The sequence below is a fragment of the Streptomyces sp. NPDC001903 genome, assembly GCF_042891345.1.
In the GTDB taxonomy this organism is placed as follows: domain Bacteria; phylum Actinomycetota; class Actinomycetes; order Streptomycetales; family Streptomycetaceae; genus Streptomyces.
Map to the genome: position 1 here is coordinate 44,109 of NZ_JBIASZ010000004.1, position 111,728 is coordinate 155,836.

Here is a 111,728-nt window from a genome sequence, read left to right on the forward strand (position 1 = left end):
GGTCGTCGCGGCGGAAGCCGCCACCACGGTTGTCGTCACGGCGGTCGTCGCGGCGGAAGCCGCCACGGTCGCCACCGCGGTCGTCACGGTTGAAGCTGCCCGACGGACGGTCGTCGCGACGGAAGCCACCGGTGGGACGGTCGCCGCCGGAGCGGAAGCCACCGGACGGACGGTCGTCGCGGCGGAAGCCGCCACCACGGTTGTCGTCACGGTTGAAGCCGCCGGTCGGACGGTCGCCGCCGGAGCGGAAGCCACCGGACGGACGGTCGTCGCGGCGGAAGCCGCCACCACGGTTGTCGTCACGGCGGTCGTCGCGGCGGAAGCCGCCACGGTCGCCACCGCGGTCGTCACGGTTGAAGCCGCCCGAGGGACGGTCGTCGCGGCGGAAGCCGCCACCACGGTTGTCGTCGCGGCGGAAGCCGCCACGGTCTCCACCGCGGTCGCCGCCACGGTCGTCACGACGGTTGTCGCGGCGCTCGTAGCTGCCTCGGTCGTCGCGCGCCTGGAAGGCGGGGCGCTCCTCGACGGCCGGCGTGGCCGCAACGGCGGCCGCGACCTCGGCGACGGCGGCCTCGGCCACCTCGGCGACAGCGGCCTCCGGGTCCTCGCCGCGCTCACGGGCGGAGCGGGCGACCAGGCGGTCGGCCTCCTCGCGGAGCTCGGCGGCACGGCGCGTCAGGCGCTCCAGCTGCTTGGTGAGGTCGGCGACCTCACGCTCGGCCTGCTTGGCGGCGTTGTTCGCGGAGTCGGCCTGGACCTCGGTCAGCGAACGCGCACCGGTGATCTCGGCGACCTCCGGGTCGAAGGCGCCGGCGCCCTGGACGATGTGGCGCGAGGCGTCGACGCCCGCGTCCTCCATCAGGCGGAAGATCTGGCGGCGCTGGTGCGGCAGGGCCAGGGAGACCACGACGCCCGACTTGCCGGCACGGGCGGTACGGCCCGAGCGGTGCAGGTAGTCCTTGTGGTCGCCGGCCGGGTCCACGTTCAGGACCAGGTCGATGCCGTCGACGTGGATGCCTCGGGCGGCGACGTCGGTCGCGACGAGCGCGTTGACGTAGCCGTCCTTGAAGTCCGCGAGGACGCGGGTACGGGCACCCTGCGTCATGCCGCCGTGCAGCGCGTCGGCCTTCACGCCGGCCTCGACGAGCTGCTCGGCGATGCGGTCGGCGCCCAGCTGGGTGCGGACGAAGATGATGGTGCGGCCCTTGCGGGCGGCGATGGCGGCCGTGACCGGCGCCTTGTCCTTCGGCTTCACGACGAGGACGTGGTGCGTCATGGTCGTGACGTTGCCCTGCGCGCTGTCGACCTCGTGCGTGACGGGGTTGGACAGGTAGCGCTTGACCAGGGTGCCGATCTCGTTCTCCATGGTGGCGGAGAAGAGCATGCGCTGGCCGCCGCCGGGGATCTGGTCGAGCAGCTCGGTGACCTCGGGCAGGAAGCCCAGGTCGGCCATCTGGTCGGCCTCGTCGAGGACGGCCACCTCGACGTTCTCCAGGGAGCAGGCGCCGCGGTTGATGATGTCGCGCAGACGGCCCGGGGTGGCGACGAGGACGTCGACGCCGCGCTCCAGGGCGTAGATCTGGTTGCCCATCGAGGTACCGCCGCAGACGACCTTCATCTTCAGGCCGAGCACGTCGCCGTACGGCTGGAGGGCGTCCGCGACCTGCATCGCGAGCTCACGCGTCGGCGTGAGGATGATCGCGCGGGGCTTCTTCTTCTCGGTGTGGCCACCGGCCAGGCGGGCCAGGGTGGGCAGACCGAAGGAGAGGGTCTTGCCGGAGCCGGTGCGGCCGCGGCCGAGGATGTCCTTGCCGGCCAGGGCGTCCGGGATGGTCGCGGCCTGGATCGGGAAGGGGGAGGTGACACCGTTCTGCGCGAGCTTGCGCACGACGCCCTCGGGCAGACCGAGGTCGCCGAAGGTGATGGTGGGCTCGGCGTCGGCGTCGTCGGCCTCGGCGTCGATGGACTGGTCGGTCGTCACGTCGGCCTCGAGGGCCTCGATGATCTCGTCCGCCTCAGCGGCCTCGATCGCCTCGGTGACCACAAGGGCCTCGACGGCGTCGACGATCTCGTTCGAGTCGTTCTCGGGCATGACGGCACGGTCAGAACTGGAAATGGACATGCGAAATGCGAAACCTTCCGGAGTCTCGGCACGCGCCCAAACTCCGTGAATCGCAAATCGACCGCCTCAATGCGGTCAGCCACGGCTAGGGAGAGTACGCGCCACACGGCGCTCTTCGGATTCGGCGCCGGGCAATGGGATCAAACGATCTATAACCATACGCACCCTCCCCGGGGTCTGGCAAGTCGTTCCGACCCGATCCGCCCTGACCTGCGACGATCCCCCGGATCCGGGGAGGCCGGCACCCGCCCGACACCACCCCCGGGAGCCGTCCGCGGCTACGAAGAGGCCGACGCGCTGGGCTCCGGAGCCGGGGGCGTCTGGGCCGGCGGAGTGGGCGAAGTCACGGGCGGCTCGGGGGTCGGCGACTGGGCGGGGGGCGGCGAGACCTGCGTTCCGCCGGAGCCACCGCTTCCGGATCCGCCCGAGGTCGGCTGCTGCCCGCCCTGGCCGCCGGGCCCGCCGCCCGGACCGGCCGACGGCGAAGGAGCCCCGGGCCGGCCGCCGGGAGCGCCCGGGCTGGGGGTGGCCCCGGTGGCACCGGAGGCCTTGCCGTCCTCGGCCGGCCTGCCCTCCTCGCCCGCCGCACCCGGCTTCGAGCCGTGCCCGGCGCCGCGCGCCCCCGGGCCCTTGCCGGAAACGGAACCTCCGGCCGCCTCCGCGGCCGCCTTGCGGTCCGCCGACGAGGAGGGCCCGGGCTTCGCCCCGTCCTCGCCGACGCTCATGCAGCCCGCCGTGGCCGCGACCGCGAGCACGGCGGCGGCCAACCGGAGGGAAGCGGACAACTGGCGCACGGGGCACCTCCTGGGGGTCCCCCGGCGGCTGCCGGAGGTGGGCGGTCAGGGTCCGCGGAGAGCGGGTCAATGTGCCCAACTCCCTTTGCCCCGTAAGAGACACGCCCTTGGGGACACCGCCTGTCCGCAATCCGCCGGCCGCCCGGCACCGGCCCCGGCCCCGGACGGCTCGGGCCTCCGGACGGCTCGGGCCTCCGGACGGCTCAGGCCTCCGGACGGCTCGGGCCCCAGGACGGCGCAGACCCCGGAACCCGAGGCTCAGGCGAACAACTGCCGCGCCACCTGCGACCCCAGCGTCACCGCACCCAGCCCCGCCAGCACCGAAGCCGCCGCGTTCGCCGCCGCCAGGAACCGCCAGCCGCGCTCGTACAGCCGCAGCGTCTCGTACGAGAACGTCGAGTACGTGCTCAGCGCCCCGCACAGCCCCGGCCCCAGCAGCAGGCTCAGCCGCTCGGAGGCCGCGCCGGCCAGCACCGCCCCGGTCAGCACCCCGAGCACCAGGCACGCGCCCGCGTTCACCACGAACGTCCCCCACGGGAACACCGAGTCGTGCCGCGCCTGCACCGCACGGTCCGTCAGATAGCGCAGCGGCGCCCCCACTACGGCGCCCACCACCACGAGCAGCCAGTTCACCCGCGCCTCCGCGGGCCGCCCCGTACGGGAAGACCGGTCGCGAGGCGGGTCAGCGCGGCCCCCGCCCACACGGCGCCCAGCGCCGCCACCACCGTGAGCCCGGCGTACGCCAGCGCACGCCCGGCCTCCCCCGCGTCCAGCAGCCGCGAGAAGTCCACCGCGTACGTGGAGAACGTGGTGAACCCGCCGAGCACCCCGACCCCCGCGAACGGCCGGACCAGCGGATGCGGCGCCGTCCGGCCGCCCTCGCTGATCAGCGCCATCAGCACCCCGATCAGCGCACAGCCGATCACGTTCGTCCAGAAGGTCGTCCACGGGAAGGCCCCGGGCCCGGCGGCCGGCCACAGCAGCGAGGCCCCGTACCGCGCCGAGGCCCCGAGCGCGCCGCCCGCCGCGATCGCCGCGAGCACCGGGCCGCGCCGTTCGGCCCGCTGCCCGGGCACATGGAGGTCGACGTCCGGATCGATGGCCTCCGCCGCGCCGCCCCCGGCCGGGCCGGTCACCCGTAACCCAGCGCGTGCAGCCGCTCGTCGTCGATCCCGAAGTGATGGGCGATCTCGTGCACCACGGTGACCTCCGTCTCCGCGATCACGCTCTCCCGGTCCTCGCACATCCGCAACGTGGGGTTCCGGTAGATCGTGATCCGGTCCGGCAGCACCCCGGCGTACCACTCGCCGCGGTCCGTGAGCGGGGTCCCCTCGTAGAGGCCGAGCAGCTCGGGATCGTCCGCCGGCGGTTCGTCCTCGACGAACACCGCCACGTTGTCCATCAGCCGCGTCAGCTCCGGCGGGATGCGGTCCAGGGCCTCTGCGACGAGCTCTTCGAACTCCTCGCGCGTCATCTCCAGCACCGGGCCATTGTCCCTCCGGTGGGGGCACCTCCCGCATGTGGGGGAGAAACCGTTTTGGCGATAGCTCCCCGGATCCCATATGCTTCTCACGTCCCCGACGCGCTGAAGAAGTGCCCGGCGGGCCTTTAGCCCTCATCGTCTAGTGGCCCAGGACGCCGCCCTTTCAAGGCGGTAGCACGGGTTCGAATCCCGTTGGGGGTACGCATTACCGTGTGCAAGACTTGTTCTCGCACACTGCAAGGTCCTGTGGAGCAGTTGGTTAGCTCGCCACCCTGTCAAGGTGGAGGTCGCGGGTTCAAGTCCCGTCAGGATCGCTGAGGCCGGAAACGGTCTCGTGGCTGGGTAGCTCAGTTGGTACGAGCGATCGCCTGAAAAGCGATAGGTCGCCGGTTCGACCCCGGCCCCAGCCACCACAAGAAGGCCCCGTCCATCGGACGGGGCCTTCTGCGTTACCCGTTCTCCCGCTCCCGGCGCTCGCCGCGGCGCCACTGCGTCACACCGACCGCCGCCGCGCCGGCCGCCACCAGCCCGAGCAGCGCCCAGTCAGGCACCGCGTCCGCGAAGCTCCGGACCCGCTGCTCCACCGCGTACGAGTCGTCCACGTCGAGCAGCCCGGGCAGCGCGCTCGCCCCGTCGTACGCGAGGAACAGCGCGCCGAGGGCGATGAAGAACAGCCCCGACAGCAGCGAGGTGGTGTGCAGCTCGAAGCGGCCCACCCGGACGGCCCGCCCGCGCAGCCAGCGCCGCCGGCCCAGGTCGAACCGCTCCCACAGCAGCGCCAGCAGGAACAGCGGTACGGCCATCCCCAGCGCGTACACCGCGAGCAGCAGCCCGCCGTAGACGGGGCTGCCGCTGACCGCCGCCACCGTCAGGACGCTGCCGAGGATCGGGCCGGCGCAGAACCCGGCCAGCCCGTAGACCGCGCCCAGCGCGTACACCGACAGGGCGGTGGTCGGCCGGATCCGCCCCGACAGCTCCGAGATCCGCTTCGAGGCGAAGCCCAGGCCCAGGATCTGGGCGAGACCGAGCGCGATGATCAGCCAGCCTCCGGCCAGGACGAGCCCGTCACGGTTGCCGTGGAAGAACCGCCCGGCGTACGAGCCCGCCGCGCCCAGCGGTACGAGGGTGCTCGCGAGGCCCGCGTAGAAGATCCCGGTCCGCGCCATCAGCCGGGAGGCGGAGTCGATCGAGTACGCGAAGAACGCGGGCAGCAGCAGGGCGCTGCACGGGCTGAGCAGCGCGAGCAGCCCGCCCAGCAGCGCGGCCAGGTACCCGATGTCGCCGACGCCGGTCACCGCGCGGCCCGGCCGTCGGCCGTCTGCGGCTCGGCCTTGGACTGAGCCTTCGCCTTGGCGATCGCCGCCTCGAAGGCGCCGAGCGGCTGGGCGCCCGCGATCGGCTGCCCGTTGACCAGGAAGGACGGGGTGGAGGTGACACCGATGCGGTAGCCCTCCTCCTGGTCCTTCTGCAGGGCGGCCGCGGCCGCCTCGCCGGCCATGTCCCGCTGGAAGCGCTCCAGGTCCGGGACCCCTGCCTCGCGGGCCAGCTCCAGCAGCCGCGCCTGGCCGAAGCCCTTCTCCTTGGCTCCGTCGGCGTACGCGGCGGCGTGGAACTGCGCGAACCGGTCCTGCTGCCCGGCGGCCCAGGCGGCCTTGGCTGCGGCTTCGGAGTCGACGCCGAAGATCGGGAAGTTGCGCCACTCGATGCGCAGGGTGCCGTCCTCGACGTACTTCTTCACCAGTGCGGGTTCGGTGTCGCGGGCGAACTTTCCGCAGTAGCCGCACTTGAAGTCGGAGTACTCGATCAGCACGACGGGCGCGTCCGCCCGGCCGGCCGCGAGCTTGTCCCCGGACTCGCGGCGGGCGAGCTTCGCCAGCTCGGCGTGGACGTCGGAGCCCTTGGGGGCGGCCGCGGCGGAGGAGGAGGTCCGGGCCGGCCTGTCCTCGGGCGCGGTGGCCTGCCAGGACACGATCCCGAGGGTCACGGCGGCGACCGCGACCCCGGCGGAGATCAGCAGCCGCTTGCGCGCGGAAGCGGAGGACGAGGAAGAGGACGAAGAGGAGGACGAGGAGGACGAGGAACGGGTGGGGGAAGAGGACATACGGGTGCTCCAGAGCTGCGGACGGTGAAGGTGGACCGGCGGGAGGGCCGGTCCCCTACACCCGCATCACGGACAGCTCCACCGGCCCCGGAGCCGGCTGGTCCGGCCCCCGTACCAGCACCGGAACCGGCGCCACCCGGTCCGCCCAGACCTGTTCCACCGCGGGACGACCCACCGGGGCGTGCGCGTGCTCCCCGGCACCGCGCGGCGGCACGCCCGGGGCCTGTCCGTGGTCCCGGGTCCCGGGATCACAGGAGGGCCCCCGGTCGGCGGAGGCCGCGGCGTGCGCCGGGGCGGCCGAGGACACGGCCGCCACACCCGGAACCGGAGCAGAAACGGAACCCTGAACCGGAAGCGCCGCCGCGGGCACCGCACACCCCACCAGCACCGCGATCACGGCGGCGAGCAGCCACCACACACCACGGGCGCGGGACATGGCGGGCCTCTCACTCGGTCAGCTGGTCGGTTCAGACGATCTCGTCCCGAAATGGTACGGGGAGGGGCACAAATGCGTTCGCCACCCGGCGCCCGCGGGTGAGATCCTCGATCAGGTATGTCTACTTCCTTCGCCGCCCTGCAGACGCTTCTCGGTGAGATCTCCCTCCGTGACGCGCACCGCCTCGGCCGCCGCCTCGAAGGCGCCCGCCGCATCCGAAAGCCCGAGGCCAAGCAGGCCGTGCTCGACGAGATCGCCGCGGAGGCCGAGAAGGCCGCCGCGCGACTGGCCGGCCGTGCCTCGCGGATGCCGGAGGTCACGTATCCCGAGAACCTGCCCGTCAGCCAGAAGAAGGACGAGATCGCCGAGGCGATACGCGACCACCAGGTCGTGATCGTCGCCGGTGAGACCGGCTCCGGCAAGACCACGCAGATCCCCAAGATCTGCATGGAGCTGGGACGCGGCGTCCGGGGCATGATCGGGCACACCCAGCCCCGCCGGATCGCCGCCCGCACGGTCGCGGAGCGGATCGCCGAGGAGCTGAAGTCCGAGATCGGCCAGACGGTCGGCTGGAAGGTCCGCTTCACCGACCAGGTGGACCAGGACGCGACCTTCGTGAAGCTGATGACCGACGGCATCCTGCTCGCCGAGATCCAGACGGACCGCGAGCTGCGCGCGTACGACACGATCATCATCGACGAGGCCCACGAGCGCTCGCTCAACATCGACTTCCTGCTGGGCTACCTGTCCCAGCTGCTGCCGAAGCGCCCCGACCTCAAGGTCGTGATCACCTCCGCCACGATCGACCCGGAGCGGTTCTCCCGGCATTTCGGCGAGGCCCCGATCGTCGAGGTCAGCGGCCGTACCTACCCCGTCGAGGTGCGCTACCGGCCCCTCCTGGAGGAGGACGGCGAGGAGAGCGACCGCGACCAGATCACCGCGATCTGCGAGGCCGTCGACGAGCTCCAGTCCGAGGGGCCGGGCGACGTCCTGGTCTTCCTCTCCGGCGAGCGCGAGATCCGCGACACGGCGGACGCCCTGAACAAGCGGAATCTGCGCTTCACGGAGGTCCTCCCCCTCTATGCCCGCCTCTCGCACGCCGAGCAGCACCGCGTGTTCCAGCAGCACACCGGCCGCAGGATCGTTCTCGCGACCAACGTCGCCGAGACCTCCCTCACCGTCCCCGGCATCAAGTACGTGATCGACCCGGGCAATGCCCGGATCTCCCGCTACAGCCACCGCACCAAGGTCCAGCGGCTGCCCATCGAGCGGATCTCCCAGGCCAGCGCCAACCAGCGCAAGGGCCGCTGCGGCCGTACCAGCGACGGCATCTGCATCCGGCTCTACTCCAAGGACGACTTCCTCTCCCGTCCCGAGTTCACGGACGCCGAGATCCTGCGGACGAACCTGGCCTCCGTCATCCTCCAGATGACCGCGGCCGGCCTCGGCGAGATCGAGAAGTTCCCCTTCATCGACCCGCCGGACCACCGCAACATCCGCGACGGCGTCCAGCTGCTCCAGGAGCTCGGCGCGCTGGACCCCTCCGAGAAGGATCCGAAGAAGCGGCTCACCCCGATGGGCCGCCAGCTCTCCCAGCTCCCCGTGGACCCCCGGCTGGCGCGCATGGTCGTCGAGGCGGACAAGAACAACTGCGTCCGCGAGGTCATGGTCATCGCGGCGGCCCTGTCCATCCAGGACCCGCGCGAGCGGCCCTCGGACAAGCAGACGCAGGCCGACCAGAACCACGCCCGCTTCAAGGACGAGACGAGCGACTTCCTCTCGTTCCTGAACATGTGGCGCTACGTGCGCGAGCAGCAGAAGGAGCGCGGCTCCTCCTCCTTCCGCCGGATGTGCAAGCAGGAGTACCTGAACTTCCTGCGGATCCGCGAGTGGCAGGACATCTACTCGCAGCTGCGCACGGTCGCCCGGGGCATGGGCATCCACGTCAACGAGGGCGACGCCCCCGAGACGAGCGTGCACATCTCGCTGCTGGCCGGCCTGCTCTCGCACATCGGCCTCAAGGACACCGACAAGAACGAGTACCTGGGGGCCCGGTCCGCCAAGTTCGCGGTCTTCCCGGGCTCGGCGCTCTTCAAGAAGCAGCCGAAGTTCCTGATGTCGGCGGAGCTGGTGGAGACCTCGCGGCTGTGGGCGCGGGTCAACGCCAAGGTGGAGCCGGAGTGGGTCGAGCCGCTCGCCCAGCACCTGATCAAGCGCACGTACAGCGAGCCGCACTGGGAGAAGGACCAGGCGGCCGTCATGGCGTACGAGAAGGTCACGCTGTACGGCGTGCCGATCGTCGCCCAGCGGAAGATCAACTACGGCCGGATCGACGCCGAGGTCTCGCGCGAGCTGTTCATCCGCAACGCGCTGGTCGAGGGCGACTGGCGCACGCACCACAAGTTCTACGCCGACAACCGCAAGCTCCTCACCGAGGTGGAGGAGCTCGAGAACCGGGCACGGCGCCGCGACATCGTGGTCGACGACGAGACCCTCTTCGACTTCTACGACCAGCGGATCCCCGACCACGTGGTCTCCGGGGCGCACTTCGACTCGTGGTGGAAGCACAAGAAGCGCGAGGAGCCCGAACTCCTCGACTTCGAGCGCGAAATGCTGCTGACCGAGAAGGCGGCCGGGGTCACCAAGGCCGACTACCCGGACTCCTGGCGCCAGGGGCAGCTCAAGTTCCGGGTGACCTACCAGTTCGAGCCGGGTGCGGACGCGGACGGCGTGACCGTCCACATCCCGCTCCAGGTGCTGAACCAGGTCACCGACGAGGGCTTCGACTGGCAGATCCCGGGCCTGCGGGAAGAGGTCGTCACCGAGCTGATCCGCTCGCTGCCGAAGTCGATCCGCCGGCACTACGTGCCCGCGCCGAACTTCGCGACCCGCTTCCTGGACACGGCGGTGCCCCTGCAGGAGCCGCTGCCGGTCACCCTGGCGCGCGAGCTCCAGCGGATGGTCGGGGTCCCGGTCACCGCCGAGGACTTCGACCTCGGCCGGATCCCGGACCACCTGAAGATCACCTTCCGGATCGTCGACGAGCGCCGCAAGAACCTCGCCGAGGACAAGGACCTGGAGGCCCTGCGGCTGAAGCTGAAGCCGAAGGCCCGCCAGGCCCTCTCCAAGGCCGCCGCGGCCACCGCCGAGCGCGCGGGCGGGGAGTCGCTGGAGCGCACCGGGCTGACCGACTGGACGATCGGCACGCTGACCAAGGTCTTCGAGACCCGGCGGGCCGGCCAGCCGGTGAAGGCGTACCCGGCGCTGGTGGACGAGGGCACCAGCGTGTCCGTACGGCTCTTCGACACGGAGGCCGAGCAGCAGCAGGCGATGTGGCTGGGCACCCGGCGGCTCATCCTGCTGAACATCCCGGTGAACCCGGCGAAGTTCGCCTCGGACCACCTGACCAACCAGCAGAAGCTGGCCCTGTCCCGCAACCCGCACGGCTCCATCCAGGCGCTGTTCGACGACTGCGCGACCGCCGCCACCGACAAGCTGATCGCCGACCACGGCGGCCCCGCCTGGGACGAGGCGGCCTTCCGGGCCCTCTACGAGGCCGTCCGCGCCGACCTGGTGGACACCACCGTGCGGACCGTGGGCCAGGTTCAGCAGGTGCTGGCCGCCTGGCAGGCCTGTGAGCGCCGTCTGAAGGCCACGAACAGCCTGGCCCTGGTGGCGAACGTGCAGGACGTCAGGACGCAGCTGGCGGCCCTCGTACCGGCCGGCTTCGTCACCCTGACGGGCCTGCGCCGGCTGCCGGACCTGATGCGCTACCTGGTGGCGGTGGACCGGAGGCTCCAGCAGATGCCCACGGGCGCCCAGCGCGACACCACGCGCATGCAGAAGGTGCACGAGATGCAGGACGAGTACGCGTGGCTGCTGGAGCAGTTGCCGAAGGGCCGGCCGGTGCCGTCCGCGGTCACCGACATCCGGTGGATGATCGAGGAACTCCGGGTCAGCTACTTCGCGCACGCGCTCGGGACGGCCTACCCGATCTCCGACAAGCGGATCGTGAAGGCGGTGGACGCGGCGGCCCCGGGCCCGGCCCGCTGATCGGGTTCGACTGCACCCCCTGAGCTGGGGTACAGTCTGATTCGCAGCCGCCCAGCGGCCGCAAATCGAGGACCTGTGGAGCAGTTGGTTAGCTCGCCACCCTGTCAAGGTGGAGGTCGCGGGTTCAAGTCCCGTCAGGTTCGCAAGAAGAGCAGGGCCCGCATCCCCAGGGATGCGGGCCCTGTTGCGTTGCCCCCGCGCCCCGACCACCGCCCCCGATGCCGGCCCCGATGCCGGCCCCGACGCCGCTTCCCATGCCGACCGGGGCCCACCGGCTCCCGGCCGTCTCCCCGACGCCGCCCGCCCGGCTCCCCGCCGCCACCCGCGCCGAAATCCCCCGTCCGCATGAGGCACTCTGCGACGCACGTCCCCTTACGGGTGCATTGCGCCTCGCACAAGAGTTACTGCCTGTGACGGGAGTCACCACATGAGTTTTTGAGACTCGCACATTTATCGCACCCATACGCGTGCTCGATTTAATATGTGCAATGGCACCTACCCTGCCGGCCTCCCGCGCGCACTCGATTCCGCCCCTCCCCGGGCATAAAAAAAGGATCGCGCTGGACCCGGCGGAGTCCAGCGCGATCCGACGACAAGGACCTGTTGGGGCAGGTCCAGGCGTTTGAAGACTGTGGGTTTCATCGGATTGGGGGACCCGATTCAAGCCCGGTAAAGCGGGGTGCTTGCGCGACCTCAGGCCTCGCTGCGCTGCTGCGGAATGCCCGCGAGCAGTGCGCGAACCTCGGCCTCGCGGTAACGGCGGTGTCCACCCAGGGTGCGGATGGACGTGAGCTTGCCAGCCTTGGCCCAGCGGGTGACCGTCTTCGGGTCCACGCGGAACATCGTGGCAACCTCAGCCGGGGTCAGCAGCGGCTCGGCATCAGGGGTGCGAGCGGTCATGAGCGGCCTCCTCGGGAGAACCGAACCATCTCGGTTCTTTCCTCTAAATTCTGCACCTTGGCCCGCGTTGCCCGAAATGGACATACGCGGGCCGAGTCGGTTATAGGACGAACGGCTTGTCCTCGGCACTACAACTACACCATCCGTCCAGCCTCGACGGCCAAACCGATGGAATTGCCCTCCGAGGTGTTCATCAGCGGCGGAAGCCGATGGACCGCCCTATAACGGACAGTCACCCCACTGTGACGATCAGTCACAGAGCGATCAGGAGTCGTCGGGACCCCCCGTAGAGTGCAATGCCGAGCATTCCGCCCAAAGTTGGGCGAAAGGAACCCTCCCCGGACTCCTTGTCCTATTTTGGCACGAGGGTAGGGGAAGGGCGCAAGGGTGTAGATAGTGCGGTCCGTCACGCTTGAGTCAATGGCCCGTATCGGGACGTAGGTCCTGGAACTAAGGCCCGAATGTGTCGCGATCAAGAACTCGGGGGACCGGTTCGGGGGTCAGTTGGCGAACAGTCTCTCCCGGACCTCCCTCCAGCGCTCCGCCAGCTCCGCGTACGCCTCCGCCGCCGCCGCCCCGTCCCCGGCCCGCAGCGCCGCGATCCCCGCCGCCACGTCCCGCGCCGAGCGGTCGGTGCTCAGCCGGTCCGCCGGCAGGGCGTGGACCAGCCCCCCGTAGTCCAGCTCGACCATCGAGCGCGGGTGGAACTCCTCCAGCCAGCTGCCGACGTCCACCAGCCCCTCCGCGAGCCCCGCGTACCCCTCGGCCTCCCGCAGGATCCGCAGCGCCCGCGCGAGCCGCCGCCGGGCCTGCACCATCGGCGTCCGGTAGCGCATCCGCTCACCCGGCAGGTACTCCCGCTCGTCGTCGGCCACCAGCACGAACCAGCGCAGCGGCACCTGCCACACCCCGGTACGGATCCAGGGGCGCGCGTCCGGGTTCCGCTCGCGCCAGCTCTCGTACTCCTCGGCCGCCCGCCGCCGCGCGCCCGGCGGGAGCGCCGCGTCGAGCACCGGCAGCGGAAACTGGTCGACGAGCTCCTGGAGCGCCAGCCAGCCGCGCAGTCTGGTCCGCCACGGGCAGACCAGCAGCACGCCGTCCACCTCCGCCGTGAAGGCGTCCGCGCTCTCGTGCGCCGGCACCCCGACCACCGGGACCCGGACCAAGTCGGAGAGGGAGCGGCGCAGTTCGTCCTGGGCCGTCGCCACGACACCGCGCCGCGCGTACGAGGCCCAGTGCGTGCGCTCCGGCTCCGCGAAGGCCGTCAGGGGCTCGTAGACGCGCAGGTAGGAGGCGTACGGGACGTTCGGCGCCGAGCGCGCCGCGGGCAGCTTGGGGTCGGAGGATTCGCTCACGCTCTCGTACTCCCCCGCCCCGCCGGGCGCTACTCGCCGGGCGCCCGCCGGCCCGCGCCGGCCCCGCCACGGGGCCGGCTCCGAGGGCCCCCGCACCCCCGGAGCGTTCCGATCTCCGGACAGGTCGCCTACGCACGGCCCGCAGGTCTTACTCTGCTCCCAGCACGCCCTCCCCCACCCGCAGGGCGGGCGTCATTCCGCCGCATCTCTTTCCATGGGAGTCACCACCGTGACCGAAATGACCGACGGCGTCCTGCACACCCTGTTCCGCACGGAACAGGGCGGCCACGAGCAAGTCGTGCTGTGCCAGGACCGAGCCTCCGGCCTGAAGGCCGTCATCGCGATCCACTCCACCGCCCTGGGCCCCGCCCTCGGCGGTACGCGCTTCCACGCGTACGCCTCGGACGAGGAGGCCGTCCTCGACGCGCTGAACCTCTCGCGCGGCATGTCGTACAAGAACGCCCTCGCCGGTCTCGACCTCGGCGGCGGCAAGGCCGTCATCATCGGCGACCCCGACGTACTGAAGTCCGAGGAACTGCTGCTGGCCTACGGCCGGTTCGTGGAGTCCCTCGGCGGCCGCTACGTCACGGCCTGCGACGTCGGCACGTACGTCGCGGACATGGACGTCGTGGCCCGCGAGACCCGCTGGGCGACCGGCCGCTCCCCCGAGAACGGCGGCGCCGGCGACTCCTCGGTCCTCACCGCCTTCGGCGTCTTCCAGGGCATGCGGGCCAGCGCCCAGCACCTGTGGGGCGACCCGACGCTGCGCGGCCGCAAGGTCGCCGTGGCGGGCGTCGGCAAGGTCGGCCACTACCTGGTCGAGCACCTCCTGGAGGACGGCGCCGAGGTCGTGATCACGGACGTGCGCGAGGAGTCGCTGCGCCGCGTCCTCGACAAGCACCCGCAGGTCACCGCGGTGGCCGACACGGACGCGCTGATCCGCACCGAGGGCCTGGACATCTACGCCCCCTGCGCCCTCGGCGGCGCGCTGAACGACGCGTCGGTACCGGCCCTGACCGCCAAGGTCGTGTGCGGCGCCGCGAACAACCAGCTCGCCCACCCGGGCGTGGAGAAGGACCTCGCGGACCGCGGGATCCTCTACGCGCCCGACTACGTGGTGAACGCGGGCGGGGTCATCCAGGTCGCGGACGAGCTGCACGGCTTCGACTTCGACCGGTGCAAGGCGAAGGCCACGAAGATCTTCGACACCACGCTGGAGATCTTCGCTCGTGCGAAGGCGGACGGGATCCCGCCGGCCGCGGCGGCCGACCGGATCGCCGAGCAGCGGATGGCGGACGCCCGCGCGGCGAAGGCCGCGAAGGGCTCGGCCCCGGCGCTCTAGCCCCTTGCGTGCACCCGCCGGGGTTGCGGCGAGACGGAACTCACTGCACTTCGGCGGGTCGCCCGCCAGGAAAGGGTTAAAATCGCAGCTGACCAGCGAGGACGGGGCGCCTCATTGGTCCTGCACCGGGGCACGTCATGCGGGCGGCGTACCGTATGGCCGCGGAAGCAGGTACCGTTAAACCCCTACGGACGGTCTCTCCACGGAGAGCCCGCTCCGAACCATGAACGCGTGTCAGACTCTGGGGCCGTCGAGCCCCGTCACCGAGGGGGTCGAGCCATGGGGCGCGGCCGGGCCAAGGCCAAGCAGACAAAGGTCGCCCGCCAGCTGAAGTACAACAGCGGCGGGACTGACCTCTCGCGTCTGGCCAATGAGCTGGGCGCATCGCCGACGGAACCGCTGCTGCCTGTCAGCGAGCCGGTCGAAGTCGATGACGATCTGGACGACGACGACCCGTACGCCAAGTACGCGGATCTGTACAACAGCGATGACGACGACGACGAGGACGAGGAGTCCGGCCCGTCGGCACAGCGTCGCGGCGCTTGACGCTCTCCCGCGTCTCTTTCGCGTCTGCGCGAGAGTCGAAAATCGAAAAACACTGAACCCGGTCCGGGGCCTCGCCTCCGGACCGGGTTCAGTGCTGCTCAGCTCGCGTAGGAACCGGTGAGGGTCGCACCCTCGGTACGGTCGCCCCGGTCCAGGATCTCTCCCGCGACCCAGGCGTCGACGCCCCGGTCGGCCAGCGCGGTCAGCGCCACGTCCACCGACTCCTGCGGGACGACGGCCATCATGCCGACGCCCATGTTCAGGGTCTTCTCCAGCTCCAGCTGCTCCACCTGACCGGCCTTGCCGACCAGGTCGAAGATGGCACCCGGGGCCCAGGTCGAACGGTCGACCGTGGCGTGCAGGTGGTCCGGGATGACCCGGGCCAGGTTCGCCGCGAGTCCGCCGCCGGTGATGTGCGAGTACGCGTGGACCTCGGCCGTACGGGTGAGCGCCATGCAGTCCAGCGAGTAGATCTTGGTGGGCTCCAGGAGCTCCTCGCCGAGGGTCCGGCCGAGCTCCTCCACGTGCTGGTCGAGCGACATGCCGGCGCGGTCGAAGAGGACGTGCCGGACCAGCGAGTACCCGTTCGAGTGAAGGCCGGACGATGCCATCGCGATGACGGCGTCACCCGTACGGATGCGATCCGCGCCGAGGAGGCGGTCGTACTCGACGACACCGGTGCCGGCGCCCGCCACGTCGAAGTCGTCCGGGCCGAGCAGACCCGGGTGTTCGGCGGTCTCGCCGCCCACCAGGGCGCAGCCGGCGAGGACGCAGCCCTCGGCGATGCCCTTCACGATCGCCGCGACACGCTCCGGGTGGACCTTGCCCACGCAGATGTAGTCGGTCATGAAGAGCGGCTCGGCGCCGCAGACGACGATGTCGTCCATGACCATCGCGACGAGGTCGTGGCCGATGGTGTCGTACACGCCGAGCTGGCGGGCGATGTCCACCTTGGTGCCGACACCGTCGGTCGCGGAGGCCAGCAGCGGGCGCTCGTAGCGCTTGAGGGCGGAGGCGTCGAAGAGGCCGGCGAATCCGCCGAGGCCGCCGAGGACCTCGGGGCGCTGCGTCTTCTTCACCCACTCCTTCATCAGTTCGACCGCGCGGTCTCCGGCTTCGATGTCCACGCCCGCGGCTGCGTAGCTGGCACCGGTGGTCTTCTCTGTCATGACAGGGAGAGCTTTCGTGTCGTTACTGCGGGTGGTGCCGGGCCCTGGGAGAAGCACTCGTAAAGGCAGGGCCCGGCGCAGGTGGAGCCGGGGTCGCGGGTCGCGGCGCTACGGGCGCCGGAGCGCGTCGGCGGCGTCGGTGCCGCCGGCCAGCTCGCTCTCCAGGAGCTGCTTGCCCAGGAGCTGCGGGTCGGGCAGCTCCATGGGGTACTCGCCGTCGAAGCAGGCACGGCAGAGGTTGGGCTTCTGGATGGTCGTCGCCTCGATCATCGAGTCGAGCGAGATGTACGAGAGCGAGTCCGCACCGAGCGACGTGGCGATCTCCTCGACCGTCATGCCGTTGGCGATCAGCTCGGCCCGGGTGGCGAAGTCGATGCCGAAGAAGCACGGCCACTTCACCGGCGGCGAGGAGATCCGGATGTGGACCTCGGCCGCGCCGGCCTCTCGGAGCATCTTGACCAGGGCGCGCTGGGTGTTGCCGCGGACGATCGAGTCGTCGACGACCACCAGGCGCTTGCCCCGGATGACTTCCTTGAGGGGGTTGAGCTTGAGGCGGATGCCCAGCTGGCGGATCGTCTGCGAGGGCTGGATGAAGGTCCGGCCCACGTAGGCGTTCTTGACCAGGCCGGAGCCGTACGGGATCCCGCTGGCCTCGGCGTAGCCGACGGCGGCGGGCGTGCCGGATTCCGGTGTCGCTATCACCAGGTCGGCGTCGACGGGGGCTTCCTTGGCCAGGCGCCGACCCATCTCGACACGCGAGAGGTAGACGTTCCGGCCGGCGATGTCGGTGTCCGGGCGCGCCAGGTAGACGTACTCGAAGACACAGCCCTTGGGCTTTGCTTCCGCGAAACGAGAGGTGCGCAGACCGTTCTCGTCGATCGCGATGAGCTCGCCCGGCTCGACCTCGCGGACGAAGCTGGCTCCGCAGATGTCGAGGGCGGCGGTCTCACTCGCGACCACCCAGCCGCGCTCCAGGCGGCCGAGGACCAGCGGGCGGATGCCCTGCGGGTCACGGGCGGTGTAGAGGGTTCCCTCGTCCATGAACACGAGCGAGAAGGCGCCCTTGACCTTCGGGAGGACCTTGGTGGCCGACTCCTCGATCGTCAGGGGCTTGCCGTCGTCGTCCGTCTGGCCGGCCAGCAGGGCGGTGACCAGGTCGGTGTCATTGGTGGCCGCCACCTGGGTGGCGCGGCCGTCCTGACGGGGGAGGTCGGCGACCATCTCGGCGAGCTCGGCGGTGTTCACCAGGTTGCCGTTGTGACCCAGGGCAATGGAGCCGTGGGCGGTCGCGCGGAAAGTGGGCTGCGCGTTCTCCCAGACGGAGGCTCCGGTGGTCGAGTAGCGGGCGTGACCGACCGCGATATGACCCTGGAGCGAGCCGAGAGAGGTTTCGTCGAAGACCTGGGAAACGAGGCCCATGTCTTTGAAGACGAGGATCTGGGAACCGTTGCTCACAGCGATTCCCGCGGACTCTTGTCCACGGTGCTGCAGCGCATACAGTCCGAAGTAGGTGAGCTTGGCGACCTCTTCACCCGGAGCCCAGACACCGAAGACGCCGCAAGCGTCCTGGGGGCCCTTTTCGCCGGGGAGCAGGTCGTGGTTGAGTCGTCCATCACCACGAGGCACGCTCCCGAGTGTAGGCGAGATCGACCACTGGTCCGAATTGGGGATGGCCGGGAAATCTCACAGCACAGAGGGTGACGGGACGACTCTGTCTCGCTATTCGGAGCCTTTGTTGACATCTACGAAGGTATTCGTACAGGCTCTCGCCTCATGCAGCCTCTCGGTGACCGTTCCGTCACCCTCGTCGAGCGCCGCCACGTAGACCTGGTCCGTGTCGCGAGCGCCATCTGTCGCTGTTCTGCGTAGCCACAACTCTCCCTCTGCTTTTTCCCCTTCGCTCCATCGAGCCCCGCCCCGCCGTGCCGCGCGCCGTCCCGCGCCCGCCCGGGGCGGGGCCGCCGAGCCGTGCCTTGGAGTTCCTGTGTCTTCGTACAACAGCCATCTGTCCCGCCGGGCGTTCGGAAGTGCCGTCGGGGTGACCGCCGCGGCCGCCGCGGTGGGGCTCGGGGCCGGCCCGGCCGCCGCCTCCGACACCCCTTCCGACCCCCCTCGGACCGGTCCCGAGGAGCGTCCGTTCCAGGCCGCCCGCGGCCGGCGCTCGCGGCGTCCGAACATCCTGTTCATCCTCGGAGACGACCTGGGCTGGGCCGACCTGTCCTCGTACGGCTCCCCGCACATCAAGACCCCGAACCTGGACCGGCTGGCCCGCCAGGGGGTCCGCTTCACCGATGCCTACTCCGGCTCCGCCACCTGCTCGCCGACGCGGTTCAGCCTGTACACGGGCCGCCACCCCGGCCGGACCGCGGGCGGGCTCGCGGAGCCCATCGCCGACAAGAGCGCCGGCCTGGAGCCCACCCACCCGACGCTGGCCTCGCTGCTGCGCGCCTCCGGCTACGCGACCGCGCTGATCGGCAAGTGGCACTGCGGCTACCTGCCCGACTACAGCCCCACCAAATCGGGCTGGGAGGAGTTCTTCGGGAACTTCGGCGGGGCCCTGGAGTACTACTCCAAGCTGGGCCTGGGCGGCGAGTACGACCTCTACGAGGGCGACGCCGAGTACAAGGACCTGCGGTACTACACGCGGATCCTGACCGAGCGCGCGAGCGAGTACGTCTCCCGCGACCACCACGGCAAGCCCTGGCTGCTCAACCTGAACTTCACCACCCCGCACTGGCCGTGGATCGCGGACGGGGACACCGAGGCGAGCGCCGAGGTGGAGCGGCGGATCAAGGCGGGCGACGCGCGGGCCCTGTGGCACCAGGACGGCGGCTCGGTCGAGAAGTACAAGGAGATGGTCGAGGACCTCGACCGCTCGGTCGGCAAGGTGCTGGCGGCGCTGAAGCGCTCCGGCCAGGAGGAGGACACCCTGGTCTTCTTCTCCAGCGACAACGGCGGCGAGCGCTTCTCCTACAACTGGCCGCTCTCCGGCAACAAGGCCTCGCTCCAGGAGGGCGGGATCCGGGTGCCGAACATCGTGCGCTGGCCCGCCCGGATCGACGGCGGCCAGGTCAGCCGGGTCCCGGTGTTCACCCCGGACTGGACGGCGACCCTGCTGGAGCTGGCCGGGACCAGGCCGGACCCGGCCCACCCGCTGGACGGGGTGAGCCTGGCCGGATACCTGCTGCGCGGGGAGAAGACCGCGGAGCGGAACCTGTTCTGGCGGGTGCGGGGGGAGCGGGCCCTGCGCCGCGGGGACTGGAAGTACTACCGCGGCAAGACGGGCAGGGACCAGCTGTTCAACCTGGCGGAGGACATCCGCGAACAGGCCGACAAGGCGGCCCTGGAGCCGGCCCGGCTGGCGCAGCTGCGCGCGGCCTGGGAGAAGGTGGACGCGGGCCTGCTGCCGTACCCGGGCTGACCTGCGGGTACGGGTACTGGGGCAGGCGTCGGGGCCGGGGCCGCCTCCGGGGACGGGCCTCGCCGCGGGTCATTCCGCGGCCGAGGCCGCCTTCGCGGTCAGGCCGGTCCCGTCGGCCGCGGTCAGGGTCAGGGTGTCGCCCTGCACCTTCCAGGTGAGCGGGCCGCCGGCGAAGAGGGCGGTCAGCGTCGCCTCCACCTCGCCCCGCGGGCCCGTGCAGGCCATCCGGGTGCTGGTCAGCGCCCCGAAGGAAACCCTGGGGCCCTCGACGGCGGCCTTGGCGCTGAAGCGGTTGCAGCCGAGGCTGCCGCTCGCGGCGCCGTCGGGGGCGATCGTGAAGACGGCCCGGCCGGCCGCCTCGGCCGGTACGGAGGAGGCGCTCTCGCCGCTGAGCAGGGAGGTCACGGTCCACGCCGTGGCGGTCAGCGGGGCGTCCGGGGCGGGGGGCTCCGAAGTCATCGCGATGGTGCTCCCGTCGGCGGTCTTCAGGATGAGCCGGCCCGGCTGGCGGTCGAGCGTGAGACGGCCGGTGAACAGCTTGGCGAAAGCCGTCTCGAACTCCGTGTTCTCGCAGGCCATGGCGGTGGTGGAGCCCGGCTTCACGGTGATGGCGGCCTGGCCGTCGTGGGTGACCGCGGCGGTGAATCCGTTGCAGCCGTAGTTGCCGGTGGCCTGGTCGGGTCCTGCGGGGAGGGTGACCTGGGCGACGGGGGGCGCCGTGAGGGTCTTCCCGCCCACGGTCAGGCTCTGCACGAACCAGGTCCCGGCCGAGCCGTGGCCGGGGAGGGTGCCGCGCGTACCGCCGTCACTGCAGGCGGTGGCGGCGGTCAGGGTCAGGAGGGCGACGAGGGCAGCGGGGAGGTGCCGTGGCGTGCGCATGCCCCTGGGACGGATCCCGCGCGGAGGCGGTTCCCCCTCGCGCTCCCCCCGGGGGCCGGTTCAGCTCATGACCGGGAGCAGCTGCGACAGGTCCGCCCGCTCGCCACTGGCCCTGACCTGCGCGTCCTGCACGGCCGCGGCCCAGTCCGTACGCCCCGTGGCCAGCCGGATCCAGGTCAGCGGATCCGTCTCCACCACGTTCGGCGGGGTGCCGCGGGTGTGCCGGGGCCCCTCGATGCACTGGACCACCGCGAACGGCGGGATCCGTACCTCCACCGAGCCGCCCGGCGCCTTGAGCGCGAGGGCGTCGGCGAGCAGCCGGGTACAGGCCGCCAGGGCCTGCCGCTCGATCGGGACGTCCAGGGCCGCGGCCCGGTTGAGGTCGTCGGTGTGGACCACGAGCTCCACGGTCCGGGTGACCAGGAAGTCGGCCAGGGTCATGTCCCCGATCCACAGGTCCAGCACCCGGCTTCCCGGGTTCGCCGCCAGCTCCTCGGCCATACGGGCGCCGGCGCGCTCGTACAGCTCGGGCAGCGGGGCGCCCTCCAGGGTCTCCTTCGCCGCCTCGGCGATCTTCCCGGCGAGTGAGGCGGTGGCGAAGGGCCATTCGACGGCCGTCAGCTCCGGTACGGCGGCCGGGGGCCGGGCCAGCCCGGCGGCCAGCGAGTCCGCGATCCACGCGATGTGCGCGGCGAGTTCGGCGACGCTCCAGCCGCCGACCCCACTGGGCCGCGCGAGCTGCTCCTCGTCCAACTCCCGTACGGCAGCGGCCACATGATCGAACTGCGCGGTGACCGCGGCCCGGATCTTCGCGGCGTCGTAGGTACGCGCCCTCTTCTTGGCGGGTGGCATGGCCCGACCCTATCCGCCGGGGCCGACAACCGGCCGGGCGCGCAACACCGGACGGCGCCCGGCAACGCCCGAGCCCCCGCCCGGAAGAACCGAAGTCTCCGGACGGGGGCTCGGGAACGAGCGCGTGATCAGGCCAGCAGCGCCGGGATCGTCGCCTCGTGGGCGGTACGCAGCTCCGCGAGCGGGATGGTGAACTCGCCCTGGATCTCGATCTCCTCGCCGTCCACCACGCCGATCCGGGTGGCCGGCAGCCCCCGCGCACCGCACATGTCGGTGAAGCGGAGCTCCTCGCTGCGCGGGACGGCCACGATGGCCCGGCCCGCGGACTCGGAGAACAGGAAGGTGAAGGCGTCCAGGCCCTCGGGCACCACGATCCGGGCACCGTTGCCGCCGCGCAGGCAGGACTCGGTGAGCGCCTGGATCACGCCGCCGTCGGACAGGTCGTGCGCCGCGTCGACCATGCCGTCGCGGGACGCCGAGATCAGGATCTCGCCGAGCAGCTTCTCGCGGCCCAGGTCCACCTTGGGCGGCATGCCGCCGAGGTGATCGTGGACGACCTGGGACCAGGCCGAGCCGCCGAACTCCTCGGCCGTGTCGCCCAGCAGGTACAGCAGCTGGCCGGCCTCCGCGAACGCCATCGGCGTGCGGCGGTTGACGTCGTCGATCACACCGAGGACCGCCACGACCGGGGTCGGGTGGATCGCGATGTCACCGGTCTGGTTGTACAGCGAGACGTTGCCGCCGGTCACCGGGGTGCCCAGCTCGAAGCAGCCGTCCGCGAGACCGCGGGTGGCCTCGGCGAACTGCCACATGACGCCCGGGTCCTCGGGGGAGCCGAAGTTCAGGCAGTCGGAGATGGCCAGCGGCTTGGCGCCGGTGGCGGCGACGTTGCGGTACGCCTCCGCCAGCGCGAGCTGCGCGCCCGTGTACGGGTCGAGCTTGGCGAAGCGGCCGTTGCCGTCGGTGGCCATGGCCACGCCGAGGTTCGACTCCTCGTCGATGCGGACCATGCCCGCGTCCTCGGGCTGCGACAGCACCGTGTTGCCCTGCACGAAGCGGTCGTACTGGTCCGTGACCCAGGACTTCGAGGCCTGGTTCGGGGACGACACCAGCGCCAGGACCTGCGCCCGGAGCTCCTCCGAGGTCTGCGGACGGGGCAGCTTGCCCGCGTCGTCGGCCTGGAGGGCGTCCTGCCACTCGGGGCGGGCGTACGGGCGGTGGTAGACCGGGCCCTCGTGGGCGACCGTGCCCGGGGGCACGTCCACGATCTGCTCGCCGTGCCAGAAGATCTCCAGGCGCTCGCCGTCGGTCACCTCACCGATGACGGTGGCGATGACGTCCCACTTCTCGCAGATCTCCATGAAGCGCTCGACGTGCTGCGGCTCGACGATCGCGCACATGCGCTCCTGCGACTCGCTCATGAGGATTTCCTCGGGCGAGAGCGTCGCGTCGCGCAGCGGCACGGTGTCCAGCTCGACGCGCATGCCGCCGGAACCGGCCGAGGCCAGCTCGGACGTGGCGCAGGAGAGCCCGGCGCCGCCGAGGTCCTGGATGCCCGCGACCAGCTTCTCCTTGAAGATCTCCAGGGTGCACTCGATGAGGAGCTTCTCCTGGAAGGGGTCGCCGACCTGGACCGCGGGGCGCTTCGTCGGCTTCGTGTCGTCGAAGGTCTCGGACGCGAGGACCGAGACGCCGCCGATGCCGTCGCCGCCGGTGCGGGCGCCGTAGAGGATGACCTTGTTGCCGGGGCCGGAGGCCTTGGCGAGGTGGATGTCCTCGTGCTTCATGACGCCGATGCAGCCGGCGTTGACCAGCGGGTTGCCCTGGTAGCAGGCGTCGAAGACGACCTCGCCGCCGATGTTGGGCAGACCCAGGCAGTTGCCGTAGCCGCCGATGCCCGCGACCACGCCCGGCAGGACGCGCTTGGTGTCGGGGTGGTCGGCCGCGCCGAAGCGCAGCGGGTCGACGACGGCGACCGGGCGGGCGCCCATGGCGAGGATGTCGCGGACGATGCCGCCCACGCCGGTGGCCGCACCCTGGTAGGGCTCGATGTAGCTGGGGTGGTTGTGCGACTCGACCTTGAAGGTGACCGCGTACCCCTGGCCGACGTCGACGACGCCCGCGTTCTCGCCGATGCCGACGAGCATGGCGTCGTTCTGCGGGACCTTCTCGCCGAACTGCTTCAGGTGGACCTTGCTGCTCTTGTACGAGCAGTGCTCGGACCACATGACCGAGTACATGGCGAGCTCGGCGCCGGTCGGGCGGCGGCCGAGGATCTCCCGGATCCGGGCGTACTCGTCCTCCTTGAGGCCGAGCTCCTTCCAGGGCTGGGAGGCGTCCGGGGTCTCGGTGGCGTTCTTGACGGTGTCGAGGCTCATGCGGAGACCAGCTTCTTCAGGACCGAGGTGAAGAACGGGAGGCCGTCGGTGCGGCCCGTCCCGATCAGCGGCTCGACCGCGTGCTCGGGGTGCGGCATGAGGCCGACCACGTTGCCCGCGGCGTTGGTGATGCCGGCGATGTCGCGGAGCGACCCGTTCGGGTTCACGTCCACGTACCGGAAGGCCACGCGGCCTTCGGCCTCGAGCTCGTCGAGGACGCGCTCGTCGGCGACGTACCGGCCGTCCATGTTCTTGAGCGGTACGGAGATCTCCTGGCCGGCGGTGTAGTCGCCGGTCCACGCGGTCTCCGCGTTCTCCACCCGCAGCTTCTGGTCGCGGCAGATGAAGTGCAGGTGGTTGTTCCGGAGCATCGCCCCCGGCAGCAGGTGGGCCTCGGTGAGGATCTGGAAGCCGTTGCAGATGCCGAGGACCGGCATGCCGGCCCTGGCCTGCTCGATGATGGTCTCCATCACCGGCGAGAACCGGGAGATGGCTCCGGCGCGCAGGTAGTCCCCGTAGGAGAAGCCGCCCGCGAGGACGACCGCGTCGACCTGGTGCAGGTCCTTGTCGCGGTGCCACAGCGAGACGGGCTCGGCCCCCGCGAGGCGGACGGCGCGCAGCGAGTCACGGTCGTCGAGCGTTCCGGGGAACGTGACGACTCCGATGCGAGTGGTCACCGTCAGGCCTCGACCTTCACGGTGAAGTCTTCGATGACGGTGTTGGCGAGGAACGTTTCGGCCATCTTGTGGATGCGGTCGAGGGCGGCCTGGTCGACCGGTCCCTCCACTTCCAGCTCGAAACGCTTCCCCTGGCGGACGTCGGCGATGCCCTCGAAGCCCAGGCGCGGCAGTGCACGCTGCACCGCCTGGCCCTGGGGGTCGAGGATCTCCGGCTTGAGCATGACGTCGACTACGACGCGTGCCACTGGCACTCCCGATGAGGTGGTTGGTGCGAAGGCGGTTCCCTCAGCGTACCCGGCCGAAATTTCTACGCGGGTAGATATCCTTCCGGCACAACCGACCACCCGTTTCGGCTTCACCAACGCTTCGCAAAATCCACCGGAAAACCACGTACCCGGGATTGCGGCGGGACACGCGGAGACAATTAACTGGGCTTCGCAATGCAATGGGAATCGCGGTACAAAGGATTCCACCGGGATTCCAGCGGAATCACGCATTGCTCCGAAACATCCACACAGGCGACATCACCGCACGTCCCGACGGGTGGGCGGCGTCGCGCGAAGGGACCGATATCCGTGGCGCAGCGCGTAGTAGTCACGATCTCCGACGACATCGACGGCGGAGAAGCGGCGGAAACGGTCACGTTCGGCCTGGACGGTAAGTCCTACGAGATCGACCTCAATCTGGCCAACGCAAAGAAACTGCGGAAGAGCCTCGCGCCCTTCGTGGCGGCCGGACGCCGGCAGGCCCGTTCCGGGAAGACCTACAAGCACACCTCGCTGGCCCCGGACCCGGCGGTCGTCCGCGCCTGGGCCCGGTCCAACAGCCTCGACGTGCCGCCGCGCGGCCGCATCCCGAAGCGGGTCTACGCGGCGTACAACGAGGCCCACTGAGGTCCGCGGGGGTCCGCCGGGATCCGCGGGGGTCCGCCGGGCGCCGGCCGATCCCCGGCCGGGGCCCCCGACGGGGGCCCGCTAACGGGGCCTGGCGGGGGCCGATTTGCCATCCACCCCCTCCGATCCGCTAGTGTGTGGATCACGCCGAGGGGCGAGGCCGCAGGTCAAAGCCCCGAAGGTCGTGCGGGTGTAGTTCAGTAGCAGAACATCCCCCTTCCAGGGGGAAGGCGCAGTGTGCGATCCCTGTCACCCGCTCTGCAACGCTTTACCGACCACTCCGGTGGATCGGGTAGAGTGATGCACGCATCGCAGCGGCATTCGTGCCGAGGCAGCATGCGGACGTAGCTCAGTTGGTAGAGCACCACCTTGCCAAGGTGGATGTCGCGCGTTCGAGTCGCGTCGTCCGCTCAGCGTGCAAAGGCCCTGATCATTGATCAGGGCCTTTGTCGTATGCGTTTAGTCATCTGGGGGCTGGGACCGTGTCGAAGCTGACGGGGTGGTGGAGGAACCGCAGCAGTGCGGCCAAGATCGAGCTCTACACCCGCTGGTCGTTCCACTTGTTCGTCCTCCTCGAGTCCTTCTCGGTGCTCTTCGGCCTCGCCCCCGAGGGCCTCGGAGCCGTCACCGGCGCCCTGCTGCTGCCCCTGTGCGCCCAGATCGCACTGAGCGGACTGCTCTCCTCCAGGGCCCTGGACTGGGTGCTCGGCCGGCGCGAGCGGCCCGTACGCCTGGCGGTCGCCGTCGCCGCGCTGACCGCCGCCCTGGCCGTCGCCGTACTGGTCCTGCGCTCGGCCGGCACCCTCACCCAGGCGGGCGTCGCCCCCGCCCTCGTGGTCAACACGGTCGCGTTCGCCTCGGGTTCGCTGACGCTGGCCCTGGCACGGGTCCGGCACATGCTCTGCGTGGCCCCCGCCGCGGGCGCCGCCGCCGCGGCCGCGGCCCTGGCGGTGGGCCACCCCGCCGGAGAGGCCGCCGGCTACGGGGTCGGCGTCCTCCTCACCTGCGGCCTGCTCGTACTGGCCTGCGGTTTCTCCTCCTGGCTGCTGAAGACGGTGTACGAGCTCGACCGGGCCCGGGAGCTCCAGGCGCAGCTCGCCGTCGCCCAGGAACGGCTGCGCTTCGGGCGGGACCTGCACGATGTGATGGGCCGCAATCTGGCGGTGATCGCGCTCAAGAGCGAGTTGGCCGTCCAGCTCGCGCGGCGCGAACGCCCGGAGGCCGTGGACCAGATGATCGAGGTCCAGCGGATCGCCAGTGAGTCGCAGCGCGAGGTGAGGGACGTCGTACGCGGCTACCGCGAGGCGGATCTCACCGTGGAACTCGAGGGCGCCCGCGGGGTGCTCAGCGCGGCCGGGATGGACTGCCGCGTCGAGGTCGAGGCGGGCGGCGCCCTGCGCCCCGACGTGCAGTCGGCGCTGGGCTGGGTGGTCCGGGAGGCGACCACCAACATCCTGCGGCACGGGGACGCCCGCAGCTGCGTGATCCGGCTCACGGCGCCCGACGGGGGCGCCCTGACACTGGTGGTGGAGAACGACGGTGCCCCCGAGGTGCCGGCCGGACCGCCGGGCTCCGGTCTCGCGGGCCTGCGGGAGCGGCTCGCGGCCCTCGACGGCACCTTGGAGGCCGGCCCGGTCGGCGGCGGCCGGTTCCGGCTGCTGGCCCGGATCCCGGGCGGACGACTGCGAGGACTGGAGGCGCGGGCATGAGCCCCGTACGCGTACTGCTGGCCGACGACGAGCACCTGATCCGCGGGGCGCTCGCCGCGCTGCTGGCCCTGGAGGACGACCTGCTGGTCGTCGCGGAGGCGGCCTCGGGGCCGGAGGCCCTCGCGATGGCGCGCGCCCACCGGCCGGACGTGGCGGTGCTGGACCTGCAGATGCCGGGGGCGGACGGTGTGAGCGTGGCCACATCCCTGCGGACCGAACTCCCCGACTGCAAGACCATGATCGTGACGAGCCACGGGCGTCCCGGGCACCTGAAGCGGGCCCTCGCCGCGGGGGTGCGGGCCTTCGCGCCGAAGACGGTGTCGGCGCAGCGGCTGGCCGAGCTGATCCGCACCGTGCACGCCGGAGGGCGTTATGTGGACCCGGAGTTGGCGGCCGACGCGATCAGCGCGGGGGACTCCCCGCTGACCGCGCGCGAGGCCGAGGTGCTGGAACTCGCGGGGGACGGGGCGCCGATCGCGGAGATCGCCGAGCGGGCCTCGCTCTCGCCGGGGACGGTACGGAACTACCTGTCCTCGGCGGCGACGAAGCTGGGCGCCGAGAACCGGCACACGGCAGTGCGTCTCGCACGCGAGCGAGGTTGGGTATAGTAGTTCTCGCGTTACGGCGCACCTGCGGACATAGCTCAGTTGGTAGAGCACCACCTTGCCAAGGTGGATGTCGCGCGTTCGAGTCGCGTTGTCCGCTCCATCGAAGAAGCCCCCGGTCCTGGACCGGGGGCTTCTTCGTGTCCCGGGCCGGAATTCCGGACGGGAATCCCGGGCGCGTCTCGGGCCGGGTCTCGGGCCGTGTCCCAGGCCCGGGTTCGGGCCTGGGACACCGGGCCTCAGGCCCAGCCGAGACCGGTGAGCCGCTCGTACGCCTCGATGTACTTGGCGCTGGTCTGCTCGGCGACCTCCTGCGGGAGGGCCGGCGGCGGGAGTTCGCCCGTGCGGTCCCAGCCGGAGGCGGGGGAGGTGAGCCAGTCGCGGACGAACTGCTTGTCGAAGGAGGGCTGCGCGCGGCCCGGCTCCCACTGGTCGGCCGGCCAGAAGCGGGAGGAGTCCGGGGTCAGCACCTCGTCGCCCGCGACGAGGGTGCCCTCCTTGTCGAAACCGAACTCGAACTTGGTGTCCGCCAGGATGATCCCGCGCTCGCGGGCGATGTCCCGGGCCCGGCCGTACACGGCCAGGGTGGTCTGGCGCAGGAGCGCCGCCGTCTCGGCGCCGGTGGTGCGCGCGACCTCCTCGTACGACACGTTCTCGTCGTGCTCGCCGACGGCGGCCTTGGCGGCGGGCGTGAAGATCGGAGCCGGCAGCTCGGAGCCGTCCACGAGCCCCTCGGGGAGGGCGAGTCCGCAGACCGTACGGGTCTTCTCGTACTCGGCGAGGCCGGAGCCGGTGAGGTAGCCGCGGGCCACGCACTCGACCGGGACCATGTCGAGGCTCTTGCAGATCAGCGTGCGGCCGGCCCAGTCGGCGGGGGCGCCCTCGGGCAGCTCGGTGCCGATCACGTGGTTCGGGACGAGGTCCCTCAGCTGGTCGAACCACCAGAGGGAGAGCTGGGTCAGGACGCGGCCCTTGTCCGGGATCTCGGTGGGGAGCACCCAGTCGTACGCGGACATCCGGTCGCTGGCGACCATGACGAGGTTGCCGTCGCCGTCGCGGTAGAGGTCGCGCACCTTGCCGGTGTGGAGGTGGACGAGGCCGGGCACCTGAGCCGGCTCGGGCTTTTCGACGAATCCGGACACGGGGTCTCCCTGTGGTTCTGTACGAGCGCAGCCCCATTCTCCCGCACCGGGGCCCGTGCCCGGCTCCTGGGGTGCCGGCCCGGCTCAGTCCCGCTTGCAGATCCGGTCGAGGAGATTGGCGGTGGCCCGCTGGACCCGCTCGTCGACGTGGCCGGGGCGGTCCAGGGCCGGGGACCAGGCGAAGGTGCCCGAGGCGAAGACCAGGGCGCCGCTCGGGGCCCGGTACAGGGAGGTCTCCTGGTGGCGCTTCGCGCCCTCGCCGTCGCGGTACGGGGAGTGCGCGAGCAGGATCCGGTCCTGGTGCTCGGGGAGCTGGGTGCGCGGGAAGTACCGGTCGGCCTCGCCCGCGACCAGGCCGGGGAGCTCGTCGTTCTCGGCGGCGCCGGTGGAGTCCCAGAGCCAGTGCGTGGCGTTGCGCACGATCAGGGGCGCGGGCTCGGGGACCCGCCCCGCGTACTGGATGCCGAGCAGCTGCTGCTCCGGGCGGTCGACCTCGCGCCAGAGGCTGGGGCGGCCGGGGCCGCGGCGTTTTCGGCAGGTGAGGAGCCGGTCGTCGACCCCGGAGGGGGAGGGGCCCAGCTCGACCTGCCAGTACATGGTGTTGGCGGAGAGGAAGACGAGCGAGGTGCCGTGGTCGCGGGCGCGCTCGACGGTGCGGCGCATGGGGGCCGACCAGTACTCGTCGTGGCCGGGGAAGACCAGGCCGCGGTAGCGGGTGGGGTCGACGCGGCCGGCGTGCAGATCGCGGGTGTCGGCGTAGGCGAGGTCGTAGCCGTAGCGCTCGGCCCAGCGGATGAAGTCGTAGGCGTGGCCGACGTGCAGGGGCAGGCCGGCGCCGGCGTACGGCCGGTCGAAGGAGACCGTGATGGCCGCGTCCTGCTCGCCGAGCAGCCGGCCCTCCTCGTCCCAGGCGTGGTAGAGGCTCGCGCCGGTCCGCCCGTCCTCCGGGTAGAGGTTGTAGGCCTGCCAGGTGATGTCGGGCAGCAGCAGGAGCAGGTCGGCGGGGTGGTCGTCGCGGACGGTGAAGGGGATGTGGGACCGGTACCCGTCGGCGGTGGTGAGGACGGCGACGTACGCGCCGACGCTCCAGTAGGAGGGGACCTGGAGCCGCCAGGAGAGCCACCAGTGGTGGCAGGAGACCGTGCGGTCGGCGGTGAGGGGGGCCGGCTGGACGATGCCCGAGAGCCGGGGACTGGTGGTGATCTTGGAGGCGCCGTCCCCGCCGTAGTGGCCGATGCGGTAGACGTCGACGGAGAACTGCTGGGGCGGGTCCACGGTGATGTGGAAGTCGATGGCCTCGCCGGGTGCGACGGCCCCGGTGGAGGCGAAGCCCTTGATCTGCCGGTGCACGTCGTCGGCGGTGCGCGGGCCGCCGTTGCCGCGGGCGCGGGGGATCTGGCCGGGGGCGAGCGCCGGGTCGGCGAGAGCGGGGTCCACGTACCAGGGCACGACGTGCCCGGTGTCGTCGAAGTACAGCTCGCTGCCGCGGAACCACGGCAGCGGGCCCTGGCCGAAGGGATCGGTCACCGCGTGCGCGAGCGCACCTGATTCCCAACGCCGGATCTGGTCCGCACCACCCATACCGCTCCCCTCCCTCGCTCCCCCGAACGTTCTCTGAACAGGCCGACACGGCACGGTTTCCGGACATCGAACCGCTACCGGTCCCAGCACATCACATAACGCACTCATTCCGTCACCGTTCGCCACAACCGGAGGTGCGGAGTGCAGGGTCCGCCGGTCCCGGCCCGGCGGCGGCGGGGCGATCGCCGAGCCGTCAGACCAGGCGGACCGGCTTCTCCGGGCGTACGCCGAGCTCCGCGAGCCAGTCGCGCAGGGGCTCCGGGTCCCCGTCCTCCACCAGGGTCAGCACCCGGGGGGCCAGGTCCGCGCGGCGCTCGCCGGCGACCAGGAGGACCGGGCCGTCGAGCCAGTCCAGCCCCGGGGCGGCATCGGCCGAGTCGACGGCCGCGGCGCACACCAGCGCCGTCACGTGGTCGGCGAGCAGATCCCGCCCGCTGCGGGGCGGCTGGAGCGGGAACAGCGGCACGGCGTCCGCCCCGCGCGCCGCTCCGCCACCCGAAGCGGCACCCGCGCCGGTGGCGCGTTCCTCCCTGGCCAGGTCACCGCTGAGCCGGCCGGCCAGCGCCTCTGCGGCCGCGCCCTCCCCGGCGGCGTCCGTGAGATGGCCGAGCACCCGGTCCAGCGTCGGCCCGGGGCCGGCCGGGACGGCGAGGGCGTCCAGGGCCGCGTGGAGCCGGGCCGCCTCCGCACGCCACTTGCGGTCCACGACCTCTTCCGGATACGCCGCCCAGTCCACCGGCGACCAGTCCGGACCGGCTTCGGCCGGACCGCCGTGGAACAGCCGGGCGGCGAGCAGCGAAGCCGCCTCGTCGATCACCCCGGGCCGCTCCAGCAGATCGCACGCGGGCCGCTCGCCGAGCCGCGAGGTGAAGCCCTCGGCCAGCCGGTCCCGCCGGGACAGCTCGGTCAGCGCGGAGACCACCCCGGCGTCGAGGTGCGCCGGCCAGCGGCCCATCCGCCACGCGGGCAGCGCGACCCGGGTCAGCAGCCGGTCCCAGCCCGCGTACGCGAGGCCGACCTGCTCCTGGGCGACGATGCGCAGCCCGTAGTCCACGCCCTGGGCACGGTCCGAGGCGGCGGCCGCGACCCCGCGCTCCATCTCGGCGGCGTCCGTCTGGCACAGCCTCAGCAGCAGCCGGGCCGGCCGGCCGATCCAGCCGAGGCCGGGCCTGCTTCCGACGTCCACCGCGGCGTCGAGCCCGCGCACGAAGCCCCGGGCATCGGCTATGTCCGGATGGGCGGAAGGACCCGTGCCGGCGACGACCGGCGCGAGGACCGCCCGCAGTTCGGCGACCCGCATCCACCACAGGAACGGCGAGCCGATCACCAGCACGGGGGCCGCGCCGGGCTCCGCCTCGCGCCCGCCCGATATGCCGCTGCGCCGGTGGGCCGCATGCGTACGGTCCTCCAGCCAGCTGTCGCAGTCCGGGGTCAGGGCTATCGCCGAGGGCGCCGGCACGTCCATCCGGTCGGCCAGATCCCGCACCATCCGGTACAGGTCGGGCGCGGCGGACTCCGGCAGCGGCACCGTCGGCGTCACGGCCGGGCTCGCCCGCAGCACCACCGCGGCGAACACCCCGCCGACGAGCAGCACCAGGACGGCGACGACGCACACGACGAGCGTCACCACGGGCCAGGGGTCACCGGCCAGCCGGCCCGTCATCCGGGCGCTCAGCAGGACCACCGCGAGGGCGGCGGGCAGCACCCCGAGGGCCAGTGCCCGGCTGCGCACCCGCAGCACGGCCAGGGCCCGGGAACGCGCGGACGGCGCGCCCCCTTCCACGATCGAACCGGTTCCGGACACGGCCGGACCTCACCCCCTCTGCCCTGCGGCGGTTTTGCTCACTCCCCCACTGTGACACCCGCCACTGACATCGCAATGCCGGTGGGCCAAGTGCCGGAATGCTTGGCATCGCACCCTAGTTGGGGAGCGACCGGCAGTCAGCCGGACCGGGTGACCATCACCCGATGGAATGGCTTTGGGTAAAGGTGGCTGCGTTCGAACGAGGCCGGATGCACTCGCACGCGGACACGCGCGCGGGCCCGGTGCGCACCGGGGTGCGTACCGGGCCCGCGGGCCTGTTGCCTTGCCGATCGGCCTGCTCAGCGGCCTTCGGCCGCCTTGGCGGCGATGTCCGTACGGTGCTGGGAGCCGTCCAGCCGGATCCGCGCGACGGCCTTATACGCCTTCTCGCGGGCCTGTGCCAGATCGGATCCGGTCGCCGTCACCGAGAGCACACGGCCGCCCGCGCTGACGACGGCCTCGCCCTCGCGCCGGGTCCCCGCGTGCAGGACGTACGCGTCGGGACCGTCTTCGGCGGCCACCTCGGCCAGGCCCTCGATCGGGTCCCCGGTGCGCGGGGTCTCCGGGTAGTTGTGGGAGGCGATGACGACGGTGACGGCCGCGTCCGCGCTCCAGCGCAGCGGCTCCTCGGTGTCCAGGGTGCCCTTGGCGGCGTGCAGCAGCACGCGCGCGAGCGGGGTGCGCAGCCGGGCCAGGACCACCTGGGTCTCGGGGTCGCCGAAGCGGGCGTTGAACTCGATGACGCGGACGCCGCGCGAGGTGATCGCGAGCCCGGCGTACAGGAGTCCGGAGAACGGGGTGCCGCGGTGGCGCAGCTCGTCCACGGTCGGCTGGAGGACGGTCTCCATGACCTCGTCGACCAGCTTCGGGTCGGCCCACGGCAGGGGCGAGTACGCGCCCATGCCGCCGGTGTTGGGGCCCTCGTCCCCGTCGAGCGCGCGCTTGAAGTCCTGCGCGGGCTGGAGCGGCAGCACGGTGACGCCGTCGGTGATGGCGAAGAGGGAGACCTCGGGGCCGTCGAGGTACTCCTCGATGACGACGCGGTCGCAGCCGAGCGCGTGCGCGCGGGCGGCGGCCCGGTCCTCGGTGACCACGACGCCCTTGCCCGCGGCGAGGCCGTCGTCCTTGACGACGTACGGGGCGCCGAAGGCGTCGAGGGCCGTGTCCACCTCCTCCGGGGTGGTGCACACGTAGCTGCGGGCGGTCGGGACGTCGGCCGCGGCCATCACGTCCTTGGCGAACGCCTTGGAGCCCTCCAGCTGCGCCGCTTCCGCGGACGGGCCGAAGACGGGGATGCCGGCGGCGCGGACGGCGTCGGAGACGCCGGCGACCAGGGGCGCCTCCGGGCCGACGACGACGAGGTCGGCTTCGAGTTCGGTGGCGAGGCGGGCCACGGCCGCGCCGTCGAGGGCGTCGACCGGGCGCAGCTCCGCCACCTCGGCGATGCCGGCATTGCCGGGAGCGCAGTACAGCGCGTTGACGTCGGGGTCGAGGGACAGAGAGCGGCACAGGGCATGTTCGCGGGCGCCGCCGCCGATGACGAGGACCTTCACGCCCTGCAGCCTAGCCCGCGTGGCGGGATGTCCTTCGTGCGGCCACCCAATGAGACGGCCCTACTCGTTTGTGTATTCCTCTATGACGGTGGCTCCGAGCTCGCGCACGATGAGGTCGTGTCCGGTCAGGGCGCTGTCGACCAGGTCCGGATCGTCCTCCTCCGGTACGTCGTCCTCGGGGGCGACCGGCGGCGGTGCCTGCCGTACGGGGGGCTGCGGCGCGGAGCCGCCCTGCTGGGCCGGGGGCTGCGGCGGCTGGTACGGCTGCTGCTGCGGGGCGGGACCCGGCTGCTGGGCGGGGGCCGGGGCGGCGGGCGGCGGGTTGTAGGCGGTGGCGGCCGGGGCGGGGTACGAGGACGGGGCCGGGCCCGGCTGGCCGCCGCCCGCGCCCACCACGGCCTCGATCTTCCAGTTGACCTGGAACTGCTCGGCCAGGACGGCCTTGAGCACGTCCTCGCTGCCGCTGCTCGCGAAGTTGTCGCGGGCTCCGGGGTTGGGGAAGCCCAGTTGCAGGGTCGTCCCGTCGAAGCCGGTGACCTGGGCGTTCTGGCTGAGCAGGATCCAGGTGAAGCGGCGGCGGTTCTTGACGGCCTCGAGGATGCCCGGCCACATCGCCTGGACCTGGCCGGCGCCGGCGGCCATGCCGGGCGAGGGGGCTGCGGCGGGTGCGGCGGCGGGGGCCGGTGCGGCCGGAGCCGGGGCGGCCGCGGCGGGCTGGCCCGAACCGGGCGCGGCGGCGCTGGGCCACGCCCCCGCGGCGGGGGCGGAGGCGGGGGCGGCCTGAGCGGGGGCGGCGGCTCCGGGCCAGGCGCCGGGGGCGGCTCCGCCACCGGGCTGCGCCGCTCCGGGCCAGGCGCCGGGCGCGGCGGCGGGGGCCTGAGCCGGAGCGGGTGCAGAAGCGGGTGCCGGAGCCTGCACCGGGGCCGGGGCAGGGGCGGCCTGGACCGCGGCCGGGGCTTCGGCCGGAGCGGGCGCCGGCGCGGCCGGAGCCGCCGGCTCGGGCGCCCGTACGGCGGCAGCGGCGGCCCGCGCGGCCGCGACGGCCCCGCCGGGCCCGGCCGGGGCCATGCCGTGGGCCTCGGGCGCGGGGACGTAGCCCATGGCGGGCCCGGCGGCCGGGGCGGCGGCCATACCGGCCATACCGGCGGCGCCGGGCGTGAACCCGCTCCGCTCGAGCCGGTCGAGCCGGGCCTGGAAGGACCGCTCGTCGTCGAAGGCGGCGGGCAGCAGCACCCGGGCGCAGATCAGCTCCAGCTGGAGCCGCGGCGAGGTCGCACCGCGCATCTCGGTGAGTCCGGTGTTGACCAGGTCGGCGGCGCGGCTCAGCTCGGCGGCCCCGAACACCGACGCCTGGGCCTGCATCCGCTCGACGACATCGGCGGGGGCGTCGATGAGCCCCTTCTCCCCGGCGTCGGGCACGGCGGCCAGGATCACCAGGTCCCGCAGCCGCTCCAGCAGGTCGGCGACGAACCGGCGCGGGTCGTTGCCGCCCTCGACCACCCGGTCGACGACCTCGAAGGCCGCCGCCCCGTCCCCGGCGGCGAAGGCGTCCACGACGGAGTCGAGCAGCGAGCCGTCGGTGTACCCGAGCAGGGAGGTGGCCATGGCATACGTCACACCCTCCTCGGCGGCACCGGCGAGGAGCTGGTCCATGACAGACATGGAGTCACGCACGGAGCCGGCGCCGGCCCGCACGACGAGCGGCAGCACGCCGTCCTCGACCTTGGCCCCCTCGCGCCCGCAGACCTCGCCGAGGTAGTCGCGCAGCGTCCCGGGCGGCACGAGCCGGAACGGGTAGTGGTGCGTACGGGACCGGATGGTCCCGATGACCTTCTCGGGCTCGGTCGTCGCGAAGATGAACTTGAGGTGCTCCGGCGGCTCCTCGACCACCTTCAGCAGGGCGTTGAAGCCCGCCGAGGTGACCATGTGCGCCTCGTCGATGATGTAGATCTTGTAGCGGCTGGAGGCGGGCCCGAAGAAGGCCTTCTCCCGCAGGTCACGGGCGTCGTCCACGCCACCGTGCGAGGCCGCGTCGATCTCGATGACGTCGATCGACCCCGGCCCGTTGCGCGCCAGGTCCTTGCAGGACTGGCATGTGCCGCAGGGCTCGGGAGTGGGACCCTGCTCACAGTTCAGACAGCGCGCCAGGATGCGCGCGCTGGTGGTCTTGCCGCAGCCTCGCGGACCACTGAACAGGTACGCGTGATTGACCCGGTTGTTCCGCAGGGCCTGCATCAGGGGGACAGTGACATGCTCCTGCCCGATGACCTCGGCGAACGACTCGGGGCGGTAGCGGCGGTACAGCGCAAGGGACGACACGTCTACGAGGTTATCCGGGCCCACCGACAAAGACGTCCCGCCGAAGGCCCCGCGGGCCGCCCCGGAACGCAAAGCGCCCCCCACGCACCCGCCAGAGCCCACTTACCCTTGCTGCCTTCCGGCCCTGGGGGAGTTGGGTGAGATAGCGCCACGTGAGGGGCTGGGCCCCACCCTAGCGGATGAAAGCCCCCGGAATCGACCCTGCCCCCGACCGGAACCCGGCGCGGACCCGATGCGGACCCGACGCGGAACCCGCCCAGGTCGCCGCCCGGATCCCCCGCGGGCGATCACGTTCGCGAGCACCCCTCAACGTCTTGTATTGTTTGCGGCGGAGGATTCGCCTAGTGGCCTAGGGCGCACGCTTGGAAAGCGTGTTGGGGGCAACCCCTCACGAGTTCGAATCTCGTATCCTCCGCAGTCGCCTGAACAGGCGAACGAAGACCCCGGACCGCTCCAGCGGCCGGGGTCTTCGGCATGCTCTGGTTGCACTTCTGGTTGCGTTTAGAAGTGCGATTTCGGACATTTCGGCGAACGGGCGCCCCTGTCGCACCGCAATGAGGCCGCTCACAGCCCGTGAACGCCCACCAAGCGGGTACCTGCCCTCATGCGGCACCCGCGGCTCACGTGGATTCGCCATCCTTGAACCCGGTGCCGGGGCTCCGGCCCCCGCTGCGACGGTCCCTGGTCTGACGAGGTGCACCCCCGTATGAAGTCCCGATCAACACTGGCCGCATGGCTGGGCAGCCTCGAGGCCTCTCATCTGGCACGCGTGCTCGGGACGCGGAAGGACGCCGCGTCCCCTCCGGAGCCGCGCTCGGTGGGGGAGCTGGCCGACCGTCTTCAGCGCCCGGGTTCGGTGGCGCTTGCCCTGCCGCGGCTCGCGCTGCCGCATCTCCAGGTCGCCGAAGCGCTGGCAGCGCTGCGTGCGCCCGCGTCGCGCGATGCCCTGGCAGATCTGCTGGGAGTTGCGGACGACGACACCACCCGCGAACTGGAGGCCGTGCTGGAGGCTTTGGCCGATCGGGCTCTGGTCTGGCCGGACGGCGCGGGGAAGCTCCGCATGGCCGGCCCGCTGCGGCAGGCGTGGGACGCGCCTCTGGGACTGGATGCCCCGCTGGAGGAACTGCTCGCGGGCACGACCTCCGACGAACTGCGCGGCATGCTGGCGGCACTGGGCGTCAAGCCGCCGGGCGGCAAGTCGCAGCGGCTGGCCGCGCTGGTGGAACACCACAGCGACCCGGAGCGGATTGCCTCCGTGGTCGCCAAGGCCCCTGCGGCGGCCCGGAAGCTGCTCGAAGGCAGAGCGGGAGCTGGGCCGGCGGGGCCCGCGCGGTTCATCATGCTCGGGAGCCCGGGCCCCGATCTCGAACCGGGCGCCCGGTGGGCACTTGAGCGGGGACTCCTGATCCAGGACCGCCACCGCTACGGCCCTGCCCGTATGCCTGCCGAGGTGGCGGTCGCGCTGCGCGGGCCCGGCTGGCACGCGCCGTTCCAACCTGTCCCGCCTTCCGCGCGATCGGCGTCCGCCACCCCGGCGGAGGTGGACCGCGAGGCGTCGGCCGCGGCCGCGGCGTTCGCCACCCACGCCGCCTCGGTCCTGTCGGCCTGCTCGACGACCGCGCCGGCCCGGCTGAAGTCCGGCGGCATCGGTGCGCGTGAACTGGCCCGGATCGGCAAGGCGGCCCAGGCCGACGAGGCCGTCGTACGCCTCACCCTGGAGACCGCGTTTGCCGCCGGACTGCTGGCCCGGGACGGCGATCGCGTGGCCCCCACCGAGGCTTACGACGCCTGGGCGGAACAGGAACCCCCGGAGCAGTTCGCCGTACTGCTCCAGGCATGGCGGAACCTGCATCTCACCCCCACCCAGGCGCGCGACGAGGACGACAAGGCGCTCGCCGCACTCTCCGCCGCACCGCCCTGCAACGGCTGTGTGCAGGCCCGCCACGGGCTGTTGGCCGCAGCCGCGCGGCTCCCGGCAGGGCAGGGCGTGCGGGTCGCGTCGGATCTGGGGCCGCTGATCGCCTGGTACCGCCCCCTCGCCGACTCGTCGCCGGACGGACCGCCGTTCGCCACCGTGATCCGCGAGGCCGAACTCCTCGGCGTACTCGCGCGAGGCGCCCTGTCCGCCATCGGCATCCACCTGCGGACCGGTGACGTGGAGGGGCTGGGAATCGAGTGCCGGCGGCTGCTGCCCTCGGCCACCGCGACGGCCCGGATCGGCGCCGACCTCACCGCCGTCGTCACCGGCACACCGTCCGCGCGGCTGGCCGCGCTCCTGGACTCCGTCGCGGGCCGGGAGACCAGTGGCACGGCGTCGGTGTGGCGGTTCAGTGCCGGCAGCGTCCGCCGGGCTTTGGACGCCGGCCGAACCCGCGAGGACATCACGGCCGACCTGGCCGCTGTCGCCGTCGGGCCACTGCCACAGCCGCTGTCGTACCTGATCGCCGATACCGCACGAGGCCACGGGCGTGCACGCATCGCCCCCGCCTCCTGCGTCCTCCACGGCGACGAGCCCGCACTCCTGGCCGAACTCGCTGCCCACCGCAGGCTCGCCAAGCTCGGACTACGACAGCTGGCGCCGACGGTGCTGATCAGCCGCAGCCCGCTCGACACGACCCTCGCCGCGCTCCGGGCCGAGGGATACGCCCCCGTCGCCGAGACAGCCGAGGGCACGGTCCGCATCGAAGAGGCCCGGCCTCGGCGGGCTGGCGCTGCCGTTCCGGCTCCGCGCGACTCCAGAGCGAGCAGTGGCGGCCGGATCCCCACGAGCACGGCGAAGGAATCCGCCGCCTTCGACCCGAGCACCTTGGCGATCCGGTTGCTGGCGGCTCCGCCCGCTCCCGAACCGGCGCCACCCGACGCCGGAGCGCCCTTCGCCACGGAGACCGAGGAGATCGTCGCGGGATGGGCGAAACGCCTTCCGTACAGCGACGTCCGCCAGCTCGCCCATGCCATCGACGCCGGTCAGGCCATCACGGTCGAGTACGTCGCAACCTCGGGCAACCGGACCGTGCGCACCGTCAGTCGCCTCGACCTCGATCCGCCCTACCTCGAAGCCTGGTGCCACCTTCGGGACGCCGAGCGCGTTTTCACCCTCTCCCGCATCCACGGCGTGATGAGCGTCGCACCCGAATAAGGGGGAATAGTATCGGTGGCGATACTATCTCTGTCGATACCATCACGGGCTGGAGATTCATCGTGCGGCGTTTCATCGGCCGGGACCGCGAGCTGAACGTGCTCGGCAACGCGTTGCAGTCGGTTCACGATGCCGTCGGGTCGGTGAAACCGGGGCAGTGCATCCTCATGCGTGGACGACGACGGGTCGGCAAGTCCAGCCTCGTCGAAGAATTTCTCCGACGCACCGAGGTTCCGTATCTGTTCTTCACAGCGGCGGGCGGCACGGCGGAGGACGAGCTGACGGAGTTGCTCGACGCCGTCGCCAGATCCACCCTGCAAGAGCGGGAACTGTTCTCGGAGGAGACTCCAGAGCAGTGGAATGCGGCATTCAGGCTGCTCGCGGAGATCCTTCCCGACGACAGCCCGAGCGTGGTCGTCATGGACGAGGTTCCGTACCTCATGGGCCGCATCGACGCCTTCGAGGGCATGCTCCAGCGGGCATGGGACCGCCTGCTCAGCCGCAAACCCGTGCTCCTCCTCCTGGTCGGGTCCGACCTGTCGATGATGGAGGCGCTGAACAGCTACGACCGGCCCTTCCACCAGCGGGGCCGGGAAATGGTCGTGGGGCCGCTGAACCCGGCCGACATCGGCGAGATGCTCGGTCTTGAGCCGGCGGCCGCCTTCGACGCCGCCCTGATCACGGGCGGACTTCCGCTGATCTGCGCAGAGTGGCGGCCCGGCGCCGACGTCTGGGAGTTCCTCCGCGACTCACTCGACAACCCGATCTCGGCACTGCTGGTCTCCGCCGAGCGGTCGCTGGCCGCGGAGTTTCCACCACAGGCGATGAGCCGGGAAGTCCTGCGGGCCATCGGAAGCGGGGAAAGAACCTTCACCAACATCGCTCGCGCGGCGGGCGGTATCGCCCACACCACTCTCACCCGAGCCACCGACGTCTTGACCGAGAAACGGGTGGTGGCAGCCGAGTTGCCCCTCTCGCTGAGACCGTCGAAGGAACGCCGCTACCGCGTGGCCGATCCCTACCTCCGTTTCTGGCTCGCGTTCCTGGATCCGCACATGGCGGAGATCGAGCGGATGCGGGGTGACCTCGCTCTGAGCCGGATCCAGGAGCAGTGGACGAGCTGGCGGGGGCGTGCCGTCGAACCCCTCGTCCGGGAATCCCTCGCCCGCCTCCTGCCGGACGACCTCCTGCCCGCCGCCCCCGCGATCGGCGGGTACTGGACCCGCAGCAACGACGTCGAAATCGACCTGGTGGGCGCCGACCGGCAGCCGGTGGCCAAGGAGTTGCTCTTCCTCGGTTCGGTCAAGTGGCTGGAGAACTCCGCGTTCGACGGCCACGACCTGGCCGCGTTGCAGAAGCACCGGGCCGCGATCACCGACGAGCCGGTACCGCTTGTGGCGGTCTCCCGCAACGGGACCACATGTTCCGGGCTCGGGCTCCAGGCGGCGTACGGACCCGAAGAGCTGCTCGGCGCCTGGCGCAGAGCGTAGTCAGGGGCCGGACTCCTGTGGTTGGGCCCCACCGTTCGCGGTGGGGCCCTTCGACGTTCCCCGGCCCAGTGCGAGCACGCTCAGGCCGAACATCAGGACGCCCAGCGGTACATGGAGCGACGGTATGTGCGCGATGCCCAGCACCACCTGCACCGAGGCGAGGACCAGGAAGCCGGACGCGTAGAGGATGGGGCGGGGGGTTCCGCCGCCCGGGCGCCAGGCCAGGATCGCGGCGAGCACGTACAGCATCGATGCGCCGTACATCACACGCGCTCCGACTCCGTGCAGCGTCTCGCCGTAGGACGTGGACAGCAGCAGTCCGGCGGTGGCCGCCTGGAAGAAGACGGCCAGGGTCTGCAGGGCGATCGCGACCCGCAGGAAAGTGCCGGTGCGCCGTTCCGCGGTCGTGCGGTCCCGGGTCGTGCGGTCCCGGGTCGTGCGGTCCCGGGTCAGGCGGTCCCGGGTCGTGCGGTCTCGAGTCGTGCGGGTGGCCATGGTGCGGTCCCCTCTTCTGCCTCGCGGCGGTGGCTCGGTACTGTCTCGACAGTCCGACGACGTGGGCCCGCGAAATGTGAGGCGAACGAGGAAACGGGGAGCGGTCGCCGACGTGAGCACCTCCGAGACGGATCCGCGCGCGGTCTTCGGCGAGCGGCGCCGTCTGATCGCCGTCGCCTACCGGCTGCTCGGTTCGCTGACCGAGGCCGAGGACGCCGTGCAGGAGGCCTACGCCCGCTGGTACGCGATGTCCCCGCAACAGCAGGGGGCCGTCGAGTCACCCGGCGCCTGGCTGACGACGGTGGCCGGCCGCATCTGCCTGGATCTGCTCGGCTCCGCACGCGTCCGCCGCGAGCGCTACGTCGGCGCGTGGATACCGGAGCCGCTGCCCGGCGGTACGGAGTGGAGCGACGGGCCGGCCGACCCCGCCGACCGGGTCGCCATGGACGAGTCGGTGAACATGGCCTTCCTCGTCGTACTGGAGTCGATGACACCGGCCGAGCGCGTGGCGTTCGTCCTGCACGACGTCTTCCGGTACCCCTTCGCCGAGATCGCCGGGATCGTCGCCCGGTCACCGGCGGCCTGCCGGCAGCTGGCGACCTCCGCCCGCCGGCGCGTCCGCGCCGCACGGGCCCCCGCGACCGCGGCCACGACGGCCGGTCAGGCCGGTCAGGCGGGCCTGGTGCGGCGTTTCAAGGAGGCGTGGGAGGCCGGGGACATCGAGGCCCTCGTCGGCCTCCTCGACCCCGACGCCACGATGACCGCCGACGGCGGCGGACTGGCCGGCGCCGCGCTCCGCCCGGTGGTGGGCGCCGAGCGCATCGCCCAGTACCTGATCCACATGGCCGCCAAGGGCCCCGGGCCGACGCTCCTGGAGCGGACGGTCAACGGCCGGCCGGGCCTGGTGGCCCGGTACGCGGGCACCACCGTGAGCGTGGCGGCGTTCGAACTGACCGCCGACCGCATCACCCGCATCTGGGCGGTCCGCAATCCGGAGAAGCTCCGCGCCTGGAACGCGGACCGGACGGACGGCGCCACGCCCTGACCGGCCGCACGCGACCCGGCCGCACGCGGCCTAGCCGGACGCGGCCCGGCCGATCTGCCCGGCCGCCCACTGCGCCCACTCCCGGCGCATGGCGTTGAACCGCAGGCCGTACTCCAGGGCGATCCTGCCGTGGGCCGAGAGGGGGTCGTCGCCCCAGTCGATGGACGCCTCCAGCTGCCGCAGGCCCTCGTACTCCTGCTCGGACATCTCCATCAGCTCGGTCAGATAGCCCCGCGCCTGCTCGGGCGTGAGCACGCCGAGGAAGAAGACCCTCAGCAGGACGTCGCTGCGCGTGTTGCGCTGCGGCCTGGTCCCGGTCAGCCAGTGGCGCAGCTCGGCCAGCCCCTCGTCGGTGAGGGTGTACTCCTTGCGCCCGCGCGGGCCCTCCGCCGAGACGCTGATCATCCCGGCGTCGGCGAGCTTGGACAGCTCCGTGTACATCTGGCTCTGGGTGGCGGGCCACACGTTGGCCAGCGAGGTCTCGAAGCGCTTCAGCAGGTCGTATCCGCTGGCCGGGCGCTCTGACAGGAGTCCGAGAAGGGCGTGTCGAAGGCTCATGCCCCTCACCCTACCTTCCATCCTTGACATGTCACTTGTGGAACATCTACTTTCGACATGTCAGAACAGGAACGTCAGCTGTCAGCCCGGGGGTTTCCGATGTCGTACGTACGCACCTTCCTTCCGTGGATCGTCTTCGCGGTGCTTCCGTCCGGCCAGTGGCAGTGGGCCGCGCTCGCCGGTCTCGTCGCGGCGGTGGCGGTGACCGTCCAGCAGCGCCGGACCGGGGCCGGCTTCGACGCGCTGATCATCGAGATCGGCTCCGCGGTCTTCTTCGCGGCCCTGACGGCCGTCGCCTTCGCCGACCCGCACTCGGGCGTGCACGACTACTCGGCGGCCCTCTCCTCGGCCACCCTGGCCCTCGTCGCCGGGGTCTCGCTGCTCGTGGGCAAGCCGTTCACCCTGGGCATCGCCAAGCGCAGCACCCCCCGCGAGGTCTGGGGCCTGCGGCCGTTCATCCGGATCAACGCCGTCATCACCGGAGTGTGGACCGCGGCCTTCGCCGTGACCGCAGGCGCGCTCGCCGCCCTCGCCCACGCCGGCCACGGCCACTCGCCGTCCGCCACGCTCGTCCAGGCCGCCGGGTTCGTCGTCCCGATGCTCTTCACCGTCCGCTACGTCGCCGCCGTGCAGGCCAAGGCCGAGGCGCGCTGAGCAACTCCGGCCGCCGGGCGGCCGGTCGGGAGCCGCCGCCCGGCAGGGGGGTAGGGTGCGGGCGTGCCGTCGTACTCCATCGGGCAGGCCGCCGGGCTGCTGGGCGTGAGCGCCGAAACCGTCCGCCGCTGGGCCGACGGGGGCCGGCTTCCCGTGCGCCGCGGCGCCGACGGGGCGCGCTCCTTCGACGGGGTGACCCTCGCCGCCTTCGCCAAGGCCCGTGCCGGTGAGCCGCGGCCGCAGCCGCCCGCGGGCAACGGAACGGCCACCTCCGTACGGAACTCCTTCGTCGGGATCGTCACCGCGGTGCGGCTCGACGACGTGGCCGCCCAGGTGGAGATCCAGTCGGGCCCGCACCGGGTGGTGTCCGTGGTGACGCGGGAGTCGGTCGAGGAGCTCGGGATCGCGGTCGGGGTCTGCGTCACCGCGCGGGTGAAGTCGACCGAGGTGTACGTCGACGTCCCGTGAGACGAGCCGGCCGCCGTCAGACGCAGCGCAGCGCCGCGTAGAGGTCCAGCTTGTGGTCCAGCCGGGACAGGTCACGGCCCGTCAGGGACTCCACCCGCTCGATCCGGTAGTGCACCGTGTTGACGTGCAGGTGCAAGGCCTCGGCGGTGCGCGTCCACGAGCAGTTGTTGGCCAGGAACACCTCCAGCGTCTCGCGCAGCATCCCGTCCCCCAGCGCCCCGAGCGTCCGTGTCGCGTAGACCGACCGGACCTCCTGCGGAACCCCGGACAACAGCGCGGACAGGGTGTCCAGTTGCTCCACCGCGCGGACCGGAGCGCTCTCGTCCGTCGCCGTCAGGGCGAAGCGGGCCTGCTGCATCGACGCGCGTAGTGCCTCGGCGCCCGCAGCCCGCGCACCCGCGCCGAGCCGCAGATCGGCCTCCGGGCCGCCGCACGCCCGGATCAGCCCCCAGACCGGGCGGAGCAGCCCCGGGACGTCGACCGCCGCGTCCCGGTCCTCGTACAGGACCGCGACCGAGCGCCCCACCGCGTACGGGACTTCCTCCAGGTGGGCCAGCGCCTCGGCCAGGGCGTCGCCGTCCGTCGCCGTGAGCACCCGGTACGGGCCCCCCGCCGGGAGTCCGGCCGCGGCCAGCGCCTCCTCCAGGGCTCCCGGATCCGCGGCCTGCTCCGCCGTCTCGAGGAGTACGGCCAGCTCCCGGCCGGCGGCGCGCACCGCGTCGGCGCGGCGGGCCCGGCCGTCGCGGTACTGGGCGAAGACCTCGGCGATCTCGTGGAGCACGCGCGGGGGCGCGGCGTCCGCGTCCGGCATGTGCAGCAGCCAGGCGTCGTACGGGGTGCCCTCGGACTCGATGCGCAGCGAGAGCCCCTCGCGCAGCGCGCCGCCGCCCGCCCGCTGCGCCGGGATCGCGGGCGCGGACGGGGTGCGGGCGACGGTGCGGCCGCTCGCGGTCAGCAGGTAGCAGGCGACCTTGCCCAGGTGCGCGCATGCCCGGTCCAGCAGCTCGGCGGGGCCCGCACCGCCTTCGAGGAGGCGGCTGAGCTCGGCGCGCACGTTCTCGGGCAGCGCGAAGAGCCGGTTCGGGCGGCGGCTGAGGTCGCCCCACTGGCGCAGGTAGACCGCCTCGGTGACCGCGCGGAAGCTGGTCTGCGCGGGCACGGCCACGAGCGGCACGCGGTGGGCGCGGCAGGCGGCCACCAGCTCGTCGGGGACCCGGCCGTGGGTCTCCTCCCCGGCGAGGAGGGCGGTGGCCCCGGCCTCGGCGAGGGCGGAGACGAAACGATCCGCCTTCACCACGTCGCCGTCGGTCCACCACACCAGGCCGCTGAGCACGAGCTCGCCGGGACCCAGGAAGCGGCGCGGGTCCTCCAGGTCGGTGGCGGTGACCCCGCTGACCTCCTGGCCGAGAAGGGCGTCCTCGCCCCAGAGCAGGGTGAGGCCGAGGTTGTCGGACTGAAGCAGGTCGAGGACGTGCATGCGGGGCTCCTTGCGGCGGGCGGCAGCCCACATTCGCGAGGCGAATACGAGAAACACCATCGTAAATGCAAGGGCAAGAGCTCGGTCAGCCTCTTGGTTGATCCTCCAGGGCGAACCGCCCGGAGTCCAGCGGTTTCCGTGCTCGGCCACAGTCGTCCGGGGCCGGTACCCGTTGGTTCACTGACTGGAAACGCTCGGTTTCCCGGGTGTCCCGAGTGGAGGGGGTGGCTCACCTTGGATCTCAACACCGTGCTCGACGTGCGCGACGCACGCCGCCGCGGACCCTGGCGCCCCGGCGACGCCTGGCTCGGTGGCGGGACGTACCTCTTCTCCGAGCCCCAGCCCCACATCCGCCGCCTGGTCGACCTCTCGCGCATGGGCTGGCCGCCCCTGTCCTGGCAGCCCGACGGCGCTCTCGACATCGCCGCCACCTGCACCATCACCGAGCTGTCCCGGTTCGGCCGGTTCCTGCCGGCGACCGCGGCGCCGCTGATCGAGCAGTGCTGCCGGGCCTTCCTCGCCAGCTTCAAGATCTGGAACATGGCCACCGTCGGCGGGAACCTCTGCAACGGCCTGCCGGCCGGCCCGGTCATCTCGCTGGCCGCCGGCCTCGACGCCACCGTCCTCCTCCAGGGCCAAGACGGCGCCACCCGCCGCCTGCCCGTCACCGACTTCATCCTCGGCGCCGGGGTCAAGGACCTGCGCGAGGGCGACCTGCTGCGCTCCATACGCGTCCCGGCCCGCTCCCTGACCTGCCGCACGGCCTTCCGGCAGGCCTCCCTCTACGGGCTCGGCCGCTCCGGCGCCCTGGTCATCGGCACCCGCGACCCCCAGGACGGGTCCTTCGCCCTCACGGTCAGCGCCGCCACCACCCGCCCCTTCCGCTTCTGGTTCGCGCTGCCGCCCACCGCCGCCGAGCTGCGCGGGGCGATCGACACCGCGGTCCGTGCGGACGAGTGGTTCGACGACATCCACGGACTGCCCGACTGGCGGCGCCACATGGCCCTTCGCCTGGCCGAGGAGATCCGCCGCGAACTCACGTCGGCGCCGCCGCAGGAGGAGGTTTCCCGATGAGCTACGAGATCCAGATCAACAAGGAGCGCTTCGACACCGAGCCCCGCGCCGGCCAGTGCCTGCGCACCTACCTGCGCGAGCGCGGCTGGTTCGGCGTGAAGAAGGGCTGCGACCAGGGCGACTGCGGGGCCTGCACCGTCCACGTCGACGGGCAGCCCGTGCACAGCTGCCTCTACCCGGCCGTCCGCGCCGAGGGCCGCTCCGTGACCACGGTCGAGGGGCTCGCCAAGCCGGGCGGCGAACTCCACCCGGCGCAGCAGCAGTTCCTCGACGCACAGGGCTTCCAGTGCGGCTTCTGCACGGCCGGCTTCCTGATGACCACTGCCGCCCTCCAGGCCGAGGAGGGCACCGCCCACGACGACGGCAAGCTCCAGGACCTCCCGCGCGCCCTCAAGGGCAACATCTGCCGCTGTACGGGCTACCGCGCCATCGAGGACGCCGTACGCGGGGTGAAGCACACCGAAACCCCGGAACAGGGCGCGGCCGTCGGGAAGAGCCTCGGCGCCCCGGCCGGCCCGCTCGTGGTCACCGGCACCGCCCGCTACACCTTCGACGTCGAGGTGCCCGGGCTGCTCCACATGAAGCTGCTGCGTTCCCCGCACCCGCACGCCCGCATCGTCGACATCGACATCCGCGACGCCCTCCAGGTCCCGGGCGTGCACGCCGTCCTCACCCACCACGACGCCCCCGACCACCTGTACTCCTCCGCCCGGCACGAGCACCCGACCGAGGACCCGATGGACACCCGCGTCCTGGACGACGTGGTCCGCTTCGTCGGCCAGCGCGTGGCGGCCGTCGTCGCCGACAGCGAGCAGGCCGCCGAGGAGGGCTGCCGCCGCGTGGTGGTCACGTACGAGGAGCTCCCGTACGTGATCGACCCGGAGGAGGCCATGCTTCCGGGCGCCCCCGTCATCCACCCCAAGGGCCCCGAGTCCGGGATCTTCCGCGCCGAGAACAACGTGTGCGGCGAGGTCCACAACACGGTCGGCGACATGGAGCAGGGGTACGCGGAGGCCGACGTCGTCCATGAGGAGACCTTCCAGACCCAGCGCGTGCAGCACGCCAGCCTGGAGACCCACGGCAGCGTGGCGTACTTCGAACCCAAGGAGGAGGGCGACGGCGAGCGCATCACCGTCCGCTCCTCCACCCAGGCCCCGTTCCTGACCCGGCGGGCGCTGTGCGCGCTCTACGACCTGAACGAGGACGAGGTCCGCGTCGTCGCGGGCCGCGTGGGCGGCGGGTTCGGCGGCAAGCAGGAGATGCTGACGGAGGACATCGTGGTCCTCGCCGCCCTGAAGCTGCGGCGGCCGGTGAAACTCGAATTCACCCGGGCCGAGCAGTTCCACGGTGCCACCACCCGCCACCCCTTCAAGATCACCATCAAGATCGGCGCCAAGGCCGACGGCACCCTCACCGCCCTGCGCATCCGCGTGCTCGCCAACACGGGCGCCTACGGCAACCACGGCCCGGCCGTCATGTTCCACAGCGTCGGCGAGTCCTTCGCCGTCTACAAGGCGCCGAACAAGGAGGTGGAGGCGTACTCCGTCTACACCAACGGGGTGCCGGCCGGCGCCTTCCGCGGCTACGGCCTGGGCCAGGTCCTGTTCGCCCTCGAATCGGTGATGGACGAGCTGGCCATCAGGCTCGGCATGGACCCGCTCGAACTGCGCGAGAAGAACGTCATCGGCGCCGGCGACCACATGGTGACCCCGATCGGCCACGAAGAGGACCTGTTCATCGCCTCGTACGGGATGAAGCAGTGCATGGACGTGGTCCGGGGGGCCATCGCCGAGGACCGCAGCCACGAGGACGTCCCGGAGGGCTGGCTCACCGGTACGGGATCGGCCGTCGCCATGATCGCGACCGGTCCGCCGGGCGGCCACTTCGCCGACGCCCGGGTCTCGCTGCTGCGCGACGGTACGTACGACATCGCCGTCGGCACGGCGGAGTTCGGCAACGGCACGACCACCGTCCACAAACAGATCACCGCGGGCGCGCTGAACACCACGGTCGACCGGATCGCCGTGCGCCAGTCCGACACGGACGTGGTCCGCCACGACACCGGCGCCTTCGGCTCGGCCGGCACGGTGGTGGCGGGCAAGGCCGTGATGCTGGCGGCCAATTCGCTCGCGGAGCGACTGCAGACCTTCGCGGCCCGGCACACGGGCGTGGCCCGGCACCTGTGCAGGCTGTCGGCCGAGTCCTTCGACTGCGCGGGCCGGATCGTCACGCTGAAGGAGCTGTACGAGGCCGCGTACGACAAGGGCAGGCTGGAGGAGATGGCGGCGGACGGCCACTGGAGCGGCTCCCCGCGCTCGGTGGCCTTCAACGCGCAGTGGTTCCGCCTCGCCGTGGACCCGGACACGGGGGAGATGAAGATCCTCCGGTCCGTCCACGCCGCCGACGCGGGCAAGGTCATGAACCCGATGCAGTGCCGCGGCCAGGTGGAGGGCGGCGTCGCCCAGGCGCTGGGCGCGACGCTGTTCGAGACCGTACGGGTGGACGAGCGCGGGGAGGTGACCACGGCGGCGTTCCGCCGCTACCGGCTCCCGCAGTACGCGGACGTCCCGCGCACGGAGGTGCACTTCATGGAGACCTCGGACGCGATCGGCCCGCTGGGCGCGAAGTCGATGAGCGAGAGCCCCTTCAACCCGGTGGCCCCGGCGTTCGCGAACGCGCTGCGGGACGCGACCGGGGTGCGGTTCACGGAGCTGCCGGTGACACGCGACATCGTCTGGCGGAAGGTGAACCAGAGGTTGCAGGACCTGCAAGGGCAGAACACACGATGAAGCCACATCTGCGGGTTGTATCAAGCCATCAACCTTGCAGATGAGGTTCCGGAATGACGGGCCCCGGGCACAATCGCCCCATGGCCAAACTCATGCTGCACGGAGATCTGGACCACCCGGCGACGCTGAGCGTCGCGGACCTGCGGGACTGGGTACAGCACCGGGCCGAGGTCACCTTCGACTGCGCGACGAACGGTCCGCAGCACCATGTCTTCGAAGGCGCCCTGCTCCGTGACGTGGTCGCGGACGCCGGGCCGTCCTTCGACGCCCGGCGGCGCAAGGACCGCAGCCGCTTCCTGCTGGCGGTCAGCGGCGGGGACGGGCACCACACCGTCCTGTCCTGGGCCGAGCTCGACGCGGACTTCGGCGGCAGCCCGGTAATGCTGGCGACCCGCCTCGACGGGGAGGACCTCGACGAGGCGGGCGCGCAGCTGGTGGTCCCGACGGACCGGTGCGGGGCGCGCTACGTCAGCGCCGTCACGCACGTGTGGTTCGGCTCGCTCTCGCCGCCGAGCCTCGGGCTCTAGGGGGTGTCTTTGGGATCAGGCGGTCGCGAGCGAGATCTCGGTGGACTTGATCAGCGCCACGACGGAGGACCCGGCGGCCAGGCCGAGCGCCTCGACGGCGTCCTTGGTGATGGCGGCGGTCAACCCGCCCCCGTTCACGTCCACCTTGACGGAGGCCATGGCACCACCGGTGGCGACGTCGGAGACGGTGCCGGCCAGCTGGTTGCGGATGCTGATGCCGTCGACGGCGCCGGTGGCCAGCGCCACCTCCGTGGCCTTGACGAGCGCCTTGACCGAGGACCCCTCGGCGATGCCGAGGTCCTTGACGGCGTCGGCGGTGATGGCGGCGGTGATGTCCTGCCCGCCTTCCAGACGGACCTTGACCGTGGCCATGGCCTCGCCGGTGGTCACGGCGGTGACGGTGCCGGCGATCTGGTTGCGGATGCTCAGGCTCATGGGGATGTCCGACCTCTTCGGTAGTGGCTTCCCGCGGTCCGGGCGAACCGCACAAGATCGACCGTAGACACCCCGGCCCCGGCGTGCGTTCGACCCATCGCATCCGCCAGCCGGAACCACTCGTGCGGCTCGCCCCTGCGGTTTTCAGGCGTTCTGGGGCACCTCGGGCTTCAGCATGCCGCGCAGCGCGTCGCGGAACTCCTGGGTGTCCTCTTCACCGTGCACGGCGACGGCGTGCTGGACGGCCGCCCCCATGACCTCGTCTTCCTCACCCGTGATGGTCAGGGTGCACCCGATCTCGCTGGGGTACTCCCTGCAGTCCATGACCTTGCGCATGACGCGCCTCCCTTCCACTCCCCACGATCCTCCGCTTGCCCGGGCGGCGAAAGCCGGGCCCACGGGGAGGGGGAGGGGATGCGCCCGGGCCGCCGGGTACGGTCAGGGCCGGGGACCACCAGGGGGGACGGGCCGGATGCGACGAATCGCGGAGAGACAACACCCGACACGGGCATGCCGTACGGGGCCTCTCGTCACGGCCGTCTTCGCGTCGCTGCTGGCGCTGTCCGTGGGGTGCTCGAACATCATGGAGCTCCCCTACACGCCGGAGCGGATGGATCCCGACCCGGCGCGCGCGAAGACGCGGGAGGTCTCCGGCCGCCTGCTGGAGATGGCCGGGGTCAAGGGCAAGGTCACCGAGCCCCGCACGGGCATGAGCCTCGTGGTCTGCGACGAGTACGGCAAGGACCTGTACGCCCTGGAGCACCGCTGGTCGGTGGGCGGCATGACCAGCGACCAGTACGACGCCGGCATGCGGAACCTGCGGAATGTGCTGGGCGGGAACGGCTGGAAGATCAAGAAGGACGGCCCCGACGAGATCCAGGCCTCGAACGAAGCCGAACACTTCTCCGTGAAGGTCGCCGCCCACACCGCGACGCTGGAGCCGACGCTCGACTTCACCGTCAACTCCCGCTGCTACCAAGCGACCTCACACGCCGCCTACAACGAGGGCTGACGCCGCGCGTACGAGACGAAGCCGGCCCAGGCCCGCGGCGTGAGCGCCAGCTGTGGCCCGTCGAGCACCTTGGAATCCCGCACGCGGACGGCTTCGGGACAGGCCGCGACCTCGACGCAGGAGTCGCCTTCAGGGCCGCTGCTGTAGCTGCTCTTGACCCACGCCACTTCGACACAGTCGTTGATGTCGCTGCTGCTGCTGTAGCTGCTCTTGAACCAGTCCAGCTCGGCCTTGTGGATCATGTCTCTCCCAGCAGTTGCTCGATAAAGGCGCGCGACTCCCAGGGCGTCAGCGCCTGGGCCCGGAGCATGCCATACCGCAGGTCAAGGGTCCGGAGCCGCTTCGGGTCGGACACAGGGCGTCCGTTGAATGCTCCTTCGGAGCGTCCCACCGCCGTACCGTCAGCGAACTTCAGCAGCTCGATCCGACCTTCCATTCCCGCATGGGCCTCACGATCAATCGGCATCACCTGGAGAGTCACATTCCGCAACTCGGTGAGTTCCAATAGGCGTTCGAGCTGGCCACGCATGACCATTGTGCCCCCGATAGGGCGTCGAAGGCTTGCCTCTTCCTGGACGAATCCGAGCGTCGGCGCAGGCGCCCGATCGAAGATCGACATGCGCGCCATGCGTCCGGCGACTCCGCGCTCGACCTCGTCACGCGAGTAGGCGGGCTGCCTCATCTCGAACAGCGCACGCGCATAGCCCTCGGTCTGCAGAAGCCCATGCAGACCCTGAATGGTGAAGGCACCGACCTCGACAGCTTGGGCCTCCATCCTCGCGAGCTCCCGAACCTTCTTCGGGTATCGAACCCGCCCCAGATCCTCCCGCATGGCCCGGATCAGGCCCCCGGCCTTCAACGCCTCGTCGACCTTGTCCAAGTACTCCGGCTCGGCGATCCGCTTGCCGCCCTCGACCTTGTAGATCAGGGCCTCGCCGTACTGGATCGCCGCCGCGAGCTCGCCGACCCGCATCCCCAGCGCTTCCCTCCGTGCCCGCATCTGCCGGCCGAGGGCCGCGACCACCGCCGCGCCCTGTTCGTCCTCGGGGTCCACGGACCAGCTGTGCTCTTCCGTACCGTCACCGTCCACGTCCACGCCCATGCGCACCCACCTCCTCAACGCGCCTTACCCGTCGCTCGCGTTGGGACAGTCTCGACAGCGTTGGACAAAGTCGTGGACGTTCGTGCGGGCCGCACCCGCGGGCGGGTCGCGCCCGGGCGCGACCCGGTGCGGCACGACGCTTTGTCTTTGGAAGAACCAAGAGAAAGAAACTCCCGCCCAACCCCTCCAGCCTCCCCGGAGCGGCGCTCACTCACACGGGTGAAAGGTCCCAACTCGGCTGGATTTCATGCCGGTTGCCTGGCATATGCTCGCCGCGACACCCCAGACAACAGGACGGCCCCCGCCGGGACTCGCAATCCCGACGAGGGCCTGACCACGAGAAGGATCCAACTTCCCGATGGCTTTCCAGCACTCTAACGCGACCTCGCGTGCCGCGTACGGCGTTCAACACGCCAACGTCCGGCAGACCCGCAATTTCACCGTGGTCAGCAACGACCTGATCCGGCATCCCCACTTGTCGATGAACGCGCGGGCCCTCGCCTCGTACATCCAGTCCGTGCCCCGCGGCACCCCGGTCGGCATCAAAGCCCTGGCCGGGCAGCTGCCCCTCGGCGAGAAGGCGATCGCCAAGGCGCTGGGCGAGCTGGAGGCGTACGGGTACCTGCGGCGGCTCCAGGAGAAGCTGCCGGACGGGCGGATCGTCACCCGTACGGTGTTCTGCAACGCCCCGAAGGCCGTCACCCCATCGGAGCCGAAGCCCGAACCGGCGCCCCGACCCGCACCGACCCCCGCCCCGGAACCGGCACCCCCGCCACCCCCGCCACCCCCGCCACCCCCGACGGCGGCCCTCCCGGCCCCCCGCAACCCGCACAACCCGGCCCGCCGACAGCTGGCCGAGGAACTCCTCGCCGAACTCCGCCGGGCCGACCCCCGCCTGCTGCTCGGCGCCCGGGACGTCCAGCGCCTCGCGGGCGGCGTCGAGGCCTGGCTGGAACGCGGGGCCACCCACCAGGCGGTGGCCGACGCCCTCACCGCGAACCTCCCGGACCATCCCCGCAACCCGGCGGGCCTGATCGCCCACCGCCTGACGGCCCAGCTCCCACCCCACCTGCCACCACCACCCCGCAGAACCCCCTTGGCCCCGCCACACCCCTTCCAGACCTGCGAAAAATGCGACCTCGCCTTCCGCAGCCCCACCCCCGGCACCTGCAAGGGCTGCACCTCCACACGACCCGGCGATGCGGCCTAGCATGAAGGCGATGACTCGGACCCGGACCCCAGGGCACAGACGAGGAGCGAGTTCCATGACCATCGCCCCGGACGACGTACAGCCTGCAGTCCGTTGGTACCAGGCGATGCGGGAGGCCGTTCAGTCGCTGGACGACACCGTTCCCGGCAAGTTCGAGATCACCAAGGAAGGCATCGTCCACGACATGATGGCTCCGTCCAGCCCTCACGAGCTCACCGCGCTGCGTCTACGGAAGCGTCTGGAGAAGGTGATGCCGGAGGAGCTCGTGGCCCACACCGGGGCTCCGGACGTGGAAGACGAGCTCCAGGGCATCCTGAGGCTGCCGGACATCATGCTGATCGCCGAAGCGGACATGGAGGGCCAGGGTTCCTTCGACCCTCACACCCTGATCGCCGCCGTCGAGGTCGTTTCCCGTTCCAACCCGGACAACGACTGGGTAGGGAAGATGCGGGACTACCCGCTGCTCGGCATCCCCATCTACGCGATCTTCGACCCTCGCACCGGGACGGGCACCGTTCTGTCGGACATCCACCGGACCCCTGCGGGACCGCGCTACGCGACGCGCAAGGACTTCGTGTACGGCGAGGACGTCACCATCGGCGAATGGACCGTCGCCACGGACGGCCTGCCGCTCTACCGGTAGAGCGGCAGGCCGTCCGTAAACCGGCCCGGAGGGACGGCTACGCGTCCGACATCTTCGGCATCTCGCCCGTCGTCTTCGACATGTCGATCACGGCGAAGGCCGCGCCCTGCTGGTCCGTCACCGCCGCGAAGCGGCCGAAGGGGCTGTCCATCGGGCCGAAGTGGAGCTTGCCGCCGTGCTTCTTGGCCTTGGCCACGGCCTCGTCGCAGTCCGGGACCCCGAAGTAGACCTGGATGTACGGGGGGATCTCCGGCGGGAACTCGTCGCCCATCTTCATCCGGCCGAGGACCGGGTTCTCCTTGCCGCCCACGCTGTAGATCCTGAAGTCCATCCCGGCCATCTCGGGGTCGTCGCCCGGCTCCATCGTCTGGGCCCCGTACGGGAAGACCTGCGAGAGGAACGAGTCCGCCTTGTCCGGCTCACGGGTGAAGACCTCGGCCCAGGCGTACGCGCCCGGCTCGCCGATCTTCTCGAAGCCCTTGTGCTCGCCCGGCTGCCAGACGCCGAAGACGGCGCCGCTCGGCTCCTTGGCGATCGCCATCGTGCCGAAGCTGCCGACCTGCATCGGCTCCATCATCAGCTCGCCGCCGGCCGACTTGATCTTCTCCGCCGTCGCCGCCGCGTCGGGCGAGGCGAAGTACAGACACCACTGCGACGGGGCCTCACCGCCCGGCATCGGCGGGACGACGGCGGCCACCGCCTTGCCGTCTGAGTAGGCCTGCGTGTAGTTGCCGTACTCGCTGGACGACTCGCCGAACGTCCAGCCCAGCACGTCGGAGTAGAAGGTCTTGGCGCCCTCCACGTCCTTGAACATCGCGTCCACCCAGCACGGAGCGCCTTCCGGGAACTCAGCCATGATCGATCGACTCCTGTGTCGTTTCGTCTGATTTGCGCGGTTCTCACGCTAGGCCCGCGGTGCGCCGACCGCGCGGGGAAGGCAGCCACGCGGGAGGCTGGATCCATGGACATCACGATGCGGCTGGCCCAGCAGCCGGAGGCCGACGAGCTCCTCGGCCGCAGCCCGCTCGCCGCCCTCGTCGGCATGCTGCTCGACCAGCAGGTGCCGATGGAGTGGGCGTTCTCCGGGCCGTACACGATCGCCCGGCGGATGGGGGCCGACGATCTGGACGCCCACGCCATCGCCGCCGCCGACCCCGAGGCCTTCGCCGCGCTGCTCTCCGAGAAGCCGGCCGTGCACCGCTACCCCGGGTCGATGGCGAAGCGGGTGCAGCAGCTGTGCGCGTACCTGGTGGAGCACTACGACGGGGACGCCGAGGCGATCTGGCGCGGCGTGGGCACCGGGCAGGAGCTGCTGAAGCGACTCAAGGAGCTGCCCGGCTTCGGCGAGCAGAAGGCCCAGATCTTCCTGGCGCTGCTGGGCAAGCAGCTCGGCGTGCGCCCCAAGGGCTGGCGCGAGGCGGCCGGCGGCTACGGCCCGGCGAACGTCTACCGTTCGGCGGCGGACATCACCGGGCCGGAGTCCCTGGCGAAGGTGCGGGCACACAAACAGGAGATGAAGGCCGCCGCCAAGGCGGCCAAGGCGGAGAAGAGCGGCTAGGACGCAGCCGGGGCGAGGGCCTGGGCCTGCGCCTGCGCCTGCGCCGGACGCTTCCGCAGCGCCGACGCGTAGACCTCGTCCGCGTCGAGGCGCCGCAGCTCCTCCGAGATCAGCTCGGCCATGCTGCGGATCTTCAGCGCCACCTTGCGGTCGGGGCTGCCCGGCAGGATCAGCGTGGCCAGCGCCCCGTCGGGGCGGTCCACCGTGATCTCGCCCTCCCCGGTCGCCAGCCGGACCCGGGTGATCACGGGTCCGTCCGTGGTGACCCGCTCCACCGGTACGCCGAGCCGGTCCTCCAGCCAGCGCGCCAGCAGCTCGGCGCTCGGGTTGTCGACCTCGCTCTCCACCGCCGCGCCCGTCACCGGCAGCGGTTTCTGGTCCACGGCGGCGGCCAGCAGCGCCCGCCACGGAGTCAGCCGGGTCCACGCGAGGTCGGTGTCCCCGGGGGCGTAGGAGGCGGCCCGCCGGTCCAGCACCGCCACCGGGTCGGCGGTGGCCTCCGCGTCGGTGATCCGGCGCTGCGCGAGCGCGCCGAGCGGATCCCGCGCCGTGTCGGCGGGAGCGTCGGCCGGCCACCAGGCCACCACCGGCGCGTCCGGCACCAGCAGCGGGAGGACGACCGAGCCCGCCTGCTCCGTGAGCGCGCCGTGCAGGCGCAGCAGCACGATCTCCCCGGTCCCGGCGTCCGAGCCGACGCGCAGCTCGGCGTCCAGCCGGGTCTGGCGGAGCTTGTGCGAGCCGCGCGAGGTGCGCTTGATCACCACGATGATCCGGCAGGGGTGTTCGCGCGAGGCCTCCGAGGCCGCGCGGACGGCGTCGTACGCGTTCTCCTCGTCGGTCGCGATGACGAGCGTCAGCACCAGGCCCATCGTGGGGCTGCCGACGGCCCGGCGGGCGTCGAGGAGGGCCCGGTCGATCTTGCTGGACGTGGTGTCGGTGAGTTCGGTCCGCATGGGTCGAAGTCTGTCAGCGCCGCGGCCCCCGGCGGCACCCCGTCGGCGCATCCGGCCGCCGGAATCCGTCACGTGCCAAGCGTCGGGGGCCTCACCTGCGCCGCTTCGCCGTCCCGAAGATCGACCGCGAGATCTCCCGCCCCAACTGGGTCCCGATCGACCGGGCCAGCGAGCGGAACAGCCCGCTCCCCACCACCTGCTGGGCGAGCGAGGGATCCGGCTTCGGCGCGCTGCGCGCCGCCTTGGCCGCCTCCTTGGCCTGCTTCTCGGCCTGCGCCTCGGCCGCGGCCGCCTCCGCCGCCGCCTCGGCCGCGGCCTGCTCGGCGCTGATCTTCTCGTACGCCGACTCCCGGTCGACCGGTTCCGCGTACCGCGCATGGAGGAGCGAGGACTTCACCGCCGTGTCGAGGGCCGCCGCGTCGATCGGGCCCATCAGCGACTGCGGGGCGCGCAGCCGGGTCGCCGCGACCGGGGTCGGGGCGCCCTTCTCGCTGAGTACGGTGATCACCGCCTCGCCCGTACCGAGCTGGGTCAGCAGCTCCTCAAGGTCGTACGCGGAGTTCGGGAAGGTCTTCACCGTCGCCTTCAGCGCCTTCGCGTCGTCCGGGGTGAAGGCGCGCAGCGCGTGCTGCACGCGGTTGCCGAGCTGCGCGAGCACGTCGGCCGGAACGTCCTTGGGGGTCTGCGTCACGAAGAAGACGCCGATGCCCTTGGAGCGGATCAGCCGCACGGTCTGGGTGATGGACTCCAGGAAGGCCTTCGAGGCGCCGTTGAACAGCAGGTGGGCCTCGTCGAAGAAGAAGACGAGCTTGGGCCGCTCCAGGTCCCCCACTTCCGGCAGGTCGGTGTAGAGGTCGGCCAGCAGCCACATCAGGAAGGTGGAGAAGAGCTGCGGCTTGTCCTGGACCGCCGGGAGTTCCAGTACGGAGACCGTCCCGCGCCCGTCCGCGGCGGTCCGCAGGAATTCGCTGGTGTCGAATTCCGGCTCGCCGAAGAACTCCGAGGCGCCCTGCTGCTCGAAGGCGGTCAGGGCGCGCAGGATCACCCCGGCCGTCACCGTGGACAGCCCGCCGATGCCCTTGAGCTCGGCCTTCCCCTGGTCGGAGACGAGGAAGGCGACGACCGCCCGCAGGTCCTTGAGGTCGATCAGCTCCAGTCCCTTGGCGTCGGCGTAGTGGAAGATCAGGCCGAGCGACTGCTCCTGGGTCTGGTTGAGCTGGAGCACCTTCGACATCAGCACCGGGCCAAAACTCGTCACGGTGGCCCGGACCGGAATGCCGGGTCCGATCCCGCCCAGCGAATAGAACTCGCTCGGGAATCCGGTGGCCTCCCACTGCTGCCCGACTTCCTTCGCCCGTTCCCCGATCTTCTCGTTGGCCGTGCCCGGCACCGAAATCCCCGACACGTCCCCCTTGATGTCGGCGAGGAACACCGGGACGCCGCCCGCCGACAGCTGCTCGGCGATGAGCTGGAGGGTCTTCGTCTTGCCGGTGCCGGTGGCGCCCGCGACCAGCCCGTGGCGGCCCAGCATCGACAGCGGGATGCGGATCTGGCGGTCCGGCAGGCAGGCCCCGTCCCAGAGCAGTGCACCCAGTTCGAGCGCGGGTCCGGTGAAGGCGTACCCGGCGGCGATCTGGTCGGCCGGGGACGCGGGGTCGGTGCTCTGGCTCATACATCACTCCCGAAATAGCCCTGCCTGCCACTTTTGCACCGGCTTGGCAAGGCTGCGCCCGCAGGCACCGGCCCGGTAGGCTTTCCGTGTGATCTTCAAGCGCATCGGAAACGGGCGGCCGTACCCCGACCACGGCAGGGAAACCACCCGGCAGTGGGCGGACGTCGCCCCGCGCCCGGTCCGGCTCGACCAGTTGGTGACGACCAAGGGGCAGCTGGACCTCGAGACGCTGCTCGCCGAGGACTCGACGTTCTACGGGGACCTCTTCGCGCACGTCGTGAAGTGGCAGGGCGACCTGTACCTGGAGGACGGACTGCACCGCGCCGTGCGCGCGGCCCTGCAGCAGCGCCAGGTGCTGCACGCGCGCGTCCTCGAAATGGACTACTGAGCCGGGACACGCCGTAGGCGGGGCCGCGGAAGGCTCCGGGCCGGGCCCCCCTTGGGTTTCCGGTTCGGGAGAATTGCGCCTTTCGGGTCGGTCTTGCCCTATCAACAGATCATTTGGTGGGCATCGCAGGCGGGCGGTACTACGCTGCGCCCATGAGCATGCTCACTCCCCCCGGCATGGGCGGAAAGTACCGCGTCACGGGAGCGGCCTACCCCCGCATGAGGCCACCTCGGCGCCGCCGCAGGATCGTCCTCACCGTGATCGGAGCAGTCCTCGGTCTGGCCCTGCTCGGCTACGGATCCGTGCAGCTCATGAACGTGTTCCGTGGAACGGGCGGCAGCGGCAAACACCAGGCCGCGGGCAAGGACTGCGCGACCCCGAAGCCAAGGGCGGGCGCCGCGGCGGCCGCCAGCCCCGCCGCGGCCAAGCCGGCCGCGGCCCTGCCGCAGCCCGGCGAGATCACGGTCAACGTCTACAACGCGACCCCGCGCGCCGGGCTCGCCAAGGCGGTCGGCGACGAGCTGAAGAAGCGCGGCTTCACCGTCGGCAAGGTCGGCAACGCGCCCGCCGACTTCGACAAGAAGGTCCCCGGGACGGGGATACTGCTCGGCTCGCCCAAGACCGACAAGGCGGCCTTCTCCGTACTGGGCACCCAGCTCGAAGGCGACACGCAGCAGACCGACGCCCGCGAGGGCTCGGACATCGACCTGATCCTCGGCGACGCGTTCACGGAGCTCAGCCCGAAGGAGGCGGCGGACAAGGAGCTGTACCTGCTGGCCAACCCGCAGCCCGCGCCCGCCAAGACCTGCTGAAAGCGCTCACGCGCCGACCCTCTGCCCCGCGGACCCGCCGCGTGGACCGCACTGACCCACTGACCCGCTGACCCGACCGAACGAGAACCGGCCGGCCACCTCCCAAGAGGCGGCCGGCCGGTTCGTCTTCGGTCCCGCTACTCGGCCGAGCCGTACATGCGGTCGCCCGCGTCGCCCAGGCCCGGAACGATGTAGCCGTGCTCGTTGAGCCGCTCGTCCACCGCGGCCGTCACGACCGTCACCGGGGTGCCCGCGAGGTCGCGCTCCATGACCTCGACGCCCTCGGGCGCGGCCAGCAGCACCACGGCGGTGACGTCGTCGGCGCCGCGCTTGATCAGTTCCTGGATCGCCGCGACGAGCGTGCCGCCGGTGGCGAGCATCGGGTCGACCACGTACACCTGCCGCCCGGAGAGGTCCTCCGGCATGCGCGTCGCGTACGTGGAGGCCTCCAGGGTCTCCTCGTTGCGGACCATGCCCATGAAGCCCACCTCGGCGGTCGGCAGCAGCCGCATCATGCCGTCCAGCATGCCGAGGCCGGCGCGCAGGATCGGCACGACCAGCGGGCGCGGGTGCGAGAGCTTCACGCCGGTGGTCGGGCCGACGGGCGTGACGATGTCGGCCTGCTCGGTGCGCACGTCGCGGGTGGCCTCGTACGCGAGGAGGGTCACCAGCTCGTCGGCGAGCCGACGGAAGGTGGGGGAGTCGGTGCGCTTGTCGCGCAGGGTGGTCAGTTTGTGCGCCACCAAGGGGTGATCGACGACCTGCAAACGCACAACATCCTCCAAGGCTCAGCTGCCGGGTTTCGACCTGCGACCTGCAAAAACGGCCGCACTTTTTCGCGACCCACGGTCAAAAGGCTACGCGGTGCGCGCACCCCCGTGCGTCCGAACCCGCGTCGTCGCCCGCGTCGTCGCCCTCGCGGTCGCCCGCGGGGTCGCCCGCGGATCCGCTGCGGGTCTCCTGCGGATGCGACCCGCCCGGACGCCCAGCACGCTGGACGGATGAGCAACGCACCGGTGGTCGTGGCGGTCGACGGGTCCGAGCACAGCCTCAGAGCGCTGGAATGGGCGCGGTCCGAGGCGCTCCGGCACGGCAGCGCCCTGGTGGTCTCGCACGTGCTGCCCGACAGCGCCCAGCTGTACGCGGCGCGCCGCTCCTCCCTCGCCGACCCCTCGCAGCCGCGGGAGTACGCCGACCCCGTCGGCGAGCACGTACGGGACATCCTCGCCGGCGCCCCCGAACTGCCGGCCGAGGTGCGGTACGAGTCGCTGGAGGGCTCCGTGCCCGAGGCCCTGCGGGTGACCGGGGAGGAGTCCCTGATGCTGGTGATGGGCTCCCGGGGCCGCGGCGGCTTCGCGGCCCTGCTGCTCGGCTCGAACAGCCGCGCCGTGGCCTCCACGGCGGCCTTCCCGGTGGTCGTGGTCCCCCACGCGGCGCGCAGCGCCGACGCCGGGGACGGGCCGTCCGCCGGGCGGGTGGTGCTCGGCCTGCACGCCGCGGAGACGGCGGACGACGTGGTGGCCTTCGCCTTCGCGGAGGCGGCCGCACGGGGGACCACCGTCCAGGTGGTCTCGGCGTACGCGATCCCGCCGGCGCCGGTGATGGTGGTGGACAACCCCTTCCAGGTGATCCCGCCGGAGGGCCTGGCCGACGACGGGAACGCGGTGCCGGCGGAGCGGGAGATGCTGCGCTCCCAGACGGAGCGGCTGCAGCCCTTCCGGGCCCGGTGGCCTCAGGTGCCGGTGGAGCAGGCGGCGGTGCCGGGCGACGCGGCGGAGCGCCTGGTGACGGCCTCCCGGTCGGCGGACCTGGTGGTGGTGGGCCGCCACCACCCGCGGCGCAGCGTCGGGTCCCTGATGATCGGCTCGGTGGCGCACGCGGTGCTCCACCACGCGCACGGTCCGGTGGCGGTGGTCCCGACCCTGTCGGACGACGCGTGACAACCCTTCTGAGCTGCGAAGGGGCTGTGAAGGGGTGGCATCAACCGGCCCATCCGGGGGAAGGTGGGGTGCGGGGGGTCTGCTTCGCGCCGGCGGAGGAGGACGACCGGACCAGCCGGGGTGGTGGCGGATGCCCGACACGCAGCCGAGCCGAGAGAACGACGCGCCGCAGCAGCCGGAGACTCCGGCTCAGCGCAGAGCGCGCAGGGCGCAGTTCCTGCGCGACCTGATGGAGGCGCGGGCCCTGCGCGACCGCGTCCAGCCCCGCCGCGCCCGCGCGGCCCGCATGCGCCAGCAGATGCGCATGCGCACGTTCCGCTGGTGAACTGCTGCCGCCCCCGACCGCCCTGCGGCCCTGCCGCCCGCCCCGCCCAGCCCGCACCGCCCCGCCCAGCCGCCCGGACCGCCCGGTCCGCCCGCGAATCCGGCCCCGGCGGCGTCCGGGGGAGGCGCCGCGCCGAGCGGGCGGGCGGGATCGCGGGGGCCCCGCGAGGCCTCCGCAGCGCGCCACGGCAGCCCCCGTACAACCCGCGGAGCGCACGGCACGGGACGACGCAAGCGCCGAAGACCTCTCGCAAAGCCGCGCTTTCTGCCACGATGCCGATTGGGCGGGGCACGAAACGGCGAGCAGGACAGCCGTTCCAACCCTCCCCACCTCCGGCCGGGGGGACCTCCAACCGGCACGCCTATGACCAGTGGGAGAGTCACGGTGTATTTCGCCGCACTGCTCGCGCGCACCGAAGACGGGTGGGAAGCGAGCGACATGGAACTCGACGACGTCGAGTCCCTGAGTGATCTGATCGATCTCGCCCGTGCCGCCGCTGTCGACGACGACACGGTGGTCGCCCTCATCGAGCAGGAGGACGCCTGGTTCGGCGTCGTCCGCGTGGACGGCGAGGAGGACCCGCGGTACTTCGTGTCGAACGCCGCCATGGCCTCCCGCAGCTCCTACGGCTCGATGCTGACCGACGAGCTGCTGGGCAGCGACGAGGAGGACGACGAACTCGACGAACTGGACCTGGACGGCACCGAGGACGGCGAGGAGGACACGATCGCCGCGTTCACCGGTGCCGACGACGAGGACGAGGAGGACTCGCCCGGCGCGGAACCGGTACCCGCCGGCCCGCTCGGCGACCCCCGGCTGCTGGACGACCTCGGCGTCAGCAACAAACAACTGATGACCCTCGACGGGGACGCCCTCTCGGAGATCGCCGAGTCCCTCGGCGCCACCGAGGTGCTGGAGGCCGTCCGCTAGTGATCACCACGCACCACCCCCTGCACGGCCCCGATCCCGTACGGGACCCGTGGCGGGACTCCATGCGCCTCGCGCTCGCGGAGGCCGCCCGGGCGGTGCCGGCCGGCGACGTGCCGGTCGGTGCCGTCGTGCTGGGCCCGGACGGGGAGCTCCTCGCCACCGGGCACAACGAGCGCGAGGCCATCGGCGACCCCACGGCGCACGCCGAGGTGCTGGCGCTGCGCCGGGCGGCCGCCCGGCTCGGGGAATGGCGGCTTCCGGGGTGCACCCTCGTGGTGACCCTGGAGCCGTGCGTGATGTGCGCGGGCGCGCTCGTGCAGTCGCGGGTGGCCCGGGTCGTCTTCGGCGCCGACGACGAGAAGGCGGGTGCCGCGGGGTCGCTCTGGGACCTCGTACGGGACCGCAGGCTCAACCACCGTCCGGAGGTGATCCGCGGGGTGCTCGCGCAGGAGTGTGCGCGGCAGCTGACGGACTTCTTCCGCGACCGCTGAGGGGGCTCGGCGGTATCGATTTCATTTGATGCCGATCCTTAGGCTAGGATCCATCTCGGTAGTGTGTCCGAGTGGCCGAAGGAGCTCGCCTCGAAAGCGAGTATGGGGCAACCCATCGGGGGTTCAAATCCCTCCACTACCGCTTCGTTCGAGAGCCCCGCCCCGCAAGGGACGGGGCTCTCGGCGTTTCCCGGCACGATCCGACGCGTCTTTACGGATGACGTCCGCGTGACCGGGGCCCCGCTCGGCCGTTGTCACGGCATGACCAAGACCCAGCGCATGCTCGCCGCCTTCGCCCTCGCGGGGGCCGCCGCGGGCCTCGCCGCTCCCGCCGCCTCCGCCGCCGCCCCGGCCCCGATCACCCTCCCGGACCTGCCGCAGGCGGCCCCGGGCATGCCGCAGGGGGCCACGCCCGGTTCGGTCCAGGAGATCGGCGGAAAGCTGGGCGAGCTGGACAAGCTCGGCCGGGTGACGGAGCTGCCCAACGACCTGGCGCCCGTGATCGCCCCGGTGGAGCCCGTCCTGGGCCTGCTCGGCGCCGTCCAGTAGCGGCGCCGTCCAGGAGAGGCGCCGTCCAGTAGCGGCGCCGTCCAGGAGAGGCGCCGTCCAGGAGAGGCGGAGGCCCGGGACGGCGGCGGAAGCCGAAGAAGGCCCCGACCGGGGTCGGGGCCTTCGACGTACGGGCGGGGGAAGTGGCATCGGGGGGACAAGCCACTTCCCCCGACGAGGACGGAACCTGCCAGTCCGAACCGCAGTCAGGGGGAAGCTTGCGGCTCGGACCCCGCAGTGAGGTCCTGTCCCTCACCCACCGATTTCCTGCCAGAACCGGTGGGCTCGCCTTCCATCCTGGGCCACCCCCACCCGCCCGTACTGCGGCAAAGGACCCGGACCGCCGGGTCATTGGTCCATAAAGGCCGGGTGAGTGTCCGAAGACGAACGGTTAGACTCACCTGACCAAGCAGGACCGGTTGGGGAGGCCGACACCGCTCATGGACACCAAGAAGATGATCATGGGTGGGCTCGTCGTGTTCGTGCTCTTCGTGATCATCACCCAGCCGGTCAAGGCTGCCGACATCGTCAAAATAGGCTTCCAGGGCATATCGGACGCGGCTCACGGTATCGGCGCGTTCATGACCGAATTGGTGCGCTGAACCCGTACGCTGACGCGGCCTTCCGAACGACCGGCCCCCCACTCCTACGGGTGGGGGGCTTTCGCGTTCCCGCCCCCTCGTATGGCCCCGCCAAATAGCCCCGCCCAAAACACCCCATTATGCCCAACTTGCCCTCAACACGGCGATATACGGTGCTTGCACACAGTGCACATGTCTTGTGATGCTATGACCGCTTTTGACGGATGAGTTGACATGAAGGGGTGGCGTGACCGTGCCGGCCAGTACTGCGCCTCAGGTGCCACCCCAGCAGGAGCCCCAGGACTCCCCGGTTCCGCCCCGACAGGACCCTCCCGAGGAGGCTCCAGCGCCGCCGAGACCGCAGAGCCGGGGCGCGGACACCCGGGCCCTCACCCAGGTCCTGTTCGGCCAGCTGAAGGGCCTTCAGCCGGGCACGAGCGAGCACCAGCGGGTGCGCGGGGCCCTCATCGAGGCCAACCTTCCGCTCGTCCGGTACGCGGCCGCCCGCTTCCGCAGCCGCAACGAGCCGATGGAGGACGTGGTCCAGGTCGGCACGATCGGCCTCATCAACGCGATCGACCGGTTCGACCCGGACCGCGGGGTGCAGTTCCCGACGTTCGCCATGCCGACCGTCGTGGGCGAGATCAAGCGCTACTTCCGCGACAACGTCCGCACCGTCCACGTGCCGCGCCGCCTCCACGAGCTGTGGGTCCAGGTGAACGCGGCCACCGAGGACCTCACCACCCTGCACGGGCGCACGCCCACCACGCCCGAGATCGCCGAGCGGCTGCGGATCACCGAGGACGAGGTGCTGTCCTGCATCGAGGCCGGGCGCTCGTACCACGCCACCTCACTGGAGGCCGCCCAGGAGGGTGACGGGCTCCCGGGGCTGCTGGACCGCCTCGGCTACGAGGACCCGGAGCTGGCCGGGGTCGAACACCGCGACCTCGTCCGGCACCTCCTCGTACAGCTGCCCGAGCGTGAACAAAGGATCCTGCTCCTGCGGTACTACAACAATCTGACGCAGTCCCAGATCAGCGCGGAGCTCGGCGTGTCCCAGATGCACGTTTCGCGACTGCTCGCCCGCAGCTTCGCCCGGCTCCGGTCCGCAAACAGGATCGAGGCGTAGCTGAAACGGGTGGAACCCGCTCCGCCGTTTCCCCACGGAATGGGCTCATTCCGCTCTGTCGCTGGAGATATATGTCGACTTGGCGCTACAGCGTGTTGCCGACATGTGACATTCTGCTGGAACCGCGTTTGCCGCAGCCCCGCCTCCGGTATTCAGGTGGAGGCTGCGTTCCTCCGACGGACGCGCCGTACGCGACCGTCCGCGACCTCAAGGGGGTGGCATGTCCGTAGACCAGGGCAGCTCCAAGGTGCTCACGCTCGTCAAGAGCGCGGCGCCGGCAGCGCCTGCACTGCCTGCAGCGCCTGTCCGCTCGGAAGCCATCGACACCCGCACCCTCTCCCGCTCCCTCTTCCAGCGACTCGCCGCCCTGGACGCGGACAGCCCCGAACGGGCGTACGTACGCGACACCCTGATCGAGCTGAACCTGCCCCTGGTGCGGTACGCGGCCGCCCGCTTCCGCAGCCGCAACGAGCCGATGGAGGACATCGTCCAGGTCGGCACGATCGGCCTGATCAAGGCGATCGACCGGTTCGACTGCGAACGCGGCGTGGAGTTCCCGACGTTCGCGATGCCGACCGTCGTGGGCGAGATCAAACGATTCTTTAGGGACACCTCCTGGTCCGTGCGCGTCCCGCGCCGCCTCCAGGAGCTGCGCCTCGCCCTCACCAAGGCCAGCGACGAGCTCGCCCAGAAGCTCGACCGCTCGCCGACGGTGCCGGAACTGGCCGCCGTACTCGGGGTGTCGGAGGAGGACGTCGTCGACGGCCTCGCCGTGGGCAACGCGTACACGGCCTCCTCGCTCGACTCACCCTCCCCCGAGGACGAGGGCGGCGAGGGCTCGCTCGCGGACCGCCTCGGGTACGAGGACGCCGCGCTGGAGGGCGTCGAGTACCGCGAGTCGCTGAAGCCGCTGCTGGCCAAACTCCCGCCCCGGGAACGGCAGATCATCATGCTCCGGTTCTTCGCGAACATGACGCAGTCGCAGATCGGCGAGGAGGTCGGCATCTCCCAGATGCACGTCTCCCGCCTGCTGACGCGCACGCTGGCACAGCTGCGGGTCGGCCTGATCGGCGAGTAGTCCCGGGCCGGAGGGTTCCCACCTGACGCAGAGTCAGTGAAACTACGGCGATGCGAGTGGACCGCCGAACGCTCACCCTCATCGCCCTGTGCTGCTCTCTGGCCGCCGCATGCCTGACGGGATGCGGCGGCCCGGCACGTGACGGCTACGCCGCCGCGGGCGCCGTGGCCCCGGGACCGGAACGCCGGGCGGGCGACAACGTGCCGCCGGGGTCTGCGGTGGAGCTGCAGCAGCTGGGCGACGGCTCCCCTCCCCCGGCGGGGAGTACGGCGCCCGGCGCACCGATCCCGAGCGGCTCGGCGGCCTCCGCCCAGGGCGGATCCCCGGCCTCCGCGCCCGGGACCACGCAGCCGCCCTCGCCGACCCAGGCCCCGCCGGCCCGGGCCCCGTCCACACCGGGGTCCTCCGCACCCGGGCCGGGGACGGCGCCGGGGACGACCCCGGGGGCGCCGCCCGGGACGCCGTCCGGGCCGACGGCACCGAGCACGCCGGCGAGTCTGGCCCTGAGCGCGCCGACGCGCACCGCGGCGGCGGACCGCTGGTGCGAGAAGGTCACGGTGGCGTTCACCAACAAGGGAACGAAACCGGCCACTTCCGGCACGGTCACGTTCTCGACGCACATCATCGGCGCGCTGGGCATCGACTGGGCCACGATCACCACGGCCCAGCCCCTCCCCGCCCCGATCCCCGGGGGCACGACGAAGACGCAGACCTACACGGTCTGCGTCGAGCCCTGGCGGGTCCCCCTGGGCATGCACGTGGAAACCCGGACGGCCACGGCGACCTGGAGCTAGGGGGTGTCCGCAAAGTCCCGCCTGCCCCGCGGCGCCCGGCACGCGCTCTCGGCGCACCGGACGCCGCGTGAGCGCCCTTCGGGCGCACGGCGCTACTTTGCGGACACCCCCTAGCCCCTGTCTTTCGGATCAGGCCCCGCCATGATCCGAAAGGCACGGCCTGGGCCTACAGGGCCAGCCAGGCCACGACGCCGATCAGCACCAGCGCGGCGACCCCCACCCCCAGCCACAGCCCGGCCTTCGACCCGGAGCCCTGCGCGGCCTGCCGCCGCCGGGACCCCGGAGCCACCGGGCCCGGCCCGGCCGGCGCGGCCTCCTCGACGAACGCCCGGAACATCTGAGTGCTGCCCGCGGGGTCGTAGTTGCCCTCGGGTCCCTGTGAGTTGTGGTTCGCAGCCATGCCTCAGGACCCTAGCGGGTTTTCCGATTCCTTTACCGCCCACACCCCTCCATTCGTTTGCCTGTAGCAACCAATCACTCTTATGGTTGCCCTAAGCAACAAGATGAGGAGGGGAGGGAGCCCCCATGACCGCCGAAGCCCGGACGCTGCACGCGCCACCCGCACCGCCGACACCACCCGCGCCGCCGGCATCACCCGCGCCGCACATGCCGGACATGCCGCGCGCGCGGCAAACGCAGCACGCGGCGCACGCGCCGCACACCCCCACCACCCGCTACGAAGAGCTGGCCCGCCAGCTGACCGGCATCGGCGCCGTCAAACGCGACCTGGCCCGCCTGCTCCCCCCGGACTGTCCGCCCGGCTCCGCCGCCGTCCTCACCCTGCTCGACCGCCACGGCGAGATCCGGCTCAGCCGCCTCGCCGACCTCATGGCCATCGACATCTCGGTGACCAGCCGCCACGTAGCCCACGTCGCCGACCGCGGGTGGATCACCCGCGACATCGACCCCGGTGACGGCCGCTGCCGCATCCTGCGGCTCACCCCGGCCGGCCACGCCCTCCTCGCCGAGGTCGGCGCCCGCTACACCGGCGCGCTGGAAAAGGCCCTGGCCGACTGGTCCCCGCACGACATCGACGTACTCAACACCTTGCTGACCCGGCTCCGATCGAGCTTCTAGACAAAGGAACCCCATGGCGACCACCGCACCCACCGGTGTGCAGGGAGGCAGCCGGTCGGAGACCACGTCCGGCCCCGCGTCCACCCCCGGCTCCGGCTCCCCCGCCCCCATGACCCACGCGCAGATCATGAGGGCGCTGTCCGGCCTGATGCTGGGCATGTTCGTGGCGATCCTGTCGTCCACGATCGTCTCCAACGCCCTGCCCCAGATCATCAGCGACCTCGGCGGTACGCAGTCCTCGTACACCTGGGTCGTCACCGCCGCCCTGCTGTCGATGACCGCCGCGACCCCGCTCTGGGGCAAGCTGTCCGACCTCTTCAGCAAGAAGCTGCTGGTCCAGATATCCCTGGTGATCTACGTCCTCGGCTCGGTGGTCGCGGGCCTGTCCCAGAACACCGGCATGCTCATCGCCTGCCGCGTCGTCCAGGGCATCGGCGTCGGCGGCCTCTCCGCCCTCGCCCAGATCGTGATGGCCGCGATGATCTCCCCGCGCGAGCGCGGCCGGTACAGCGGCTACCTCGGCGCCGTTTTCGCCGTCGCCACCGTCGGCGGCCCGCTGCTCGGCGGTGTCATCACCGACATCTCGTGGCTCGGCTGGCGCTGGTGCTTCTACGTCGGCGTGCCGTTCGCGATCATCGCCCTGATCGTCCTCCAGCGGACCCTGCACCTCCCGGTCGTCCGCCGCGACGTCAAGGTCGACTGGCTCGGCGCCTTCCTGATCAGCGGGGCCGTGTCCCTGCTCCTGATCTGGGTCACGCAGGCCGGCGACTCCTACGGCTGGGTCTCCTGGACCACCGCGGCGATGACCGGCGGCGCCGTCCTCCTCGGCCTGCTCTTCCTGCTGGTCGAGTCCAAGGCGAGCGACCCGATCATCCCGCTGCGCCTGTTCCGCAACAAGACCATCTCCCTCGCCTCGGCGGCCTCGCTGTTCGTCGGCATCGCGATGTTCTCGGGCACGGTGTTTTTCAGCCAGTTCTTCCAGTTGGCCCGCAACGAGTCCCCCACGATGTCCGGAATCCTCACGATTCCGATGATCGGCGGGCTCTTCGTCTCCTCCACGGTTTCCGGTCAGGTGATCACCAAGACCGGTAAGTGGAAGGCCTGGCTCGTCTCCGGCGGCGTCCTGCTGACGGCCGGCCTCGGGCTGCTGGGCACCCTGCGCTACGACACCCCGTACTGGCACATCGCGGTCTACATGGCGCTGACCGGCCTCGGTCTCGGCATGATGATGCAGAACCTCGTCCTCGCCACGCAGAACCAGGTGGCCCCCGAGGACCTGGGCGCGGCCAGCTCGGTCGTCACCTTCTTCCGCTCCCTCGGCGGCGCCATGGGCGTCTCGGCGCTCGGCGCGGTCATGGCCAACCGGGTCACCCACTACGTCAAGGACGGGCTGGCCGAACTCGGCCCGAAGGCGGCGGCCATGGGCCACGGCGGCACCGCCGGCGGTGGGATCCCCGACCTCGACAAGCTGCCCGCGCCGTTCCGCACGGTCATCGAGTCCGCGTACGGGCACGGCGTCGGCGACGTCTTCCTCTACGCGGCGCCGTTCGCGCTGCTCGGGCTCGTCCTGGTGCTGTTCATCAAGGAGGTGGCGCTGAAGTCCAAGGCGGCCGCCCACGCCCCGACGGCGGCGGCGACCCCGGCCACGGCACCGGCCACGGCCACGGCCTCCGCGGAATAGCGGCACCGAGCGGAACCGGCAGGCCCCCGTCGGGCTGCCCCTCCCCTGTTCGACAGGGCGGGGCGGCGCCCGGCGGGGGTTTTCTACGCCCCCGGGCGGGCCGCGGCCTTGGCCTCGATGCCCGCGATCAGGACGTCGAGCGCGAGGGCGAAGTCCCCGTCGGACGTCCGCCGGGCGGCGCCCCCGCAGCCGTGCAGGAACTGCGACACGGCCAGGTGCGCGCCGGTCCGGCAGGCGCCCGCCAGGCCGGTGGCGTCGAGCAGCCGCTGCAGCGCGGAGTCGAAGGCACGGGCGTGCGGGCCGATGTTCGGGTAAGCGGCCGTCAGCGGCGCCACCCACGGATGCTCCGTCAGCAGCCGCCGGTAGCCGCAGGCCAGCGCCCGCAGCCGGCCGGGCCAGCCGTCCTGGACCGGTGGGACGGGTGCGGCCGGCGCGACCGGTGGGACGAGTGCGGCCTGAGCGGCCGGCTCGGCGGGTGCGGCCCGTGCTGCCGCGGTGGTCCGGGGCAACTGGAGCTCGCCCAGGGCCCGGTCCAGGGCGAGTTCGAGCAGATCGTGCTTGGTGTCGACGTACCAGTACAGGGACATCGCGGTGACCCCGAGCCCGGCCGCGAGCCGCCGCATCGAGAACCGGGCCAGCCCCTCGGCGTCGAGCAGCCGGACGGTGGCCCCGGTGATCCGGTCCCGGTCGAGGCCGGAGGGCGCCTCGCTGCGGCGCCTGGCGGGTGCGGTGTGCCCGGGGGCCAGCCACACGCTGGTCCGGGTATCGCCGGGATCGGCCGCGGTCACCATGGAGGCACCCTCCTCACAACAGCTGGATCAGCCCGGAATGCCCGGTCCGCCCACTTGATGCTAGAGGGTGCCCCTCGCGTTCCGGCAGGTTCAGGACGGGGCGGACGCGCCGTTCAGGGGGGCGGTCAGGTCGTAGAAGGTGGCTCCTGCGACCGTGGTGGACCGGTAGTTGGCCTGGATCCAGCTCGTGATGGCGCTGCTGGTGCCGCCGCCCGGGCCGCCGCGCATGCCCTGCCCGGTCTGCCCCTCACCGCCGGCCCGGGCGCCCTCTCCGATGAAGTAGTGGATCTTGCCGGAGCGTACGTACTCCTGGAACTGCGCCAGCGTCGGCGAGGGGTCGCTGCCGTTGAAGCCGCCGATCGGCATCACCGGCTCGCCCGAGGCCAGCTGGTAGCTCGCCGCGTTCTGCGCGCCGATGGCAGCTGCCGCCCAGGTGTACTTCCCCGCGTCCTCGCGCAGGGCCGCCGTGGCCTCCTTGCCGACCTTCGTACCGCCGAGCAGGCCGCCGAAGCCGCCGCCACCACCGGGGCCGCCCGCGAAGTTCTCCGTGCCGCGTGCACCGCGCCCCCCGACGGCTCCCTGACCGCCCGGGAAGCCCTGGCCGCCCTGCGCGCCCTGACCGCCGGGGAACTGCCGGGGCCCGCCCTGCGGACCGCCGCCCTGCTGCCCCTGCTGCGGGCCGGCCTGCTGCGCGCCCTGCGGGGCCATGCCCGGCGGGAGTTCGCCTCCGGGGAAGCGCATCCCCATGCCGCCCATGCCGCCCCGGCCGCCCGAGACCGCGGGCCCGGCCGTCACGATCGACCCGCCGCGCGTGGAGTCCACCGTCGTCAGGCAGTACGCGAGCGGACCGGCGAGCGCCGCCGCCAGCCCCAGACCCGCCGCGCCCAGCGCGAAGCGGCGGCCGAGCCGGGCGCCGAGCAGCAGTCCGGCGGCCGCCAGGAGCCCGGCCACGAGCACGGTCCAGCGCAGCCACGGCAGGTATCCGGTGGAGCGGCCGAGCAGGACGTAGGACCACCAGGCGGTCAGGGCGAGGGCCGCGGACAGGGTGAGCGCGGCGGCCTTGCCGCCCCGCTCCTCCCACAGCATGGCCACGCCCATGCCGACCAGCGCGGCCACGTACGGCGCCAGCGCCACGGTGTAGTACTCGTGGAAGATGCCCTGCATGTAGCTGAAGACGAGCGCCGTGATCAGCAGGGAGCCGCCCCACACCAGGAACGCCGCCCGAGCCATCCCCTCCAGGGAGTCGGCCGCCCGGCGGGCCCGCCAGGTGATCACCAGGCCGGCGACGAGCATGACGAGGGCCGCCGGGAGCAGCCAGGAGATCTGTCCGCCGATGTTGGCCGAGAACAGCCGGTCGATGCCGGTCTCTCCCCAGCCCCCGCCTCCTCCGCCGCCACCGGGGCGGGCACCGCCGCCGCCGACGCTGCCGGTCTCGTTGCCGTTGATCCGGCCGAGGCCGTTGTAGCCGAAGGTGAGCTCCAGGAAGGAGTTGTTCTGCGAGCCTCCGATGTACGGGCGGGAGGACGCGGGCCACAGTTCCACGATCGCCACCCACCAGCCGCCGGCCACGACCACGGCGGCTCCGGCGAGCAGCAGCTGCCCGAGCCGGCGGCGCAGCCGGGTGGGCGCGCAGACCGCGTACACGAGGGCGAGCGGAGGCAGGATGACGAAGGCCTGGAGGGTCTTGGTCAGGAAGGCGAAGCCGACCGCGACGCCCGCCCAGACGAGCCACTTGGTGTGGGCTCCGTCGAGGGCCCGCAGCACGCAGTAGACGGTGACGGTCAGCAGCAGGGCGAGCAGCGCGTCCGGGTTGTTGAAGCGGAACATCAGCGCGGCGACCGGGGTGAGCGCGAAGACCGCGCCGCTGAGGAGCGCGGCCGCGGGCCCGAAGTGGCGGCGCACGGCCGCGTAGAGCACGGCGGTGGTGCCGACGCCCATCAGGGCCTGCGGGACGAGGATCTGCCAGCCGCCGAGCCCGAACAGCCGGACGGACAGGGCCATGGGCCACAGGGCCGCCGGGGGTTTGTCGACGGTGATGGAGTTCCCGGCGTCGGAGGAGCCGAAGAAGAAGGCCTTCCAGCTCTCGCTGCCGGCCTGGGCGGCGGCGGAGTAGAAGGAGTTGGCGTAGCCGGAAGCCCCCAGGTTCCACAGCAGCAGGACGGCGGTGGCCAGCAGGAGAGCCACGTGGGCGGGCCGCTCCCAGCGGGGCCGCCCCGCGGCCGCGGCACTGGCGCCGGCGGTGGTGTCGGCGGTGGTGCCGGGAGGGTTCGGGGCCCGTTCGGGGAACGGGGAGCCCATGGGTGGTACGGCCGTGGTCATCGGGTGTCGTCCTTCGCGGGAGTGGCGCGCCGCTCGGGGAAGACCCAGGCGCGGAAGAGCAGGAACCTCAGCACGGTCGCGGCGAGGTTGGCCGTGATCAGCACGGCCATTTCGGTGCTGTGGGAGGGGGCGGACGTGGCGGCGCCGAGCGCGGCGAGCGATCCGCTGGTCAGGGCCAGTCCGACGCCGAACACGACGAGGCCCTGGGCCTGGTGGCGTACGGCGCGGTCCCGGCCGCGGACCCCGAAGGTGAGCCGTCGGTTGGCAGCGGTGTTGGCGACGGCGGAGACCAGCAGGGCGCCGGCGTTGGCGAGCTGCGGTCCGGCGCCGAGCCGGAAGAGGGAGTACAGGACGAGGTAGGCGAGCGTGGACAGCACCCCGACGGCGCAGAAGCCGAGGAGCTGGCGGGCCAGCCCGCGCGGCACCCCGGGCAGGGCGCTGCGATCGCGGGGGTCGTCGCCGAAGGGGCGGGCGAGCCGGTCGAGCGGCAGCGCGCCGACGGCCAGCGCCCGGCCCACCCTCCACATGCCCTTGAGGTCCTCGGTGGCGGTGCTGACGATGTGGACGGTGGAGTCCGGGTCGTCCACCCAGTCCACCGGAACCTCGTGGATCCGCAGCCCGGCCCGCTCCGCGAGCACCAGCAGCTCGGTGTCGAAGAACCAGCCCGAGTCCTCCACCAGCGGCAGCAGCCGCTCCGCGACCTCCCGCCGGATGGCCTTGAACCCGCACTGGGCGTCGCTGAAGCGGGCGGCGAGCGAGGAGCGCAGGAGCAGGTTGTAGGCGCGGGAGACGAACTCCCGCTTGGCACCGCGCACCACGCGCGAGGAGCGGGCGAGGCGGGTGCCGATCGCGAGGTCGGAGTGCCCGGAGATGAGCGGGGCGACCAGCGGCAGCAGCGCGTTCAGGTCGGTGGACAGGTCCACGTCCATGTACGCGAGGACGGGCGCCTCGGAGCGGGACCAGACGGTCCGCAGGGCGCGGCCGCGGCCCTTCTCCTCCAGCCGGGTGCTGCGTACGCCGTCGACGTCGGCGGCGAGGGCGGCCGCGACCTCGGGGGTGCGGTCGGTGCTCGCGTTGTCGGCGATCGTGATGCGGAACGGGTACGGGAACGTACGGGTGAGGTGGTCGTGGAGCCGGCGCACGCACGGGCCGAGGTCCTTCTCCTCGTTGAAGACCGGGATCACCACGTCGAGTACGGGCTCGCCGGGCACGGGCGCGAGGTGCGCCCGTGCCGGAAGGGCGCCGGAGGAGGTGTCGGTTCGCATGTACCGACCTTCTCCGGGCGGGCTGTCACCGCTGTGTGGTGAGCCTGTGTCCCGTCTGTGAGTCCGTCGGTGAGTCCGTCCAGGAGCCGGTGCCGGAGCCGGTCCGGGAGTCCGTCCGGGGGCCCGCCTTCGGGTTCTGGTCCGGGGCGAGCGGAAGCAGGACCTCGAAGCAGGTGCGTCCCGGCTCGCTCCGTACGTCGACCTGTCCACCGTGCGCCGTCACCACGGCCTGGACGATGGCCAGCCCCAGGCCGGTGGAGCCGGCTCCCCGGGAGCGGGAGGCGTCGCCCCGGGCGAACCGTTCGAAGACATGGGGGAGCAGGGCGGGCGGGATGCCGGGCCCGTCGTCCTCGATCCGCAGCCGGACGGCGGATGTTTCACGTGAAACATGGGCGGTCACGGTGGTACCGGGCGGGGTGTGCGTACGGGCGTTGGCGAGCAGGTTGACCAGGACCTGCTGGATCCGGGCCGGGTCGGCACGGATGGGCGCGGGCTCGTCGGGAAGCTCGAGGCGCCAGTGGTGCTCGGGCCCGGCGGCCCGGGCGTCGCTGACGGCGTCGACGACGAGTGGTGCGAGGTCGGTGTCCTCCGAGCTGAGCGGGCGGCCCGCGTCGAGCCGGGCGAGGAGCAGCAGGTCCTCGACGAGGCCGGTCATCCGGGTCGCCTCGGACTCGATGCGGCCCAGGGCGTGCCGGGTGTCGGGGCCGGGCTCCTCCCGTCCCCGGCGGGTCAGTTCGGCGTACCCGCGGATGGAGGCGAGCGGAGTCCGCAGCTCGTGGCTGGCGTCCGCGACGAACTGCCGGACCCGGGTCTCGCTCTGCTGGCGGGCCGTGAGGGCGGAGGAGACGTGTCCCAGCATCCGGTTGAGGGCGGCGCCGACCTGGCCCACCTCGGTACGGGGGTCGGCCTCGGCCTCCGGGACCCTCTCGTGGAGGGCGGGTTCGCCGCTGTGCAGGGGGAGTTCGGAGACGCGGGTGGCGGTGGCCGCAACCCGGCGCAGCGGGCGCAGGGCGACCCCGACCAGGGCCTGTCCGGCGAGGGATGCCGCGATCAGCCCGGCCAGGGTGACGAAGACCTCCACGGCGATCAGCGTGCTCACGGTGGAGTCGACTTCGGCGAGCGGGAAGCCGAGGACGAGGCTCCCGTCCGGGGCGGTGAGCACCCGGTAGGAGCCGAGCTCCGGCAGGTCCAGGTTCACGGCGCCGGGCACGCCGTGGGCGGACGCCTTGCGGGCGGCTCGGGCCAGGGTTTCCGTCTGGGCCGCGGTGAGGCGCTGGATGTGGTCGTAGCCGGGCCCGCCGATGGCGGCGCTGCGTGCCGTGCTGGCCACCGTGCCGTCGGCCAGGAGCCGGATCCCGGCGGCGCCGAGCGGGGAGCCGGGGGCCAGGACGAACTTGTCGTCCTTGTCGCGGAGCGCCTTCTCCCCGAGGGGCTTGCGGATGCCCATGTCCACGGAGACCCGCAGCTGGTCGTCGAGCTTGTCGACCAGGTACGAGCGCAGCGCGAGGGTGGTGACGGCCCCGATGGCTGTGCCCACCACGGCGATCAGCGCCACCGCCGAGACGACGAGCCGGGCCCGCAGGGACCAGGAGCGGACCGGGCGGAAGAGGCGGGGCAGGCGGAAGGCGGGATGCTGCCGGGTCCGAGTCCGAGTCCGCGTCCCGGACCCGGTCCGGGTCCGGGTCCGGGTCCCGGTCCGGGACGGGCGCAGGGCCACTACTCGGCCGGCTTGATCAGGTAGCCGGCGCCGCGCCGGGTGTGGATCATGGGCGGGTAGCCGGGGCCGCTCTCCAGCTTGCGCCGCAGGTAGGAGATGTAGAGCTCGACGACATTGGCCTGGCCGCCGAAGTCGTACGACCACACGCGGTCCAGGATCTGCGCCTTGCTCAGCACGCGCCGCGGGTTGCGCATCATGTAGCGCAGCAGCTCGAACTCCGTGGCGGTCAGGTGGATCTCCCGGCCGCCCCGGGACACCTCGTGGCTGTCCTCGTCGAGCCGCAGATCGCCGACGGCCAGGACGGAGCCCCCGCGGGCGGCCTGCGCCGCGCCCGAGCGGCGGACCAGACCGCGCAGCCGGGCCACGACCTCCTCCAGGCTGAAGGGCTTGGTGACGTAGTCGTCGCCGCCCGCCGTCAGGCCCGCGATGCGGTCCTCGACGGAGTCCTTGGCGGTCAGGAACAGCACCGGGAGCTGCGGGATCTCCCGGCGCAGCTGTCCGAGGACGGCGAGTCCGTCCATGTCGGGCAGCATGATGTCGAGGACCACGACGTCCGGCCGGAACTCCCGCGCGGCCCGGACCGCGCCGGCCCCGTCGCCCGCGCTGCGGACCTCGCAGCCCTCGTAGCGCAGGGCCATGGAGAGCAGCTCCGAGAGCGAGGCCTCGTCGTCGACGACGAGCACCCGGCAGGGGCCGCCGTCGGGCCGGACGAGGGCCGTCGGGTTGCTGGTGGACGTGGACGCATGGGAGGTGGTCGTCGCAGTCATGCGACCACGCTGGCCGCAGCCTCTGAGAGCGTTCTTGTCCCTACCTGTGAATTCCCTGAGAAACCCCGGGCGCCGTCCGCCCGCCCGCTTCAGACCAGGCGGAACAGCCGGGCCCCGTTGTCGTGGCAGACCGCGCGCAGCCAGTCGTCGCCGAGCCCGAGCCGTTCGAGGGCCTCCAGCTGGTGCTCGTACGGGTAGGGGATGTTCGGGAAATCGGTGCCGAGCAGGATCCGGTCGCCGAGGTCCGCGAGCCGCCCCAGCTCTGCCTGCGGGAAGCCGCGGAACCGCTCGGAGAAGTCGGTGAAGGCCATGGTGGTGTCGAGGCGCACCGCGGCGTACCGGTCGGCGAGGTCCAGGAAGTCCGCGTACTCGGGCATGCCCATGTGCGCGACGATCAAGGGCAGCCGGGGGTGGCGGGCCAGCAGCCGGGCGATCGGCTCCGGTCCGGTGTGCTTGGCCGGGACCGGTCCCGAGCCGCAGTGGATCACCGTCGGGATGCCCGCCTCCGCGAGCAGCCCCCAGACCGGGTCGAGCCGGTCGTCGTTCGGGTCGTACCCGCCGACCTGGAGGTGCGCCTTGAAGACCCGGGCGCCGGCCTCGACGGCCTGCCGGACGTAGGCCTCGGCCCCTTCCTCCGGGAAGAAGGTGGCGGTGTGCAGGCAGTCGGGGGTCCGGGCGGCGAAGTCGGCGGCCCAGGAGTTGAGCCAGGCGGCCATCTCCGGCTTGTGCGGGTAGAGCATCGAGGTGAAGGCGCGGACCCCGAACCCGCGCAGGAGCGCGACCCGCTGCTCCTCCTCGTGCCGGTAGGTGATGGGCCACTCGACGCCGTTCAGCGGTCCGAATGCGTCGAAGTAGTCCCAGACCTTCGCCAGGACCCGGTCGGGCATGAAGTGCGTGTGGACGTCGACCAGTCCGGGCAGTCCGAGCCGCTCCCGGAAGGCACGGACCGCCTCAGCCGTTGCGGGCAAAGCCGTGGCTCCGCTCGACGGTCGCGACGTGCAGCGTGTAGCTCTCGTACCAGTCGGCGCGGCCCTTCTTCATGGCCGCCTGGTGCTCCAGGTCCTGCCGCCACACGGCGAGGGACTCGTGGTCGCGGAAGTAGGCGACGGTGATGCCGAGGCCGCCGGGGGTGCGGGCGGACTCGTAGCCGAGGAAGCCCGGATTCGCGGTCACGATCTCCTTCATCCGGTCGAGGACTTCCGGGTATCCGGCGTCGTCAGGGGTGCGGACGTTGCTGAAGACCGCCATCACGTACGGCGGTTCGAAGGCGGGTACGGGCTGGATGCTCATGCCCACCACCTTCCGCAGCAGCCCCCCGGCATGTCCACCGGAATGAGGTCCGGGAGCCCAAAGGGATCCAAGTTTTGACCTTGGCCGCCGCGCCGGTGTCCGGCGCGGACCCGGTGCTCAGAACAGCCCGTCCTGCCCGCCGGGAGCGGCGGGCGGCGCCGGTTCGGCGACCGGAAGCGCGGTCGCGGCGTCCGCCGCGGGGGCGACGAGCTCCCAGCCGGCGAGCAGCCGGGTGTCCACCACGAGCCCGTCGGCGAAGTGCAGATCGGGACCGGCCGCGCCGGCGAGCAGGCCCACGACGGCCCCGCCGGGGACCATCGCGGTGACCACCCGCGCGGGGGCGGGCAGCCCGTCCAGCCCGAACGGCCCGGCGTGGTCGGTGATTTCGCATGCCAGCCGCTCCAGCGACTCCGGCCACCCCTCCAGGGCCGCGGCCCGCGCGTGCAGCTCGGCGACCTCCCGGGCCCGCTCGGCCGGCGCCGGCAGGTGGCCTCGTACGGCGCGCTTGCGGGCGTAGGCGATCCGGTCCGGCACCCCGAGCGCGGCCCGCAGCAGCTCCTCGGTGCGGCGGGTGGCCATCAGCGGCCCCCGCCCCAGCCAGGTCCAGGTCACCGCCCCCTGCTCCAGCAGCCGGGCCGGGCCGCGCTCCTCGGCGGTGATGCCGACCTTGACCATCTCGGGCCCGAACCAGGCCAGGTAGACGCGGTAGGTGCGCGGATCGGCGGCGTTGGTGTCGGCGGCCACCGAGAACGACCGGTCCAGCCGGGCGCATTCGGGGCACTGGGCGTTCCCGGCCCGGCCGGGCACGGTGGCGGCCGTGGGGCACGGGGTCCGCTTCCCGGCGCGCCGCACACCGAGGCAGTGCCGCTCCCCGCGGGCCGCGAACGCCAGCCGCTGCCCGTGGACGAGCGGGCTGCTGCGCTCGCCGCGCCCCTCGGCGCACCACCCGATGGCGGGGACGCCGTCGCTCCACCGGATCCCGGTGCACCGCCAGGTCACAGCGGGAGCGGGCGCTCGAAGAAGGTGTCCAGCACGACGGTGGCGTGCGTACCGCTGACGCCGTCGACGGCGTAGAGGCGGCGCAGCACGTCCTGGAGCTGCTCGGTCGTGGCCGTGCGCACCTTCACCAGGACCGAGGCGCTCCCCGCGATGATGTGCGCCTCCTGGATCTCGGCGATCGCCTCGAAGGCCTCCTTCGAGTCCCCCATCCAGGCGTTCGAGTCCACCATCACGTACGCGAGCACCCCGCTCCCGACGGCGGCGGGATCCACCTCGACCGTCGTGCGCCGGATGACCCCGCGCTCGCGCAGCTTGCGGACGCGCTCGTGGGTGGCCCCGGCCGACAGCCCCACGGCGGCGCCGAGGGCGGCGTACGACTGGCTCGCGTCCTGCTGCAGGCGCAGGACGAGCGCCCGGTCGATGTCGTCCACGCGATCTTCCTCCCACATCCCCTGAAACCTGTGCGCCGACAGTACAGGATCCTGCAATGCCACCGACAGGCCGAACGAAATTCAGCTACCGGGCGACGAACTGCGTGAGGATCGCCTGCACCTCATAGATGTCCACACCCTTGGTGAACGTCTTCTCGATCGGCGCCGCGCTCCCGGAGAGCCAGATCTTGAGCTCGGCGTCGAGATCGAAGTGCCCGGCGGTCTCCACGGAGAAGTGCGTGATGCTCCGGTACGGGATGGAGTGGTACTCCACCTTCTTCCCGGTGAGCCCCTGCTTGTCGACGAGGACGAGCCGCCGGTCGGTGAACAGGATCGTGTCCCGTATCAACAGGTACGCGGCGTGCACCTGCTCCCCCTGTCCGAGCAGCCGCGCGTAGTCCCGCTGCGCCGACATCGGATCGACCGTGTGCGCGTTCCCGAACAGTCCCATGACAGTCCCCCTCTCGCGGTCCGACCGTTCCGAACCGTCTCAAAGGACCGTATCCACCCCGGGCCCGCCGATCATCCCCCACAGGACCGACGCCCACCCCCGAACAACCCCGAGGCCCGCCTCCCCACCGAGGAGGACCCCGGACAACGCAAGAGGCCCCCCGGCGAACCGGGGGGCCTCTCACACTGTGCACTCGGCAGGATTCGAACCTGCAACCTTCTGATCCGTAGTCAGATGCTCTATCCGTTAAGCTACGAGTGCTTGGGCTTCTCGGGGTTTTGCGCCCCGTTGGCCTTGCGAGAACAACAATACATGGACCTCGGCGGGACGCGAAATCCATTAGCCAAACCGGTCCTGACCTGCGGAAACGCTCCGGATGGAGATCATCCGCATGGGTTCGCACCGACGTCGGGGCGGGGTTGGGGTGGTGGCCGGCCTGGCCGGAACGCGTCAAAGCAAGACCCCGGAACGCACAGAAGCCCCGGTCCGTCAGGACCGGGGCTTCGGCAGGTGCGGAGGCGGAGGGATTTGAACCCTCGATGGGCTTTAAGACCCAAACCGCATTAGCAGTGCGGCGCCATAGACCGGACTAGGCGACGCCTCCAGCACACCCCCGCGTACGAGGGTGCGTGCAGATGATGACACAGCCACAGGGCCGCTCACCAATCCGCTCCCACGGTACAAGGACAGCCGCCACCAGAGCAAAGCCTTAAGCCCCCCGGTCCGCGTCCTCCCGCGCGCCCTCCGCCTCGTCCGTCCGCACACCGGCCCGTACAGCCGCCCGTACGCCCGGCCGTACGCAACGTCGGCGGCCGAGCGTCGTTGGTCAGGCGTACGACGTACGGACGACCTGGAGTGCCCCATGCTGCGACTCGCCGCCTTCGCCGTCACCTCAGCCCTGGCCGCCTCGGCGGCCACGGCCGCCGGGCCGCTGCCCCCGCTGCCGCCGCTGAGCCGGCTGCTGGCCGCGCCCGACCGCCTCACCATCGCCGTGTCCGCCACCGGCAACCCCCGGGCGAACGGCGAGTACCTGCTCGAGTGCAACCCCGTCGGCGGGAACCACCCCGAGGCCGAGCGGGCCTGCGAGCGCCTCGACATCCTCGCGAAGCAGGACAAGGACCCCTTCGCCCCCACCGCCAAGCGGCAGATCTGCACCATGCAGGACGGCGGTCCGGCCACCGCGCACATCACCGGAACGTGGCAAGGCCACAAGGTGGACGCGACGTTCCGGCGGACCAACGGATGCGAGATCGCCCGCTGGAACAACCTGGAACCTGTGCTTCCGGGTGGGCGCTCCTGACCTGGGAGGATGCGAAGGATGCACGGTATCCACCGAACATCCGCCACCTCAGGCCGGGGCAGTGCCCTTAGACTCCTCCCGTGACATGCCGGTAGTTGTGGTCAGGGAGGAAGCTCGTCGTGAGCAGCAGGCCATCCCGAGGCGCTGCTCGCCTCGCAGCAATACTCGACGCTCTTCCGGACGCGCTGTTGCTCGTCAACGCCAACGGCACGGTCGTCAACGCGAATTCGATCGCCCTCGAAGTGATGGAGAGTCCCGGCACCGGCCTCGTCGGCCGCGGCGTGCTGGACCTCCTCCCCGAGTTCGACTCCAAGCTGATCCCCGGCTCCATGCGCCGTCCCGGCGAGGACGAGGGCGGCCGGGCCAAGCCCAAGCGGATGGTCGCGCGCCGCACCGACGGCACCGAGTTCCCCGTCGAGGTCACCGCCGCCCATCTCGACGGCCGCGACGCCTACCGGGAGCCGCAGCCCGCGTACACGGGTGACGAGCTGCTGATGCTCGTCGTGCGCGACCTCTCCGAGACCGTGGACACCGAGGCCGAGCTGGCCCGCTCGCAGCGGCAGACGGAGATGATCCTGCGGGCCGCGGCCGAGGGCGTCGTCGGCACGGACACCGACGGGCGGGTCGTCCTCGTCAACCCGGCCGCCGCCCAGATCCTCGGCTACCGTGCCACCGACCTCGGCAACCGCGAGCTCCACGGCCTGATCCAGCACTCGCGCGCCGACGGCTCGCCGTTCCCCTTCGAGGAGTCCCCGCTCGCCGACACCCTGCGCAGCGGGCGCAAGCACCGCGTGCGCGGCCAGGTGCTGTGGAACAAGGCCGGACAGCCCGTCTCCGTCGACCTGACCACCTCGCCCGTCCGCGACGGGGAGCTGCTCGTCGGCGCCGTCATGACCTTCACCGACCGGCGGCCCTACGACGCTCTGGCCGCGCGGCACGCACAGCTGCTGGCCGTCCTCGGCGAGTCCCTGCGCGGCCCGCTGGAGGAGCTGCGCGGGGAGCTGTCCACGCTGGCAGCCGACGACGCGGGGCAGCTGTGGCCCGAGGCCAACCAGCTGCTGCACCACCTGGCCGCCGGATACTCCCGGATGACCGCGCTCGTCGACAACGTGCTCGGCTTCCAGCGGCTCGATTCGGGCGCCGAGAAGCTCAGGAAGAAGAAGGTCCTGATCGACGGGGTCGTCGCGGCCGGCATCGACGGCGCGGTCGAGCTGATCGGCCCGGGGCGCGTGCAGTTCGCCGTCCACGCACCGACCATCGAGGCCGAGGTGGACGCCGAGCGGATCGCCGGCGCCCTCGCGCACCTGGTCGCGGACGTCGCCGGGGTGGACGCCACCGGCAAGACCCGCCAGGGCAGCGGGTACAGCGACTCGACGATCGTCGTGGCCGCCGCGCAGCGGGGCGATGTCGTACGGATCGAGGTGCGCGGGCCGTACGAGGGCGGCAACCCGGTGCACGAGCCGATCGTGCGGGGCGTCGTGGCCGCGCACGGGGGCGTGCTGCAGACGGTGGAGGTGCCGGGCGCGCCCGGCGGTGCGTACGTACTGGAGCTGCCGCTCGGCGCGGGAGCCGGGACGGTGACCCTGCCGGAGCCGAAGCCCGAGCCCGCGAAGGAGCCGGCGGCCGCCGAGGGCGCGGGCAAGGGCCCTGCCGGGCGACGGGCCCGGCGCGGGGTGGACGCGTTCCTGGAGGACGCCGCCGACGAGGCGAAGCGGAACGGCGCCGCCGAGGGCGGAAGCGCGCTGGCGCTGCCTTCCGGGCGGCGGCGGGCGGGCGAGGTCGGTGCCGTCGACGCCGCGAGCCCCGAGCTCGCGCAGTCCCCGGTGAACCCTGCGGGCCTGGGCACCGGGCGCCGGCGCGGCCGGGACGGCGACGGAAGCGGAACGGGCTCCGGCGGCGAGGGCGCCGAGGGCGGTCCCGGCAGGCCCGTGCCCCCGCAGGGCACCGCCATGCCCGCGCTCCCGCCGGTGCCCTCCGTGCCGCCGGTTCCGGTGACCGAGCACCCCGCCGGGCGGCGGCGCGCGCTGGGTTCGGCCGCCACGCCCCAGCCCGGTGGTCCCGTGCCCGCGACGGGCCTCGGCCCGGCCCAGGCCCCCGCCCCGCAAGCCCCCGTACGACCCATCGCCCCCGAGGGCGGCTTCGCGCTGCCCGCCGGCCCGACCCCGGCTGCGGCTCCCGCACCGGCGCCGGCCGCGGCGGCCGTGCAGAGCCCCGCCATGGCCGGTCCGGCCGCCGCTCCCGGTGAGGCCGAGGGCGACGCCCCGGCCGGGCGGCGCGGACGCCGCGTGCTGGGTTCGCCCGCTGCCGAGCCCGCGGCTCCCGCCGCACAGCCGGCTCCCGCAGCACAGCCGGCCGCGGGCGCGGAGGAGGGCGTACCGCCGACCGGCCGGCGGCGTGCGCTGCCCGCCACTCCGGCCTGGCCGGTCCCGGCGGCCCGTACCGCTCCCGAGGACGAGGAGGCCGCCGGCCCGGTGGCCGTACCCGGAGCCAGGCAGCCCCAGGACACCCCGCCGGAGGCCGCACAGCCCATCAGCGTGCGTGCCCTCGGCACCCTCGGCCAGGGCATCTCGGTCGACTCCGGATCCACCAACGGCGCGGGCGCCACGAGCGGCTCCGGCCGCCGGCGCCGGCTCGCCGAGCCCGCGCCCCAAGGGCGGGCGTTCGCGATAGGGGCCCCCGAGGCGGGCGCCGACGAGGGCCCCGAGCCGCTGGACGGGCCCGGGGGCGCCGTCGAGGTCGTCAACCGGCCCGTACCGCTCCCCGTGGACGACGAACTGCCTCCGGAGCCCCTGGACAACCCGCGCCGCCTCCTGGTGTGGCCGGCGCCCGATGTGCAGACCCAGCAGGCGCTCAGCGACCGCGGCTACCGCCCGGTGATCGTGCACTCCCGCGAGGAGGTGGACGCGCAGATCGCCGCGTTCCCCGCCGCGCTGTTCGTGGACCCGCTGACCGGGCCGATCACCCGGACCGCCCTGCAGTCCCTGCGCCAGGCCGCGGTGGCCGCCGAGGTCCCCGTACTGGTCACGGCCGGGCTGGGGCACGCCACGCGCGAGGCGGCGTACGGAGCCGACCCGGCCGTCCTCCTCAAGGCGCTCGCGCCGCGCGACAGCGAGCAGCACCCCTCCCGGGTGCTGCTGATCGAGGAGCACGACGAGATCGCGACGGCGCTGACGGCCGCCCTGGAACGGCGCGGCCTCCAGGTCGCGCGGGCGGGAGCGGACACCGACGCGGTGGAGCTGGCGACGCGGATGCGCCCCAACCTGGTGGTCATGGACCTCATGCAGGTCCGGCGCCGGCGGGCCGGGATCGTGGACTGGCTGCGCGCCAACGGGCAGCTCAACCGGACCCCGCTGGTGGTCTACACGGCCACGGGGATCGATGCGGCCGAACTGCCGCGGCTGGCCTCCGGGGAGAGCGTGCTCTTCCTCGCCGAGCGGTCCACCACGGCGGACGTCCAGGGCCGCATCGTGGACCTGCTGGCCAAGATCGGAACGAACTAGTCATCCTGGCCCGATGGCCATCATCGACACCCGTGAGCAGACCGTCCCCGCCGACAATGGCGAGGTGAACCTGCTCATCGCCCGGCAGGTGGAGCCGGGCCACGAGGAGGCGTTCGAGGCCTGGGCCCACGGCATCCTGGAGACGGCCGCGACCTTCCCCGGGCACCTGGGGTACGGGCTGTTCCGTCCGGCGGCGGACGGCGGGCCGTGGTTCCTGGTCCACCGCTTCCGGGACCACGAGGCCTTCCAGCGGTGGCAGGACTCCCCCGAGCGGGCCCAGTGGTTCTCCAACTGCCTGGGCCACCACCACACCGAAATAGCCCGGCGCGAACTGCACGGCATGGAGACCTGGTTCGCCAAGCCGGGTACGACCCGGCCCGCGCCGCCGCGCTGGAAGATGGCGATCAGCTCGGGGCTGGCCATCTTCCCGATCTCGCTCGCCGGCAACGCCGTGCTCGGGCCGTACCTGGTGAACCTGCACTTCGTCCTGCGGACGGCCGCCTTCGCCGTCGTCTTCAGCACGCTGATGACCTACCTGGCGATGCCTGCCGTCAGCAGGCTGCTGCGGCCCTGGCTGACCAAGGCCGGCCAGAGCTGAGCATCGGACCTGCGCGCTTTCAGTCGAGCTTGGTGACTTCCAGCTCGCCGTCCGCGTACTGCTTCCTTATGACCTTCTTGTCGAACTTGCCGACGCTGGTCTTCGGGACGGCCTCCACGGTCGTCCAGCGCTCGGGCAGCTGCCACTTGGCGATGGACTGGCCGAGGAAGACGCGCAGCCCGTCGTAGTCCACGGTCGCGCCCTCCTTGAGGACGACGGTGGCCAGCGGGCGCTCGCCCCACTTGTCGTCCGGGACGGCGACGACCGCCGCCTCGGCCACCTCGGGGTGCGCCATCAGTGCGTTCTCCAGCTCCACGCTGGAGATCCACTCGCCGCCGGACTTGATGACGTCCTTGGCCCGGTCGGTCAGCGTGAGGAACCCGTCGGGGCTGATCACACCGACGTCGCCGGTCTTGAGCCAGCCGTCCGCGCTGAACTTGTCCTCGGGACGCAGCGGTTCGCCCGCGGCTCCGCCGTAGTAGGAGCCCGCGATCCAGGTGCCGCGTACTTCGAGCTCGCCTGCCGACTCTCCGTCCCAGGGCAGGATGTCGCCCCCGGGGCCCACCAGGCGCGGCTCGACCCCGGCCGGGAAGCGGCCCTGCGTGATCCGGTACGGCCACTGCTCCTCGGCGCTCAGGCCGGCCGGCGGGTGCGCCATGGTGCCCAGCGGGGAGGTCTCGGTCATGCCCCACGCGTGACAGAGGCGGACGCCGAGCTTGTCGTAGGCCTCCATCAGGGAGGGCGGACAGGCCGCGCCGCCGATGGTGACCTGCTTCATCGAGGTCAGGTCGCGCGGGTTGGCGGTGACCTCGGCGAGCAGGCCCTGCCAGATGGTGGGGACGGCCGCGGCGTGCGTGGGCCTCTCCCGCTCGATCATCTCGGCGAGCGGGCCTGGCTGGAGGAACCGGTCCGGCATCAGCAGGTTGATGCCGGTCATGAACACCGCGTGCGGCAGGCCCCAGGCGTTGACGTGGAACTGCGGGACCACGACGAGGCTGGTGTCCTTGTCGGTCAGGCCCATCGACTCGGCCATGTTGACCTGCATGGAGTGCAGGTAGATCGAGCGGTGGGAGTAGACGACACCCTTGGGGTCGCCGGTGGTGCCGGAGGTGTAGCACATGGCGGCGGCCTGGCGCTCGTCCAGCTCCGGCCAGTCGTACGAGGTCGCGCGGTCCGCGATCAGCTCCTCGTAGTCGTGGACGCGGAAGCCGCGCTCCTGCGCGAGGGCTTCGAGGCCGGAGCGGTCGCCGATGCCGGAGACGACCACGTGCTCGACGGTCGGCAGGTGCGGCAGCAGCGGGACCAGCAGCGGCAGCAGGGTCCCGTTGACCAGTACGACCCGGTCGACCGCGTGGTTGACGATGAAGACCAGCTGCTCGGGGGGCAGGCGCAGGTTGAGGGTGTGGAGCACGGAACCCATGGAGGGGATCGCGAAGTACGCCTCCACGTGTTCCGCGTTGTTCCACATCAGGGTCGCCACCCGGTCGTCCTGCTGGACGCCCAGTTCGTCGCGCAGGGCGTTGGCGAGGCGGGTGGCGCGAGTACCGATCTCGGCGAAGCTGCGGCGGTGCGGCTCGGCCTCCCCGGTCCAGGTCGTGACCTGGGATTTACCGTGGATCGTCATCCCGTGCTGGAGTATGCGGGTGACGAGGAGCGGTACGTCCTGCATGGTGCTCAGCAAAGCGTCCTCCCGGTGAGCGCTGCGGCGCTGCGGCGGCTACGGATGGAGCCGATTCTGCGCACGTACCGGTCGGCATGTCACTACCCGGGGGTACAAACACGGCAACTCATCGCGGACGTTTCACGTGAAACGCCGATGTTTCACGTGAAACGTGGGCCCGTTCAGCGGACCGGGGTGAGCTCCGGGTCCTCGCGGAGCTTGACCAGAGCGCGCGAGACGGCGCTCTTGACCGTACCGATCGAGACCCCGAGCAGCTCGGCGGTCTGCGCCTCGCTCAGGTCCTCGTAGTAGCGCAGGACGACCATCGCGCGCTGCCGGTCGGGAAGCCGGGTCACCGCGCGCCACATCGCGTCGCGCAGCGCCTGCGCCTCTGCGGGGTCGGATGCGGGGGTCCCCTCGGGCTCCGGGAGCTCGTCGCAGGCGAACTCGTCGACCTTGCGCTTGCGCCACTGGGAGGTACGGGTGTTGACCAGGGCCCGCCGCACGTAGCCGTCGAGGGCGCGGTGGTCCTCGATGCGGTCCCAGGCGACGTACGTCTTGGCAAGGGCCGTCTGCAGCAGGTCCTCGGCATCGCACGGGTTGGCGGTGAGCGAGCGCGCGGTGCGCATCAGGACCGAGCCGCGGGTCCGGACGTACGCCGAGAACGACGGGTACGGCGTCGGGTTCGAGGCGAGCGTGCACACAGGCGTGGTCATGGCTCCACGCTAGAAGCGCGGTCCGGACCTGGGATCGGCCGCAAGTGCCGAAGCTGGATCCATCTCAGGTTGTAGGGGTGGGGCCTGTCCCACCTCCTGAAGGTGGAGGGCAGGGCAGACCGCGGGCGCCCCGGGGGGACCGCCCGCGGACCGGCCCGTGGACCGGCGCCGGCCGCGGGATCAGCCGTCGGCACCCAGGATCAGTCCGGACGTCGGCACCCCGGTCCCGGCCGTGACCAGGGCGCGGGCGGCTCCCGCCACCTGGTTCACGGAGGTGCCGCGCAACTGACGGACGGCCTCGGCGATGCCGTTCATGCCGTGCAGGTACGCCTCCCCGAGCTGACCGCCGTGGGTGTTGAGCGGCAGCGCGTCCGCGGCCACGAAGTCGGCGGCCTCGCCTGGCTTGCAGAAGCCGAACTCCTCCAGCTGCATCAGGACGAAGGGGGTGAAGTGGTCGTAGAGGATGCCGACGTCGATGTCCGAGGGCCGCAGCCCGCTGGTCCGCCACAGCTGCCGGGCGACCACGTCCATCTCCGGCAGCCCGGTGAGGTCGTCGCGGTAGAAGGAGGTCATGGCCTCCTGGCGGCGCCCTGCGCCCTGCGCGGCCGCGGTGATCACGGCGGGCGCGTGGCGCAGGTCCCGGGCGCGCTCGGTGCTGGTGACGATCAGCGCCTGGCCGCCGTCGGTCTCCTGGCAGCAGTCCAGCAGCCGCAGCGGTTCCACGATCCAGCGCGTGGCGGCGTGGTCGGCGAGGGTGATGGGCTTGCCGTGGAAGTAGGCGGCGGGGTTGTTCGCGGCGTGCCGGCGGTCGGTGACCGCGACGTGGCCGAAGGCCTCGGGGGTCAGGTTGTAGGCGTGCAGATAGCGCTGGGCGGCCATGGCCACCCAGGAGGCCGGGGTCAGCAGCCCCCAGGGCAGCGACCAGCCGAGCGCCGCGCCCTCCGCCGAGGGCTCGCGCTGCTGCACACCGGAGCCGAAACGGCGGCCGGAGCGCTCGTTGAAGGCGCGGTAGCAGACCACGACCTCCGCGACCCCGGTGGCGACGGCCAGGGCCGCCTGCTGGACGGTGGCGCAGGCCGCGCCGCCGCCGTAGTGGATGCGGGAGAAGAAGGAGAGGTCCCCGATCCCGGCGGCCTGGGCCACCGTGATCTCGGGGCTGGTGTCCATGGTGAAGGTGACCATGCCGTCGACGTCGGCGGGGGTCAGCCCGGCGTCGTCGAGGGCGGCGTGCACGGCTTCGACGGCGAGCCGCAGCTCGCTGCGGCCGGAGTCCTTGGAGAACTCGGTCGCGCCGATTCCGGCGATGGCGGCGCGCCCGCCGAGTGTGTCGCGGTGCAGGACGCTCATGCCGCCGCCTCCGCGGTCACGGTGACCGTGACCGTTCCGGTCACGTGGTGGCCGATGCCGTTGGCGCCGAGCACCCGGATCTCGATCCGGTCCCCGTCGACGGCGGCCACGGTGCCGGTCAGGACCATCGTGTCGCCCGGGTAGTTGGGGGCGCCGAGCCGGATGGCCACCTTGCGCAGGACGGCGCCCGGCCCGAGCCGGTCGGTGATGTACCGGCCGACCAGGCCATTGGTGGTCAGGATGTTCATGAAGATGTCCGGGGAGCCCTTCTCGCGCGCGAGCCGGGCGTCGTGGTGGACGTCCTGGTAGTCGCGCGAGGCGATCGCGCCCGCGACGATCAGCGTCCGCGTCACCGGTATCTCCAGCGGCGCCAGTGTGTCGCCGACGTTCATGCGTCCTCCCCCTCGGGTGCTGCGTGGTCGGACAGGAGCGCGCCCAGCTCGGCCAGCAGCTCGCTGCCGCAGCCCAGGTACGCGTCCAGCTGGCGCCCCCAGAGGAAGTGCCGGTGGACGGGATGGTCCAGGTCGGCGCCCGTCCCGCCGTGCAGGTGCTGGCCCGCGTGCACGACCCGTTTGCCGGCCTCGGAGGCCCACCAGGCCGCGGTCAGGGCGTGCTCGCGCGCCGGAAGTCCCTCGTCGATCCGCCAGGCCGCCTCGTACGCGGTGACCCGGATCGCCTCGGTGTCCATGTACGCGTCGGCGGCGCGCAGCATGACCCCCTGGTTCGTGGAGAGCGGCCGGCCGAACTGCTCGCGAGTGGAGGTGTACTCGACGGCGCGGGCCAGGGAGCCCGCGCAGACCCCCGCCTGGAGCCCCGCGAAGGCGGTGCGGGCGGTGGCCAGGACCGCTTCGTAGGCCCGGCCGTCCCCGAGCGGTTCGGCCTCGGCCTGCGACAGGGTGAGCCGCCCCGCGGACCAGGGAGCGGTGGTCTCCACCTCGGGCGTGCCGACGCCGGGCGCGTCCGTGCGTACCAGCCACAGGGCTCGGTCGGCGTCCGGGACCAGCACGTGCGTGGCATCGCGCAGCCAGGGCACGAGGGGGGCGGTCCCGGTCAGCCGGCCGTCCGGCGAGGCGGTGATGCGGCCGCGGGCCGGGAACGCGCCCGTGGCTATCGCCTCGCCCGAGCCCAGGGCGGGCAGCAGCCGGGTGCGCTGCTCGGCGCTGCCGTGCGCGGCGACGGGCAGGATCCCGTACGCACAGGTGGCGGCGTACGGGACTTGCGCGGTGGTGCGGCCCTGCTCCTCAAGCAGCAGCACCAGGCCGAGCAGGCCGACGTCCTCCACGGCGGCGGTCAGTCCGGCGGCGGTGAGGGCCTTCCACAGCTCGGCGTCGCTGCCGGTGCCGGCCGCGGCGAGGCGTTCGTGGGTGGCGAGGTCGCGGAAGATGCGCGCGGCGAGCCCGGCCGCCGCGGTCTGCTCCTCGGTGGGGTGGAAGTCCATCAGCCCTCGCTCCCTCGGAAGACCGGCAGCTCCAGGTCCTCGTCGGCCCGCAGGAACTCCAGCCGCACCGGCATCCCGATGCGCACCTTGTCGTACGGGACGCCGGTGATGTTGCTGACCATCCGGACGCCCTCGGCGAGTTCGACGAGGGCCACCGCGTAGGGCGGGTCGAAAGCGGGGAACGGCGGGTGGTGCATGACGACGTAGCTGAACACCGTGCCGGCGCCCGAGGCCTCGACGGTGTCCCAGTCCAGGCTCGCGCAGGCGTTGCAGCCGGGCAGCCAGGGGAACCGGAGGGTCCCGCAGCCTGTGCAGCGCTGGATCAGCAGCTTGTGCTCCGCGACCCCGTCCCAGAACCCCTGGTTGTCGCGGTTGACCACCGGGCGGGGGCGCCGGGCCGCGGGCTTCTTCTCGCGCGCGGCGGCGGGCGCGTACTTGAGGATGCGGAAACGGTGGGTCCCGGCGAGTTCGCCGTCCGCGCGGACGTCCATGCGGGTGGTCACGAAGTGGCCGGTGCCCAGCTTGGTCGTCTTGCGCGGGGACACGGACTCGATGACGGCGTCGTAGGTGACGGTGTCGCCGGGGCGCAGCGGCCGCAGGTACTCCTGCTCGCAGTCCGTGGCGACCACGGAGGTGCAGCCCGCGCCGTCGAGCAGGGCGAGGAGCTCGTCGTAGGCGGAGGAGCGGTCGCCGTGGCCGGAGAGCCCACCCATGGTCCACGCCTGGAGCATGGTGGGCGGGGCGATGGCGTCCGGGCCGGTGTAGGCGGGGTTGGCATCGCCCATCGCCTCGCACCAGTGGCGGATCATCGGCTGGTTGACGGGGTCCTTGCCCTGGCCCGCGGTGGCGGCGGCGCGCCCTTCGAAGGTCCGCAGCAGGGCGTGGAACCGTGCGGCCTCCTGGGCGCCCGTATCCGCGCCCGCGTCGGCGCCCGTATCCGTCGCCGCGCCCTTGTCCGCACCCGCGTCCGCTGCCTGGTCCGCCGTGGCGGTCATCGCTTCCTTCCCTTCATGCCGAGCCGCATCATGGCGACGATCTCCCGCTGGACCTCGCTGACCCCGCCGCCGAAGGTGTTGATCTGCGCGGCCCGGTTCATCCGCTCCAGCTCGCCGCCGGCGAAGGCCGCCGGCCCTCGTACGAGGGCCTCCTCGCCCACCACCTCCTGGCACATCCGGTACACCTCGACGGTGGACTCGGTGCCGAGGAACTTCACGCCGCTGGCGTCGCCGGGGGCCAGGGTGCCGCCGCCCACGTCCTGGACGAGGCGCCAGTTAAGGAGGCGTACGGCGGCCAGCCGGGCGTGTGCCTCGGCGAGCCGGGACTGCACCCAGGGCCGGTCTGCGGGGCGTTCGCCGGTGACCGGGTCGGGGGTGCGCGCGTGGCGCAGGGCGCTCGCGTAGAAGTCCTCGGCCTGCATGCCGATCGCGGCGAGGGCCACGCGTTCGTGGTTGAGCTGGTTGGTGATCAGCCCCCAGCCGCCGTGCTCGGGGCCGACGAGGTTCCCGGCGGGCACGCGGAGCCCGTCGTAGTACGTCGACGTGGTCGTGAGCCCGCCGACCGTGTCGATCGGGGTCCATGCGAAGCCGGGGGCTTCGGTGGGCACCAGGATGATCGAGATGCCCTTGTGCTTGGGGGCGTCGGGGTCGGTGCGGCAGGCGAGCCAGATCCAGTCCGCGTTCTGGGCGTTGGAGGTGAAGATCTTCTGCCCGTCGACGACCCAGTCGGCTCCGTCGCGTACGGCGCGGGTGCGCAGCGAGGCCAGGTCGGTGCCGGCCTCGGGCTCCGAGTAGCCGATGGCGAAGACGATCTCGCCGCCGAGGATCCGGGGCAGGAAGTAGTCCTTCTGCTCCGGGGTCCCGTACTTCATCAGCGTCGGGCCGACGGTGTTGAGGGTGACCATGGAGACGGGGGCACCGGCCCGGTAGGCCTCGTCGAAGAAGACGAACTGCTCGTCGGGACCGCGTCCTTGGCCGCCGTACTCGACGGGCCAGCCGAGGCCGAGCAGTCCGTCTGCGCCGATGCGGCGCAGCAGTGCGCGCTGGGCGGCGGGGTCCTCGGGAGGCCCGCCCGGCAGCAGATCGTGGAAGTACTCCCGCAGTTCGGCGCGGAGCCGCAACTGGCCTTCGGTCGGGGCGAGGTGCACGGCGCTGGCCTCCCGGCATCACATCATCGAGTGAACCTGACTGTCCGTCAGATTCACCGTGGATGTCAAGGTCGGGAGAGCCGGGAGGGGGCGGTGCGCGGATCGACGCGCGGATGCGCGAACGCGCGAGGGCGCCCGCCCCACCGGACCCCAGCCGGTCCGGTGGCACGGGCGCCCTCAAGACTCAGAGGACTCGGGGAGCGCCTACCACCAGGGGTGGAAGTTGACCGCGACGTTGCCCTGCTGGATCGCCGTGAAGGCCGACCCGTTGACCTGCGCGGTGTTGTTCTGGTTCGACGCACCGGAGCCGGTGGCCACCTGCTGGGAAGTCGACGAGTTGCCGCTGTTGTTCCCGCCGACACCGCTGCCGATGATGCTGGCGACACTCGCATTCGATCCGTCGTTCGCGAAGGAGCCGTTGTCGGCCGAGGCCACACCGCCGAAGAGGGCGACGGCGAGGGGGAGAGCGGCGACGGCGGCGACTACGCGGGCGGTACGGATGCTTGCCATGTCTGAATCCTCCAGAAAAGCGAAGTGGGGCTTGCTTCAAGGCAGTTGGCCGACCGCCTCGGTCGTTGCGTGGTGACGACGTCGCGAGACCAGAGTTGCCCACCGAATCCCCGGCGAACCAGCCCGGAGTCCACGATTCCCCCGCAAGTATGAGCAACATCGGATAAACCTCATTCGCACCCCAACACCCCTGGTCAGCGCGGTAGAACCGGCTGAAACCACCGCCGGATCTGAGCTGAAACGTTCCCTCAAACTCACGTGCGTCGGACATGCCGAAAAGGGCCGCTCTGTCCGGGAACCCCACCGTCTCCCGGGCCTGCGGCCCTGCAATGCCAGGCTGCGCGCCCCCTGCGCGCCCCCGGCGCCCGCCGGGGCCATTCCACCGTGCCCCGCTCCGGGGCACGTCCTGGGCGCGATCCGCGGTCGCGACCTGCCGACCGGGCTCCAGCGCCTGCTCCTGCTCGTATTCGTACTCGTACTCGTACTGCTCTCGACTGCCTACTGCGCTGTCACGTCATACACGGAATGCGTGGTGTGCCATGTCGTACGGGCTCGGCGCTACGCGACCAGATCGAGCCCTTCGCGGCCGACTCGGGAGGCACCCGAGGCGAGGGACGCGGCGGCCGTCGTCGAGCGGCGGACGGACGGGGCCTTGCCGTGCGCCTCGGCGCGGATCCGCTGCTTGATGGTCGGCGGGAGCGATCCGCCCCGCATCATCGCCCGCCAGCTCCGCCGGCCCATCGGCCGGGCCGGCCGGCGTACGGCGGCCGCCACGCGACGGGAGGGAGCAGGGACGGCGGCGGGGGAGGCGGCGGCCGGGGCGGCCTTGGCGCCGAACCCGAGGGAGGCGAGGAGGGCGACGACGACAGCGACGACTGCGGTCCAGATCGACGTGACGGTGATGCGCTGAGCCATGACGAGGTCCTTCGTTTCGCGATGTTCCGACGGGCGGATCTGCATACATTCGTCATGATGTGGTCGCAACCGCAGCACCCCCACGACCCGCGCCGATCTTCCGACAAACACCACTCGAAGGGCCTAGGGGGCGCCTACCGTGGCCGCATGGACAGCTCCCTACAGCTCGCGCCCTGGGCGGAAGACGACTTCTGGCTGCTGCTGCGCAAGAACGAGCCCGTCATGACCGAGCACCTCGGCGGCCCGGAGACCGAGGCCAAGCTCAAGGACCGCCATCAGCGCTATCTGGCGCTGAGCGCCCGCGAGCCGTCGGCCGGACGGGTGTTCCGGATCGTCGCCGAAGGCGAGAGCGTGGGCACGATCGCCTTCTGGGAGCGCCTGTGGAAGGGCGAGGAGGTCTACGAGACCGGCTGGGGCATCCTCCCCGAGTTCCAGGGCCGCGGCCTCGCCGCGAGGGCGGCCCTCGCCGTCATCGGCCACGCGGCCGCGCACGGCACGCGCCGCCACCTCCACGCCTTCCCGTCCGTCGACCACGGAGCGTCCAACGCCGTCTGCCGCAAGGCGGGCTTCGTCCTGCTCGGCGAGACCGAGTTCGAGTACCCGCCCGGCCAGTGGCACACGAGCAACGACTGGCGGGCCGTGCTGGCCTAGGGGGTGTCCGCAAAGTAGCGCCGTGCGCCCGAAGGGCGGTCTCGCGGCGTTCGGTGCGTGCTCTCGGTGTGCCGGGCGGAAGCCCGTGTACTGGACGTACTCGGGATTTCGCCCGGTGCGCCGAGAGCGCGTGCCGGGCGCCGCGGGGCGGGCGGGACTTTGCGGACACGCCCTAGGGGGTGTCTTGTCGATCGGGCCGGATCAGGCAGCGACGGTGGGCGCCGTGGATCGCAAGGCGGAGGAGGGAGGCGACGCGGTGGGGGCACCTCCCAGCGGTAGCTGGGGGACGTCGGCGACCGAGGACAACGCGGCGAGGCGCGGTGCCCACCGCCGCGAGCCCGGCATGATCGGCGAGACACCCCCTAGGGGGTGTCTTTTGGATCAGGCCCCGCCATAGGCCGCTCAGCGCGCCGCCGCGAACAACCCGATGGCACCACCGTCCGCCCGACCACGAGACTGCACCGGTGACCCCCCTGCCACCGCCGCCCGGCCCGCACCTCCTGCCGGCACGGGACCCCCGCGCCCAGTACCTCGTCCTCGACTACGCGGACATGCACGCCCTGGTTGCCGACCTGGTCCTGCCCGGCGAGGCGTCGATGTACGTGATGAGCGCACTGGAGACCTCCCGCGAGCTCATCCGGCACTCCTACTACCGGTACGAGTTCGCCACCGTCGCCGTCACGCATTCCCTCTTCGCCCTGGAGCACGTCCTCACCGAGCGGCTGGGCGCGAAGGAACCGCTCCACGCCCTGATCGGGCGGGCCGCCGACGCAGGGCTCGTCACCGCCGGACTCGCCGCCGAACTCGACCGCGGTCGGATGCTGCGCGACAGGCTCGCACAGGGCGCCGCGTCGAGTGCGGCCCTCCACGTGCCCCAGGCCTTGGCGATGCTGCGGGCCGTCTTCGACGCCGTCTCCCTGCTCCTGCGCCCACCGTCCGGGGCGGCGGCGACAACCGCCGACGGGGGCGGGACACGGCCCGAAGGCGGACTCGCGGAGCTGTGGGAGGAACACATGCGCGCACCGTTCCCCGACGGCTTCCGCGGCGTCGACTTCGAAGGCGTGGACCTGGTCCTCCTGGACGCCGATGTCGCCGGCTACGTGATCAGGGAGCTGAAGGACGGACTCGACGAGAGTGGCATCGCGGGCCTCTGGGGCTGCATCACCGACCTCGACACGATCGCGCCCTTGATCAACGAGGAGTACTGCGCCGCTTACTTCACGAAGCTCCGGACCATGGCCCGGGTCGCGGCGGCGCGCCACATCCCCACCGCGCTCTGACCACCCGGCGCAGCGGAGAGGGCGGGCCCCCTCATCGGGGAGACCCGCCCTCTGACCTGCTATTTCTCTGACCTGGCGGTGGGTGTGGGATTTGAACCCACGGTGACTCGCGCCACGACGGTTTTCAAGACCGTTCCCTTAGGCCGCTCGGGCAACCCACCTGGCCGGTACAGAGTACCGGCAGGTGGGGGGCGGCCGGGTCAGGAATTCTGGGCCTTGTCGTAGGCCGCCTTCGCCTCGTTGCCGAAGTACGGACCGAACATCCGGTTCGGCAGGAAGGTGTAGCCGAAGCTGTTCACCGAGACCTGGGTGCCCAGGCCCGTGGCCTCGTTGAAGTCCTGGAACCAGGGGCCGCCGCTGGAGCCGCCGGTCATGTTGCAGCCCAGGCTGTGGTCCTTGGTCAGCAGGAAGTCCTTGCCGGTGTTCCCGCTGCAGTAGACCAGCTTGGTGCCGTCGTACGGCGCGGCCGCGGGGAACCCGAACGAGTACATCTTCTTGTTGTAGCCGCCATTGAACAGGATCCCCTGGGCGCCGACGACCTGGCTGAGCTTCTGGCCGCCCAGCGGGGCGACGACGGCGAGGCCGACGTCCATGTTCATGTCCTCGCTGGCGGCCCACTGGTCCGTCGCGAAGGTCTTGGTGGCCGACCACTGGCCGTAGGGCGCGTTCCCGTTGTCGTACGCGGGGACGAAGATCCAGTTGGTGTGCCAGGTGCCCTGGTACTTCACGCAGTGGCCGGCGGTGATCACCGTGCTGCCGTTGGCGCTGGTGATCGAGTCCCCGGAGCAGGACGCCGTACGGTCGCCGAAGGTGAAGAAGACCCGGCCCGAGGTCTTGACCACCGCGCCGCCGCCCGTCCACGCGCCGCCCGCCTGCGGGAACGAGGTCGGGGAGGCGGCCACGGCGGAGGGCGCGGTCGGGGCGACCAGCGTCGGCCGGGCGGCGGCCGCGACCGGCGCCCGCCCGGTCCCCGGCGCCGCCGTCACGTCCAGCGGGGTGGCGCCGCGCATCCGCTCGGCGGTCCAGAAACCCTGGGTGTGCTGCTGCTTGAACGAGGCGGGGGAGTCGGCGGCGGCCGAGGGGGCGGCCGCCGTCAGCGCGCCCGCGATCAGGGCGCCCGCCGCCATGAGGACCGATGCTGCCGTGCGATGACGATTCACGCAGGACTCCTTCTGCCGTGCCCGGTCCCGTCGGAACGGGCAGGGTGGGGGTGAAGAGCTGTCGGTGCGGATCGGCCGCAGGGTCGCACGTGCGGCACGAGAAGTCAGGAGACGGTCGGAACGTTCGGTCGGTTCCGGCCAGGAATTGGCCAACTCCCTTCGATGGGCCGCGGGAGCCGGCCCACTGAGGTCATACCGTCAGCAGCACGCCCGCGTACGAGACCCCCGCCACCACCAGCCAGGCCCCGAGCCCGAGTACCGCGGCCCGGCCGCCGGTCCGGGCCAGCCGGGGCAGGTCCACCGCGCTACCCAGCCCGAACAGGGCCGCCGCCAGCAGCAGTTCCTGGGCGGTGTGCGCCCACTCCAGTGCCGCGTCGGGCAGCACCCCGGTGGCACGCAGCGCGGCCGCCGCCAGGAACCCGGCCACGAACAGCGGTACCGGCGCCGGACGGCGCCCCGACGGCATGCGCACTCCCTGCCGCCGCGCCCGCACGGAGAAGGCCACCGCCGCCACCAGCGGAGCCAGCAGGGCCACCCGCATCAGCTTGACCAGAACGGCCTCGCCGAGTGCGCCCGGGCCCGCGGTCTGCGCGGTGGCCACCACCTGGCCGACGTCGTGGACGCTCGCGCCGACCCAGCGCCCGAAGGCCGGGTCCGAGAGCCCCAACGGGCCCTGGAGGAGCGGGAGGACCGCGATGGCCAGCGTCCCGCACAGGGTCACCAGCGCCACCGAGGCGGCCACGTCCTCCTCGTCGCTCCCCGACACCTGGCTCACCGCGCCGATGGCCGAGGCTCCGCAGATCGAGTACCCGGTGGCGATCAGCAGCGGCTGGTCTCCGGGGAGCCCGAGCCGGCGGCCCAGCCACAGGGTGCCGAAGAAGGTGGCGGCGACCACCGCGGCCACCATCGCCACCGTGGCCCAGCCCAGCCGGAGCACCTGGTCCAGGCCCAGGCCGAGGCCCAGCAGGACGATGCCGATCCGCATCAGCCGCCGCCCGGCCAGCGACAGGCCCGGGCGGGCTGCTCCGCGTACGACCTCGCGTATTCCGGGGAGGTGGGCCACTGCGATGCCGAGCACCACCGATGCGGTCAGCATGGGCACCGCGGGCACCAGCCGGTGCACGCACCACGCCACCAGCACTCCGGCGACCGCCATCCCCAACCCGGGCCAGGATGAGGATGTTTCACGTGAAACATGCCCGGCGCCTTCGGTATCCGCCCCGCGCACGGGGCGGTTCAGCAGCGCCATCAGTCGGTGGGGAGCGTATAGACGCGACGGACACTGCTGCCCAGGCGGATGACATCGGCGCCGTACACGTGCAGGGATATCGCCGTGGTGCGACAGGAGTTGTAGACCTTGTGGATATCGCCGGGCGGGGCGAATCCGCAGACGTCACCGGGGCCGTTGACCACGTGCTCGGTGGCCACCAGCCGGGCGCAGGCATCTCCCGTCGCGGGGGCCAGCCGGTAGCGGAGCTCGCTCTCCTCGCCCTCGTGGACCCCTGCCACGCACCAGGAGACGTGGTCGTGGATGGCGGTCTCCTGACCGGGCAGCCACACCAAGGCGACCACCGAGAAGCTGCCGTCCGGCTCGGCGTGCAGGACGTGCTGCCGGTACCGCTCGGGGTCCCCCACGCGCTGCTCGGGAGTGAGCAGGTCGGGCGTGCCCAGGTGCGGGGCGACGCGCTCGCCGACGAGGTAGGCGGTCAGGTCCGGGGCCAGCCCCCGGTCCACGACCGTACGGATCTCACTGACGAGGGCGGCCATCCTCGCGGTCGTACGGGCCGGCGTAGTGGTGGTCATATGGGCAGCGTCGAGCAGCCCACCCATCACGTCCAACGACAGTTCTCACCTGAAATCCCAAACGCTGCTTATGGATTCGGGAGAGGAGAAGTCGGGCGATCAGCAGCCGACGCGGTTCGAGGCCACCTGCTTGAGCGCGTTCAGGACCACGGAGGTCGCCGGGATACGCAGATGATCGCGGTAGACGTACGCGGCGATGTGCCGGCGCGCGGCGGGCTGGAGCGGCCGCCCGCATACCTTGCTCAGGGAGAGGGAGGGCAGGACGAGCGCGGGCATCATCGCCACCCCGAGCCCCTGCCCGACCATGCTCTGCACGACCAGGTTGTCATCGGTGGCGAACCGGATGTCGGGAACGAAGCCCAGCTCGGCGCATTCGTGCAGCAGGTTCGCCCGGCAGCGCGGGCAGCCGGCGATCCACCGCTCCTCCGCGAGATCGGCCAGGTGCACGGCCCGCCGCCGGGCCAGCGGGTGCCCGGTCGGAAGCAGCACCGTCAGCTGGTCCTCCAGCAGCCTGACCTCGGCGACCTCCTCCGGGATCTCCTCGTGGAGCCCGGGATAGGTGAAGGCCAGGGTGATGTCGCACTCCCCGCGCTCCAGGCGGCGCAGCGACTCCGGGGGCTCCCCCTCCAACAGCTCGACCTGGATGCCCGGATGGTCCTTGGCCAGGTCGCTCAGGGCCTCGGGGACCAGGGTGACGTTGGCGCTGGGGAAGCCGCACAGCCTGACCCGCCCGGTGCGCAGGCGTGCGTACGCCTTGAGCTGTGCCTCGGCGGCGGAGAGACTGCCGAGGATGGACTCGGCGTGCCGGGCCATGGACTCGCCGGCCTCGGTGAGCTGCATCTTGCGGCCGACCCGGGTGAAGAGCGGTGTGCCGACGGCGCGTTCAAGCGCCTTCATCTGCTGGGTGATCGCAGGCTGGGTGTACCCGAGGGCGCGGGCTGCCGCCGAGTAGGACCCGGAGGCCACCACTTCGTGGAAAGTACGTATGTGCCGGGAATCGAACACATGGGAAGCATAAGCGGACGTTGGGAGGGGCCGTAGGCGTAATCGCGCCCACGGCCCCTCCCATCAAGCCAGCGGCCCGGTCGGTTTCGCGCCCGGGCCGGGCGTCGTTACTTGTCGCCCACCCGCGAGCCGAGGGTGATGTCGACGGTGGTCGGCTTGCCGTCACGCTGGTACGTCAGCTTCACCACGTCGCCCGGCTTGTGCGTCCAGATCTCGCTGATGAGGGTCGGGCCGCTGTCGATCGGCTTGTCGCCGAACCGGGTGATCACGTCGCCGGGCTTGAGACCCGCCTTGCCGGCCGGACCGTTGGGGTCGACCAGGTCGTTGGCGGGCGCACCCTGATCGGAGATCTTGGCGCCGTCGGTCTTGGACTGGAGGTCCACGGAGACCGAGATGATCGGGTAGACCGGCTTGCCGGTCTTGATCAGCGACTCGGCGACGTTCTTCGCCTGGTTGATCGGGATCGCGAAGCCGAGGCCGATGGAGCCGGCCTGGCCGCCGCCGAATCCGCCGTTGCCGGCCGACTGGATGGCGGAGTTGATGCCGATGACCGCACCGCGCCCGTCGAGCAGCGGACCGCCGGAGTTGCCGGGGTTGATCGAGGCGTCCGTCTGGAGCGCGCTCATGTACGAGTTCTTGCCACCGGAGCCGTCACCCGAGGCCACCGGGCGGTTCTTGGCGCTGACGATGCCGGTGGTGACCGTGTTGGAGAGGCCGAAGGGGGCGCCGATCGCGATGGTCGAATCGCCGACCGCGACCTTGTCGGAGTCGCCGAGCGGCAGCGGCTTGAGGCCGGACGGCGGGTTCTTCAGCTTGAGCACGGCCACGTCGTAGCCCTGGGCCCGGCCGATGACCTCGGCCTCGTACTTCTTGCCGTCGGAGAAGGTCGCGGAGAGCTTGCCGCCGTTCGCCGCGGAGGCCACCACGTGGTTGTTGGTGAGGATGTGGCCCTGCTGGTCGTAGACGAAGCCGGTGCCGGTGCCGCCCTCGCCGTCGCCGGCCGAGGCCTCGATGGTGACGACGCTGGGCAGCGCGCCCGCGGCGAGGCCCGCGATCGAGCCGGCCTCCCGCTTGAGGTCCTTGGGGGTGCTGCTCGCGGCGACCGTGGTCGAGCCGACGCCGTTCTCGCTGCGCTCGGCGGCCCAGAAGCCGATGCCGCCGCCGACGCCGCCGGCGAGGAGGGCCGCCACGAGCACGGCGGCGATCAGGCCGCCCTTGCCCTTCGGCTTGGCGGGCGGGAAGCCGTCGGCGGTCGGCGGCACGCCCCAGACGCCGCCGTCGTGGCCGCCGCCCGAGCCGTACGCCGGGACCGCGGGCGGCGGGGGCGGCCAGCCCTCGGCGCCGTGCGCTGCCGGGGCCTGGGGCTGCGGCGCGGGGGCCTGGGCGTAGGCCGGGGCCGCTGCGGGGGCCGGGGTGGGCGGGATCTGCTGGGTCGGCTCCGTGCCGGGCGCGGGCGTCGGCGGGAGCTGCTGGGTGACCGGCTCCGCGGCGGGCGGCGCCGGAGCGGGCGCCGCCGGGGTCTCCGCCGCCGGTGCGGGTGCAGGCGTCTCGGGGGCGGGAGCGGCCACCGGGGGTGCAGACGGGGCCGCGGGGGGCGTCGGGGCCGCGGTGCCCTCGTTCTCGGTGCTCACAGCGCTCTTCTCCTCGTCACACACGGCTTCAGAAAAACTGGCGATTCGGCCCGACTGAACGTTCGACGTGCCGCACAAGTTCCTGGGAAAAGCCTTCCCCATGACCCGTCAGAGCACTGTAAGCCGGACCTGTGCGTCTTCCTCATTCTTTATATCGGGCATTCCGGGCGCATCCGCACGGCGGAGCCCGACACCCGGGGCCGTCTCGGTGGCACCATGACCCGGTGACCCACGCACTGCCGCCCATCCAGGTCGTCGCCCACCGCGGCGCCTCGGAGGATGCCCCCGAGCACACCCTGGCCGCCTACCGCAAGGCCATCGAGTACGGCGCCGACGCCCTCGAATGCGATGTCCGGCTCACCGCCGACGGCCATCTGGTGCTGGTCCACGACCGCCGGGTCAACCGCACCTCCAACGGCCGCGGCGCCGTCTCCGCCCTGGAACTGGCCGACCTCGCCGCCCTCGACTTCGGCTCCTGGAAGGACCGCGAGGAGTCCCCGGACTGGGACGCCGACCCCGAGCGCACCTCCGTACTCACCCTGGAGCGGCTCCTGGAGCTGGTCTCGGACGCCGGCCGGCCGGTTCAGCTCGCCATCGAGACGAAGCACCCGACCCGCTGGGCCGGACAGGTGGAGGAGCGCCTCCTCTTCCTCCTCAAGCGGTTCGGGCTGGACGCCCCACCCTCCGAGGGCCCGCACCCGGTCCGCGTCATGAGCTTCTCCGCGCGCTCCCTGCACCGGGTGCGGGCATCGGCGCCGACGATCCCGACCGTGTACCTGATGCAGTTCATCTCACCCCGGATGCGCGACGGCAGGCTGCCGGCCGGCGTGCGGATCGCAGGGCCCGGGATGCGCATCGTGCGCAACCACCCCGCGTTCATCCGCAAGCTCCAGAGTGCGGGCCACTCCGTGCACGTATGGACCGTGAACGAACCCGAAGACGTTCAGCTCTGCGCTGATCTGGGTGTGGAAGCGATCATCACGAACAGGCCGCGACAAGTTCTGTCACAGCTCGGGCGCTGACGTCCCCATTTGCCCACCCGTCCCGCTCGCCACGCCCATAACAGGGTGTGCACCGGCGCATCCGCTCCGCAATCGTCCGACTGAATGCGTCAGAGGGCTCCGCTTGGTCGGTTTCCGGTCCAGGCCATTGGGGCATCCAGACCATGGCGTGGGGCTAAGGAGGTTCCGGGGGTGGCGTTGGTGGTGGCACAGGAAGTGCCCACGTCTTCGCGCATGGACGTATGCCATGGTCCTGCGGGCGTGGGCGAGGCGAGACGCCGCATGCGCGAGCAATTGCGTATGAGCGGGGTGTCCGAATCGGTCGTGGACGACGCCGTACTGATCCTTTCCGAACTGCTCAGCAACGCCTGCCGGCACGGCAGACCGCTGGGCGCCGGGGAGATCGGGGACGGGGAGATACGCGCCGCGTGGCGCATCGACAAGGCGGGACGGCTGACGGTCGAGGTCACGGACGGGGGCGGCCCCACCCGCCCGGTTCCGGCCACGCCCTCGGTCACCGCGCGCGGCGGTCGGGGGCTGAACATCATCAGCGCCCTCGCCCAGGACTGGGGTGTCCGGGACGGAGCGGCAGGCGAGGTCACCGTATGGGTGACGGTTGCGTGCGGGGCCCGGCACGAGGATTTCGCTACGCGCGTTGCGCCCCCGGCGATCGACTTCAGCACAGCCTTCGACGATCTCCATCCGTGACCGGATCCCCGACCCGGATCCGCGACATCAACACCGGCCATCCGACCGAGCGGCCGCCGGGAGCGCACGCCGACCGTGCTCCCGGCCGCACCCTCCCGGTTGCGGCGGTACGAACGGCTAGGCTCGCGCCCAGACACAACGCCGTACCGCCGCAACCGGGAGACACCCACGATGGCCAAGAAGCGCCCCGCAGCGAAGACTGCAAAGCCGCAGCTCAAGAACGGGGAGATCCCGGTGGTGGGCGCACGCGAGCCCTGCCCCTGCGGATCCGGGCGCCGTTACAAGGCCTGCCACGGCGCAGCCGCCGCACACGCCGTCACCGAGCACGTGGCGCGCCCCTTCGAGGGCCTGCCCGGCGAGTGCGACTGGGTGGCGCTGCGCGAGCTCGTGCCCGCGGCGACCATCCCGCTCACCCTCAAGGGCGGCCTGCCCGAGGGCGTCCCGTCCGTCACGCTGGTGACCGTACTGCCGATGGCCTGGCCGGCGCTGCGCCGCGAAGACGGCTCCGTCCTGCTCGGCCTCCAGAACGACTCGACCACCGGGGACCTCGCCCGGGACATGGCCGACACCCTGGAGCGCGCGCTCGTCGCTGACCCGGGCACCCCGGTGGCCGCCCGCCGCGTTCCCGCCGAGGGTCCCCGACTTCAGGATCTCCTGGACACGGACGGCGTTTTCGAGCCGGTTGTGCACAGTGGCTTCGAATTCTGGATTCCGGATGCGGAGAGCGCCCAGAACGCCTCCCCGGAGATCGCCGCCTCCCTCGAGCGCGCCAACGCCGCCGCCATCCCCACCGTCAAGCTGTCCGGCGTGGACGCGGCCTACTGGTGCGAGACCCCGGACAAGAACCACCTGCGCTGGGTCATGCCGCACCCCGAGGAGAAGCTGCTCGACGCCCTCGCGCGACTGCACGCCGCGGGGACCTCTTCGCTCGGCGAAGGCACCCGACTGGTCGGTTCGTTCCGGGCGCACGGTCTGGTCGTCCCCGTCTGGGACCTGCCCACCGGAGTGACCGCCGACGACGTGGAGAAGCCCGCGGCGGAGTTCGCGGAGCGGCTGGCCACGGCCCTGGCCGCGGACGCCCCGCTGACCGCGGAGGAGCGCCGGGCGCGCGGCGGACTGACGAACCGCCAGGTCACGCTGAGCTGACCGCCGAGCCCCCGCAGGACCGGTGACTGGGGTCACAACTCCCGCTAATCGCCTGCAAATCGGTGTCTGAATATCAGAGATCGAATTTGCGAACAGGCGATCTCTTGTTACCGTTCTTGTAGCCCGGTCGCTGGTGCATCCCCCGTCGCCAGCGACCGGGCCCTTCCATTTCCGCCGTCGCTCAACCGTCGGCCGGTGCCAGTGAGTTGCTCCCGGACCGCAGCAGCAGCTTCCCTTCATCATCCGGAACTGCAAACTCCGCAACTGCCGAGTAGGCGTCCGGCGCACCCGCCGAGTCCTCACGCGGTGTCTCGCACAGTCCCGGCTCGTCGCCCGCCCCGACCGCGCAGCGGATCTGCACCGTGCGCCCCGCGGGCCCCATCACCGTCAGAACGGCGTCCAGCGGACGTCCGCTGGTGTTGCGGTAGTAGCTGCGGCCCCAGGTCCGGCCCTCTCCCGCGAGGACGCAGGTCTGCGCCTCCAGGCCCTGCGGGGAGGAGAGTTCGGGTCCGCACCGGGAATCCGTACGGGGCTGCTCGGACGGGCCCGGCTGCTGCGCCTGCCGCTGTCCCTGCCGCCCCGACTGCGGCTGCCCCTCCGGTGGCCCGGCCTGCCGCGCGGGCCCGGCGGCAGGTGTCTGCGTACGCGCCCCGCCCGATGGACCGGCGAGTCCGAGCGAGGAGAGCAGCCCGCCGCCTTTTCCGTCGTCCTGACCGGCGAAATCCGGCCCGGCGATCGCTCCTGCCAGCGGGAGCGACAAGATGATCAGCACACCGGCGCTGATACCGATCAAGCGGAGATTCATTCGGCGAAGATAGCGATGCGGGAATGGGCGCGGAGATGCCCGCGCCCAATTCCCCTGGAAACTCGTCGCGCTGGCACCCGTACGAGTGATCGGCGGGTGCCGGGAGCACCGGTTCAGTACGCGAGTCGGCTGCCGCCGCCGGAGGCTCCGCTGCTCGCCTCGACCAGCGCGTGCACGACGGCCTCGACCTCCGGCAGCCACAGGCCGCCGGCGTCGGGGCCGTCCTCGGGGTCACGCTCCCACCGCACCTGCCCGCCACCCGAGGCGGGGGAGGGCGGGAGCAACAGGTAGCCGCCCTCGCCGTGGAAGCGCAGCGCGGAGGGCACGTGGTCCTTGGCGTACAGGAGTTCGCCGAGCCGCTCCAGGGAGTACGGCGCGACCAGCAGCGCCCAACGGGTCGGCGTGGCCACGATCGGGCCGAGCCGCATGCCCTGCGCGTCCAGGCGGACGACGGCCCGGGCCGCCGCGTTGGCCGGCAGGCTCACGGCGCAGGGCGCCGACCCGCCGGTGGCCAGCAGTACGGGAGCGGTGGGCCGGTTGGTCCACCACCAGGACACCATCCGGGGGTCGGTGGTGGCCGCGAGCAGTCCGGGGTCGAAGGGGTGCGCGCCGGGGACGACGCAGTCGGGATCGGGGCAGGCGCACCGGTTGCTGTCGGCGCCGGAGCGGCCGACGCCGGGCAGCACCGGCCACTGCCGGGCGGTGGCGCAGGTGAGCGCCGCGTCGAGGAGGGGGAGGGCCGGATCACCGCTCTGCCCGGAGGCGGGACGGAGGGTTTTCAAGCGATCGCGGAGCCGCTGGAGACGCCTTCCGAGGATCTCGCGCATGAGCGCTCGTTCCTTTCCGTTGAACGCCGAGGGCCACATCACACCATGTAACCGGTGTTTCACCACACGTACACGTTTCGCGTCACTGTCCGCTCTGAAGCAGGTTCACACGGTTCGTGCAGTTTTCTTACGGGTCCATGAAACGTCCGGCGGGGGCGGAACGCGACCCGCGCCAGTGCCGAGACCGGCTGCCGCCGCTAAGGACGACGGGCCGTGCCGGGCGGTTCCCGGCGACCGCCGGGCTGCGCCAACTCTCCCCGGGCACCACCGATTAGGTACCCGGAGCCACTCCGACGCCCGACCAGTCGATCGCAAAAACCGTCCGCTTCCGGCTTTTTCCAGCCAAGTTCTAGCCTTGGCTGGACAGTGAGTTGCCGTCCCACGGACACCAGGATTCCCACATGGGCAATGCTGGACATCGATCCTCGTGTGCGTGTAGATGTGGATTCATTGATGGCGGCGCAGCACGATCTGGGGGTTTGCGATGCTATATGGCGAATCGCACCAGGTGGAAAGGCGGACGCCATGAGCGCCCCGCATCTGCCGAAAGTGGCTGGAATCGATCCAGCAGTTACCGCGGTCCCGCAGACTGCGGCGCCCACGCCCGCCCGAACCGCCCCCGCACCGGCTGCGGCAGCGGTCCCCGGACCGAGCACGGTGATCCAGGACCGGTTGGCGGGCATGGTCTCCGACCTCACCACCCTGCACGAGCTCACCGAGCGCCTCGCCCGCGCCCGTGACCTCGACTCCTCCCTCCAGGAGTTCCTGCGCGCCGGAGCCGCCCTCGTCGGCGCCCGCCGCGGCCTGATCGTCCTGGAGCCCTCCGACGGACTGGGCCCGACGACCACGATCGGCCTCGGCCTCGGCCGCGCGGACCTCGGGCACATCGAGACCGTGCCGCGCACCGCGACCTCCTACGGCCGCATCCTCGACGGACTCCCCGATGCCCGGGGCGGCTCCGACGTACTCCCCGAACCCGACGCCGCCCCCGGCTCGGGCGGGTACGGCACCCCGGTCGACCCCCGCCACCGCGAGGTCGCCGCCCGGCTGGGCTACGCCGCGAGCTACGCGCTGCCGCTGACCGCCGAGGCCACGGGCCGGCTGGGAGCGGCCGTCTGGCTCTACGACGAACAGGCCGAGCCGAGCGAGCGCCAGCGCGACCTCGCCGGGCTCTACGTCCGGCACGCCGCCGAACACCTGGCCCGGATGCTGGAGGTGGAACGCTCCCGCACCCGTCTGGCCACGGTCGCCGAGGAGCTGCTGCCCAGTCGGCTCCCCCGCATTCCGGGGGTCCAGCTCGCCGCCCGGCACCACACCGGACCGCGCGGCGGCGGCGACTGGTACGACGCGCTGCCGCTGCCCGAGGGCGCCCTGGGGCTGGCCGTCGGCTCCGTCACGGGGGCGGGGCCCAGCGCCGTCGCCGCGATGGGGCGGCTGCGGGCCTCGTTGCGCGCGTACGCCGTCATGGAGGGGGAGGACCCCGTCGCGGTCCTGTCCGACCTGGAGCTGCTGCTGCGCCTGACCGAGCCGGCGCGCTGCGCGACGGCGCTCTTCGCGTACTGCGAGCCCGCCGGGGCCCCGCATGCGGGCAACCAGGGGCGGAAGATCATCCTGGCCGGGGCCGGGCACGCCCCGCCGCTGCTCATCGGCGATCACCGCACGGAGTACGTGGAGACCACGCTCTCCGCGCCCCTCGGGATGCTGTCGTGCTGGGAGGCGCCGAGCGTGGAGATCGAACCCGCGCCTGGAGAAACGGTGCTGCTGTACACCGACGGGCTGCTGCGGCGGACCGGAGACCCCATGGACCGGGCCTACGCGCGGCTGCACGCCGCCGCCGCGGGGGCGCCCCGCGCCATCCGGGAGGATCCGGCCGCCCTGTGCGACCACATCCTGCGGACGGTGCTGCCGGCGGACGATCCCGCCGTCGCGCCCGCCGGTCCCGCCCCGGACGCGGCGGCTTCCACCGTGTCCGCCACCACGGCCGCCATGGCCGCCACGGAGGACGGAGTGGAGGACATCGTCCTGCTCGCTGCCCGTTTTGACTGATTCCTCACACCGCCGCCGGGCGTCTTCCCCTCGCACATACGATGGATGCGGTCCTACCCGGTCCTGTAGTAGCTGTCGTAGGTGTCGTAGCTGAGGAGAAGACGTGGCTGACGAGCTCACCCCGGAGACCCCGGAAGAAGAGCAGCCCCAGAAGAAGCACAAGCAGCGCAAGAACGGGCTGTACCCGGGCGTCAGCGACGAACTCGCGGAGAGCATGCGCACGGGCTGGGCCGACACGGAGCTGCACGGACTGGAGCCGATCCCCCAGGCCGCGCACACCGCCGCCCGCCGCGCCGCGCTGTCCGCGCGCTTCCCCGGCGAGCGCCTGGTCGTGCCCGCCGGTCGCCTCAAGACGCGCTCGAACGACACCGAGTACCCCTTCCGCGCCTCGACCGAGTACGCGTACCTGACCGGCGACCAGACCGAGAACGGCGTGCTCGTCCTCGAGCCCTCGGGCGAGACCGGCCACACCGCCACCATCTACCTGCTGCCCCGCTCCGACCGCGAGAACGGCGAGTTCTGGCTGTCCGGCCAGGGCGAGCTGTGGGTCGGCCGCCGCCACTCCCTGGCCGAGGCCGAGCAGCTGCTGGGCATCCCGGCCAAGGACGTGCGCAAGCTCGCCGACGACCTGACCGAGGCCGAGGGCCCGGTCCGGGCCGTCCGCGGCCACGACTCCGTCATCGAGTCGGCCCTGACCGACAAGGTCACCAAGGAGCGCGACGAGGAGCTGCGCGTCTACCTCTCCGAGGCCCGCGCCGTGAAGGACGAGTTCGAGATCGGCGAGCTCCAGAAGGCCTGCGACTCCACCGTCCGCGGCTTCGAGGACGTCGTGAAGGTCCTGGACAAGGCCGAGGCCACGTCCGAGCGCTACATCGAGGGCACCTTCTTCCTGCGCGCCCGCGTCGAGGGCAACGACGTCGGCTACGGCTCCATCTGCGCCGCCGGCCCGCACGCCTGCACCCTGCACTGGGTCCGCAACGACGGCGACGTCCGCTCCGGCGACCTGCTGCTGCTCGACGCCGGTGTGGAGACCCACTCCCTCTACACCGCCGACGTCACGCGCACGCTGCCGATCAACGGCACGTACACCGACATCCAGCGCAAGATCTACGACGCGGTGTACGAGTCCCAGGAAGCCGGCATCGCGGCCGTCAAGCCGGGTGCCAAGTTCCGCGACTTCCACGACGCCTCGCAGCACGTCCTCGCCGAGAAGCTCGTCGAGTGGGGCCTGCTGGAGGGCCCGGTCGAGCGCGTCCTGGAGCTCGGCCTGCAGCGCCGCTGGACCCTGCACGGCACCGGCCACATGCTCGGCATGGACGTCCACGACTGCGCCGCCGCGCGCACCGAGGCGTACGTCGACGGCACGCTGGAGCCGGGCATGTGCCTCACCGTCGAGCCCGGTCTGTACTTCCAGGCCGACGACCTGACCGTGCCCGAGGAGTACCGGGGCATCGGCGTCCGGATCGAGGACGACATCCTGGTCACCGAGGACGGCAACCGGAACCTGTCGGCCGGACTGCCCCGTGCGTCGGCCGATGTCGAGGCGTGGATGGCGCGCCTGAAGGGCTGACGCCCGCCTCCGGTCGGCCCTCGGGCCGGCCCCTGGGTTCGCCTCCGATGGGCGGGATCTCGTACGCGAGTCCCGTCCATCGGCGTATCCGGGAGTCCTGTCCCCGCTAGGACACCTTCAGCAGCGCTCCCTCACGCCATTTCAGGATCTTGTCGAAGCTGACCACCGCACCCTGGCCCGGCCGGTTGCGGAACCTGACGTGGTCGGCGAGTTCCGCGATCAGCCACAGGCCCCGGCCGTGCTCGCTCTCCGAGGGTTCGGAGGGGCCGGCCGGCGGGGGTCTGCGCCCCGTGACGGTCGCCGCCGGGAAGCCCGGGCCCGAATCGGTCACCTCGATGCGGCAGCAGTCCCCGTCCAGGTACGCCGTGACGCGGTACGCCGCGCTCGCCTCCGGGACGGATTCCGCGCCGGCACCGGCTTCGGCCGCCGGACCGCCGTGTTCCACCGCGTTCGCGCAGGCCTCGCTCAGTGCCACCGAGAGATCGAAGGAGATGTCCGGGTCCACCCCCGCGGTCTCCATCGTCCCCAGCAGCAACCGCCTGGCGAGCGGCACGCTCGCGGCTTCGCGCCTCAAGTGGAGAGACCACCAGATGCTCATACGGTTACGTATTGCCGCCCGTGGCGGGGCGTAAGCCCCTGGCGCTCGCCACAGCCCTCATTCGGCCGATGCGGCACTCCGAAGCAGCGGTGTATGCGGCGGCGTACGGGCCCGCGCCCCGGCGCGGACACCCGAGGTGAAGCCCTCGTACAGGGGCACTCACGACCTTCCGGACCTGCCGTATGGACGAGGTGAGGGCAGTGCGATGATGGCCCGGCCATGACTGTCCCCCACGCGACGCCCGCCGGAGCCGGACTCCGGTTGCTTCGGGCCGCGGTGTTCACCGCGGTCTGCGTCGTGCTGTCCGCGGCCGGGCACGCGCTGGCGTCCTGCGCCGCGGTGCCCTGGTGGGCCCTGGTCATCGCCTTCCTCTCCGTGTTCGCGGTCGCCGCCCCGCTCGCCGGCCGGCGGCGCTCGCTGCCGGGCATCGCCACCGGGCTCGCCCTCGGACAGCTCGGGCTGCACGCGGTGTTCGGCCTCGGCCAGCACAGCGCCGCGGAGGCCCAGGCACCCGCCGCCGCGGACGGCTCGCTCGCGGCGCTCGCCGCCCGGCTGGTCTGCGGGGGCAACTCCGTACCGCTCAGCCCGGCCGACGCGCGGCAGATCCTGGAGACCGCCGGACTCGATCCGGCCGCCCTGGCCGCCCAGGCCGCGGCGCAGGGAGCGGCACCGGTCCACACCGGCCACGCGCACCTCGCCCAGGCCGCCGCGGCTCCCGCCACCGGCCTGTTCAGCACCGGCATGCTCCTCGGCCACCTGCTGGCGGCCCTGGCCGCCGGCTGGCTGCTGGGCCGCGGCGACGCCGCCCTGTTCCGGCTCGTGGAGCTGTCCCGCAGCTCCGCCGAGGCCGATCCGGTACGTCCGCTGCGCACCGCGCTGGCCTTCGTACGGGCCCTCGGCGCCGGGCTCGCGGGTACCCCGGCCGGCGCCCCTCAGGCGGCCCGTACCGCCGCCGAACCCGCCGCGCACACCGGCCGGGACGCACTCCAGCACACGGTGATCAGGCGCGGGCCGCCCCGTACGGCGCTCGTCCTCGCAGCCTGACGCGGCACCCCCTCCCCGGAACACCCGGCGGAAGCACCGGTGCCGCGAACTCCGCGCGCACCCGTGCGCGGAGTCACCGTCACCCCTGCCTCTGTGGAGTGTTTCC

Annotated in this window: 106 protein-coding genes, 12 tRNA genes and 1 other RNA gene; 53 read left to right on the forward strand and 66 right to left on the reverse strand. The window is 72.0% G+C overall.

Annotation, left to right across the window (positions count from 1 at the left end):
- The 5 genes from ACFYZS_RS09765 to ACFYZS_RS09785 form a co-directional block, all read right to left on the reverse strand.
- Positions 1-2,122 (reverse strand): DEAD/DEAH box helicase (locus ACFYZS_RS09765; protein WP_389008953.1); only part of this gene is annotated, 2,122 nt, incomplete at its 3' end.
- Positions 2,123-2,400: 278 nt separating this feature from the next.
- On the reverse strand, positions 2,401-2,916 hold the full coding sequence (locus tag ACFYZS_RS09770; RefSeq protein WP_389008956.1) for a hypothetical protein: 516 nt from the start codon (positions 2,914-2,916) through the stop codon (positions 2,401-2,403).
- 258 nt (positions 2,917-3,174) lie between these two features.
- Complete coding sequence (locus tag ACFYZS_RS09775) at positions 3,175-3,549, reverse strand: fluoride efflux transporter FluC (protein ID WP_389008959.1); 375 nt, start codon at positions 3,547-3,549, stop codon at positions 3,175-3,177.
- A complete protein-coding gene (locus ACFYZS_RS09780) occupies positions 3,546-4,052 on the reverse strand; it encodes a fluoride efflux transporter FluC (RefSeq protein ID WP_389008962.1) in 507 nt (168 codons plus the stop codon). Before ACFYZS_RS09780 ends, ACFYZS_RS09775 begins: the two co-directional genes overlap by 4 nt.
- Positions 4,049-4,399: a metallopeptidase family protein gene (locus tag ACFYZS_RS09785; protein ID WP_030160118.1), complete on the reverse strand. Its 351-nt coding sequence runs from the start codon at positions 4,397-4,399 to the stop codon at positions 4,049-4,051. The genes ACFYZS_RS09780 and ACFYZS_RS09785 overlap by 4 nt, the downstream gene beginning before the upstream one ends.
- A 128-nt stretch (positions 4,400-4,527) precedes the next feature.
- Between ACFYZS_RS09785 and ACFYZS_RS09790 the strand changes: the two genes are divergently transcribed.
- The 3 genes from ACFYZS_RS09790 (at position 4,528) to ACFYZS_RS09800 (ending at position 4,812) form a co-directional block, all read left to right on the forward strand.
- Positions 4,528-4,600, forward strand: a tRNA-Glu gene (locus tag ACFYZS_RS09790).
- A gap of 39 nt (positions 4,601-4,639) precedes the next feature.
- Positions 4,640-4,713, forward strand: a tRNA-Asp gene (locus tag ACFYZS_RS09795).
- Positions 4,714-4,735: 22 nt separating this feature from the next.
- Positions 4,736-4,812: transfer RNA gene (locus ACFYZS_RS09800), tRNA-Phe, on the forward strand.
- Between the two features lie 36 nt (positions 4,813-4,848).
- Here the strand turns inward: ACFYZS_RS09800 and ACFYZS_RS09805 are convergent.
- From ACFYZS_RS09805 to ACFYZS_RS09815, 3 genes are read right to left on the reverse strand one after another with little or no spacing between them, the layout of a single operon-like run.
- The gene (locus ACFYZS_RS09805; protein ID WP_389008966.1) at positions 4,849-5,694 is read right to left on the reverse strand and encodes a cytochrome c biogenesis CcdA family protein; all 846 of its coding nucleotides are present in this window, start codon (positions 5,692-5,694) and stop codon (positions 4,849-4,851) included.
- Positions 5,691-6,500, reverse strand: a complete 810-nt coding sequence (locus ACFYZS_RS09810) for a DsbA family protein (protein ID WP_389008969.1) — start codon at positions 6,498-6,500, stop codon at positions 5,691-5,693. The genes ACFYZS_RS09805 and ACFYZS_RS09810 overlap by 4 nt, the downstream gene beginning before the upstream one ends.
- Positions 6,501-6,555: 55 nt before the next feature.
- A complete protein-coding gene (locus ACFYZS_RS09815) occupies positions 6,556-6,936 on the reverse strand; it encodes a hypothetical protein (protein WP_389008972.1) in 381 nt (126 codons plus the stop codon).
- Positions 6,937-7,053: 117 nt separating this feature from the next.
- Between ACFYZS_RS09815 and hrpA the strand changes: the two genes are divergently transcribed.
- Together hrpA and ACFYZS_RS09825 are read left to right on the forward strand one after the other, a co-directional pair.
- Positions 7,054-10,989, forward strand: coding sequence for an ATP-dependent RNA helicase HrpA (gene hrpA, locus ACFYZS_RS09820; RefSeq protein ID WP_389008975.1), 3,936 nt, complete (start codon positions 7,054-7,056; stop codon positions 10,987-10,989).
- Positions 10,990-11,058: 69 nt separating this feature from the next.
- A tRNA-Asp gene (locus ACFYZS_RS09825) sits at positions 11,059-11,132 on the forward strand.
- 550 nt (positions 11,133-11,682) lie between these two features.
- Here ACFYZS_RS09825 and bldC read toward each other — a convergent pair.
- Positions 11,683-11,889: a developmental transcriptional regulator BldC gene (gene bldC / locus ACFYZS_RS09830; protein ID WP_003949541.1), complete on the reverse strand. Its 207-nt coding sequence runs from the start codon at positions 11,887-11,889 to the stop codon at positions 11,683-11,685.
- 500 nt (positions 11,890-12,389) lie between these two features.
- The gene (locus ACFYZS_RS09835; RefSeq protein ID WP_389008978.1) at positions 12,390-13,244 is read right to left on the reverse strand and encodes a hypothetical protein; all 855 of its coding nucleotides are present in this window, start codon (positions 13,242-13,244) and stop codon (positions 12,390-12,392) included.
- Between the two features lie 229 nt (positions 13,245-13,473).
- Between ACFYZS_RS09835 and ACFYZS_RS09840 the strand changes: the two genes are divergently transcribed.
- A complete protein-coding gene (locus ACFYZS_RS09840) occupies positions 13,474-14,586 on the forward strand; it encodes a Leu/Phe/Val dehydrogenase (RefSeq protein WP_389008981.1) in 1,113 nt (370 codons plus the stop codon).
- Between the two features lie 279 nt (positions 14,587-14,865).
- Positions 14,866-15,132, forward strand: a complete 267-nt coding sequence (locus ACFYZS_RS09845) for a DUF3073 domain-containing protein (protein ID WP_030292353.1) — start codon at positions 14,866-14,868, stop codon at positions 15,130-15,132.
- Positions 15,133-15,230: 98 nt separating this feature from the next.
- Here ACFYZS_RS09845 and purM read toward each other — a convergent pair whose 3' ends face one another.
- Entirely contained in the window at positions 15,231-16,301 is a 1,071-nt protein-coding gene (gene purM / locus ACFYZS_RS09850; RefSeq protein WP_389008985.1) for a phosphoribosylformylglycinamidine cyclo-ligase, read from the reverse strand.
- A 108-nt stretch (positions 16,302-16,409) separates the two neighbouring features.
- Positions 16,410-17,927 (reverse strand): amidophosphoribosyltransferase, encoded by a 1,518-nt coding sequence (purF, locus tag ACFYZS_RS09855; protein WP_389008988.1) that lies wholly within the window; start codon positions 17,925-17,927, stop codon positions 16,410-16,412.
- A gap of 147 nt (positions 17,928-18,074) precedes the next feature.
- On the opposite strand from purF, the gene ACFYZS_RS09860 reads away from it, so the two are divergent.
- Both ACFYZS_RS09860 and ACFYZS_RS09865 read left to right on the forward strand, forming a co-directional pair.
- Positions 18,075-18,170 (forward strand): putative leader peptide, encoded by a 96-nt coding sequence (locus tag ACFYZS_RS09860; RefSeq protein WP_350325720.1) that lies wholly within the window; start codon positions 18,075-18,077, stop codon positions 18,168-18,170.
- 115 nt (positions 18,171-18,285) lie between these two features.
- Entirely contained in the window at positions 18,286-19,722 is a 1,437-nt protein-coding gene (locus ACFYZS_RS09865) for a sulfatase-like hydrolase/transferase (RefSeq protein WP_389008991.1), read from the forward strand.
- Positions 19,723-19,791: 69 nt separating this feature from the next.
- Here the strand turns inward: ACFYZS_RS09865 and ACFYZS_RS09870 are convergent, their stop codons facing one another.
- The 5 genes from ACFYZS_RS09870 to purS all read right to left on the reverse strand — a co-directional run bounded on the left by ACFYZS_RS09870 (position 19,792) and on the right by purS (position 24,762).
- Entirely contained in the window at positions 19,792-20,601 is an 810-nt protein-coding gene (locus ACFYZS_RS09870) for an META domain-containing protein (protein WP_389008994.1), read from the reverse strand.
- A 60-nt stretch (positions 20,602-20,661) separates the two neighbouring features.
- Complete coding sequence (locus tag ACFYZS_RS09875; RefSeq protein WP_389008995.1) at positions 20,662-21,453, reverse strand: sterol carrier family protein; 792 nt, start codon at positions 21,451-21,453, stop codon at positions 20,662-20,664.
- A gap of 128 nt (positions 21,454-21,581) precedes the next feature.
- Positions 21,582-23,831, reverse strand: coding sequence for a phosphoribosylformylglycinamidine synthase subunit PurL (gene purL, locus ACFYZS_RS09880; protein WP_389008998.1), 2,250 nt, complete (start codon positions 23,829-23,831; stop codon positions 21,582-21,584).
- Positions 23,828-24,508, reverse strand: coding sequence for a phosphoribosylformylglycinamidine synthase subunit PurQ (gene purQ / locus ACFYZS_RS09885; protein WP_389009001.1), 681 nt, complete (start codon positions 24,506-24,508; stop codon positions 23,828-23,830). The genes purL and purQ overlap by 4 nt, the downstream gene beginning before the upstream one ends.
- Before the next feature lie 2 nt (positions 24,509-24,510).
- A complete protein-coding gene (gene purS / locus ACFYZS_RS09890; protein ID WP_008740952.1) occupies positions 24,511-24,762 on the reverse strand; it encodes a phosphoribosylformylglycinamidine synthase subunit PurS in 252 nt (83 codons plus the stop codon).
- Between the two features lie 324 nt (positions 24,763-25,086).
- Between purS and ACFYZS_RS09895 the strand changes: the two genes are divergently transcribed.
- From ACFYZS_RS09895 to ACFYZS_RS09920, 6 genes are all read left to right on the forward strand, one after another.
- Positions 25,087-25,404, forward strand: a complete 318-nt coding sequence (locus ACFYZS_RS09895) for an Lsr2 family protein (RefSeq protein WP_030857973.1) — start codon at positions 25,087-25,089, stop codon at positions 25,402-25,404.
- A 186-nt stretch (positions 25,405-25,590) separates the two neighbouring features.
- Positions 25,591-25,662 (forward strand) — tRNA-Gly (locus tag ACFYZS_RS09900).
- An 80-nt stretch (positions 25,663-25,742) separates the two neighbouring features.
- Positions 25,743-25,815 (forward strand) — tRNA-Gly (locus ACFYZS_RS09905).
- A gap of 71 nt (positions 25,816-25,886) precedes the next feature.
- Positions 25,887-27,113, forward strand: coding sequence for a sensor histidine kinase (locus ACFYZS_RS09910; RefSeq protein WP_389009003.1), 1,227 nt, complete (start codon positions 25,887-25,889; stop codon positions 27,111-27,113).
- Positions 27,110-27,721: a response regulator gene (locus ACFYZS_RS09915; RefSeq protein WP_389009006.1), complete on the forward strand. Its 612-nt coding sequence runs from the start codon at positions 27,110-27,112 to the stop codon at positions 27,719-27,721. Before ACFYZS_RS09910 ends, ACFYZS_RS09915 begins: the two co-directional genes overlap by 4 nt.
- 24 nt (positions 27,722-27,745) lie before the next feature.
- Positions 27,746-27,821, forward strand: a tRNA-Gly gene (locus ACFYZS_RS09920).
- Positions 27,822-27,957: 136 nt separating this feature from the next.
- On the opposite strand, the gene ACFYZS_RS09925 is transcribed toward ACFYZS_RS09920, so the two are convergent.
- From ACFYZS_RS09925 to ffs, 6 genes are all read right to left on the reverse strand, one after another.
- A complete protein-coding gene (locus ACFYZS_RS09925; protein WP_389009009.1) occupies positions 27,958-28,860 on the reverse strand; it encodes a phosphoribosylaminoimidazolesuccinocarboxamide synthase in 903 nt (300 codons plus the stop codon).
- An 84-nt stretch (positions 28,861-28,944) separates the two neighbouring features.
- Positions 28,945-30,441, reverse strand: coding sequence for a N,N-dimethylformamidase beta subunit family domain-containing protein (locus tag ACFYZS_RS09930; RefSeq protein WP_389009012.1), 1,497 nt, complete (start codon positions 30,439-30,441; stop codon positions 28,945-28,947).
- 193 nt (positions 30,442-30,634) lie between these two features.
- Positions 30,635-32,245: a hypothetical protein gene (locus ACFYZS_RS09935; RefSeq protein ID WP_389009015.1), complete on the reverse strand. Its 1,611-nt coding sequence runs from the start codon at positions 32,243-32,245 to the stop codon at positions 30,635-30,637.
- Positions 32,246-32,544: 299 nt separating this feature from the next.
- Positions 32,545-33,798: a phosphoribosylamine--glycine ligase gene (gene purD / locus ACFYZS_RS09940; protein ID WP_389009018.1), complete on the reverse strand. Its 1,254-nt coding sequence runs from the start codon at positions 33,796-33,798 to the stop codon at positions 32,545-32,547.
- Positions 33,799-33,858: 60 nt separating this feature from the next.
- Positions 33,859-36,117, reverse strand: a complete 2,259-nt coding sequence (locus tag ACFYZS_RS09945) for a DNA polymerase III subunit gamma and tau (RefSeq protein WP_389009021.1) — start codon at positions 36,115-36,117, stop codon at positions 33,859-33,861.
- A 66-nt stretch (positions 36,118-36,183) separates the two neighbouring features.
- Positions 36,184-36,282, reverse strand: an RNA gene (gene ffs, locus ACFYZS_RS09950) — signal recognition particle sRNA small type.
- 165 nt (positions 36,283-36,447) lie between these two features.
- Between ffs and ACFYZS_RS09955 the strand changes: the two genes are divergently transcribed.
- The 3 genes from ACFYZS_RS09955 to ACFYZS_RS09965 all read left to right on the forward strand — a co-directional run bounded on the left by ACFYZS_RS09955 (position 36,448) and on the right by ACFYZS_RS09965 (position 40,743).
- Positions 36,448-36,532 (forward strand) — tRNA-Ser (locus ACFYZS_RS09955).
- Between the two features lie 291 nt (positions 36,533-36,823).
- Positions 36,824-39,253, forward strand: a complete 2,430-nt coding sequence (locus ACFYZS_RS09960) for a helicase C-terminal domain-containing protein (protein ID WP_389009024.1) — start codon at positions 36,824-36,826, stop codon at positions 39,251-39,253.
- 62 nt (positions 39,254-39,315) lie between these two features.
- On the forward strand, positions 39,316-40,743 hold the full coding sequence (locus tag ACFYZS_RS09965) for an ATP-binding protein (RefSeq protein ID WP_389009027.1): 1,428 nt from the start codon (positions 39,316-39,318) through the stop codon (positions 40,741-40,743).
- Here ACFYZS_RS09965 and ACFYZS_RS09970 read toward each other — a convergent pair whose 3' ends face one another.
- A complete protein-coding gene (locus ACFYZS_RS09970) occupies positions 40,744-41,121 on the reverse strand; it encodes a hypothetical protein (protein ID WP_389010223.1) in 378 nt (125 codons plus the stop codon).
- Positions 41,122-41,350: 229 nt separating this feature from the next.
- On the opposite strand from ACFYZS_RS09970, the gene sigJ reads away from it, so the two are divergent.
- The gene (gene sigJ, locus ACFYZS_RS09975) at positions 41,351-42,283 is read left to right on the forward strand and encodes an RNA polymerase sigma factor SigJ (RefSeq protein WP_389009030.1); all 933 of its coding nucleotides are present in this window, start codon (positions 41,351-41,353) and stop codon (positions 42,281-42,283) included.
- Positions 42,284-42,313: 30 nt separating this feature from the next.
- Here the strand turns inward: sigJ and ACFYZS_RS09980 are convergent, their stop codons facing one another.
- Positions 42,314-42,841: a PadR family transcriptional regulator gene (locus ACFYZS_RS09980; protein ID WP_389009032.1), complete on the reverse strand. Its 528-nt coding sequence runs from the start codon at positions 42,839-42,841 to the stop codon at positions 42,314-42,316.
- Between the two features lie 99 nt (positions 42,842-42,940).
- On the opposite strand from ACFYZS_RS09980, the gene ACFYZS_RS09985 reads away from it, so the two are divergent.
- Together ACFYZS_RS09985 and ACFYZS_RS09990 are read left to right on the forward strand one after the other, a co-directional pair.
- On the forward strand, positions 42,941-43,495 hold the full coding sequence (locus tag ACFYZS_RS09985) for a hypothetical protein (protein ID WP_389009035.1): 555 nt from the start codon (positions 42,941-42,943) through the stop codon (positions 43,493-43,495).
- A 63-nt stretch (positions 43,496-43,558) separates the two neighbouring features.
- A complete protein-coding gene (locus tag ACFYZS_RS09990) occupies positions 43,559-43,963 on the forward strand; it encodes a molybdopterin-binding protein (RefSeq protein ID WP_389009037.1) in 405 nt (134 codons plus the stop codon).
- Between the two features lie 16 nt (positions 43,964-43,979).
- On the opposite strand, the gene ACFYZS_RS09995 is transcribed toward ACFYZS_RS09990, so the two are convergent.
- The gene (locus tag ACFYZS_RS09995) at positions 43,980-45,440 is read right to left on the reverse strand and encodes a PucR family transcriptional regulator (RefSeq protein ID WP_389009040.1); all 1,461 of its coding nucleotides are present in this window, start codon (positions 45,438-45,440) and stop codon (positions 43,980-43,982) included.
- A gap of 234 nt (positions 45,441-45,674) precedes the next feature.
- Here ACFYZS_RS09995 and ACFYZS_RS10000 point away from each other — a divergent pair, with 234 nt between their 5' ends.
- The 3 genes from ACFYZS_RS10000 to ACFYZS_RS10010 all read left to right on the forward strand — a co-directional run bounded on the left by ACFYZS_RS10000 (position 45,675) and on the right by ACFYZS_RS10010 (position 49,830).
- Positions 45,675-46,514: an FAD binding domain-containing protein gene (locus tag ACFYZS_RS10000; protein ID WP_389009043.1), complete on the forward strand. Its 840-nt coding sequence runs from the start codon at positions 45,675-45,677 to the stop codon at positions 46,512-46,514.
- Positions 46,511-49,303 (forward strand): molybdopterin-dependent oxidoreductase, encoded by a 2,793-nt coding sequence (locus ACFYZS_RS10005; protein ID WP_389009046.1) that lies wholly within the window; start codon positions 46,511-46,513, stop codon positions 49,301-49,303. Before ACFYZS_RS10000 ends, ACFYZS_RS10005 begins: the two co-directional genes overlap by 4 nt.
- A gap of 80 nt (positions 49,304-49,383) precedes the next feature.
- Complete coding sequence (locus ACFYZS_RS10010) at positions 49,384-49,830, forward strand: molybdopterin-dependent oxidoreductase (RefSeq protein WP_389009049.1); 447 nt, start codon at positions 49,384-49,386, stop codon at positions 49,828-49,830.
- Positions 49,831-49,845: 15 nt separating this feature from the next.
- On the opposite strand, the gene ACFYZS_RS10015 is transcribed toward ACFYZS_RS10010, so the two are convergent.
- A complete protein-coding gene (locus ACFYZS_RS10015; RefSeq protein ID WP_389009052.1) occupies positions 49,846-50,265 on the reverse strand; it encodes a molybdopterin-binding protein in 420 nt (139 codons plus the stop codon).
- A 144-nt stretch (positions 50,266-50,409) separates the two neighbouring features.
- Positions 50,410-50,601 carry a DUF1059 domain-containing protein gene (locus tag ACFYZS_RS10020; protein WP_376020578.1) on the reverse strand — a complete coding sequence of 64 codons (192 nt, stop codon included), beginning with the start codon at positions 50,599-50,601 and terminating at the stop codon, positions 50,410-50,412.
- A gap of 247 nt (positions 50,602-50,848) precedes the next feature.
- Between ACFYZS_RS10020 and ACFYZS_RS10025 the strand changes: the two genes are divergently transcribed.
- Entirely contained in the window at positions 50,849-51,277 is a 429-nt protein-coding gene (locus ACFYZS_RS10025; RefSeq protein WP_389009055.1) for a hypothetical protein, read from the forward strand.
- Here the strand turns inward: ACFYZS_RS10025 and ACFYZS_RS10030 are convergent.
- Positions 51,262-51,519, reverse strand: coding sequence for a DUF397 domain-containing protein (locus tag ACFYZS_RS10030; RefSeq protein WP_389009058.1), 258 nt, complete (start codon positions 51,517-51,519; stop codon positions 51,262-51,264). The two genes, ACFYZS_RS10025 and ACFYZS_RS10030, sit on opposite strands and share 16 nt — an antisense overlap.
- Positions 51,516-52,379 carry a helix-turn-helix transcriptional regulator gene (locus ACFYZS_RS10035; protein WP_389009061.1) on the reverse strand — a complete coding sequence of 288 codons (864 nt, stop codon included), beginning with the start codon at positions 52,377-52,379 and terminating at the stop codon, positions 51,516-51,518. The genes ACFYZS_RS10030 and ACFYZS_RS10035 overlap by 4 nt, the downstream gene beginning before the upstream one ends.
- 358 nt (positions 52,380-52,737) lie before the next feature.
- Between ACFYZS_RS10035 and ACFYZS_RS10040 the strand changes: the two genes are divergently transcribed.
- Together ACFYZS_RS10040 and ACFYZS_RS10045 are read left to right on the forward strand one after the other, a co-directional pair.
- Positions 52,738-53,589 carry a helix-turn-helix domain-containing protein gene (locus ACFYZS_RS10040; RefSeq protein ID WP_389009064.1) on the forward strand — a complete coding sequence of 284 codons (852 nt, stop codon included), beginning with the start codon at positions 52,738-52,740 and terminating at the stop codon, positions 53,587-53,589.
- Between the two features lie 55 nt (positions 53,590-53,644).
- Entirely contained in the window at positions 53,645-54,232 is a 588-nt protein-coding gene (locus ACFYZS_RS10045; RefSeq protein ID WP_389009067.1) for a Uma2 family endonuclease, read from the forward strand.
- Positions 54,233-54,269: 37 nt separating this feature from the next.
- Here ACFYZS_RS10045 and ACFYZS_RS10050 read toward each other — a convergent pair whose 3' ends face one another.
- On the reverse strand, positions 54,270-55,088 hold the full coding sequence (locus tag ACFYZS_RS10050) for a VOC family protein (protein WP_389009070.1): 819 nt from the start codon (positions 55,086-55,088) through the stop codon (positions 54,270-54,272).
- A 105-nt stretch (positions 55,089-55,193) separates the two neighbouring features.
- Here ACFYZS_RS10050 and ACFYZS_RS10055 point away from each other — a divergent pair, with 105 nt between their 5' ends.
- Positions 55,194-55,790 carry an HhH-GPD-type base excision DNA repair protein gene (locus ACFYZS_RS10055; RefSeq protein WP_389009073.1) on the forward strand — a complete coding sequence of 199 codons (597 nt, stop codon included), beginning with the start codon at positions 55,194-55,196 and terminating at the stop codon, positions 55,788-55,790.
- Here ACFYZS_RS10055 and opcA read toward each other — a convergent pair.
- Both opcA and ACFYZS_RS10065 read right to left on the reverse strand, forming a co-directional pair.
- Positions 55,787-56,743, reverse strand: a complete 957-nt coding sequence (gene opcA / locus ACFYZS_RS10060) for a glucose-6-phosphate dehydrogenase assembly protein OpcA (protein ID WP_389009076.1) — start codon at positions 56,741-56,743, stop codon at positions 55,787-55,789. The two genes, ACFYZS_RS10055 and opcA, sit on opposite strands and share 4 nt — an antisense overlap.
- A gap of 91 nt (positions 56,744-56,834) precedes the next feature.
- Complete coding sequence (locus tag ACFYZS_RS10065) at positions 56,835-58,415, reverse strand: helicase HerA-like domain-containing protein (RefSeq protein ID WP_389009079.1); 1,581 nt, start codon at positions 58,413-58,415, stop codon at positions 56,835-56,837.
- A gap of 88 nt (positions 58,416-58,503) precedes the next feature.
- Between ACFYZS_RS10065 and ACFYZS_RS10070 the strand changes: the two genes are divergently transcribed.
- Positions 58,504-58,803: a type II toxin-antitoxin system VapB family antitoxin gene (locus ACFYZS_RS10070; RefSeq protein WP_030160221.1), complete on the forward strand. Its 300-nt coding sequence runs from the start codon at positions 58,504-58,506 to the stop codon at positions 58,801-58,803.
- Positions 58,804-58,955: 152 nt separating this feature from the next.
- Positions 58,956-59,615 carry a LytR C-terminal domain-containing protein gene (locus ACFYZS_RS10075; RefSeq protein ID WP_389009082.1) on the forward strand — a complete coding sequence of 220 codons (660 nt, stop codon included), beginning with the start codon at positions 58,956-58,958 and terminating at the stop codon, positions 59,613-59,615.
- Positions 59,616-59,752: 137 nt separating this feature from the next.
- Here the strand turns inward: ACFYZS_RS10075 and upp are convergent, their stop codons facing one another.
- The gene (gene upp / locus ACFYZS_RS10080; protein WP_030160225.1) at positions 59,753-60,388 is read right to left on the reverse strand and encodes a uracil phosphoribosyltransferase; all 636 of its coding nucleotides are present in this window, start codon (positions 60,386-60,388) and stop codon (positions 59,753-59,755) included.
- A 228-nt stretch (positions 60,389-60,616) separates the two neighbouring features.
- On the opposite strand from upp, the gene ACFYZS_RS10085 reads away from it, so the two are divergent.
- From ACFYZS_RS10085 to ACFYZS_RS10125, 9 genes are all read left to right on the forward strand, one after another.
- Complete coding sequence (locus tag ACFYZS_RS10085; protein WP_389009085.1) at positions 60,617-61,555, forward strand: universal stress protein; 939 nt, start codon at positions 60,617-60,619, stop codon at positions 61,553-61,555.
- A 130-nt stretch (positions 61,556-61,685) separates the two neighbouring features.
- On the forward strand, positions 61,686-61,880 hold the full coding sequence (locus ACFYZS_RS10090; protein ID WP_389009088.1) for a hypothetical protein: 195 nt from the start codon (positions 61,686-61,688) through the stop codon (positions 61,878-61,880).
- Between the two features lie 384 nt (positions 61,881-62,264).
- Entirely contained in the window at positions 62,265-62,810 is a 546-nt protein-coding gene (locus tag ACFYZS_RS10095) for a hypothetical protein (RefSeq protein WP_389009091.1), read from the forward strand.
- Between the two features lie 62 nt (positions 62,811-62,872).
- Positions 62,873-63,301, forward strand: a complete 429-nt coding sequence (gene tadA / locus ACFYZS_RS10100; protein ID WP_389010226.1) for a tRNA adenosine(34) deaminase TadA — start codon at positions 62,873-62,875, stop codon at positions 63,299-63,301.
- 57 nt (positions 63,302-63,358) lie between these two features.
- Positions 63,359-63,443 (forward strand) — tRNA-Ser (locus ACFYZS_RS10105).
- 119 nt (positions 63,444-63,562) lie between these two features.
- Positions 63,563-63,850 carry a hypothetical protein gene (locus ACFYZS_RS10110; protein ID WP_389009094.1) on the forward strand — a complete coding sequence of 96 codons (288 nt, stop codon included), beginning with the start codon at positions 63,563-63,565 and terminating at the stop codon, positions 63,848-63,850.
- 440 nt (positions 63,851-64,290) lie between these two features.
- A complete protein-coding gene (locus tag ACFYZS_RS10115; protein ID WP_159046037.1) occupies positions 64,291-64,452 on the forward strand; it encodes a hypothetical protein in 162 nt (53 codons plus the stop codon).
- A 232-nt stretch (positions 64,453-64,684) separates the two neighbouring features.
- The gene (locus ACFYZS_RS10120; protein ID WP_389009097.1) at positions 64,685-65,560 is read left to right on the forward strand and encodes an RNA polymerase sigma factor SigF; all 876 of its coding nucleotides are present in this window, start codon (positions 64,685-64,687) and stop codon (positions 65,558-65,560) included.
- 220 nt (positions 65,561-65,780) lie between these two features.
- Complete coding sequence (locus tag ACFYZS_RS10125; protein WP_389009099.1) at positions 65,781-66,638, forward strand: RNA polymerase sigma factor SigF; 858 nt, start codon at positions 65,781-65,783, stop codon at positions 66,636-66,638.
- Between the two features lie 145 nt (positions 66,639-66,783).
- On the opposite strand, the gene ACFYZS_RS10130 is transcribed toward ACFYZS_RS10125, so the two are convergent.
- Positions 66,784-67,209, reverse strand: coding sequence for a hypothetical protein (locus tag ACFYZS_RS10130; RefSeq protein WP_389009102.1), 426 nt, complete (start codon positions 67,207-67,209; stop codon positions 66,784-66,786).
- On the opposite strand from ACFYZS_RS10130, the gene ACFYZS_RS10135 reads away from it, so the two are divergent.
- A complete protein-coding gene (locus ACFYZS_RS10135) occupies positions 67,196-67,432 on the forward strand; it encodes a hypothetical protein (RefSeq protein ID WP_389009105.1) in 237 nt (78 codons plus the stop codon). The two genes, ACFYZS_RS10130 and ACFYZS_RS10135, sit on opposite strands and share 14 nt — an antisense overlap.
- A 166-nt stretch (positions 67,433-67,598) precedes the next feature.
- Here the strand turns inward: ACFYZS_RS10135 and ACFYZS_RS10140 are convergent, their stop codons facing one another.
- The gene (locus ACFYZS_RS10140) at positions 67,599-67,832 is read right to left on the reverse strand and encodes a hypothetical protein (RefSeq protein ID WP_389009108.1); all 234 of its coding nucleotides are present in this window, start codon (positions 67,830-67,832) and stop codon (positions 67,599-67,601) included.
- Positions 67,833-68,047: 215 nt separating this feature from the next.
- On the opposite strand from ACFYZS_RS10140, the gene ACFYZS_RS10145 reads away from it, so the two are divergent.
- Entirely contained in the window at positions 68,048-68,509 is a 462-nt protein-coding gene (locus ACFYZS_RS10145) for a MarR family winged helix-turn-helix transcriptional regulator (protein ID WP_389010229.1), read from the forward strand.
- A 13-nt stretch (positions 68,510-68,522) separates the two neighbouring features.
- Positions 68,523-70,190, forward strand: coding sequence for an MDR family MFS transporter (locus tag ACFYZS_RS10150; protein WP_389009111.1), 1,668 nt, complete (start codon positions 68,523-68,525; stop codon positions 70,188-70,190).
- A gap of 83 nt (positions 70,191-70,273) precedes the next feature.
- Here ACFYZS_RS10150 and ACFYZS_RS10155 read toward each other — a convergent pair whose 3' ends face one another.
- From ACFYZS_RS10155 to ACFYZS_RS10210, 12 genes are all read right to left on the reverse strand, one after another.
- Complete coding sequence (locus tag ACFYZS_RS10155; RefSeq protein ID WP_389009114.1) at positions 70,274-70,981, reverse strand: TetR/AcrR family transcriptional regulator; 708 nt, start codon at positions 70,979-70,981, stop codon at positions 70,274-70,276.
- A 90-nt stretch (positions 70,982-71,071) separates the two neighbouring features.
- A complete protein-coding gene (locus ACFYZS_RS10160) occupies positions 71,072-73,300 on the reverse strand; it encodes an ArnT family glycosyltransferase (protein ID WP_389009116.1) in 2,229 nt (742 codons plus the stop codon).
- Positions 73,297-74,565: a glycosyltransferase gene (locus tag ACFYZS_RS10165; RefSeq protein ID WP_389009119.1), complete on the reverse strand. Its 1,269-nt coding sequence runs from the start codon at positions 74,563-74,565 to the stop codon at positions 73,297-73,299. Before ACFYZS_RS10165 ends, ACFYZS_RS10160 begins: the two co-directional genes overlap by 4 nt.
- A gap of 25 nt (positions 74,566-74,590) precedes the next feature.
- Positions 74,591-76,183, reverse strand: a complete 1,593-nt coding sequence (locus tag ACFYZS_RS10170) for an ATP-binding protein (protein ID WP_389010232.1) — start codon at positions 76,181-76,183, stop codon at positions 74,591-74,593.
- Positions 76,184-76,281: 98 nt separating this feature from the next.
- Complete coding sequence (locus tag ACFYZS_RS10175) at positions 76,282-77,049, reverse strand: response regulator transcription factor (protein WP_389009122.1); 768 nt, start codon at positions 77,047-77,049, stop codon at positions 76,282-76,284.
- Between the two features lie 89 nt (positions 77,050-77,138).
- The gene (locus tag ACFYZS_RS10180) at positions 77,139-78,017 is read right to left on the reverse strand and encodes an amidohydrolase family protein (protein WP_389009124.1); all 879 of its coding nucleotides are present in this window, start codon (positions 78,015-78,017) and stop codon (positions 77,139-77,141) included.
- Complete coding sequence (locus tag ACFYZS_RS10185) at positions 78,001-78,339, reverse strand: antibiotic biosynthesis monooxygenase family protein (RefSeq protein WP_389009127.1); 339 nt, start codon at positions 78,337-78,339, stop codon at positions 78,001-78,003. Before ACFYZS_RS10185 ends, ACFYZS_RS10180 begins: the two co-directional genes overlap by 17 nt.
- Before the next feature lie 117 nt (positions 78,340-78,456).
- Positions 78,457-79,338 carry a DUF2797 domain-containing protein gene (locus ACFYZS_RS10190; protein WP_389009130.1) on the reverse strand — a complete coding sequence of 294 codons (882 nt, stop codon included), beginning with the start codon at positions 79,336-79,338 and terminating at the stop codon, positions 78,457-78,459.
- Positions 79,335-79,769 (reverse strand): Lrp/AsnC family transcriptional regulator, encoded by a 435-nt coding sequence (locus ACFYZS_RS10195; protein WP_389009133.1) that lies wholly within the window; start codon positions 79,767-79,769, stop codon positions 79,335-79,337. The genes ACFYZS_RS10190 and ACFYZS_RS10195 overlap by 4 nt, the downstream gene beginning before the upstream one ends.
- Positions 79,770-79,854: 85 nt before the next feature.
- Positions 79,855-80,220 (reverse strand): PH domain-containing protein, encoded by a 366-nt coding sequence (locus tag ACFYZS_RS10200; RefSeq protein WP_053692457.1) that lies wholly within the window; start codon positions 80,218-80,220, stop codon positions 79,855-79,857.
- A 188-nt stretch (positions 80,221-80,408) separates the two neighbouring features.
- Positions 80,409-80,481 (reverse strand) — tRNA-Arg (locus tag ACFYZS_RS10205).
- A gap of 252 nt (positions 80,482-80,733) precedes the next feature.
- Positions 80,734-80,824, reverse strand: a tRNA-Ser gene (locus tag ACFYZS_RS10210).
- Between the two features lie 258 nt (positions 80,825-81,082).
- On the opposite strand from ACFYZS_RS10210, the gene ACFYZS_RS10215 reads away from it, so the two are divergent.
- The 3 genes from ACFYZS_RS10215 (at position 81,083) to ACFYZS_RS10225 (ending at position 85,618) form a co-directional block, all read left to right on the forward strand.
- On the forward strand, positions 81,083-81,520 hold the full coding sequence (locus ACFYZS_RS10215; protein ID WP_389009135.1) for an SSI family serine proteinase inhibitor: 438 nt from the start codon (positions 81,083-81,085) through the stop codon (positions 81,518-81,520).
- Positions 81,521-81,639: 119 nt separating this feature from the next.
- Entirely contained in the window at positions 81,640-85,020 is a 3,381-nt protein-coding gene (locus ACFYZS_RS10220) for a PAS domain-containing protein (protein ID WP_389009138.1), read from the forward strand.
- 13 nt (positions 85,021-85,033) lie between these two features.
- The gene (locus tag ACFYZS_RS10225) at positions 85,034-85,618 is read left to right on the forward strand and encodes an antibiotic biosynthesis monooxygenase (protein ID WP_389009141.1); all 585 of its coding nucleotides are present in this window, start codon (positions 85,034-85,036) and stop codon (positions 85,616-85,618) included.
- Between the two features lie 19 nt (positions 85,619-85,637).
- Here ACFYZS_RS10225 and ACFYZS_RS10230 read toward each other — a convergent pair whose 3' ends face one another.
- The 9 genes from ACFYZS_RS10230 to ACFYZS_RS10270 form a co-directional block, all read right to left on the reverse strand.
- The gene (locus ACFYZS_RS10230; protein ID WP_389009143.1) at positions 85,638-87,299 is read right to left on the reverse strand and encodes a long-chain fatty acid--CoA ligase; all 1,662 of its coding nucleotides are present in this window, start codon (positions 87,297-87,299) and stop codon (positions 85,638-85,640) included.
- Positions 87,300-87,460: 161 nt separating this feature from the next.
- Positions 87,461-87,994 carry a SigE family RNA polymerase sigma factor gene (locus ACFYZS_RS10235; protein WP_389009145.1) on the reverse strand — a complete coding sequence of 178 codons (534 nt, stop codon included), beginning with the start codon at positions 87,992-87,994 and terminating at the stop codon, positions 87,461-87,463.
- Between the two features lie 180 nt (positions 87,995-88,174).
- A complete protein-coding gene (locus tag ACFYZS_RS10240) occupies positions 88,175-89,341 on the reverse strand; it encodes a lipid-transfer protein (RefSeq protein WP_389009148.1) in 1,167 nt (388 codons plus the stop codon).
- Positions 89,338-89,733, reverse strand: a complete 396-nt coding sequence (locus ACFYZS_RS10245; protein ID WP_389009151.1) for an acyl dehydratase — start codon at positions 89,731-89,733, stop codon at positions 89,338-89,340. Before ACFYZS_RS10245 ends, ACFYZS_RS10240 begins: the two co-directional genes overlap by 4 nt.
- Complete coding sequence (locus tag ACFYZS_RS10250) at positions 89,730-90,779, reverse strand: acyl-CoA dehydrogenase family protein (protein ID WP_389009154.1); 1,050 nt, start codon at positions 90,777-90,779, stop codon at positions 89,730-89,732. The genes ACFYZS_RS10245 and ACFYZS_RS10250 overlap by 4 nt, the downstream gene beginning before the upstream one ends.
- Positions 90,779-91,774, reverse strand: a complete 996-nt coding sequence (locus ACFYZS_RS10255; protein ID WP_389009157.1) for a bifunctional MaoC family dehydratase N-terminal/OB-fold nucleic acid binding domain-containing protein — start codon at positions 91,772-91,774, stop codon at positions 90,779-90,781. Before ACFYZS_RS10255 ends, ACFYZS_RS10250 begins: the two co-directional genes overlap by 1 nt.
- Complete coding sequence (locus ACFYZS_RS10260; RefSeq protein ID WP_389009159.1) at positions 91,771-92,922, reverse strand: acyl-CoA dehydrogenase family protein; 1,152 nt, start codon at positions 92,920-92,922, stop codon at positions 91,771-91,773. The genes ACFYZS_RS10255 and ACFYZS_RS10260 overlap by 4 nt, the downstream gene beginning before the upstream one ends.
- 204 nt (positions 92,923-93,126) lie before the next feature.
- Positions 93,127-93,432, reverse strand: a complete 306-nt coding sequence (locus tag ACFYZS_RS10265; RefSeq protein WP_389009162.1) for a hypothetical protein — start codon at positions 93,430-93,432, stop codon at positions 93,127-93,129.
- Positions 93,433-93,990: 558 nt separating this feature from the next.
- On the reverse strand, positions 93,991-94,347 hold the full coding sequence (locus ACFYZS_RS10270) for a DUF6344 domain-containing protein (protein ID WP_389009165.1): 357 nt from the start codon (positions 94,345-94,347) through the stop codon (positions 93,991-93,993).
- Between the two features lie 147 nt (positions 94,348-94,494).
- Between ACFYZS_RS10270 and ACFYZS_RS10275 the strand changes: the two genes are divergently transcribed.
- Both ACFYZS_RS10275 and ACFYZS_RS10280 read left to right on the forward strand, forming a co-directional pair.
- Complete coding sequence (locus ACFYZS_RS10275) at positions 94,495-94,998, forward strand: GNAT family N-acetyltransferase (protein ID WP_389009168.1); 504 nt, start codon at positions 94,495-94,497, stop codon at positions 94,996-94,998.
- Between the two features lie 464 nt (positions 94,999-95,462).
- Positions 95,463-96,278: a hypothetical protein gene (locus ACFYZS_RS10280; RefSeq protein ID WP_389009170.1), complete on the forward strand. Its 816-nt coding sequence runs from the start codon at positions 95,463-95,465 to the stop codon at positions 96,276-96,278.
- Positions 96,279-96,351: 73 nt separating this feature from the next.
- On the opposite strand, the gene ACFYZS_RS10285 is transcribed toward ACFYZS_RS10280, so the two are convergent.
- The 6 genes from ACFYZS_RS10285 to ACFYZS_RS10310 form a co-directional block, all read right to left on the reverse strand.
- Positions 96,352-96,439: transfer RNA gene (locus tag ACFYZS_RS10285), tRNA-Ser, on the reverse strand.
- 39 nt (positions 96,440-96,478) lie between these two features.
- Positions 96,479-97,438 carry a trypsin-like serine peptidase gene (locus ACFYZS_RS10290; RefSeq protein WP_389009172.1) on the reverse strand — a complete coding sequence of 320 codons (960 nt, stop codon included), beginning with the start codon at positions 97,436-97,438 and terminating at the stop codon, positions 96,479-96,481.
- Between the two features lie 190 nt (positions 97,439-97,628).
- Positions 97,629-98,687, reverse strand: a complete 1,059-nt coding sequence (locus ACFYZS_RS10295) for a YeiH family protein (RefSeq protein ID WP_389009175.1) — start codon at positions 98,685-98,687, stop codon at positions 97,629-97,631.
- Entirely contained in the window at positions 98,687-99,241 is a 555-nt protein-coding gene (locus ACFYZS_RS10300) for a cysteine dioxygenase (protein WP_389009177.1), read from the reverse strand. The genes ACFYZS_RS10295 and ACFYZS_RS10300 overlap by 1 nt, the downstream gene beginning before the upstream one ends.
- Before the next feature lie 99 nt (positions 99,242-99,340).
- Complete coding sequence (locus tag ACFYZS_RS10305; protein ID WP_389009180.1) at positions 99,341-100,246, reverse strand: LysR family transcriptional regulator; 906 nt, start codon at positions 100,244-100,246, stop codon at positions 99,341-99,343.
- 107 nt (positions 100,247-100,353) lie between these two features.
- Positions 100,354-101,877 carry a S1C family serine protease gene (locus ACFYZS_RS10310; RefSeq protein WP_389009183.1) on the reverse strand — a complete coding sequence of 508 codons (1,524 nt, stop codon included), beginning with the start codon at positions 101,875-101,877 and terminating at the stop codon, positions 100,354-100,356.
- Between the two features lie 224 nt (positions 101,878-102,101).
- Between ACFYZS_RS10310 and ACFYZS_RS10315 the strand changes: the two genes are divergently transcribed.
- The 3 genes from ACFYZS_RS10315 (at position 102,102) to ACFYZS_RS10325 (ending at position 104,732) form a co-directional block, all read left to right on the forward strand.
- On the forward strand, positions 102,102-102,899 hold the full coding sequence (locus ACFYZS_RS10315) for a glycerophosphodiester phosphodiesterase (protein ID WP_389009186.1): 798 nt from the start codon (positions 102,102-102,104) through the stop codon (positions 102,897-102,899).
- Positions 102,900-102,983: 84 nt separating this feature from the next.
- Positions 102,984-103,586, forward strand: coding sequence for an ATP-binding protein (locus tag ACFYZS_RS10320; RefSeq protein WP_389009189.1), 603 nt, complete (start codon positions 102,984-102,986; stop codon positions 103,584-103,586).
- Between the two features lie 171 nt (positions 103,587-103,757).
- A complete protein-coding gene (locus tag ACFYZS_RS10325) occupies positions 103,758-104,732 on the forward strand; it encodes a DUF5926 family protein (RefSeq protein WP_389009192.1) in 975 nt (324 codons plus the stop codon).
- 181 nt (positions 104,733-104,913) lie between these two features.
- On the opposite strand, the gene ACFYZS_RS10330 is transcribed toward ACFYZS_RS10325, so the two are convergent.
- Positions 104,914-105,537, reverse strand: a complete 624-nt coding sequence (locus ACFYZS_RS10330) for a hypothetical protein (protein ID WP_389009195.1) — start codon at positions 105,535-105,537, stop codon at positions 104,914-104,916.
- A 113-nt stretch (positions 105,538-105,650) separates the two neighbouring features.
- Positions 105,651-106,364: a bifunctional DNA primase/polymerase gene (locus tag ACFYZS_RS10335; protein WP_389009198.1), complete on the reverse strand. Its 714-nt coding sequence runs from the start codon at positions 106,362-106,364 to the stop codon at positions 105,651-105,653.
- A 408-nt stretch (positions 106,365-106,772) separates the two neighbouring features.
- On the opposite strand from ACFYZS_RS10335, the gene ACFYZS_RS10340 reads away from it, so the two are divergent.
- Positions 106,773-108,410, forward strand: coding sequence for a PP2C family protein-serine/threonine phosphatase (locus ACFYZS_RS10340; protein WP_389009201.1), 1,638 nt, complete (start codon positions 106,773-106,775; stop codon positions 108,408-108,410).
- A 103-nt stretch (positions 108,411-108,513) separates the two neighbouring features.
- A complete protein-coding gene (locus ACFYZS_RS10345; protein ID WP_389009203.1) occupies positions 108,514-109,980 on the forward strand; it encodes an aminopeptidase P family protein in 1,467 nt (488 codons plus the stop codon).
- Positions 109,981-110,086: 106 nt separating this feature from the next.
- On the opposite strand, the gene ACFYZS_RS10350 is transcribed toward ACFYZS_RS10345, so the two are convergent.
- Positions 110,087-110,578, reverse strand: coding sequence for an ATP-binding protein (locus ACFYZS_RS10350; RefSeq protein ID WP_389009206.1), 492 nt, complete (start codon positions 110,576-110,578; stop codon positions 110,087-110,089).
- 219 nt (positions 110,579-110,797) lie between these two features.
- Here ACFYZS_RS10350 and ACFYZS_RS10355 point away from each other — a divergent pair, with 219 nt between their 5' ends.
- The gene (locus ACFYZS_RS10355; RefSeq protein WP_389009209.1) at positions 110,798-111,622 is read left to right on the forward strand and encodes a hypothetical protein; all 825 of its coding nucleotides are present in this window, start codon (positions 110,798-110,800) and stop codon (positions 111,620-111,622) included.
- The last annotated feature ends 106 nt before the right edge of the window (positions 111,623-111,728 follow it).

Excerpts from the sequence above, each read along its gene's own strand:
- ACFYZS_RS09810 (WP_389008969.1), bottom strand. The coding sequence starts at position 6,500 with ATGTCCTCTTCCCCCACCCGTTCCTCGTCCTCCTCGTCCTCCTCTTCG.
- ACFYZS_RS09815 (WP_389008972.1), bottom strand. The coding sequence starts at position 6,936 with ATGTCCCGCGCCCGTGGTGTGTGGTGGCTGCTCGCCGCCGTGATCGCG.
- hrpA (WP_389008975.1), top strand. The coding sequence starts at position 7,054 with ATGTCTACTTCCTTCGCCGCCCTGCAGACGCTTCTCGGTGAGATCTCC.
- bldC (WP_003949541.1), bottom strand. The coding sequence starts at position 11,889 with ATGACCGCTCGCACCCCTGATGCCGAGCCGCTGCTGACCCCGGCTGAG.
- ACFYZS_RS09845 (WP_030292353.1), top strand. The coding sequence starts at position 14,866 with ATGGGGCGCGGCCGGGCCAAGGCCAAGCAGACAAAGGTCGCCCGCCAG.
- purM (WP_389008985.1), bottom strand. The coding sequence starts at position 16,301 with ATGACAGAGAAGACCACCGGTGCCAGCTACGCAGCCGCGGGCGTGGAC.
- ACFYZS_RS09860 (WP_350325720.1), top strand. The coding sequence starts at position 18,075 with ATGCAGCCTCTCGGTGACCGTTCCGTCACCCTCGTCGAGCGCCGCCAC.
- ACFYZS_RS09870 (WP_389008994.1), bottom strand. The coding sequence starts at position 20,601 with ATGCGCACGCCACGGCACCTCCCCGCTGCCCTCGTCGCCCTCCTGACC.
- ACFYZS_RS09875 (WP_389008995.1), bottom strand. The coding sequence starts at position 21,453 with ATGCCACCCGCCAAGAAGAGGGCGCGTACCTACGACGCCGCGAAGATC.
- purL (WP_389008998.1), bottom strand. The coding sequence starts at position 23,831 with ATGAGCCTCGACACCGTCAAGAACGCCACCGAGACCCCGGACGCCTCC.
- ACFYZS_RS09915 (WP_389009006.1), top strand. The coding sequence starts at position 27,110 with ATGAGCCCCGTACGCGTACTGCTGGCCGACGACGAGCACCTGATCCGC.
- ACFYZS_RS09930 (WP_389009012.1), bottom strand. The coding sequence starts at position 30,441 with ATGGGTGGTGCGGACCAGATCCGGCGTTGGGAATCAGGTGCGCTCGCG.
- ACFYZS_RS09960 (WP_389009024.1), top strand. The coding sequence starts at position 36,824 with ATGAAGTCCCGATCAACACTGGCCGCATGGCTGGGCAGCCTCGAGGCC.
- ACFYZS_RS09980 (WP_389009032.1), bottom strand. The coding sequence starts at position 42,841 with ATGAGCCTTCGACACGCCCTTCTCGGACTCCTGTCAGAGCGCCCGGCC.
- ACFYZS_RS09985 (WP_389009035.1), top strand. The coding sequence starts at position 42,941 with ATGTCGTACGTACGCACCTTCCTTCCGTGGATCGTCTTCGCGGTGCTT.
- ACFYZS_RS09995 (WP_389009040.1), bottom strand. The coding sequence starts at position 45,440 with ATGCACGTCCTCGACCTGCTTCAGTCCGACAACCTCGGCCTCACCCTG.
- ACFYZS_RS10005 (WP_389009046.1), top strand. The coding sequence starts at position 46,511 with ATGAGCTACGAGATCCAGATCAACAAGGAGCGCTTCGACACCGAGCCC.
- ACFYZS_RS10010 (WP_389009049.1), top strand. The coding sequence starts at position 49,384 with ATGGCCAAACTCATGCTGCACGGAGATCTGGACCACCCGGCGACGCTG.
- ACFYZS_RS10015 (WP_389009052.1), bottom strand. The coding sequence starts at position 50,265 with ATGAGCCTGAGCATCCGCAACCAGATCGCCGGCACCGTCACCGCCGTG.
- ACFYZS_RS10020 (WP_376020578.1), bottom strand. The coding sequence starts at position 50,601 with ATGCGCAAGGTCATGGACTGCAGGGAGTACCCCAGCGAGATCGGGTGC.
- ACFYZS_RS10025 (WP_389009055.1), top strand. The coding sequence starts at position 50,849 with ATGGAGCTCCCCTACACGCCGGAGCGGATGGATCCCGACCCGGCGCGC.
- ACFYZS_RS10030 (WP_389009058.1), bottom strand. The coding sequence starts at position 51,519 with ATGATCCACAAGGCCGAGCTGGACTGGTTCAAGAGCAGCTACAGCAGC.
- ACFYZS_RS10035 (WP_389009061.1), bottom strand. The coding sequence starts at position 52,379 with ATGGGCGTGGACGTGGACGGTGACGGTACGGAAGAGCACAGCTGGTCC.
- ACFYZS_RS10040 (WP_389009064.1), top strand. The coding sequence starts at position 52,738 with ATGGCTTTCCAGCACTCTAACGCGACCTCGCGTGCCGCGTACGGCGTT.
- ACFYZS_RS10045 (WP_389009067.1), top strand. The coding sequence starts at position 53,645 with ATGACCATCGCCCCGGACGACGTACAGCCTGCAGTCCGTTGGTACCAG.
- ACFYZS_RS10050 (WP_389009070.1), bottom strand. The coding sequence starts at position 55,088 with ATGGCTGAGTTCCCGGAAGGCGCTCCGTGCTGGGTGGACGCGATGTTC.
- ACFYZS_RS10055 (WP_389009073.1), top strand. The coding sequence starts at position 55,194 with ATGGACATCACGATGCGGCTGGCCCAGCAGCCGGAGGCCGACGAGCTC.
- opcA (WP_389009076.1), bottom strand. The coding sequence starts at position 56,743 with ATGCGGACCGAACTCACCGACACCACGTCCAGCAAGATCGACCGGGCC.
- ACFYZS_RS10065 (WP_389009079.1), bottom strand. The coding sequence starts at position 58,415 with ATGAGCCAGAGCACCGACCCCGCGTCCCCGGCCGACCAGATCGCCGCC.
- ACFYZS_RS10075 (WP_389009082.1), top strand. The coding sequence starts at position 58,956 with ATGAGCATGCTCACTCCCCCCGGCATGGGCGGAAAGTACCGCGTCACG.
- ACFYZS_RS10085 (WP_389009085.1), top strand. The coding sequence starts at position 60,617 with ATGAGCAACGCACCGGTGGTCGTGGCGGTCGACGGGTCCGAGCACAGC.
- ACFYZS_RS10090 (WP_389009088.1), top strand. The coding sequence starts at position 61,686 with ATGCCCGACACGCAGCCGAGCCGAGAGAACGACGCGCCGCAGCAGCCG.
- tadA (WP_389010226.1), top strand. The coding sequence starts at position 62,873 with ATGCGCCTCGCGCTCGCGGAGGCCGCCCGGGCGGTGCCGGCCGGCGAC.
- ACFYZS_RS10110 (WP_389009094.1), top strand. The coding sequence starts at position 63,563 with ATGACCAAGACCCAGCGCATGCTCGCCGCCTTCGCCCTCGCGGGGGCC.
- ACFYZS_RS10115 (WP_159046037.1), top strand. The coding sequence starts at position 64,291 with ATGGACACCAAGAAGATGATCATGGGTGGGCTCGTCGTGTTCGTGCTC.
- ACFYZS_RS10125 (WP_389009099.1), top strand. The coding sequence starts at position 65,781 with ATGTCCGTAGACCAGGGCAGCTCCAAGGTGCTCACGCTCGTCAAGAGC.
- ACFYZS_RS10140 (WP_389009108.1), bottom strand. The coding sequence starts at position 67,832 with ATGGCTGCGAACCACAACTCACAGGGACCCGAGGGCAACTACGACCCC.
- ACFYZS_RS10145 (WP_389010229.1), top strand. The coding sequence starts at position 68,048 with ATGCCGCGCGCGCGGCAAACGCAGCACGCGGCGCACGCGCCGCACACC.
- ACFYZS_RS10150 (WP_389009111.1), top strand. The coding sequence starts at position 68,523 with ATGGCGACCACCGCACCCACCGGTGTGCAGGGAGGCAGCCGGTCGGAG.
- ACFYZS_RS10155 (WP_389009114.1), bottom strand. The coding sequence starts at position 70,981 with ATGGTGACCGCGGCCGATCCCGGCGATACCCGGACCAGCGTGTGGCTG.
- ACFYZS_RS10160 (WP_389009116.1), bottom strand. The coding sequence starts at position 73,300 with ATGACCACGGCCGTACCACCCATGGGCTCCCCGTTCCCCGAACGGGCC.
- ACFYZS_RS10165 (WP_389009119.1), bottom strand. The coding sequence starts at position 74,565 with ATGCGAACCGACACCTCCTCCGGCGCCCTTCCGGCACGGGCGCACCTC.
- ACFYZS_RS10175 (WP_389009122.1), bottom strand. The coding sequence starts at position 77,049 with ATGACTGCGACGACCACCTCCCATGCGTCCACGTCCACCAGCAACCCG.
- ACFYZS_RS10185 (WP_389009127.1), bottom strand. The coding sequence starts at position 78,339 with ATGAGCATCCAGCCCGTACCCGCCTTCGAACCGCCGTACGTGATGGCG.
- ACFYZS_RS10200 (WP_053692457.1), bottom strand. The coding sequence starts at position 80,220 with ATGGGACTGTTCGGGAACGCGCACACGGTCGATCCGATGTCGGCGCAG.
- ACFYZS_RS10215 (WP_389009135.1), top strand. The coding sequence starts at position 81,083 with ATGCTGCGACTCGCCGCCTTCGCCGTCACCTCAGCCCTGGCCGCCTCG.
- ACFYZS_RS10225 (WP_389009141.1), top strand. The coding sequence starts at position 85,034 with ATGGCCATCATCGACACCCGTGAGCAGACCGTCCCCGCCGACAATGGC.
- ACFYZS_RS10235 (WP_389009145.1), bottom strand. The coding sequence starts at position 87,994 with ATGACCACGCCTGTGTGCACGCTCGCCTCGAACCCGACGCCGTACCCG.
- ACFYZS_RS10240 (WP_389009148.1), bottom strand. The coding sequence starts at position 89,341 with ATGAGCGTCCTGCACCGCGACACACTCGGCGGGCGCGCCGCCATCGCC.
- ACFYZS_RS10245 (WP_389009151.1), bottom strand. The coding sequence starts at position 89,733 with ATGAACGTCGGCGACACACTGGCGCCGCTGGAGATACCGGTGACGCGG.
- ACFYZS_RS10250 (WP_389009154.1), bottom strand. The coding sequence starts at position 90,779 with ATGGACTTCCACCCCACCGAGGAGCAGACCGCGGCGGCCGGGCTCGCC.
- ACFYZS_RS10255 (WP_389009157.1), bottom strand. The coding sequence starts at position 91,774 with ATGACCGCCACGGCGGACCAGGCAGCGGACGCGGGTGCGGACAAGGGC.
- ACFYZS_RS10265 (WP_389009162.1), bottom strand. The coding sequence starts at position 93,432 with ATGGCAAGCATCCGTACCGCCCGCGTAGTCGCCGCCGTCGCCGCTCTC.
- ACFYZS_RS10270 (WP_389009165.1), bottom strand. The coding sequence starts at position 94,347 with ATGGCTCAGCGCATCACCGTCACGTCGATCTGGACCGCAGTCGTCGCT.
- ACFYZS_RS10275 (WP_389009168.1), top strand. The coding sequence starts at position 94,495 with ATGGACAGCTCCCTACAGCTCGCGCCCTGGGCGGAAGACGACTTCTGG.
- ACFYZS_RS10295 (WP_389009175.1), bottom strand. The coding sequence starts at position 98,687 with ATGGCGCTGCTGAACCGCCCCGTGCGCGGGGCGGATACCGAAGGCGCC.
- ACFYZS_RS10300 (WP_389009177.1), bottom strand. The coding sequence starts at position 99,241 with ATGACCACCACTACGCCGGCCCGTACGACCGCGAGGATGGCCGCCCTC.
- ACFYZS_RS10320 (WP_389009189.1), top strand. The coding sequence starts at position 102,984 with ATGCGTCAGAGGGCTCCGCTTGGTCGGTTTCCGGTCCAGGCCATTGGG.
- ACFYZS_RS10325 (WP_389009192.1), top strand. The coding sequence starts at position 103,758 with ATGGCCAAGAAGCGCCCCGCAGCGAAGACTGCAAAGCCGCAGCTCAAG.
- ACFYZS_RS10330 (WP_389009195.1), bottom strand. The coding sequence starts at position 105,537 with ATGAATCTCCGCTTGATCGGTATCAGCGCCGGTGTGCTGATCATCTTG.
- ACFYZS_RS10335 (WP_389009198.1), bottom strand. The coding sequence starts at position 106,364 with ATGCGCGAGATCCTCGGAAGGCGTCTCCAGCGGCTCCGCGATCGCTTG.
- ACFYZS_RS10340 (WP_389009201.1), top strand. The coding sequence starts at position 106,773 with ATGCTGGACATCGATCCTCGTGTGCGTGTAGATGTGGATTCATTGATG.
- ACFYZS_RS10350 (WP_389009206.1), bottom strand. The coding sequence starts at position 110,578 with ATGAGCATCTGGTGGTCTCTCCACTTGAGGCGCGAAGCCGCGAGCGTG.
- ACFYZS_RS10355 (WP_389009209.1), top strand. The coding sequence starts at position 110,798 with ATGACTGTCCCCCACGCGACGCCCGCCGGAGCCGGACTCCGGTTGCTT.